Annotated in this window: 102 protein-coding genes, 4 tRNA genes and 3 rRNA genes; 60 read left to right on the plus strand and 49 right to left on the minus strand. The window is 57.3% G+C overall.

What is annotated here, in order from left to right; all coding sequences use genetic code 11:
* Nucleotides 1–176: 176 nt before the first annotated feature.
* Nucleotides 177–1,616, minus strand: coding sequence for an aldehyde dehydrogenase family protein (locus RSK20926_RS18800; protein ID WP_008209163.1), 1,440 nt, complete (start codon nt 1,614–1,616; stop codon nt 177–179).
* Nucleotides 1,617–1,916: 300 nt separating this feature from the next.
* On the opposite strand from RSK20926_RS18800, the gene RSK20926_RS18805 reads away from it, so the two are divergent.
* The 3 genes from RSK20926_RS18805 to RSK20926_RS18820 all read left to right on the plus strand — a co-directional run bounded on the left by RSK20926_RS18805 (nt 1,917) and on the right by RSK20926_RS18820 (nt 4,468).
* Nucleotides 1,917–2,567, plus strand: a complete 651-nt coding sequence (locus RSK20926_RS18805; RefSeq protein ID WP_008209165.1) for a peroxiredoxin — start codon at nt 1,917–1,919, stop codon at nt 2,565–2,567.
* A gap of 311 nt (nt 2,568–2,878) precedes the next feature.
* On the plus strand, nt 2,879–3,601 hold the full coding sequence (locus tag RSK20926_RS18815) for a LamG-like jellyroll fold domain-containing protein (RefSeq protein ID WP_037255802.1): 723 nt from the start codon (nt 2,879–2,881) through the stop codon (nt 3,599–3,601).
* 303 nt (nt 3,602–3,904) lie between these two features.
* Entirely contained in the window at nt 3,905–4,468 is a 564-nt protein-coding gene (locus tag RSK20926_RS18820; RefSeq protein WP_157133179.1) for a DUF2711 family protein, read from the plus strand.
* Here RSK20926_RS18820 and RSK20926_RS18825 read toward each other — a convergent pair.
* The 3 genes from RSK20926_RS18825 to pnp all read right to left on the minus strand — a co-directional run bounded on the left by RSK20926_RS18825 (nt 4,465) and on the right by pnp (nt 8,322).
* Entirely contained in the window at nt 4,465–5,178 is a 714-nt protein-coding gene (locus RSK20926_RS18825) for a glycosyltransferase family 25 protein (RefSeq protein WP_008209172.1), read from the minus strand. The two genes, RSK20926_RS18820 and RSK20926_RS18825, sit on opposite strands and share 4 nt — an antisense overlap.
* A gap of 74 nt (nt 5,179–5,252) precedes the next feature.
* Nucleotides 5,253–5,945, minus strand: coding sequence for an outer membrane protein (locus RSK20926_RS18830; protein ID WP_008209173.1), 693 nt, complete (start codon nt 5,943–5,945; stop codon nt 5,253–5,255).
* Between the two features lie 235 nt (nt 5,946–6,180).
* Nucleotides 6,181–8,322, minus strand: coding sequence for a polyribonucleotide nucleotidyltransferase (gene pnp / locus RSK20926_RS18835; RefSeq protein WP_037255804.1), 2,142 nt, complete (start codon nt 8,320–8,322; stop codon nt 6,181–6,183).
* A gap of 293 nt (nt 8,323–8,615) precedes the next feature.
* Between pnp and RSK20926_RS18840 the strand changes: the two genes are divergently transcribed.
* The 3 genes from RSK20926_RS18840 to RSK20926_RS18850 all read left to right on the plus strand — a co-directional run bounded on the left by RSK20926_RS18840 (nt 8,616) and on the right by RSK20926_RS18850 (nt 11,758).
* A complete protein-coding gene (locus RSK20926_RS18840) occupies nt 8,616–9,905 on the plus strand; it encodes an aminotransferase class V-fold PLP-dependent enzyme (protein ID WP_008209176.1) in 1,290 nt (429 codons plus the stop codon).
* Between the two features lie 287 nt (nt 9,906–10,192).
* Nucleotides 10,193–11,287, plus strand: a complete 1,095-nt coding sequence (locus tag RSK20926_RS18845; protein ID WP_008209178.1) for a diguanylate cyclase — start codon at nt 10,193–10,195, stop codon at nt 11,285–11,287.
* A gap of 42 nt (nt 11,288–11,329) precedes the next feature.
* Nucleotides 11,330–11,758 (plus strand): PACE efflux transporter, encoded by a 429-nt coding sequence (locus RSK20926_RS18850; RefSeq protein ID WP_008209180.1) that lies wholly within the window; start codon nt 11,330–11,332, stop codon nt 11,756–11,758.
* A gap of 4 nt (nt 11,759–11,762) precedes the next feature.
* Here the strand turns inward: RSK20926_RS18850 and RSK20926_RS18855 are convergent, their stop codons facing one another.
* Nucleotides 11,763–12,086 (minus strand): ArsR/SmtB family transcription factor, encoded by a 324-nt coding sequence (locus tag RSK20926_RS18855; RefSeq protein WP_008209181.1) that lies wholly within the window; start codon nt 12,084–12,086, stop codon nt 11,763–11,765.
* A 57-nt stretch (nt 12,087–12,143) separates the two neighbouring features.
* Between RSK20926_RS18855 and RSK20926_RS18860 the strand changes: the two genes are divergently transcribed.
* A complete protein-coding gene (locus tag RSK20926_RS18860; protein ID WP_008209184.1) occupies nt 12,144–13,493 on the plus strand; it encodes a pyridoxal phosphate-dependent decarboxylase family protein in 1,350 nt (449 codons plus the stop codon).
* Nucleotides 13,494–13,505: 12 nt separating this feature from the next.
* Here RSK20926_RS18860 and RSK20926_RS18865 read toward each other — a convergent pair whose 3' ends face one another.
* Both RSK20926_RS18865 and RSK20926_RS18870 read right to left on the minus strand, forming a co-directional pair.
* Nucleotides 13,506–14,819 (minus strand): FAD-dependent oxidoreductase, encoded by a 1,314-nt coding sequence (locus RSK20926_RS18865; RefSeq protein WP_008209186.1) that lies wholly within the window; start codon nt 14,817–14,819, stop codon nt 13,506–13,508.
* Nucleotides 14,820–14,912: 93 nt separating this feature from the next.
* Nucleotides 14,913–15,215, minus strand: coding sequence for a DUF6525 family protein (locus RSK20926_RS18870; RefSeq protein WP_008209188.1), 303 nt, complete (start codon nt 15,213–15,215; stop codon nt 14,913–14,915).
* Nucleotides 15,216–15,614: 399 nt separating this feature from the next.
* On the opposite strand from RSK20926_RS18870, the gene nhaC reads away from it, so the two are divergent.
* The 4 genes from nhaC (at nt 15,615) to RSK20926_RS18890 (ending at nt 22,272) form a co-directional block, all read left to right on the plus strand.
* Complete coding sequence (gene nhaC, locus RSK20926_RS18875) at nt 15,615–17,063, plus strand: Na+/H+ antiporter NhaC (RefSeq protein WP_008209189.1); 1,449 nt, start codon at nt 15,615–15,617, stop codon at nt 17,061–17,063.
* A 77-nt stretch (nt 17,064–17,140) separates the two neighbouring features.
* On the plus strand, nt 17,141–18,157 hold the full coding sequence (locus RSK20926_RS18880) for a GlxA family transcriptional regulator (protein ID WP_008209190.1): 1,017 nt from the start codon (nt 17,141–17,143) through the stop codon (nt 18,155–18,157).
* A 240-nt stretch (nt 18,158–18,397) separates the two neighbouring features.
* Nucleotides 18,398–21,769 carry a hypothetical protein gene (locus RSK20926_RS18885; RefSeq protein WP_008209191.1) on the plus strand — a complete coding sequence of 1,124 codons (3,372 nt, stop codon included), beginning with the start codon at nt 18,398–18,400 and terminating at the stop codon, nt 21,767–21,769.
* Nucleotides 21,770–21,786: 17 nt separating this feature from the next.
* Nucleotides 21,787–22,272, plus strand: a complete 486-nt coding sequence (locus RSK20926_RS18890) for a plastocyanin/azurin family copper-binding protein (RefSeq protein WP_157133180.1) — start codon at nt 21,787–21,789, stop codon at nt 22,270–22,272.
* Between the two features lie 204 nt (nt 22,273–22,476).
* On the opposite strand, the gene rpsO is transcribed toward RSK20926_RS18890, so the two are convergent.
* The 4 genes from rpsO to truB all read right to left on the minus strand — a co-directional run bounded on the left by rpsO (nt 22,477) and on the right by truB (nt 25,793).
* Nucleotides 22,477–22,746, minus strand: a complete 270-nt coding sequence (gene rpsO / locus RSK20926_RS18895) for a 30S ribosomal protein S15 (protein WP_008209193.1) — start codon at nt 22,744–22,746, stop codon at nt 22,477–22,479.
* Between the two features lie 210 nt (nt 22,747–22,956).
* Entirely contained in the window at nt 22,957–24,093 is a 1,137-nt protein-coding gene (locus RSK20926_RS18900) for a calcium-binding protein (RefSeq protein ID WP_008209194.1), read from the minus strand.
* 156 nt (nt 24,094–24,249) lie between these two features.
* Complete coding sequence (locus RSK20926_RS18905) at nt 24,250–24,771, minus strand: DUF1643 domain-containing protein (protein ID WP_008209195.1); 522 nt, start codon at nt 24,769–24,771, stop codon at nt 24,250–24,252.
* A gap of 104 nt (nt 24,772–24,875) precedes the next feature.
* A complete protein-coding gene (truB, locus tag RSK20926_RS18910; RefSeq protein WP_008209199.1) occupies nt 24,876–25,793 on the minus strand; it encodes a tRNA pseudouridine(55) synthase TruB in 918 nt (305 codons plus the stop codon).
* Between the two features lie 206 nt (nt 25,794–25,999).
* Between truB and RSK20926_RS18915 the strand changes: the two genes are divergently transcribed.
* The gene (locus RSK20926_RS18915; RefSeq protein WP_232281929.1) at nt 26,000–26,815 is read left to right on the plus strand and encodes a heparin lyase I family protein; all 816 of its coding nucleotides are present in this window, start codon (nt 26,000–26,002) and stop codon (nt 26,813–26,815) included.
* A 23-nt stretch (nt 26,816–26,838) separates the two neighbouring features.
* Here RSK20926_RS18915 and RSK20926_RS18920 read toward each other — a convergent pair whose 3' ends face one another.
* The gene (locus tag RSK20926_RS18920; protein WP_085979720.1) at nt 26,839–27,531 is read right to left on the minus strand and encodes a phosphodiester glycosidase family protein; all 693 of its coding nucleotides are present in this window, start codon (nt 27,529–27,531) and stop codon (nt 26,839–26,841) included.
* Nucleotides 27,532–27,566: 35 nt separating this feature from the next.
* On the minus strand, nt 27,567–27,962 hold the full coding sequence (rbfA, locus tag RSK20926_RS18925) for a 30S ribosome-binding factor RbfA (protein ID WP_008209205.1): 396 nt from the start codon (nt 27,960–27,962) through the stop codon (nt 27,567–27,569).
* A gap of 113 nt (nt 27,963–28,075) precedes the next feature.
* On the opposite strand from rbfA, the gene dapB reads away from it, so the two are divergent.
* Nucleotides 28,076–28,885 carry a 4-hydroxy-tetrahydrodipicolinate reductase gene (gene dapB, locus RSK20926_RS18930; RefSeq protein WP_008209208.1) on the plus strand — a complete coding sequence of 270 codons (810 nt, stop codon included), beginning with the start codon at nt 28,076–28,078 and terminating at the stop codon, nt 28,883–28,885.
* Between the two features lie 76 nt (nt 28,886–28,961).
* Here the strand turns inward: dapB and RSK20926_RS22925 are convergent, their stop codons facing one another.
* The gene (locus tag RSK20926_RS22925) at nt 28,962–29,417 is read right to left on the minus strand and encodes a hypothetical protein (RefSeq protein ID WP_157133181.1); all 456 of its coding nucleotides are present in this window, start codon (nt 29,415–29,417) and stop codon (nt 28,962–28,964) included.
* A gap of 171 nt (nt 29,418–29,588) precedes the next feature.
* On the opposite strand from RSK20926_RS22925, the gene RSK20926_RS22930 reads away from it, so the two are divergent.
* Nucleotides 29,589–29,846, plus strand: coding sequence for a hypothetical protein (locus tag RSK20926_RS22930; protein ID WP_157133182.1), 258 nt, complete (start codon nt 29,589–29,591; stop codon nt 29,844–29,846).
* A 66-nt stretch (nt 29,847–29,912) separates the two neighbouring features.
* Here RSK20926_RS22930 and RSK20926_RS18940 read toward each other — a convergent pair whose 3' ends face one another.
* Both RSK20926_RS18940 and zapE read right to left on the minus strand, forming a co-directional pair.
* Nucleotides 29,913–30,818, minus strand: a complete 906-nt coding sequence (locus RSK20926_RS18940) for a bestrophin family protein (protein ID WP_008209210.1) — start codon at nt 30,816–30,818, stop codon at nt 29,913–29,915.
* Nucleotides 30,815–31,900, minus strand: coding sequence for a cell division protein ZapE (zapE, locus tag RSK20926_RS18945; protein ID WP_008209211.1), 1,086 nt, complete (start codon nt 31,898–31,900; stop codon nt 30,815–30,817). The genes RSK20926_RS18940 and zapE overlap by 4 nt, the downstream gene beginning before the upstream one ends.
* 355 nt (nt 31,901–32,255) lie before the next feature.
* Here zapE and RSK20926_RS18950 point away from each other — a divergent pair, with 355 nt between their 5' ends.
* The 3 genes from RSK20926_RS18950 to RSK20926_RS18960 all read left to right on the plus strand — a co-directional run bounded on the left by RSK20926_RS18950 (nt 32,256) and on the right by RSK20926_RS18960 (nt 34,467).
* On the plus strand, nt 32,256–32,516 hold the full coding sequence (locus RSK20926_RS18950; protein ID WP_008209213.1) for a YjhX family toxin: 261 nt from the start codon (nt 32,256–32,258) through the stop codon (nt 32,514–32,516).
* A 12-nt stretch (nt 32,517–32,528) separates the two neighbouring features.
* Nucleotides 32,529–33,026: a GNAT family N-acetyltransferase gene (locus RSK20926_RS18955; RefSeq protein ID WP_008209214.1), complete on the plus strand. Its 498-nt coding sequence runs from the start codon at nt 32,529–32,531 to the stop codon at nt 33,024–33,026.
* Nucleotides 33,027–33,228: 202 nt separating this feature from the next.
* Nucleotides 33,229–34,467, plus strand: a complete 1,239-nt coding sequence (locus tag RSK20926_RS18960) for an MFS transporter (protein ID WP_008209215.1) — start codon at nt 33,229–33,231, stop codon at nt 34,465–34,467.
* 123 nt (nt 34,468–34,590) lie between these two features.
* Here RSK20926_RS18960 and RSK20926_RS18965 read toward each other — a convergent pair whose 3' ends face one another.
* The 5 genes from RSK20926_RS18965 to RSK20926_RS18985 form a co-directional block, all read right to left on the minus strand.
* A complete protein-coding gene (locus RSK20926_RS18965; RefSeq protein ID WP_008209217.1) occupies nt 34,591–35,541 on the minus strand; it encodes an alpha/beta fold hydrolase in 951 nt (316 codons plus the stop codon).
* Nucleotides 35,523–36,443, minus strand: a complete 921-nt coding sequence (locus RSK20926_RS18970; RefSeq protein WP_008209220.1) for an ornithine cyclodeaminase family protein — start codon at nt 36,441–36,443, stop codon at nt 35,523–35,525. The genes RSK20926_RS18965 and RSK20926_RS18970 overlap by 19 nt, the downstream gene beginning before the upstream one ends.
* The gene (locus tag RSK20926_RS18975) at nt 36,440–37,060 is read right to left on the minus strand and encodes an HAD family hydrolase (RefSeq protein WP_008209222.1); all 621 of its coding nucleotides are present in this window, start codon (nt 37,058–37,060) and stop codon (nt 36,440–36,442) included. Before RSK20926_RS18975 ends, RSK20926_RS18970 begins: the two co-directional genes overlap by 4 nt.
* 14 nt (nt 37,061–37,074) lie before the next feature.
* Nucleotides 37,075–38,037 (minus strand): DMT family transporter, encoded by a 963-nt coding sequence (locus RSK20926_RS18980; RefSeq protein ID WP_008209225.1) that lies wholly within the window; start codon nt 38,035–38,037, stop codon nt 37,075–37,077.
* Between the two features lie 110 nt (nt 38,038–38,147).
* Nucleotides 38,148–38,750, minus strand: a complete 603-nt coding sequence (locus RSK20926_RS18985) for a TetR/AcrR family transcriptional regulator (protein ID WP_008209227.1) — start codon at nt 38,748–38,750, stop codon at nt 38,148–38,150.
* Nucleotides 38,751–38,871: 121 nt separating this feature from the next.
* On the opposite strand from RSK20926_RS18985, the gene RSK20926_RS18990 reads away from it, so the two are divergent.
* From RSK20926_RS18990 to RSK20926_RS19005, 4 genes are all read left to right on the plus strand, one after another.
* Nucleotides 38,872–39,192 carry a YciI family protein gene (locus tag RSK20926_RS18990; RefSeq protein WP_008209229.1) on the plus strand — a complete coding sequence of 107 codons (321 nt, stop codon included), beginning with the start codon at nt 38,872–38,874 and terminating at the stop codon, nt 39,190–39,192.
* 10 nt (nt 39,193–39,202) lie between these two features.
* Nucleotides 39,203–39,640 carry an MAPEG family protein gene (locus tag RSK20926_RS18995; RefSeq protein ID WP_008209231.1) on the plus strand — a complete coding sequence of 146 codons (438 nt, stop codon included), beginning with the start codon at nt 39,203–39,205 and terminating at the stop codon, nt 39,638–39,640.
* A 118-nt stretch (nt 39,641–39,758) separates the two neighbouring features.
* Nucleotides 39,759–40,106 (plus strand): NIPSNAP family protein, encoded by a 348-nt coding sequence (locus tag RSK20926_RS19000; RefSeq protein ID WP_037255812.1) that lies wholly within the window; start codon nt 39,759–39,761, stop codon nt 40,104–40,106.
* Between the two features lie 94 nt (nt 40,107–40,200).
* Nucleotides 40,201–40,848 carry a hypothetical protein gene (locus tag RSK20926_RS19005; RefSeq protein ID WP_008209233.1) on the plus strand — a complete coding sequence of 216 codons (648 nt, stop codon included), beginning with the start codon at nt 40,201–40,203 and terminating at the stop codon, nt 40,846–40,848.
* On the opposite strand, the gene RSK20926_RS19010 is transcribed toward RSK20926_RS19005, so the two are convergent.
* The 13 genes from RSK20926_RS19010 to RSK20926_RS23065 all read right to left on the minus strand — a co-directional run bounded on the left by RSK20926_RS19010 (nt 40,849) and on the right by RSK20926_RS23065 (nt 50,414).
* Complete coding sequence (locus tag RSK20926_RS19010) at nt 40,849–41,304, minus strand: YaiI/YqxD family protein (protein ID WP_037255867.1); 456 nt, start codon at nt 41,302–41,304, stop codon at nt 40,849–40,851. It abuts the gene before it with no gap.
* 11 nt (nt 41,305–41,315) lie between these two features.
* Complete coding sequence (gene sthA / locus RSK20926_RS19015) at nt 41,316–42,848, minus strand: Si-specific NAD(P)(+) transhydrogenase (RefSeq protein WP_008209235.1); 1,533 nt, start codon at nt 42,846–42,848, stop codon at nt 41,316–41,318.
* Between the two features lie 3 nt (nt 42,849–42,851).
* Nucleotides 42,852–43,685 (minus strand): S-formylglutathione hydrolase, encoded by an 834-nt coding sequence (fghA, locus tag RSK20926_RS19020; protein WP_008209236.1) that lies wholly within the window; start codon nt 43,683–43,685, stop codon nt 42,852–42,854.
* A 298-nt stretch (nt 43,686–43,983) separates the two neighbouring features.
* The gene (locus RSK20926_RS19025; protein ID WP_008209238.1) at nt 43,984–44,571 is read right to left on the minus strand and encodes a GNAT family N-acetyltransferase; all 588 of its coding nucleotides are present in this window, start codon (nt 44,569–44,571) and stop codon (nt 43,984–43,986) included.
* Nucleotides 44,571–44,981 (minus strand): ketosteroid isomerase-related protein, encoded by a 411-nt coding sequence (locus tag RSK20926_RS19030; RefSeq protein WP_008209240.1) that lies wholly within the window; start codon nt 44,979–44,981, stop codon nt 44,571–44,573. The genes RSK20926_RS19025 and RSK20926_RS19030 overlap by 1 nt, the downstream gene beginning before the upstream one ends.
* 2 nt (nt 44,982–44,983) lie before the next feature.
* A complete protein-coding gene (locus tag RSK20926_RS19035) occupies nt 44,984–45,436 on the minus strand; it encodes an arsenate-mycothiol transferase ArsC (RefSeq protein WP_037255817.1) in 453 nt (150 codons plus the stop codon).
* A gap of 3 nt (nt 45,437–45,439) precedes the next feature.
* Nucleotides 45,440–45,919, minus strand: a complete 480-nt coding sequence (locus RSK20926_RS19040; protein ID WP_008209242.1) for a UPF0262 family protein — start codon at nt 45,917–45,919, stop codon at nt 45,440–45,442.
* Between the two features lie 161 nt (nt 45,920–46,080).
* Nucleotides 46,081–47,385 (minus strand): histidinol dehydrogenase, encoded by a 1,305-nt coding sequence (gene hisD / locus RSK20926_RS19045; protein WP_008209243.1) that lies wholly within the window; start codon nt 47,383–47,385, stop codon nt 46,081–46,083.
* 58 nt (nt 47,386–47,443) lie between these two features.
* Nucleotides 47,444–47,980 carry a GNAT family N-acetyltransferase gene (locus RSK20926_RS19050; RefSeq protein ID WP_008209244.1) on the minus strand — a complete coding sequence of 179 codons (537 nt, stop codon included), beginning with the start codon at nt 47,978–47,980 and terminating at the stop codon, nt 47,444–47,446.
* Nucleotides 47,981–47,984: 4 nt separating this feature from the next.
* A complete protein-coding gene (locus RSK20926_RS19055; protein ID WP_008209245.1) occupies nt 47,985–48,512 on the minus strand; it encodes a GNAT family N-acetyltransferase in 528 nt (175 codons plus the stop codon).
* A complete protein-coding gene (locus tag RSK20926_RS19060) occupies nt 48,505–48,981 on the minus strand; it encodes a DUF2948 family protein (RefSeq protein ID WP_008209246.1) in 477 nt (158 codons plus the stop codon). The genes RSK20926_RS19055 and RSK20926_RS19060 overlap by 8 nt, the downstream gene beginning before the upstream one ends.
* Nucleotides 48,982–48,983: 2 nt before the next feature.
* Nucleotides 48,984–50,252, minus strand: coding sequence for a UDP-N-acetylglucosamine 1-carboxyvinyltransferase (gene murA / locus RSK20926_RS19065; protein WP_008209247.1), 1,269 nt, complete (start codon nt 50,250–50,252; stop codon nt 48,984–48,986).
* A gap of 6 nt (nt 50,253–50,258) precedes the next feature.
* Nucleotides 50,259–50,414, minus strand: coding sequence for a hypothetical protein (locus RSK20926_RS23065; protein ID WP_008209249.1), 156 nt, complete (start codon nt 50,412–50,414; stop codon nt 50,259–50,261).
* Nucleotides 50,415–50,498: 84 nt separating this feature from the next.
* On the opposite strand from RSK20926_RS23065, the gene RSK20926_RS19070 reads away from it, so the two are divergent.
* Nucleotides 50,499–50,573, plus strand: a tRNA-Thr gene (locus RSK20926_RS19070).
* Between the two features lie 497 nt (nt 50,574–51,070).
* Here the strand turns inward: RSK20926_RS19070 and RSK20926_RS19075 are convergent.
* Complete coding sequence (locus RSK20926_RS19075; protein ID WP_037255820.1) at nt 51,071–51,646, minus strand: hypothetical protein; 576 nt, start codon at nt 51,644–51,646, stop codon at nt 51,071–51,073.
* Nucleotides 51,647–51,914: 268 nt separating this feature from the next.
* On the opposite strand from RSK20926_RS19075, the gene RSK20926_RS19080 reads away from it, so the two are divergent.
* The 14 genes from RSK20926_RS19080 (at nt 51,915) to RSK20926_RS19145 (ending at nt 66,265) form a co-directional block, all read left to right on the plus strand.
* The gene (locus RSK20926_RS19080) at nt 51,915–53,405 is read left to right on the plus strand and encodes an FMN-binding glutamate synthase family protein (protein ID WP_008209254.1); all 1,491 of its coding nucleotides are present in this window, start codon (nt 51,915–51,917) and stop codon (nt 53,403–53,405) included.
* 70 nt (nt 53,406–53,475) lie between these two features.
* Nucleotides 53,476–54,387 (plus strand): protein-methionine-sulfoxide reductase catalytic subunit MsrP, encoded by a 912-nt coding sequence (gene msrP, locus RSK20926_RS19085; RefSeq protein WP_008209255.1) that lies wholly within the window; start codon nt 53,476–53,478, stop codon nt 54,385–54,387.
* A gap of 352 nt (nt 54,388–54,739) precedes the next feature.
* Nucleotides 54,740–55,354, plus strand: coding sequence for a protein-methionine-sulfoxide reductase heme-binding subunit MsrQ (gene msrQ, locus RSK20926_RS19090; RefSeq protein WP_008209256.1), 615 nt, complete (start codon nt 54,740–54,742; stop codon nt 55,352–55,354).
* Nucleotides 55,355–55,416: 62 nt separating this feature from the next.
* Nucleotides 55,417–56,022 carry a hypothetical protein gene (locus tag RSK20926_RS19095; protein ID WP_008209257.1) on the plus strand — a complete coding sequence of 202 codons (606 nt, stop codon included), beginning with the start codon at nt 55,417–55,419 and terminating at the stop codon, nt 56,020–56,022.
* A gap of 962 nt (nt 56,023–56,984) precedes the next feature.
* Nucleotides 56,985–58,444, plus strand: a 16S ribosomal RNA gene (locus RSK20926_RS19100).
* A 180-nt stretch (nt 58,445–58,624) separates the two neighbouring features.
* Nucleotides 58,625–58,700 (plus strand) — tRNA-Ala (locus RSK20926_RS19105).
* A 24-nt stretch (nt 58,701–58,724) separates the two neighbouring features.
* Nucleotides 58,725–58,801, plus strand: a tRNA-Ile gene (locus RSK20926_RS19110).
* Between the two features lie 484 nt (nt 58,802–59,285).
* A 23S ribosomal RNA gene (locus RSK20926_RS19115) occupies nt 59,286–62,120 on the plus strand.
* A 200-nt stretch (nt 62,121–62,320) separates the two neighbouring features.
* Nucleotides 62,321–62,435, plus strand: a 5S ribosomal RNA gene (gene rrf, locus RSK20926_RS19120).
* Together the 16S, 23S and 5S rRNA genes with 3 tRNA genes alongside form the textbook arrangement of a ribosomal RNA operon.
* A gap of 161 nt (nt 62,436–62,596) precedes the next feature.
* Nucleotides 62,597–62,673: transfer RNA gene (locus RSK20926_RS19125), tRNA-Met, on the plus strand.
* Between the two features lie 258 nt (nt 62,674–62,931).
* Nucleotides 62,932–63,213 (plus strand): restriction endonuclease, encoded by a 282-nt coding sequence (locus RSK20926_RS23490; RefSeq protein WP_442852528.1) that lies wholly within the window; start codon nt 62,932–62,934, stop codon nt 63,211–63,213.
* Nucleotides 63,214–63,678: 465 nt separating this feature from the next.
* Nucleotides 63,679–64,149, plus strand: a complete 471-nt coding sequence (gene rplO / locus RSK20926_RS19135) for a 50S ribosomal protein L15 (protein ID WP_008209260.1) — start codon at nt 63,679–63,681, stop codon at nt 64,147–64,149.
* Nucleotides 64,150–64,259: 110 nt separating this feature from the next.
* Nucleotides 64,260–65,624: a preprotein translocase subunit SecY gene (secY, locus tag RSK20926_RS19140; protein WP_037255822.1), complete on the plus strand. Its 1,365-nt coding sequence runs from the start codon at nt 64,260–64,262 to the stop codon at nt 65,622–65,624.
* Nucleotides 65,621–66,265, plus strand: coding sequence for an adenylate kinase (locus tag RSK20926_RS19145; RefSeq protein ID WP_008209262.1), 645 nt, complete (start codon nt 65,621–65,623; stop codon nt 66,263–66,265). The genes secY and RSK20926_RS19145 overlap by 4 nt, the downstream gene beginning before the upstream one ends.
* Before the next feature lie 267 nt (nt 66,266–66,532).
* Here RSK20926_RS19145 and ilvD read toward each other — a convergent pair whose 3' ends face one another.
* The gene (ilvD, locus tag RSK20926_RS19150; RefSeq protein WP_037255825.1) at nt 66,533–68,374 is read right to left on the minus strand and encodes a dihydroxy-acid dehydratase; all 1,842 of its coding nucleotides are present in this window, start codon (nt 68,372–68,374) and stop codon (nt 66,533–66,535) included.
* Between the two features lie 147 nt (nt 68,375–68,521).
* The gene (locus tag RSK20926_RS19155; protein ID WP_008209264.1) at nt 68,522–69,700 is read right to left on the minus strand and encodes a benzoate/H(+) symporter BenE family transporter; all 1,179 of its coding nucleotides are present in this window, start codon (nt 69,698–69,700) and stop codon (nt 68,522–68,524) included.
* Nucleotides 69,701–69,815: 115 nt separating this feature from the next.
* Here RSK20926_RS19155 and RSK20926_RS19160 point away from each other — a divergent pair, with 115 nt between their 5' ends.
* From RSK20926_RS19160 to RSK20926_RS19175, 4 genes are all read left to right on the plus strand, one after another.
* The gene (locus tag RSK20926_RS19160; protein WP_008209265.1) at nt 69,816–70,376 is read left to right on the plus strand and encodes a helix-turn-helix domain-containing protein; all 561 of its coding nucleotides are present in this window, start codon (nt 69,816–69,818) and stop codon (nt 70,374–70,376) included.
* Between the two features lie 77 nt (nt 70,377–70,453).
* Nucleotides 70,454–71,308, plus strand: coding sequence for a DMT family transporter (locus RSK20926_RS19165; RefSeq protein WP_008209266.1), 855 nt, complete (start codon nt 70,454–70,456; stop codon nt 71,306–71,308).
* Nucleotides 71,309–71,352: 44 nt separating this feature from the next.
* Nucleotides 71,353–71,829 (plus strand): SsrA-binding protein SmpB, encoded by a 477-nt coding sequence (gene smpB, locus RSK20926_RS19170; protein ID WP_008209267.1) that lies wholly within the window; start codon nt 71,353–71,355, stop codon nt 71,827–71,829.
* Between the two features lie 227 nt (nt 71,830–72,056).
* On the plus strand, nt 72,057–72,575 hold the full coding sequence (locus RSK20926_RS19175; protein ID WP_008209268.1) for a hypothetical protein: 519 nt from the start codon (nt 72,057–72,059) through the stop codon (nt 72,573–72,575).
* Nucleotides 72,576–72,673: 98 nt separating this feature from the next.
* On the opposite strand, the gene RSK20926_RS19180 is transcribed toward RSK20926_RS19175, so the two are convergent.
* Nucleotides 72,674–74,344, minus strand: coding sequence for a caspase family protein (locus RSK20926_RS19180; RefSeq protein WP_198136599.1), 1,671 nt, complete (start codon nt 74,342–74,344; stop codon nt 72,674–72,676).
* A gap of 174 nt (nt 74,345–74,518) precedes the next feature.
* On the opposite strand from RSK20926_RS19180, the gene sseA reads away from it, so the two are divergent.
* On the plus strand, nt 74,519–75,373 hold the full coding sequence (sseA, locus tag RSK20926_RS19185; protein ID WP_008209270.1) for a 3-mercaptopyruvate sulfurtransferase: 855 nt from the start codon (nt 74,519–74,521) through the stop codon (nt 75,371–75,373).
* Nucleotides 75,373–76,557: an amino acid aminotransferase gene (locus tag RSK20926_RS19190; RefSeq protein ID WP_008209271.1), complete on the plus strand. Its 1,185-nt coding sequence runs from the start codon at nt 75,373–75,375 to the stop codon at nt 76,555–76,557. Before sseA ends, RSK20926_RS19190 begins: the two co-directional genes overlap by 1 nt.
* Before the next feature lie 93 nt (nt 76,558–76,650).
* Here RSK20926_RS19190 and RSK20926_RS19195 read toward each other — a convergent pair whose 3' ends face one another.
* Together RSK20926_RS19195 and RSK20926_RS19200 are read right to left on the minus strand one after the other, a co-directional pair.
* Nucleotides 76,651–77,988 (minus strand): ammonium transporter, encoded by a 1,338-nt coding sequence (locus RSK20926_RS19195; RefSeq protein ID WP_008209272.1) that lies wholly within the window; start codon nt 77,986–77,988, stop codon nt 76,651–76,653.
* A gap of 23 nt (nt 77,989–78,011) precedes the next feature.
* Nucleotides 78,012–78,350 carry a P-II family nitrogen regulator gene (locus tag RSK20926_RS19200; RefSeq protein ID WP_008209273.1) on the minus strand — a complete coding sequence of 113 codons (339 nt, stop codon included), beginning with the start codon at nt 78,348–78,350 and terminating at the stop codon, nt 78,012–78,014.
* Between the two features lie 280 nt (nt 78,351–78,630).
* On the opposite strand from RSK20926_RS19200, the gene RSK20926_RS19205 reads away from it, so the two are divergent.
* Nucleotides 78,631–80,856: a transglycosylase domain-containing protein gene (locus RSK20926_RS19205; protein WP_037255832.1), complete on the plus strand. Its 2,226-nt coding sequence runs from the start codon at nt 78,631–78,633 to the stop codon at nt 80,854–80,856.
* A 55-nt stretch (nt 80,857–80,911) separates the two neighbouring features.
* Entirely contained in the window at nt 80,912–81,412 is a 501-nt protein-coding gene (locus RSK20926_RS19210; protein WP_008209277.1) for a GNAT family N-acetyltransferase, read from the plus strand.
* A 16-nt stretch (nt 81,413–81,428) separates the two neighbouring features.
* Here the strand turns inward: RSK20926_RS19210 and RSK20926_RS19215 are convergent, their stop codons facing one another.
* Together RSK20926_RS19215 and RSK20926_RS19220 are read right to left on the minus strand one after the other, a co-directional pair.
* The gene (locus tag RSK20926_RS19215) at nt 81,429–82,016 is read right to left on the minus strand and encodes an MlaC/ttg2D family ABC transporter substrate-binding protein (RefSeq protein WP_008209278.1); all 588 of its coding nucleotides are present in this window, start codon (nt 82,014–82,016) and stop codon (nt 81,429–81,431) included.
* Nucleotides 82,017–82,019: 3 nt separating this feature from the next.
* Nucleotides 82,020–82,781, minus strand: a complete 762-nt coding sequence (locus RSK20926_RS19220; protein ID WP_008209279.1) for an MlaA family lipoprotein — start codon at nt 82,779–82,781, stop codon at nt 82,020–82,022.
* Nucleotides 82,782–82,973: 192 nt separating this feature from the next.
* Between RSK20926_RS19220 and RSK20926_RS19225 the strand changes: the two genes are divergently transcribed.
* The 6 genes from RSK20926_RS19225 to RSK20926_RS19250 all read left to right on the plus strand — a co-directional run bounded on the left by RSK20926_RS19225 (nt 82,974) and on the right by RSK20926_RS19250 (nt 88,868).
* Entirely contained in the window at nt 82,974–84,707 is a 1,734-nt protein-coding gene (locus RSK20926_RS19225) for a type I secretion system permease/ATPase (protein ID WP_008209280.1), read from the plus strand.
* Nucleotides 84,704–86,020, plus strand: coding sequence for an HlyD family type I secretion periplasmic adaptor subunit (locus tag RSK20926_RS19230; protein ID WP_008209281.1), 1,317 nt, complete (start codon nt 84,704–84,706; stop codon nt 86,018–86,020). Before RSK20926_RS19225 ends, RSK20926_RS19230 begins: the two co-directional genes overlap by 4 nt.
* 95 nt (nt 86,021–86,115) lie before the next feature.
* The gene (locus RSK20926_RS19235) at nt 86,116–86,574 is read left to right on the plus strand and encodes a RidA family protein (RefSeq protein WP_008209283.1); all 459 of its coding nucleotides are present in this window, start codon (nt 86,116–86,118) and stop codon (nt 86,572–86,574) included.
* On the plus strand, nt 86,571–87,344 hold the full coding sequence (locus tag RSK20926_RS19240) for a glycerophosphodiester phosphodiesterase family protein (protein ID WP_008209285.1): 774 nt from the start codon (nt 86,571–86,573) through the stop codon (nt 87,342–87,344). The genes RSK20926_RS19235 and RSK20926_RS19240 overlap by 4 nt, the downstream gene beginning before the upstream one ends.
* Nucleotides 87,345–87,390: 46 nt before the next feature.
* Entirely contained in the window at nt 87,391–88,578 is a 1,188-nt protein-coding gene (locus tag RSK20926_RS19245) for a GNAT family N-acetyltransferase (protein WP_008209287.1), read from the plus strand.
* Entirely contained in the window at nt 88,575–88,868 is a 294-nt protein-coding gene (locus RSK20926_RS19250; RefSeq protein WP_008209288.1) for a 4a-hydroxytetrahydrobiopterin dehydratase, read from the plus strand. The genes RSK20926_RS19245 and RSK20926_RS19250 overlap by 4 nt, the downstream gene beginning before the upstream one ends.
* 105 nt (nt 88,869–88,973) lie before the next feature.
* Here RSK20926_RS19250 and RSK20926_RS19255 read toward each other — a convergent pair whose 3' ends face one another.
* Nucleotides 88,974–89,462, minus strand: a complete 489-nt coding sequence (locus RSK20926_RS19255) for a peroxiredoxin (RefSeq protein ID WP_037255873.1) — start codon at nt 89,460–89,462, stop codon at nt 88,974–88,976.
* Nucleotides 89,463–89,561: 99 nt separating this feature from the next.
* Between RSK20926_RS19255 and RSK20926_RS19260 the strand changes: the two genes are divergently transcribed.
* The 3 genes from RSK20926_RS19260 to RSK20926_RS19270 all read left to right on the plus strand — a co-directional run bounded on the left by RSK20926_RS19260 (nt 89,562) and on the right by RSK20926_RS19270 (nt 92,113).
* On the plus strand, nt 89,562–90,773 hold the full coding sequence (locus RSK20926_RS19260; RefSeq protein ID WP_008209290.1) for an NAD(P)/FAD-dependent oxidoreductase: 1,212 nt from the start codon (nt 89,562–89,564) through the stop codon (nt 90,771–90,773).
* Entirely contained in the window at nt 90,770–91,330 is a 561-nt protein-coding gene (gene rsmD, locus RSK20926_RS19265) for a 16S rRNA (guanine(966)-N(2))-methyltransferase RsmD (RefSeq protein WP_008209291.1), read from the plus strand. The genes RSK20926_RS19260 and rsmD overlap by 4 nt, the downstream gene beginning before the upstream one ends.
* 120 nt (nt 91,331–91,450) lie before the next feature.
* Nucleotides 91,451–92,113: an HAD family hydrolase gene (locus RSK20926_RS19270; RefSeq protein WP_008209292.1), complete on the plus strand. Its 663-nt coding sequence runs from the start codon at nt 91,451–91,453 to the stop codon at nt 92,111–92,113.
* Nucleotides 92,114–92,209: 96 nt separating this feature from the next.
* Here the strand turns inward: RSK20926_RS19270 and RSK20926_RS19275 are convergent, their stop codons facing one another.
* From RSK20926_RS19275 to sfsA, 4 genes are all read right to left on the minus strand, one after another.
* Nucleotides 92,210–92,677, minus strand: a complete 468-nt coding sequence (locus RSK20926_RS19275) for a DUF2269 family protein (RefSeq protein WP_037255836.1) — start codon at nt 92,675–92,677, stop codon at nt 92,210–92,212.
* Entirely contained in the window at nt 92,674–93,990 is a 1,317-nt protein-coding gene (locus tag RSK20926_RS19280; RefSeq protein ID WP_037255838.1) for an SDR family oxidoreductase, read from the minus strand. Before RSK20926_RS19280 ends, RSK20926_RS19275 begins: the two co-directional genes overlap by 4 nt.
* Before the next feature lie 283 nt (nt 93,991–94,273).
* Nucleotides 94,274–95,083, minus strand: coding sequence for a type I methionyl aminopeptidase (gene map, locus RSK20926_RS19285; RefSeq protein ID WP_008209295.1), 810 nt, complete (start codon nt 95,081–95,083; stop codon nt 94,274–94,276).
* A gap of 110 nt (nt 95,084–95,193) precedes the next feature.
* Entirely contained in the window at nt 95,194–95,895 is a 702-nt protein-coding gene (gene sfsA / locus RSK20926_RS19290; protein ID WP_008209297.1) for a DNA/RNA nuclease SfsA, read from the minus strand.
* Between the two features lie 186 nt (nt 95,896–96,081).
* Here sfsA and RSK20926_RS19295 point away from each other — a divergent pair, with 186 nt between their 5' ends.
* Genes RSK20926_RS19295 through RSK20926_RS19310 form a run of 4 tightly spaced genes read left to right on the plus strand, consistent with a single transcriptional unit; the run spans nt 96,082 to nt 99,126 of the window.
* Nucleotides 96,082–96,804: a competence/damage-inducible protein A gene (locus RSK20926_RS19295; RefSeq protein ID WP_037255841.1), complete on the plus strand. Its 723-nt coding sequence runs from the start codon at nt 96,082–96,084 to the stop codon at nt 96,802–96,804.
* A complete protein-coding gene (locus tag RSK20926_RS19300; RefSeq protein WP_008209300.1) occupies nt 96,801–97,541 on the plus strand; it encodes a GNAT family N-acetyltransferase in 741 nt (246 codons plus the stop codon). Before RSK20926_RS19295 ends, RSK20926_RS19300 begins: the two co-directional genes overlap by 4 nt.
* A gap of 7 nt (nt 97,542–97,548) precedes the next feature.
* Nucleotides 97,549–98,121 (plus strand): peroxidase-related enzyme, encoded by a 573-nt coding sequence (locus RSK20926_RS19305; protein WP_008209302.1) that lies wholly within the window; start codon nt 97,549–97,551, stop codon nt 98,119–98,121.
* A gap of 6 nt (nt 98,122–98,127) precedes the next feature.
* Complete coding sequence (locus tag RSK20926_RS19310) at nt 98,128–99,126, plus strand: OmpA family protein (RefSeq protein ID WP_037255843.1); 999 nt, start codon at nt 98,128–98,130, stop codon at nt 99,124–99,126.
* A gap of 190 nt (nt 99,127–99,316) precedes the next feature.
* On the opposite strand, the gene RSK20926_RS19315 is transcribed toward RSK20926_RS19310, so the two are convergent.
* A complete protein-coding gene (locus RSK20926_RS19315) occupies nt 99,317–100,237 on the minus strand; it encodes a LysR family transcriptional regulator (protein WP_008209305.1) in 921 nt (306 codons plus the stop codon).
* Between the two features lie 174 nt (nt 100,238–100,411).
* On the minus strand, nt 100,412–101,359 hold the full coding sequence (locus RSK20926_RS19320) for an AEC family transporter (RefSeq protein WP_232281930.1): 948 nt from the start codon (nt 101,357–101,359) through the stop codon (nt 100,412–100,414).
* A 171-nt stretch (nt 101,360–101,530) separates the two neighbouring features.
* Between RSK20926_RS19320 and RSK20926_RS19325 the strand changes: the two genes are divergently transcribed.
* From RSK20926_RS19325 to RSK20926_RS19335, 3 genes are all read left to right on the plus strand, one after another.
* A complete protein-coding gene (locus RSK20926_RS19325) occupies nt 101,531–101,974 on the plus strand; it encodes a DUF4399 domain-containing protein (RefSeq protein ID WP_008209309.1) in 444 nt (147 codons plus the stop codon).
* 128 nt (nt 101,975–102,102) lie between these two features.
* Nucleotides 102,103–102,444 carry an NIPSNAP family protein gene (locus RSK20926_RS19330; protein WP_008209311.1) on the plus strand — a complete coding sequence of 114 codons (342 nt, stop codon included), beginning with the start codon at nt 102,103–102,105 and terminating at the stop codon, nt 102,442–102,444.
* Nucleotides 102,441–102,794, plus strand: a complete 354-nt coding sequence (locus tag RSK20926_RS19335; protein ID WP_008209313.1) for an antibiotic biosynthesis monooxygenase family protein — start codon at nt 102,441–102,443, stop codon at nt 102,792–102,794. Before RSK20926_RS19330 ends, RSK20926_RS19335 begins: the two co-directional genes overlap by 4 nt.
* The last annotated feature ends 69 nt before the right edge of the window (nt 102,795–102,863 follow it).

Below are 102,863 nucleotides of genomic sequence, written 5' to 3' on the forward strand. Positions count from 1 at the left end.
CCAGGCCCAAGGTTCAAACGTGTTTTGGCCCATGCCAAAGCGCGTTTGAGGCGCGGGAGCTCTCTGCTTTTTTCCTGAAAGCTGAGTTCGGGTGGTTGCCGTGAGTTCCTCAAACAAAAACGCCACCGCAAAAGCGGTGGCGTCATATAGGTCGGGTTTTGGAGGAAACGATAGGGTTACTCTGCCGCCCAGCCGCCGATGGCTTTGACTTCCAGGAAGTCCTCGATGCCCCAGCTACCGCCTTCGCGGCCATTGCCGGACTGTTTCATGCCGCCAAAGGGGGAGCCGGCGCTGCGGGATTTGCCGTTCATTTCCACCATGCCAGAGCGCAGCTGACGGGCCAGACGATTGGCGCGCGCAGGGTCCTGGGTCTGCACATAGTTGGTGAGCCCATAGGGCGTGTCATTGGCAATCTCTATGGCTTCTTCTTCGGTGTCGAAAGGCAGGATTGCCAGAACCGGGCCAAAGATCTCTTCGCGGGCAACCGTCATCTGGTTGTTCACATCCGCAAAGACCGTTGGCTTGACGTAAAAGCCTTTGTTCAGCCCCTCGGGGCGGCCGGTGCCGCCGGCCACCAGTTTGGCGCCTTCGTCGATGCCTTCCTGGATCAGCCCCTGGATTTTGTTCCACTGCAGCTCGTTCACAACCGGGCCGATATGGCGACCTTCGGCGGAGGCGGGGCCAACTTCGACCTTATCGGCCACGGCCGCGGCTTGAGCAACAACCTGATCATAGATGCCGCGCTGCACCAGCATACGCGAAGGCGCATTACAGCTTTGGCCGGTGTTCTGCATCATATGCAGCACGCCGCGCTTCACCGCCTTTTCATCGGCATCCTCAAACAGGATGTTGGCGCCCTTGCCGCCCAGCTCCAGATGGACCTTTTTCAGGGTATCGGCGGCAGCCTTGGAGATCGCGGTGCCCGCTCGGGTGGAGCCGGTAAAGGAGACCATGTCTACATCCGGATGGCTGGAAAGCTGCGAGCCAACCCCCTGACCATCGCCGTTCACCAGATTAAAGACACCAGCAGGGAAGCCCGCTTCATCCATCAGTTCGGCAAAGATCATCGCATTGATCGGGCTCTGCTCGGAGGGTTTCAGCACCATGGTACAACCGGCAACGGCTGCGGCCCCCACCTTGAGGGTGATCTGGTTCATCGGCCAGTTCCAGGGGGTGATCAGGGCTGCTACGCCCACTGCCTCATGGATGATGCGATCGTTTGGGGATTTGTCATTCAGGGGCTTTTCAAACTCAAACCCCTTGGCCGCCTTGATGAAGTTCTGCAGATGCCAGGAGCCTGCACCAACCTGAGAGCTGCGCGACAGATCAATGGGCGCGCCCATTTCCATCGACATCGCCTGGGCGATATCTTCGGAGCGTGCCGCATAAAGCTCCAGCAGTTTCTCAACCAGGGCGATGCGCTCAGCAGGTGGGGTTGCCATCCAGCCGGGCAGGGCAGCCTTGGCGGCGGCAACGGCTGCATTGGTATCGGCTTCGGAGCCCAGCGAGATGACCGCACAGGCCTCCTCGGTCGAGGGGTCGATCACCTCGCAATCCTGCGGCTGAGAAGGGGCCACCCATTGGCCATTGATGTAAAAGTCACGTTTCTCGATCATGTCCGTCTCTCCCAAATCAGACGAGGGCACCAGCAGGGGTGCCAGGGGTCGGAGGCTACTCTGTCACCCCGCTGACCGGGGGGCAAGAGCGCTGGTGGAATAATTTGATCAAATTTTCCACCCCAAGGCAAGAGACCATGGGTCGACGCCATGATTTGGCTGAGGTCCGCTTGAACAAACTGGTGAAAACCGCGTCTTTACAACTTTTGCGCTGGTCAATCTGGCGCTGCGCTGTAACGTTGCGGCAGGATTTGAACCGTTCCCCATCGAGGGGCGGATTTGACGAAAGAGGAGAGTGCCATGGGCCTGCGTATCAATGATGTTGTTCCGAATTTCACCGCCGAGACCGATCAGGGAGAGATCAGCTTCCACGACTGGATTGGCGACAGCTGGGCCATTCTCTTTTCTCACCCCAAGGATTTCACCCCGGTTTGCACCACCGAGTTTTCCGCTGTTGCACAGCTGAATGACGAATGGGCCAAGCGCGGCTGCAAGGTGATTGGCGTTTCCGTTGATGGTGTCGAAGACCACAAGAAATGGAAAAGCGATATCGAGACTTATGGCAATGCCGCCGCCGGTTTCCCGATCATCGCAGACGAAGGTCTGGCGGTCTCCAAGGCCTTTGACATGCTGCCCGCCGAAGCCTATCTGCCCGATGGCCGCACCCCAGCTGATAGCGCCACCGTGCGTTCTGTCTTTATCATCGGGCCGGACAAGCAGCTGAAACTCTCGATGACCTATCCGATGACCGTGGGCCGCAATTTTGCTGAGATCCTGCGCGCGCTGGATGGCTTGCAGATGTCCTCCAAAGGGGTTGCAACCCCGGCCAACTGGGTTCCTGGTGAAGATGTGATCATCCCGCCCGCAGTGTCGAATGAAGATGCAAAGGCCAAGTTTGGCGAGTTCGAGACCATCTTCCCCTATCTGCGCAAAACCAAAGCGCCAGAATAAGAATACAAGCTTCGCAGAAGTGCAATGGAAGGGGCCTGTCGGCCCCTTCTTTAGTTGCGCAGGCACCCTTGCCCCAGAGGAGAACCATCCGCCGGAGCGGTGCTTTCTGCTGCAGGGGGAGGCGATAGCACAGGGCTGGAAGAAGGTGCTGGATCGTTGTCTCTACCGCGGCATTGTGGAATTCGTTAACGAATTCGATTGACTCAGCCGGTTCCAAGCTTCCATCCTGCGTTCACCTCAATTGAAGTAAAACTTTAGTGTTCTACTCGCCTGGCGAGCCAGATCTGAAAGCATTCAAAGGAAATTAGCCGATGACACTTAGATCGCTTGTGACTGCTACTGCCCTGTCTTTTTTTGCAGCGACGACTAGCAATGCCGCGACACTGGTTAGTCAATTTACCTTTGACTCAGGCTATACGGACACTGCAGGCGGCGCCACTGCAACGGGCATCGGCTCGGTTTCTGGCGGTCGCTACAACTTTGGTATCGATGAAGGATTGAGCGTCACCATGGGTGCCCCGCTCTCCGCTTACTCGATCGCCTTCAGCCTCGAGTTTGACTATTTCAACACCTACAACAGGTTGCTCGATATTTCGGGGCAAACCAGCGACAATGGTCTCTATGTCAACAACACAGGGCTGCGGTACTATAATGCAGCAGGCGGTTCCGGCCCATCCGGTGCCTTTGCCCCCAATGTGGATGCTACGGTTGTTCTGACTTTTGATGGGACAACGACAACCGGTTACGTAGACGGTAGCCAAGCCTTTTCCTTTGCGCAGAGTGGCACGGGCTATCTGGGCACGCTCACATCCTTTGACCTGTTTGACGATGACCATCCACCTGGTGTTGAGGAAGCGCCAGGCTCGCTTGATTTCCTAGAAGTCTACAGTGGTGTTTTAACCTCAACCGAGGTTGCGGCCTATTCTGGTCCGGCCCCTATCAGTCCGGTGCCGCTGCCCGCCGGTGGTATGCTTTTGCTGACAGGCCTGTTTGGCGCAGTGGCTCTGAAACGGCGCAGGAGATCTGCAGCCTAGTCAGTGGAGCTATAAGTTTTTGCAGAGAGCCTCCCGTTGACGGGAGGTCTTTTCCTTTGAGAGAACAAGTGTTTGCCCTATTCCCGCGCCATCTCAGATCCGCCTGACGGGGTTCCGGTTCTGGAGTATTATGCCAAGAGTTACGTCCATGTGTTTTTTGCCCTGAACCCATTTTTCAGAGTGCCTGGTTTTTCTCCGGAAACCGCAGCTTTTGGACCAATGCACCTCGAGTATGGATCTGACTTTGATCTGGTTGAGAGGTCGCGAAGCGGGAAATTGCCAGAGCGCCCAAATCAGGCTCCAATGGATTTTGAAGACTTAGTTAAGGCAACGGGCGAAGCGGTGTCCTGGCAAACCGTGAGAGGTGAGATTGGATCTCCGGATTTTCGTGATTTTGCATTGGCGGTTTGGCTGACGACGGTACATGGCGACAGGGGCAAAATTGACCCCTCAATCGCCCAAAAGCTTGAAAACTACCTTCGCCAGAATGATCTCTACCGCCCTGAGGAAGACATGCTCCCCGCAATTCAGGAGCCTGTTGTCGGGCGTTTCCTTGAAGCTTTGGGGATTGAAGAAGTCGAAGGCCACAATGAGTTTCGAGACAAACGGGCGACAATACCTGCCTCAGCCTTCAAGGCGGCAGAAAAATCTGTACTTGTAGAAACCTGTGAAGTTCACGCAATTTCGGCGGAAGGTCTACTGCTCACCTGGCCCCATGATCTTGTTTACGCGTTGATATGTATGCGTGATGACATGTTGCAACGGGCAAATCCGCAAGAGTATTTTGAAGGTGTCTGGGCTGGGAGTAAGGCCTGGGACGCCTTTCTTGTATCAGGAAACTACTTTTCCGAGTTTCAGAGAGGCTAGGCTTTTTGAGGGCGGGATGACACTTGCGCGCGGTAAAGGCTGCGTTTGAACTCGCGTGAGATCTTGTTGCTGCTCTTGCGTTTCTGAATTGTCGAACCACCAAGTTCCTGCGTCAGTTCGGAAACCCCATTGGGCAGGATCGTCTGGATCCGCTGGCCGTGGATCCAGTGCATTTGCAGGAAGGTATCCACCGGGCGATCCAGCACTTCAGTGGCGGTGAGCAGGCGCTTGGCTGCCTTGCGCCCTACCACCTGTGCCACAGTCTGAAGCCCGATGACCTTGGGTAGGAAAAGCTTGCTCTGACCCTCTTCGGCAATAACTTCGCGCGGGGCTTCGCGACGCTTGGCGGGCAGGCGGATGAAGCTTTCAGCATCCGCATGCGCTGAGATCAAAGCCAGAGTATCTCGCCATTGTTCCGGCTCCAGCGACAGATCATCCTCAACAATCATCCCATAGTCCCAGCCTGCGTCGACAATCCGCTGCCAGCAGCGCCGATGGGACAGAAAACAGCCAACTTCTCCAGGGGAGAGGGGGAAAGGGTAATGCGGGCGGTGCATATCGCCCTGGCGCAGCTCCTGCGCGTTGGTGGCGACCACTTCGCGCCCATTGACCGCCTCTGCCACTTCGGCATTGGGCAGGCGTTCAAGCAACTGCGCCACATTGGCTGCGCGTTTGCCACTGCTGGGCATATGAATGATCAGGGACCGCATGGTCCCGGAATATCCTTGAATGGCGGAGCTGGGAAGGGGGAAGCCCCGCCTCCCCCCAATTTGCGCAGGTGACTTTAGAACCGAAACCGCAGGCCAGCGTTGATGCTGAAGCTATCCAGATCATCCTCCACCACACCGGTGAGGGCACCGCTGGGGGCCAACCGGGGGCTAGCTACATCAAAGGCTCGGGCATAACGCGCATCAAAGACCAGGCTGGTCTGCTCATTCACCGCGTAGGAAACCCCCACGATTGCCTGGGCGGCAAAATTGGTATCATCACCTCGAATGACAACGCCCGGCCCATAGACAACATCAAGATCACTGCGTGTCAGCCCCAGGCCAAAGCCTGCAAAGGGGGTGAATTTGCCGCTTTGCTTGAAGTCGAACAGAACATTGGCAAAGAGCGAAGCGGAGCTGACATCTCCACTGACGTTGCCCTCAGGTGCGGGGCCGTTGCCAGAGAAGTTCACCGCGTCTGCGTCATTGTTCTGATAGGCGAACTCCAGCTCGATCCGGGTGCCGATATTGCTGTTGCTCCAGGCGACGACCTCTTTGCCGAGGGCAAAACGCAGCCCATAGCCATCGTCAAAATCCGTTGCAACAGACTGGCTGCCGCCTCCGATCTGGCCGGAAAAATCCGCGCCTTGCAGCTGGCTCAGCCCGATCTGTCCCTGGAGATAGAACCCCTCGGGCAGGGATTGGGCCGCAAGGGCGCTGCCGCTGATCAACAGGGCTGCGGTTGAGATTGAGAGTTTGGAGAATGTCATGGAGGAGGTCCTTAAGCAGTGTCTTCGCTGTAGGGAGAGTTCTGCTGCGGGAGCTGCGAAAAAGACAGAGGAGCGCCGGACACGCCGGGTCACATTATTCTAAACAGGTATGAACGAATAAAATCGGATCTGCGTTACTTGTTGGTTTCAAAGAGCTTTCCACACTGCTTCCGATCAAACGAGAAGGCCCCGGTGTTTCCACCGGGGCCTTGCTGAAATTCAGGACGAAGGAGGCTTAGTCAGCCGCTTCGCCTTTTTTCTCAGGTGCGATTTCTTCGCCGGTTTCCTGATCAACGATCTTCATCGACAGGCGTACCTTGCCGCGATCGTCAAAGCCGAGGAGTTTGACTTTGACTTCCTGGCCTTCCTTCAGAACGTCGGAAGGATGGTTCAGGCGGCGGTTCTCGATCTGAGAGACGTGCACCAAGCCATCGCGCTTGCCGAAGAAGTTCACAAAGGCGCCGAAATCGACGATCTTCACAACTTTACCGGTGTAGATGGCGCCTTCTTCGGGCTCTGCCACGATCGCGTGGATCATGTCATAGGCCTTCTGAATGGCTTCGCCGTTGGCGGACGCGATCTTGATCACACCATCGTCGTTGATGTCGACCTTGGCGCCGGAGACTTCGACGATCTCGCGGATGACCTTACCGCCCGAGCCGATCACTTCACGGATCTTGTCGGTTGGGATGTTCATGGTCTCGATGCGCGGTGCATGGACGGAGAACTCAGAAGCTTCGGTCAGAGCCTTGGCCATTTCGCCCAGGATGTGCAGACGGCCGTCCTTGGCCTGGGCCAGGGCTTTCTCCATGATTTCAGGCGTGATGCCTGCAACCTTGATGTCCATCTGCAGCGAGGTGATGCCTTTTTCGGTACCTGCCACTTTGAAGTCCATGTCGCCCAGGTGGTCTTCGTCGCCCAGGATGTCCGACAGGATCGCATAGGAGCCGTCGTCTTCCAGGATCAGGCCCATGGCCACACCGGCAACCGGTGCTTTCAGGGGAACACCTGCATCCATCATCGACAGGGAGCCGCCGCAGACCGAAGCCATGGAGGAGGAGCCGTTCGATTCGGTGATCTCGGAGACCACGCGGATGGTGTAGGGGAAGTCGGTTGCGGCAGGCAGAACCGCCTGCAGCGCGCGCCAGGCCAGCTTGCCGTGGCCGATTTCGCGGCGGCCGGGGCCGCCAACGCGGCCAACTTCACCAACCGAATAGGGCGGGAAGTTGTAGTGCAGCAGGAAGTTGGATTTGAAGTTGCCGTGCAGCGCGTCGATGAACTGCTCGTCGTCGCCGGTGCCCAGAGTGGTCACAACCAGGCCCTGGGTCTCGCCGCGGGTGAACAGCGCGGAGCCATGGGTGCGCGGCAGCAGGCCGGTTTCGGAAACGATGTCGCGGATCTCGTCGGTCTTGCGGCCGTCGATACGCTTGCCGGTTTTTACCACATCGCCGCGCAGGATGCCTGCTTCGAGCTTTTTCAGCGCGGAACCGAGGTTGGCGTCTTCCAGCTGCTCTTCGCTCAGAGCGCCTTTGATGGTTTCACGGGCGGCGGCAACAGCGGCGGTGCGCTCCTGCTTGTCGCTGATCGCAAAGGCCGCGCGCATTTCGGTCTCGCCTGCTGCTTTGACGGCCTCATAGAGGTCGCTGTAGTCAGGTGCGGCAAATTCGAAGGGCTCGTTGGCGGCTTCTTCGGCCAGCGAGATGATCAGGTCGACCACCGGCTGGATCTGCTCGTGGGCGAATTTCACTGCGCCCAGCATTTCCGCTTCGGACAGCTCGTAGGCTTCCGATTCGACCATCATCACCGCGTCTTTGGTGCCAGCAACAACCAGGTCGAGGCGCTGCTCAGGGTTCAGGCGCAGGTCCTGCATATCGTCGACGGTTGGGTTCAGGACGTATTCGCCATCCTCGAAACCAACACGGGCGCCTGCGATCGGGCCCATGAAGGGTGCGCCCGACAGGGTCAGCGCCGCAGAGGCCGCGATCATGGCTACCATGTCCGGGTCGTTGACCAGGTCGTGCGACAGCACGGTGCACATCACCAGAACTTCGTTTTTGAAGCCAGGCACAAACAGCGGGCGGATCGGACGGTCGATCAGGCGCGCAGTCAGGGTTTCCTTCTCGGTGGGGCGGGCCTCACGCTTGAAGAAGCCGCCAGGTACTTTACCGGCGGCATAGTATTTCTCTTGGTAGTGGACTGTCAGAGGGAAGAAGTCCTGGCCAGGCTTTTGCTGGCGGGCGAAGGTCACGTTGGCCATGACGGAGGTTTCGCCCAGAGTGGCGATCACCGAACCGTCTGCCTGACGGGCAACCTTACCTGTTTCCAGTGTGAGCGTCTCTTCGCCCCACTGCATCGATTTCTTTGCTACGTTGAACATGTCAGCATCCTAATTGGGAGCACTCCCAGGCGGATCCCGGGTCTCCCGTTTTTCACTAGCGGCCCCATTGCCGCCGGCCCCTTGCTATCTTTACTTTCGCGCGCCGGGGCCAGGCACGTGTCTCAGATAGGCCGCGCATACAGCAGTTTGCGCAGGAAAGAAAGCAAAAGCACTGCAACCCATGCCGGTTGGCAGGGCTGTGCCGGGGCCAGAGCCCCCTAAATCCCAGGGGAATGCGGCTTTGCCTGCGGTATGGGTTGGTTTTTAGGGCGTGCTACAGGATTGTCCTGGCGGTGATTCTGCGTGAGATTGCAAAGATCTCCGCCATTGAAGGTCTTGGTGGGACCCACCTGGCCTTCCTCAACAAAGGCCTTGGACTGACCATGACACCTGCATCGCTGACGCAATCTCTTTTGGATATGGAACAGGTGCGGGCGGATACGCCTGCCTGCGAGGAGGTTCTGCATTTCAACAATGCCGGATCCTCTCTGATGCCGGATGAGGTCTATGAGGCAATGCAGCAGGTCTTGCACAATGAGCGAGTCTATGGCGGCTATGAAGCGGAGCGCCTGGCAGCCGGGGATCTGGCCGCCTTCTATACAGAGTTTGCGGGCCTTCTGAACGCAGAGGCGGATGAAATCGCCTATGTGGAAAATGCGACGCGGGCCTGGGATATGGCCTTTTACGGGCTGGACCTGAAACCTGGCGATCGGGTGATCACCCATGCCTCGGAATATGCGTCAAACTACCTGGCTTTCCTGCAGCAGGCCAAACGCAAAGGGTTTCACATCGATCTCGCACCTTCGGATGCAACGGGTCAGATAGATGTGGCCGCGCTAGAGGCCCTCATCACCCCACAGACCCGCCTGATTGCAATCACCCATGTTCCAACTCAGGGTGGCCTGGTCAACCCGGCCGAAGCCGTTGGTGCATTGGCGCGCCAACATGGGATCTTTTATCTGCTCGACGCCTGTCAGTCGGTTGGCCAGATTGACATCGATGTTCAAAAGATCGGTTGCGATGTGCTGACGGGGACTGGGCGCAAGTTCCTGCGCGGGCCACGCGGGACTGGGTTTCTTTATGTGCGTCGCGAGGCGCTGGAGCAAATCGACCCGCCCTTTGTTGACCTGCATTCCGCCCTCTGGACAGGGGCTGATCGCTATGAGCTGGCCAAGGGTGCGCGCCGTTTTGAAAACTGGGAGAGTTTTGTTGCGGGGCGCGTCGGCTTGATGGCGGCAGTGCGCTATGCGCAGCGTATGGGCCTGCCCGCCATCGAGGCCCGTGTTGCCCAAGTGGCCGATAAGCTACGGGAGGCTTTATCAGATATTCCGGGGGTCAGTCTGCACGATCTGGGCGAGAGGAAATGCGGGATCGTAACTTTCCGAAAAGCAGGTCAAGACCCAGTGCAGATGGCCGCAACCCTGCGCGAGCAACGCATGAATGTCTCAGTTTCCAAACTCACTAGCGCGCGCCTGGATCTGGAACCCCGTGATCTGCCCTCTCTTGTGCGGGCCTCGGTGCATTATTTTAACACCGAGGAGGAAGTGGCGCGCTTTGTCCGCGCTATTGATGTGATAGGCTAAGGACGCCTCATTGGTCTCGTTCGCGCAGTGACTTGTCGGGTTAGGCTATGGGCCCTTGCCCGTGTTTGCGCTGCGGGCGCGAAGGAATGGGAAAATTGACGGTGGATTTTTGCCTGTAAATTAATCTTAACGGGCATTTATTGCTGTTGTAGATTGTGTGGATCGACTCGTGCTCACCAATAGGTAAGATTTTGAATAGTCTTTGAAAATGGGCGGTGGTGTGGTCCACCAATCTAAGTCAGCAAAATGCGATGCAATCAAACTCATTGAAATTCACTGCGACTAGTATGACCAAACAGGTCTTCGATAATATCTCGCAATCTTTGGCGGAGCAGCTGGGGATTACCGATGCCGATATTCAAGAGCGCAAGGATCTTCTGGGGCTGACCAAAGAGGATGAGGAACAGCTGGGCGCCCTGCGCGAGGCCGCCTTTCGCTTTTCCCAAACCATTGTTGAAGAGTTTTATGTCCATCAAACCTCTGTGCCGCAGATCCGGACACTGATTGGCGACAGCGAGACGCTGCAACGGCTTCAGGATTCGATGCGCGATTATGTTTTGTCCCTGTTTCAGGGCGAATATGCGGCGGAATACGTAAATTCCAGGCTGCGTATCGGCAAGGTGCATGCGCGTATCGGGGTCCCGCCCAAACTCTATGTCTCGTCTCTTCAGGTGTTGGAAAGCATGATTTGTGAACACCTACGAGAGCTGGACCCAGAAAACGCGCCTGTGGAGCCTCTGCGACGCCTGATGATGTTTGATCTGCAGTTTGTTTTTGACACCTACATCCAGGGTCTGGTGTCAGAGGTTGCTTTGGCGCGAAACGAATTGCTGGAATACTCCCGATCCCTGGAGAAAAAGATCGCTGAACGGACCGAGCGTATAGAGAAGCTCGCCTGGCTGGACGATCTGACCGGTATCAAGAACCGGCGCGCTTTCTTTGCTGCGGCTGCGCAAGAGTTGAAATCAGCCAAGCGTAGGAAAGGGAGACTGTCGCTGATCTTTGCGGACCTGAATGGCTTTAAACATATCAATGATAGCAGAGGCCATGCTGCGGGGGACCGGGTGCTGCAGCGCTTTGCGGCATTGCTGCGCCGGGTCTGTGGCGGGGAAAACCATTGTTTTCGCTATGGTGGGGATGAGTTCTGCGTTCTGTTGCCCGGCGCGGGGACTGCCGATGTCCGGGAGTTTTCCGATCATCTGCGCAAAGAGCTGGAGAGGGAGTTTAAGGGCGATCTGACTGTGAGCATAGGCGTTGCCAGTGCTTCCCCAAAATCTTACCCGGTTGTCGATGCTTTTGTAGCTTTTGCGGATGCGGGCATGTATCAGGATAAGCAGGCCGCCCAGCAGGGTGGGACATCTAAGGCAAAGGCCGGGAAATGAAGCGGCGGTTTCGGAACTGCTACTTTCTGTGAGAGTGAAGAAATGCGCAAGACCGCAGACCGCATCCGCCACGCGGTAAGCTTTGAAATCATTGGTATTCTTCTTATTGTTCCGCTTGGATCCTGGGCCTTTGGCATGGAGATGCATGCAATCGGGGTTGTCGCCATAGTGGGGGCGACCATCGCGACCCTCTGGAACTATCTCTACAATCTGGGCTTTGACTGGCTGATGCAGCGGCGCCTGGGGCATACGCGGAAATGGCCCAGCTTGCGGGTCTTTCATGCGCTTCTGTTTGAAGCCGGTCTCTTGACCGTCCTATTGCCCTTTATTGCCTGGTATCTGCAGATCAGCCTCTGGACCGCTTTGGTGATGGACCTGGGATTCGCAGGTTTCTACCTTGTTTATGCCTTTGTCTATAACTGGGCCTATGACGTGGTCTTTCCCATTCCCGAGGCCCCAGCCGCGGACTGAAGCGTTACTTTTCTGAGGCTGCCTTGAAGCTCAGCGCGAGTGCCTCCAGTGCTTTGCGATCTGCCTTGTAGAAGACCCAGTTCTTGATTTTCTTGGAGGTGACCAGCCCGGCCTCTTCCAGCATCTTCATATGGTTTGTCACGGTCGGCTGGCTGAGTTCAGTGCGCTCGGTGATAAAGCCGACGCAGACGCCATCCTCCACCAGATCACCATCACGCTGAGGCGGGAAATAGGCTTCGGGGTCCAGAAGCCAATCCATGATCTGCACCCGATGCGCATTGGCAAGCGCGCGCAGGGCGGGGAGGTGATCCGGCAGGGGGTTGAGCATATTGATAAAAACCTATATAGATTCTTTTCGATGTAGGTTGGCTGAGGGGAAATTGCCATGAATGAGCTGGAGTTGCTAGAGGAAGCTGATCGCCGGGGGCGAAAGTACCTGGCCGGAAATGACACTCGCCGCGCCTTCCCCAATGCGCAGAGCATAGCGGCCCTGTCTGGTTTCAACGAAGCCTTGCCCTATCTGGGACGACCTGGGATGGAAACACTTGCTCTGATGGATGACCTTGGCTCACCGGCGACGGTTGCCAACAATGGCCCAAACTATTTTGGCTTTGTCATTGGGGCGAGCCTGCCAGCCGCCGCTGCGGCAGAGCGTCTGGCCATCGCCTGGGATCAATGCGCTTCCACCGAGGATGGCAGCCCGGCGGCCTTTGCGATCGAAAGCCAGGCGGCGCGTTGGTTGCTGGAAATCCTCGACCTGCCTCGGGAGAGTGCCGTGGCCTTTGGCACCTCTGCAACGGCCTGCGGGCTGAGCTGCCTGGCAGCGGCGCGGGCAGCGCTTTTGGCGCGCCTGGGCTGGGATGTGGTCAATGATGGCCTGTCTGGCGCGCCAGAGATCAAGGTGGTGGTGCCCGCAAGCACCCATGTCACCATTCGCAAAGCCCTGCAGGTTCTGGGCTTTGGCTGGAACCGGGTGATCAAGGCACCGGTGGACGAGCAGGGCCGGATCAAGCCCGAAGACTTGCCAGAACTGGACCAGCGCACGCTGTTGATCCTGCAGGCAGGGGAGGTCAACACAGGTGAATTCGATCCGTTCTCAGAGATCATCCCCCGCGCCAAAGCCGCAGGAGCCTGGGTGCATGTGGATGGTGCCTTTGGCCTCTGGGCCCGCGCGGCGCCAGAACTGCACCACCTGACAAAAGGCGTGGAGGGTGCTGATAGCTGGACGACGGATGGCCATAAATGGTTGAACACGCCCTATGATGGCGCCATGGCGATCTGTCGGGACCCGCAGGCGCTTGCCCGGGTCATGAACAGCGATGCGGCCTATTCCACCGCCTCGGCAGAGGCGCAAAAGAACCTGACACTGGAGTTTTCGCGTCGGGCACGCGGCATTCCGATCTGGGCCGCCCTACGCTCCCTGGGGCGTGACGGGGTGGCCCGGTTGGTTACCGGGCACCATGACCAGGCGCAGCGCATCGGGCAGGCTCTGCAGGCGGCGGGCTTTGAGGTTCTGAACCGGGTTGTGCTCAACCAGGTGCTGGTGCGTGGCCGCAGCGATGCAGCAACCGAGGCGATCCTGAAACAGGTTCAGGACAGCGGTGTCGCCTGGTTTGGCGCTTCCGTTTGGGAGGGGCGACCCGCTTTCAGGATCAGCCTCTCTTCATTCCGGACCGGAGACAGGCATGTGGAGCAATTGATTGGCCTGCTCTGCTCGATAGGTCCGGAAGGATAGGGCGCGCGTGGCTCAGACCTCTGACAGGGGGGTGTCGCCTAGCCCCCTTATGCCCTGTCTTTGCAGATCCGCGATCAAAGCGGGGGTATCAACCTGCTGAACTGATTGGCCGGTGCTGATGACCTGGGCTGCTGCGGAGCCACAGGCCTGCCCCATCGCCATGCATTGGGGCATGCCGCGCACAGAAGCAAAGGCCATCGGATCGGCAGAAAGGATGCGGCCCGCGAACATGAGATTCTCGATCTCTTTTGGGACCAATGCGCGGAAGGGCAGCGTGTAGTAGCTGCCCGGCGCCACAATTGCCTCGTGGGTCATCTCATCGGATGAGCGCATCACGTCATCGATCGGATTGTCGCAACAGACGATGCCGTCGGGGTATTTGGTGCCGCGTGCCAGATCCTCTCCGTTGATGGTGACCATGCCCTCCAGCTTGCGGGTTTCGCGCACGCCTACGGTTGGCCCCAGCATGCTCATCCGGGCCTGTTCGAAACCGGGCACATCAGCGCGCAGGAACTCTGCCATCTGCAGACAACGACGGCGGCCTTCCTGAGTGGCGCGTGCTACACCAGCGGGATCGGTCCCATCCACATCCCGGATCACCACAGAATTGCAAAAGACACTGTCCTGATGAAACCCTTTCATCAGATAGAGCTTGCCCAGATCCTCGTGCAGGCGCCCCTCGGCGATGCCCCTGGCGGCATAGTCTTGAAAATAGGGGTCTCCCTTGGCAAAGACCCGGTCCCAGGGCGCATTCTCCATGAAAAAGGTAAGCGTCACGCCCATCATGCGGCCCTGCTCATCGCCCAGACGGTAGGGCACCCCTGCCTTGGCGGAAATGTCACCATCACCGGAGCAATCGATGACCACCTGTGCTGCGGTGCGATGCAGCCCATGGCGATTGCAATACTCCACAGCAGCGATGCGCTTGCCCTCCATCAGCGGGGAGAGTGCGGTTGCGTTCAGCTCCACCTCGACACCGGCCTCCTCCAGCATCTCAAACATGGTCAGTGTCGTAATGTCATGATCATAGAGGATCTCTGGGCCGAAGTTTTCCAGCGTACAGGGACGTTTCTCCGCCGCAGGAGGCGACATCTGGGTCAGGCGATTGGCCAGTTCTTCTAACACGCCGCCAATGATGGTGTCGCGAGGGTAGCCACCACCCCAGGGCATGCCGGGACAAAAGGCCATGACACCGCCAATCTTGGGCCCGGCTTCCAAAAGGCGAACCGAAAGACCCTTGCGCCCCGCTGCCACCGCCGCCCCAAAGCCTGCGGTGCCACCGCCAATCACCAGCACATCTATCTTGCTGTTCTCTGCCTGTTGCATCGCGCTGCCCTTCCTCAGTGACCAGATACCCACGCGCCGTTTTGAAAACGGTCTGGAGATTTGGCCAAGCTTTAAGCGGGCACAGGTGAATGTCTAGCAGCGGAAAAGGGCTTTGGGTGTCGTTTTCCGACCGGGTCTGCCCCCCTCCCGCGCCAGTGTTGCGGCCTCTGCCCGCTCTAACCGTTCCAGACACTCGGCGACTGCGCCACCCCGCGCCTGGGTCTTCTTCCAGACCGCCTGACAAGAGGCCGCAGACCAGGGCATTTTTGCATTCTGCATCCAGAGGCGGAGTTCCCGTGGCAACTGGTCATAGGCCCTCATCGGGTTGCCCCGCCGGGCCCGACGTTTCAAAGAGGTTTGTCCAAGATTGTTTTTGGAGGTTTTGCGGGCGGTCATGGATGGTGCTTCATTATGTGATAACATCACATACATCGTGAAATTGAGAAACTCCATGGGTTTTTGGCCCAGTCATCGCGGATGAACACCAAGCCGGGCGGGGTTTGGCCAAATGAGCAGGGTGCCCTGTATTCAGAACCCTTTGAAAAATGCCGCCCAAGTGCAGTAAGTTGCCAGGTCTTGCACTGGGCTCCTTCCCCTTCTCGTCATGGGTATTCCCCTATTGGGAACATTCTCCCCCATGCGGTTCGGCCTGCGCAGATGTCGCAAATTCTGATCATTCCGGCGCGCTGGCATCGAGTCTGGCAGAGCAATCTCTGTTGTTTTGCGACATCCGCCGCATCCAGGCGACCTGATCCAAGGGAGGAGAAACCCGTGTCACACTCTGATTCACGCATTATGAAACCCGGGCTGGGAATGGCGCTGCTGCCGATCCTGCTGACGCTAGCAGTTTTGGCTGTGCAGCTGTTTTACTTTGGCGATTTCACGCCGCATATCCCCCTGGCGATCGGTATCGCCATCACGGCACTGGTCGGCCTGAAACTGGGTCACAAGTGGGACAATATCGAAGAAGGCGTGTTCCACGTCATCAATATTTCGCTGCCGTCGGTGTCGATCCTGATCACCGTTGGCATGATTGTTGGCATCTGGATTGCCAGCGGCACCGTGCCAACGCTGATCTACTATGGTCTGAAGATCCTGTCGCCGGAGCTGTTCCTGGCCGCAGGTATGGTGTTGTGTTCCATCGTGTCGGTCTCGCTCGGCACCTCCTGGGGTACTGTGGGCACCGTTGGTCTGGCGCTGATGGGTATTGGTGCGGGCTTTGGCATTCCGATGTATTGGACCGCTGGCGCAGTGGTTTCAGGGGCCTTCTTTGGCGATAAGATCTCGCCTTTGTCAGACACCACCAATCTGGCCCCGGCGGTGACTGGTACCAACCTGTTTGACCACATCCGCAACATGCTGCCGACCACGGTGCCGTCGATGCTGATTGCGCTGGCGATCTATCTGGTTGTGGGCTTTACCCTGATCGACACCTCGAAGGTCTCGTTTGAACGCATCGATGCGATCACCACCGCGCTGGACAACGCCTTCTGGATCTCTCCGCTGATGCTCTTGCCTGCTTTGCTGGTCATCGTGCTGGCGGTGAAGAAGCAGCCCCCCATTCCGTCACTCTTTGCCGGTGCTGTTGTTGGCGGCATCATGGCAATGGCCTGCCAAGGCGCGGGCCTGCATGAGACCTTTACCTTTGCCAATAGTGGCTATTCCATCGACACAGGTGTGGCAGAGATCGACCCACTGCTGAACCGCGGCGGCATTCAGTCGATGATGTGGACCATCTCGCTGGTGCTGCTGGCGCTGGGCTTTGGCGGCGCGCTGGAGCGCGTTGGCTGTCTGCAGGCCATTATCGAAGTGATCATTGCCCGGGTGAAAAGCTTTGGTGGTGTACAGACCTCGGCCATCCTGACCTCGGTGGCGACCAATGCTGTTGCAGGGGATCCTTATCTCTCTATAGCTCTGCCGGGGCGGATGTATGCACCGGTCTATCGCGGCATGAAATTTTCGCCGCTGAATCTCTCACGCGCCATCGAGGAAGGCGGCACGCTGGTCTCGCCGCTGATCCCCTGGAATGCGGGCGGCGCCTTTGTGATCTCGGCGCTGGCGCTGGGGATTGCCGACGGCAATTTCGAGAACCTCCTCTACATCCCGCTGGCCTTTGCCTGCTGGCTGTCGCCGCTCATCGGTATCTTCTACGCGATGACCGGTTTGTTCTCACCCAAGGCCAGCGCAGAGGAAATCGTCGCCTGGGAAGAAAGTGGTGAGCCGGTCGCAAAAGTGACTGCCTGATCACCCAAGCGCGCCGGGCAATTCCCTTCCCCCGGCGCGCATTTTGACGCGAACCCTCAATCTGTTAGGTTACCGATATGCTTTCCCGCAGCTATGTCCCCAAAGGTGCGGCCAGTTTCCGGGTTGACTATGACGGACCGCCAAAAGACGTCTACTTCCTGCTACTGCCGAAGCTGACCATGCTGGCCTTTAGCGCCGCTGTCGAACCTCTGCGCGTTGCCAACCAGGTGACCGGCAGAGAGCTGTATCGCTGGTTCCTGATGAGCGAAGATCGCGCACCGGTGCCCTGTTCCAATGGCATTGAAGTCAATACGGATCTGCCGCTGAAGGATCTGCCGCGCGGCAGCTTTGCCTTTGTCTGTTCGGGAATTGAACCCTCTGAGAGTGCCAGCCCAAAGGTGCTCTCCTGGATCCGGCGGCAGCATGCCCATGGCAGCGGCTTTGGTGGCATCTGCACTGGCGCCTTTGCACTGGCGCAGGCCGGTATCCTGCAGCAGCAACGCTTTACCCTGCACTGGGAGAACCAGCCATCCTTTTCAGAGTATTTTCCGGGGCTGGTGCCAACGGCGAACCTCTATGAGATCGACCGGGGGTTGATGACCTGCGGCGGAGGCAATGCCGCCACCGACATGATGCTGGAGATGATTGAGACCGACCATGGCAAGGACCTGGCGGTGATCGTTTCAGATATGTGCATCCACTTTCGTTCGAACAATCGCGAAGCGCTGCAAAAGTCAGCCTTTTCGGTGGCCTTGAGCAGCCGCAACCAGCATCTGATCAATGCGATGCAGTTTATGCATGAAACCATCGAAGAACCGGTTGAGATCGGCGTTGTGGCGGATCATGCCCAAATTTCGCGACGGCAGCTTGAACGGTTGTTCCAGCAGTACGTAGGGACCTCGCCGGTACAGTTCTACATCGAGCTGCGCGTCGGGCGGGCCCTGGCGCTGCTGAATGAAACGAATATGACCGTAGCAGAGATTTCCGCCGCGACCGGCTTTAGCAGCGCAACGCAGCTTTCGATCCGCTTCAAAAAACGATTTGGTCAATCTCCGGCCTCGTTCCGCAAAAGCTGGAGCAGCAAATTGGAATGAACAGGGTAATCGGCTCTCTGCTTTTACTCTTCTCCCCTAGTTCCGAAGCCGCGGGCTGAGTTTGTCCGGGGAGATACACTCTGCCTCGGGGGAGCTTTGGGCGCTGTTAGCAACTTGTTTTTGCACAGCAACTATTTTTGAGTATTTTTATCGGGTAAAGAGGTCATCCTTGATTGAGATCATGGAGGCAGCCTCTGGTCACTCCTATCTCAGTTTCAAATGGAATGACCGGTATCCACAATGATGCAAGCAATCGCCCCCTTTGTACCAGGCCTCAGAAAGACTGTTGTGAATTTCTGGCGCCGGGAAGGCTATCGGTCGAAACCCGCCGAACTGGTGCTGTATTTCTTGACCATCAGCGGTCTCATCTTATGGACAGGGTTCAATCTGCCCTGGCAATTTCAACGCACAACGCTGGTGCTGCACATTCTGGTTTCACTGCTGGCTTTCCCACTCTTTGTGTTGCCGTTCTGGCTGGCGCATAGGGGGATCCTGAAGAGGTCTGAAAAACCCTTTTTGCGCCTTACAGGCCATATCATTGAATATGCCCTGGTGCTGCTGACCCTCAGCGGGCTTTATCTGGTGTTCTATGGCAATCGCGGCAATCTGACCGGGCAAATCGCCTATTGGGCTCATCTATTGCCTGCGCTTCCCCTGGTTGTTGTTCTGATCTGTCACTCAAAACGCTGGTCGATGCTGAAAAGCCTGAAATGGCTGTTGGGCCTTACCCTTGCGCTTGTGGTGCTGGGCGGTGCTGCCTTTGCAGCGGAGGAAAGCGGGGCTCTGGTGCTGGGGAAGGATCGTCGGACCCTTTTTAGCGCGAATTTTGAGACGGGCAGCCTGTCCTGGATCGATCGTGAGACTGGCGAACAGCTGGGAGAGGTTACGCTAGGGCGCGACATCCGCCGTGTGGCTGAGGGGCATGCGGGGCTGATCGCGGCAACTGACTATGCTGATGGCCAGGTGGTGATCTTCGACTGGCAAAGCGGTGATATTCTGAACCGTTTTGAGGTAGGTAACCGCCCCTTTGGCATTGTCTATGACGCAGCCAATGCGCTCTTCTGGGTCAGTCTGTTTGAAGACCATGAGCTGGTCGCGATCCACCCGGAGCAAGGTGTGTTGCACCGCATCCCGACCGAAGACACCCCGCGTGGGTTGGCCCTGCTGTCAGATGGGCGGCTTTTGGTGACCCATGCGATGGTCGGAAAACTATCGATTTTCGACACCTCGGTTTTGCCCCTCGCGGCACCACGCGTGATCGAATTGGCTGCCACCGATGAGCCAGATGAATTTGCCTCTCAGGGGCATCCCCGTATGTTGGATGACATCGCCGTCAGCCCGGATGAGGGAGAGGCCTGGTTGCCGCATGTTCTGTGGAATTTCGACCACCTGTTTCAATTCCAGTCAACGGTCTTTCCGGCGGTCTCTGTTCTGGACCTGACCCCAGGTGCCGAGCGCGAGCTGCCCCATCGCCGCAAACAGTTGTTTCGCCAGATTGACCTGAAAGACCCGGTGCAAAAGCGCTTTGACGGTTCGCCGAAAACGATGATCGTGGCCAATCCCTTTGATGCGGAGTTCGCAGCGGATCAGAGCAAGGTTCTGGTGACCCTGGCCGGTAGCGAAGACCTGATGGTCTTTGACCTGACACAGCGGGAGCCGATCACAGCGGGGGAAATCGAAGCCAAGGACGCGGTTGTGACGCAGCTGCTGCGGCACCTGCCCGGTGCCAATCCGCGCGGGTTGGTTGTTGCGGGCCAGGATGTCTATGTCCAGAACGCGATGGATCTTGCTCTGTCGCGGTTGCGCTTGGGCTCTCAAGTCTCCTTGGTTGATGCCAGTTTTGCACCGTTGATGCAGCGGGACCCGATTGCGCCGCTGCTCCGGGCCGGCATGACCCTGTTCCATAGGGGCAATACCGACCGGAACGAGAGCTACCCGATGACCGGTGACGATTGGATGAGCTGCCAAAGCTGCCATGTGGATGGTTTCAATTTCACCAATGGTTACCTCTATGAGGCAACCGAACTGGACCAATACCGCTATGCCCGTATCGGCCATGGCAACTTGTCGAAAATGATCGCTGGGGATTTCATAGGAGATTACATCCGCATCATTCAGGGCACCCAGGGCGGCATGGGACATGATGGCGAAGCAGCGGCAGAGCTGATCGACCCGGAAGATCCCCCCGCAGACGTCGCCAGTATGATGCTGGATCTGCATGAATACGTTACCGCACCCGGCAACCTGCCTCTGGTTTCGACCTGGCTCAGGCTGGATGATGACCGGGGCACCGTGCATGAAGAGGAATGGACCAACTCGGCCGCCTGTGCCTCTTGTCATTCCGACATGTTTGACCAATGGGCTGATAGCCTGCACCGATTGATGGGCGACTCTAACCCCTATTACAAAGTGGTGGAGGACATCGCCGCCGCCACCGAAGGAGAAGAGTTCCGCACCTGGTGCATGGGCTGCCATCACCCGCAGGGGCTGCTCTCTGGCCTGACGGCAACTTCAAACGCGGGGCATATGTTTGAGCAGGGCGGGGCCTCGCTGTTTGAGGCCCTGGAACGCGGAGAGCCGGATCTGGACGAAGGCACTGGCTGCTTGTTCTGTCATCGCATCACCAAGCTGGAGGCGGCGCGCGATGCAGAGGCCGGGGGGAATGCCAGCTTTACGGTGAACCTGAAGGATCGCGAGACCTATGTCTTTGAGGAGAACGGCAATGACATCCTTGATTGGCTGGGAGATCAGGCGATCAATGCCAAGCCGCAGGTGCATGCCGATAGCTACCGTCAGGATTTCTACGCCGATTCCAAACTCTGCAGTGCCTGCCACAATGAGTTCGCGCCGGGCAGTGGGTCGGTGATTGTGGACACCTACGGTGAGTGGGAAAACTCCCCCTATAATGCGCCCGAAGATCCTGCGCAGAACCGCACCTGTATCGATTGCCATATGCACGCGGATATCCAGCGGATAGGCGAAGACATCCCTGGTATCTCTACCGATGGCGGGCGGGTGAAAGCCAATGTGGTCACGCATCAGTTCACGGGTGCGAATTACCATCTGGTGGGGCTGCGCAACCCCGATCTGAAACGGATGAGCATTGAGCTGCTGCAGACGGCTGCAGAGCTCCACACCAGCCTGACCGAGGAAGGCCGCCTGAACGTGCGTGTCAAAAACACGGGGGCAGGCCATGCGCTTCCCACCGGTGTGGCAGATTTCCGGCAAGTCTGGCTGGACGTAACGGTCCGGGACGCAGATGGAGAGGTGGTTCTGGAAAGCGGCAAGATGAATGCCAAAGGGGTGGTTGATCCCAATGCACGTTTCTTCCGAAAGGTCTTTGGCGATAAATACGGTGAGCCGGTGGGCTTTGTCTTTTGGCGCTATGAGAAGATGCTGCAGGACACAAAAATCCCAGCGGGTGGCCATCGCGATGAGGTATTTGACCTGCCGATAAACACCGCCTTTCCGGTCCGTGCTGAGGTTCGATTGATGTTCCGTACCTATCCGCAATTCGTCACGGATGCGGTCCGTGAACAATATCCGGACCTGACCGACCCGCAGGCGGTCCTGATGACAAGCCAGCAGATCGTGCTGCAGAAACACCATTGATGACATCGGAGAAAGACATGAGCCTGAAACGCACAATCCTGGGCCTGGCGCTGAGCCTTGCCCCCCTGTTACCAGCTGGGCAGCCGGTTTGGGCGGAGGTCCATGAGGTGGACCAGGTTATCGACCTTGCTGCCATGACCCCGGAAGAGGTCTACCGCTTTGAGCCCAATTATCTCTGGATCGAACCAGGCGATTCCATCAATTTCCTGAATTCAACCGGCAACCACACTGTGACAGCCATCGAAGGCATGTGGCCTGAGGGCGCTGATTTTGTGAACATCGAACATCAGCCCCTGGCTGAGGTCACCTTTGATGTGCCCGGTGTCTATGGGTTCCGCTGCAAGGTGCACGGGCGCCACGGCATGTATGCGCTGGTGGTGGTGGGCTCACCCGAAGCCAATATGGAACGCCTTGAACTCACCAAGGTCAGCGCGCTGGGCAAGAGGATATTCGCAGGACTCATTGAGACGATGAATGAAGATTGGGCCAAGAGAACGGAATAGGCCCCCTACGCTCTGTCAGACTAAATAATGTCACCAGGCAGGTTGCGTGTGAATGGGGAGGCCCTGCGTCAGGAGGTTCTCTAGACGCGTCTTGGTGCTGACGCGCTGCATTGGCACTTTGCCCGTCGTCACAAAACCCGTCGCCACAAAAAAACGCCCGCTCCAGAAGGAACGGGCGTAATAGATCCCAAAAGGATCGAAACCTTAGCGGCGGATGCCGAGGCGCTTGATGAGGTCCTGGTAACGGGCCACGTCTTTGCCTTTGGTGTAGTCCAGCAGCTTACGGCGCTGAGCAACCATCTTCAGGAGGCCACGGCGGCCGTGGTTGTCCTTCTTATGGGTTTTGAAGTGCTCAGTCAGGGTGTTGATGCGCGAGGTCAGGATTGCAACCTGGACTTCAGGCGAACCGGTGTCGCCTTCCTTGGTTGCGAATTCTTTCATCAGGCGTGTTTTTTCTTCAGCAGTGATCGACATCGGGATCTCCTATCTGGTTAAGGGTGGATGGCGCAGGCCGGGATGTCGTCCAGCACAGGCCCATGGAGAAATCCGCCATGATTCCATGGCAGATGCGCGCGTATAGGCGTTTTTGTGGAAAAAGGCAAAAGGAAGTTGGAGACAGGGCCTGCTCTCTCTTGCCTGTCCTTTACTTGCCCTTTGCTCACCTACCAGTAAAGAACGCAGGACCTAGGCGGCCAGCAAACCTGCAAGATCCGCAGTCTGCCGGTCGACAAGCGTGAAGTCATCAGAAGAAAGGTCTTCCGCCCCAGAGAGGCGCAGCACTTCTTCACCGTTCACCCGGACAATCTGCTCACCGTTGTTATCAGCGCTGTCTTCTACGGTGATTTCGGGTTCGGCCTCGCTTTCGGGAGACCAGAAAACCACAAGATGATCCTCAGCGCTGTTGAAATCCACCAGTTCGACGGCCTGGCCATTTTCGCCCTGGTCCTCAAACCAGATTTGGTCAGCGCCTTCACCCGCTGTCACGACATCGCCTTCACCCGCGAATAGGGTGTCATCGCCTTCGCCACCATTAAGGTAGTCCTGCTCGGCCTCTTCTTCGGCACCCCAGATAAAGTCATTCCCTGTGCCACCAAATAGGGTGTCTTCCCCGCTACCGCCGGTCAGCGTGTCATCATCGTCATTGCCATGCAGGGCATCAGCCCCGGATCCTCCCATAAGTAGGTCATCGTCCTGCCCGCCATGGGCGCTGTCATTGCCTTCCCCGCCCAGCAGGGTATCCGCGCCGAAATGGCCAAAGAGCGTATCCTCATCATCTCCACCAGAGAGGACATCCGATCCCTCTTCCCCATGCAAAAGGTCATCCCCTACTGTGCCCAGGAGCGTATCGTTTCCTTCGCCGCCGTGCAGCACATCCCGGCCCTCACCGCCATCGATGGAATCATCTCCCCCATAGCCATGGGCCTGGTCATTGCCGCTATCGGCGCTGATTTCCTCACCCTCACCCGTACCAACGAGCGTATCCGCTCCATCGCTGCCCTCTTGCGGGTCCCCTTCGAAGTCCAGATGAGAAGTCAGATCAAAATCCAACTGACCGGGCAGAAAATCAGTGATTTCCAGCTGTGCTTCTGCGGCCGCTGGGGTGGGGAGAGTAGGCGAACCTTCAGAGCCAGGGGACTCGTCGGAGCTGTCGTCGTCGCCGGTGGAAAGCAATTCATCCGCGGGAGTGACCATGCCGTCAGCCGCCTCGTCAGAAGCATCTGCCGCCTGGTTGTCTGCTTCATCTTGATCGTCTTGGCTGAGATCAAGGATCGCTACACTGCCAACTGTTACTAGACCCAAGAGGCCTGCTAGCCACAACATTTGTCTGTCCACTCCGCAAAATTCGAGGGATTCACCCGAGATAAGCTTGCCATATCTTGGCTGAGGGACCTAAACAAAACGAGAACAACGGTTAATCTGGGGTCACGAACTTGGATTGAATTCCACTCAATTATGCGTTGATTTTGAAGTGAATTTTCAAGGGGTTTCAGCGTACTGCCAATTTAGCGGTGCTTGCGAATAGGCGATATAGAGCGGGTGTTTGGGATGACCCGCTTTGCTGAGACCAAGGTGGTGCAAAGGCTGTCCGGTTTGGCGTAAAAGCTCCGCGATTCGGGCACCTTGCCCTCTGTGAACCCCATGGGTACCCCAGGCGCAGATCACCATATCAGCCCATTTGGCGCCTTCCAGGATGGCGGCGGTGTTTTCCGGGCCTTCCGGTTCGGCAGCGGCGCGCATCACTTTGGGGTCGGTGGCCCGCAGGGCAAAAATATTTGTCGCCCGGAAACCGCCAAAACCCAAGGCGCGGGCGCGGCGCTCGCATCGCTCGATAGTGGGGTCGTTCTGGACCTCGGTGGCCTTCGATGGGTTCAGCATTACGAACATAACCTTCCGTCCCGCAGGTTCCCAGACCCGTGTCAGGCTATAGCGGTAGGCCTCGCAATCCGAATAGACAGCGGTGGAGGGCGCATCCCCTTTGGTATGGCTGCGGCTAATCATGCGGGTCTTGTCCTCAATTGACCGGTTCTGCTGACAGAACTCAGGCCAAATGAGCCGGTGGTCAAGCCCGTCATGGATCGCGGCCGCCGGTCTGGCGGTAAAGATCAGCTGCCTGGCTGGACAAAAACCCGGCTGGGGTGCAGCTCTCCGGCCTTGTAGATGCCAACGGCTACGGCTTCCCCATTCAGAGAGGCCCAGGCCTCATCGCCGTATTCCACGTCAGAGGCCAGAACCATGCCCGGGTTGCCATTGCGCAGGCGCGTAGCACCCTCGGGGGTGCATTTCAACTCTGGCAGATCGGCCAGGCCCTCTTCGAGCGGGCGCAGGAATTCATCCAGGGCAGGGGTCTTGGCCAGCTCATCGATCTGTTCCAGCGAGATGCCATCGCCAGCATCAAAGGGGCCGGACCAGATGCGGCGCAACTCTTTCACATGGCCGTGGCAGCCCAGGGCCGCGCCCAGGTCGCGGGCGATGGAGCGCACATAGCCGCCCTTGCCGCAGGTCATCTCCAGCACCACGTGGTCCGCATCGGGACGATCCAGCATAATCAGTTCCTCGACCCATAGGGGACGCGCGGCCAGTTCGAAATCCTCATCGCCGTCGCGGGCCAGCTTATAGGCGCGCTGGCCGTCGATCTTCACCGCCGAGAATTTCGGCGGCACCTGCTGGATCTCACCAAGGAAGGGCAAAAGCGCCTCTTTGATCTGCTCATCCGTTGGACGGGCGTCACTCTCGGCAATCACTTCACCCTCAGCGTCATCCGTGTTGGTGGCCTGGCCCAGACGCACGGTGAAAGTATAGGCTTTCAGGGCATCGGTGATATAGGGAACGGTCTTGGTCGCCTCACCCAGGGCCACGGCCAGAACGCCGGTGGCTTCCGGGTCCAGGGTGCCCGCATGGCCGGCCTTCTTGGCCTCCAGGGCCCAGCGGACCTTATTCACAACCGCGGTGGAGGTCAGCCCGGCGGGTTTGTCCACTACCAGCCAGCCAGAAATATCGCGTCCCTTGCGTTTGCGTCCCATGTCATTCCCCAAATTCACGTGAGGCGCGCGGCGTAGCGGATCAAAGAGGAGCTGTCAAATGCATTGACGGAGAGAGGGAGATTTGCTGTCATCCCCGTATTTAAGGGGAGAATATTATGCGATTGATTGTTCTAGGGATTTTGTCTTTTTGCCTGTGGCTTGAGCCCCGTATTGCAGATGCAAAAGAACGCCCTATCCGCAATTCTGTGCAGCGAAATGTCAAGCTGGAGGATCTGTCCCACCGGCAACGCTATCGCTATGCAAAGGTGTCAGGGCCCACACGGCGCGGGGAGCGTGCTGAGCGCTTTGAAATTCGGCACGGTGATTGCGGGCGGTCTTCTGGCTGGAATGATTGCGAGACTGATCGCGGCCGGGTGGAAGTGAAGGAGCGGCCCAAGAACGCCTTTTCCAAACCTGGGAAAGGAGTCTGGTATGGCTACTCTATCCTGATCCCGAATGATTTTGTCAGCCTGGGCCGTGCAAATACGCTTCTGGGGCAGGTCAAGGCCGAAGGATGGTCGATGCCTATGTGGCATCTTACCTATAACGATTCTCCCTATCTTCACTATGCGGATGGCAAGACCTGCAAGATTGGTTCACTGGCCTCTTGGAAGGGGCGCTGGATCGATGTCACCATCTATGCCCACTATGGGCATGCGGGCGAGGATGTTTATTTCCAGCTCTACAAGGACGGGAAGCTGCTCTGTCAGCGGAAATCACCCTTTATGCCTGCTGAGTTTCGCAAAAGGAAACCCAAACTGGGTCTGAAATACGGGCTCTACAACAGTTTTGTCAGCCGTTACCTGGCCCGTCATGGCCGCACTCCGGCGGAAGTCACTGCCTATGCACAAAGCCACGAAGGTGGCCGCAGCAAAAGCCCCTCACCAACGCCCTTCAAGTATAACTGGGGCGTCGAGCTGCCCACCCATGTTGTCTATTATGATGAGTTCCGCGCAGGTGCGAGGCGCGAAGACGTGGATGTCAGGATGCTGGAAGCGCGGGGGGTGCCTGCGGTGGACTAGAATAGGAAGCCCCGCCAAGGCCTCTATTCGACTATGCCGACCACTGGGCCCATCATAAAGCCTGCGTCAGAGCGGCCTAGCTGTGGTGCGTGCAGACGCGAGATATTGCCATCAAAGTAGAGCGCATTGGGCAGCTTGAGGTGGTCTTTGAACAGGCTGCCGAATTGGTGGAAACTCACCGCGTTACGAGAGATGGCAAAGATCACGCGGCGCCCGTCTGCTGAGGTGCCAACACCGTTGCGGATGTAATAGGAGGTCGAATCGGGTAGAAAGCGCGGGTGCAGCGCGCCATCGATGACCAGCATCGGTCCCGATTGGGTGGCTGAAGCGCAGGTGGTGCCACTGTCACGATAGGCCAGCGTCTCGATGACATCGGCGCGACCCTCGCGCAGGCAGAAGACACCATTGGGCAGCAGGCCGAAATTGCCCGGCCCTGGATTGGCGACCAGGCGCATTTCCTCTTTGCCATCTTCGATGTAGAGGCCCACTGGCGCCCGATTGGCGTGATACATGCCGGCATTGGTGGCAAAGCTGAGTGTTTTGCCTTCCTCAGCCAGGCTTTCTTCGATGGAAGAGAAATGCCCAAAGACCTGCTCTTTGCCATCCCGCAGGAACAGGCGCAGCTGCTCCTTGGCGGCATCGGCTTCACAGATGGTATAGCGGTTGCCCGCGTAGGAAATATCAGAGCAGTCCACCGCCCTTGCCGCTGGAGCCATGCAGAGCAAGGCCAGCAGCGTGAGGGCGCGCAGGATCACTTCTCGATATCGCGGCGCACCGCGTCCTGTTCCAGCATGGCGCGGGTTGCGTCCATCTGGTCATAGGTCAGGTCCAGCTGGAACCGCAGGTCGGGGGCGAATTTCATCCCCAGTTTCTTGCCAGCGATGCGGCGCAGCTCACCCTTGTTGCGGGCCAGCAGTTTTAGCAGGTCCTCCTGCCCCTTGCCGCCAAGTGGCAGAACATAGGCGGTGGCGATGCGCAGATCCGGGGTGACGCGCACCTCGCCGACGGTGATCGACATGCGGTTCAGCTCGGGGTCGTGCAGATCACCGCGCATCAGAACCTCGGACAGGGTGCGCCGGATCAGTTCGCCGACGCGCAGCTGCCGTTGGGAGGGGCCGCGCCCCTCGGGAGATGAATTCTTAGCCATATCTTCGATCTATGCCGAAAGTCGGCCTTTGCCAAGAGATCCGCAAGAAGGTAGGAGAAAACCTGCAGAAGTTTTGAAGAATGCCGCATAGGGCCAGAACAAGGATCACAGTGATGAGCGAGACAGCAGGGATCGTGATAACCGGCGCATCGGGCCGCATGGGGCAGATGCTGATCAAGACGGTTCTGGAGAGTGACAAGGCGCATCTGGCTGGAGTTGTCGAACGCGAAGGCCACGATTGGGTCGGCCGTGACGTGGGTGAGGCCATGGGCGGTGCAGCTATCGGTGTCACGGTCACGGATGATCCGCTGGAAGCCTTTGCCAAGGCCCAGGCGGTGATTGATTTCACCGCGCCTGAGGCGACGCTGGCCTTCTCCAAGCTCGCCGCCCAGGCGCGTGCTGTACATGTGATCGGCACCACCGGCATGAATGAAGAACAGATTGCGCAGCTGGAGCCCGCCTCCCGTCACGCCACCATCATCCGGGCCGGAAACATGAGCCTTGGTGTGAATCTTCTGGTGCAGCTCACCAAAAAGGTGGCCGCAGCCCTGGACGAGGATTTCGACATTGAAGTGATCGAGGCGCATCACCACCACAAGGTGGACGCGCCCTCGGGCACGGCTTTGATGCTGGGCGAAGCCGCTGCTGAGGGGCGCGGCGTGAAGCTAACCGATGTTTCCGATTCGGGGCGTGACGGTATCACCGGTGCGCGCAAACGCGGCGATATCGGTTTCAGCGCCATCCGAGGCGGTGATATTGTCGGCGAGCATGACGTGCTTTTTGCCGCTGCTGGTGAACGCATCGTGCTCCGCCATATGGCCACAGACCGCGCCATCTTTGCCCGCGGCGCTTTGAAAGCGGCCCTTTGGGGGCAGGATAAAGCGCCCGGCGAATATGACATGCTGGATGTGCTTGGCCTGTAACTGGTTCCAAGCGGCCCTATTGGGGGCCGCTGCCTCCGGCGGAGGTATTTGGAGAAAGTGAAAGCTATAGCTGCTTTCATCTCGCCTTTGGTTTTCTGCAACTTGCCTGGATGTAGTGCAAAAGAGCCTGCGCAAAATTCTTTGCAGCGTCCTCTGTCGCCAGCACAAATTGCGGATGAGCAGGGAACTCTAGACCGCCAACAAGCAGTTTTTCCGGGGTTTCGGAAGTTTCCGCGTAGATCAGATTGAAAGCATATCCGGTGATTGCAGCATCTGCTTCCACCGCTTTTACAAAGGCATGCAGGGCTGGAGCATCTTTGTGCGGTTTTGGTTCTGCGGGAGGTTCGCCTGGCTTTGCTTCCGGGACCATTATGCCGAGCCTGAAAGTGAGTTTGCCATTTGGTTGCTGAAGTAGATTTCGCAGTTGAACCCGACTCATCTGCCCCTCTTCATCCGTAGGAAGTGAGCTGTTTTGCGTGACCCTTCCGTCCGTACTGCGCATCGTCAGTGTATGGGGTTTACGGTTTCGCATCTCTTCGGGCACTTTGGAGAGAAAGCTTTGCGCAATCGTGAGCGTCTGGTTCGAGACTGGCTTTGGCAAGAGGGACAGGGCGATTTGCCCATTCCCAAGGGCACGCAAGTTGACTGATTTACTGTCATAGTTCCTCAGATCAGCTGTCATGCGAGAGTTTAGCAGATTTCCATGGGTGGGCTGTTGATGCCTGATTGCGATGTCAAGCACGCAGTCCTCCAGCTGGATGTTCAAGTCAGCTGTTTCGGGAGCCATTTGAAGGTTTTGAAGCTCTGCGAGTGCTTTTTCGCGCGGAGATTTCTGGGTGAGAAGCAGATAGATGCCACCCGCCGTTATCAAGAGGCAAACAACGCCGAAGATATTGCCGATTTTCAAATTGAGTTTTCCTTATGTGGTGCAGGTGGGGGCTCCCGCCCGTTTTCGATCTGAAGATCTCCTCCGGTTGGGCCTGGCGCCGCTGGTGCGGCGCGGCAATAAGGCAAGAAGGGGAGCGTGCTAGTCCAAAATATAGTTCACCGGTTCTAGTCTGGGCGGGACGGGATGTTCGAGCGCATTGCAGACTGAGATTTCCATCACCCGGCACATGGCGCTGAGAGGGACGGAATTGGCCTGTTTCTTGAAGGGGTGCTCCAACTCATGAGTGACCTCAGCCAGCCCGAAGAAGACATAGGCGGCCACCGCAGCCACCAAGGGTTCGAACCAACCGGCAGTGTCCAGGAGGGCGAAGGGTAGAATCAGGCAATAGACATAGGTCGTGCGCCAGACCAGCAGGGAATAGACAAAGGGCAGGGGCGTGGTCAGCAGGCGCTCATTGCCGGCCTGTGCGGCGGGAAAGGCCGCCAGTCGTTCCGCCAGCGCCCTTTGGCCGAAGCCATCAATCTTGCCCTCTTCGGCCATTTCGCGCAGTCGGGTGGCAATATCGCGCAGTGCCGCATTGGGGGCATTGGCGTTTTTCAAAAACTCTTCTGCTGCCGCATCGCCAACCCAGTGCTGGACAACCTCGGCCACCTCATCACCCCGCAGCTGCGCACGGTGCAGATGGTGAAACGCCAGTATGCGCCGCAAAATGTATTCCTCATCCGGGCCGCGACCGGCAAAGATCCTGAGCTCCTGGGCAAAACTGCGCACATCGGAAACCATGCGTCCCCAGATCTTGCGCGCCTCCCACCAGCGTTCATAAGCGGCGTTGTTGCGAAAGCTGAGGAAGAGCGACAGGGCGAGGCCGAAAATCCCCATGGCCCCGATCGAAATCCGGGGCATGGACAGCACATAGCGGTCAAGGATCAACAGCAGTAGGGCCCAGAGGGCAGCGCCGATGATATTGGGCATGATCCGGGGCACGACCGAGCCATTTAGGATCAGGAACAGCTCCCAGCGGCGTGGCGTTTCGCGGAGGATCATTGGCCCCGATCACCCCAGTCGTCGCCCCAATCCTTATCCTGCATTTCGCGCAGGCGCGAGGCGGTGCGTTCGAACTCAAAGGTGCCTTCACCTTCGACGTAGAGCATCTCTGGCTGGGCCGCTGCCGAACAGATCAGCCGGACCTTGGCCTCATAAAGCGCATCAATCAGGGTAACGAAGCGCTTGGCCTCATTGAAGTTGTTGCGGGACAGGCGCGGGATATCCTCCAAGACCAGGACCTTCACCTCCTCGGCGATGGCCAGATAGTCGCCCGGCCCCAGCATCTTGCCGCATAGGTCAAAGAAGGTCGCGCGTGCCACGCCATTGCGGAACTCTGGCAGGGTGACCTCACGGCCCTTGACCTCCAGCGTCAGAGGCAGCGCATCCCCGCCAGAGAGGTCCTGCCAGATCGCACGTATCTGGCTGCGGGCCTCGGAATTTACAGGGGCAAAATAGACCTCACTGCCCTTCAACCGGTCCTGACGGTAATCAACCGGAGAGACCATCTCCCAGATTTCCATCTTATCCTTGATAAGATCGATAAAGGGCAGGAAGAGCTGGCGGTTCAATCCGTTTTTATAAAGGTCATCGGGCACCCGGTTGGAGGTGGTGACAACGGTGACCTTGGCGGCAAAGAGTGCTTCGAACAGGCGACCTACGATCATCGCATCGGTGATGTCGGTGATCTGCATCTCGTCAAAGGCGAGGAGACGCACCGAGTCTGCCACTTCTTGGGCGACCGGTGCCAGCGCATCCTGCACCCCCTCTTCGCGGGCCCTGTGCATCTTGGCGTGGATTTCCTGCATGAAGGCATGGAAATGCACCCGGCGCGCAGGGATATCGCCCAGACTGTCGACAAAGAGATCCATCAACATGGATTTGCCGCGCCCGACCCCGCCCCATAGGTAGAGGCCCTTGACCTCCTGGAACTCTGCTTTGCGGAAAAAGCCTTTTTTCACCGGCTCCGCCCGTAGCCCATCGGTGATGCGATCAAACAGCGGCAGAACCGCTTCCTGCGCAGGATCCGGTTTAAGCTCCCCGGCGGCGATTTTTTCGGCGTAAAGCGTGCTGAGATGGGTCATGGGCAAGACTTATCCGGTTGAGGTGATGAAGAAAAGTCGTAGTGCAAAACCGTGGCAGAGCGACGCGACGAAAGGCTCGGAAGGTGGCTTTGGTTGGTCATGTACGCAAATCTTTTTTGTGGGAGGGACAAAATATGTGGCGCAAACAAGAGTTTGAAAACCAATTGACCCAGGTCGCAGAAAATCCTAGCAGAAGATTATTGACCAATCCTCTTACGCGGGAATTGTAGATGTTGGAGCTTGTTACGAAACACTGATCATCGCCGGTGCGCCGGGGTGATCATTTGAAACCGGGCCAGGGCAGGATGCTGCCAGGCACCGGGTTTCTTTTGTGTTTCACAAAACAGGTCAAACAATGAATATCTCAAAACAGGAACAGCGCGTGTTGCATGTGCTGGCTCAGGGTGGGCAGATCCGCTTTGAGCGCGGCTCCAATGGCAAATTGCTGGAGGTCGGGTGTTTTACCCATGACGGCATGTTGCTGTCGGATTGCACGATCACCGTGGTGTCGAAACTGCGGCGCAAACGGCTGATTGAATCGCGTCATTCGGCGCCCTACCGTATTTCGGCCCTGGGGCGGCGTTCTGTTCGGTCCCAAGTAAACAATCGCACCTGAGGAGGGCGGCACATGGACATACGTCAAGAAACTGAAGGTGACATCGCCGCGATTCGTAAGGTGACCGAAGCGGCCTTTGCCCTGGCGGAGCACAGCTCTGGCACCGAGGCGCAGATTGTCGACAGTCTGCGTCAGAGTGGTGGTCTTTATCTATCACTGGTAGCGGTGCAGGAGGGGGAGGTCCTGGGCCACCTGGCCTTCTCACCCATTCGGATTGCGGGGCAGGAGTGCGGCTGGCTTGGTTTAGGGCCGGTCTCGACCCGGCCAGATCAGCAGCGCAAAGGCATCGGCAAGGCCCTGATCGAGGCTGGGCTTGCAAAGCTTCGGGAAAAGGGTGTTGCGGGCTGCACCGTATTGGGAGATCCGGGCTATTATGGGCGCTTTGGTTTTGTTGCCGATGGGCAATTGCACTTTGCCGGGGTGCCGCCAGAGTACTTTATGAGCCTGAGTTTCGTGGGCTCCACTCCCAAAGGTGAAGTCACCTATGCACCTGCTTTTTATGAAGAATAAGACGTAGTTGTTTTGCGCCTTAGATATAAATTTGGCTGTCCCGCCGGTCGCGGGGCGGCCCTTGACCCTCGGCTGAGTAATCTGCCGCAGGGTTCACCTGGAAGATTTCACATCAATTTTGTTTAACTCGGCCAGCAAAATCTTTGATTTGACCGAGGCCACGTTTTCCATAGCCTTGGCAGGCTGATTTGGAGGAAGGCTTATGCCGCGCGCGACACCCCTGTTTACACCAGTCCTGATTGTGGGCTGCATCATCATCATGGCGAGTTTTGCCGTTCGAGCCTCCTTTGGGGTCTTTCAGATCCCCATCGCGGAGGAGTTCGGCTGGCTCAGGGCGGAATTCTCGCTGGCGATTGCGATCCAGAACCTTGCCTGGGGTGTCGGACAGCCGATTTTTGGCGCCATCGCGGAAAAGATAGGTGATCGCAAGGCGATTATCCTGGGTGCGATCATCTATGCAGCTGGCCTGGTGTTGAGTGCGGGCGCAACCACGCCGTTTGAGATGCAAGCCTATGAATGGCTGGTGGGCTTTGGTATTGCCGGAACCGGCTTTGGCGTGGTGCTGGCGGTTGTCGGCCGGGCCAGCTCGGATGAGAACCGCTCCATGTCGCTGGCGATCGTCACCGCTGCGGGCTCTGCCGGACAAATCATCGGCGCGCCAACGGCCGAATTCCTTTTGGGGATGATGTCCTGGCAGATGGTGTTCATGGTCTTTGCCGGTACGGTTCTGGCACTGATCCTGACCTTGCCGCTGATGCGGGCACCGGCTGCGGCCAGCAAGGCGGAGCTGGAGGAGAGCATGGGGCAAATCCTGACCCGCGCCTTCAAAGATCCCTCTTATACGCTGATCTTTCTGGGCTTTTTCTCCTGCGGTTATCAGCTGGCCTTTATTACTGCGCATTTCCCTGCCTTTGTGACCGAGATGTGTGGCCCGATCCTGCCCGGAGGTGTCCTGCATAGCATGGGGGTTACAACCACCTCGGCGCTGGGGGCGGTTTCGATTGCCCTCATTGGTGCCTCCAATGTTGGGGGCACATTGATGGCGGGCTGGCTGGGCAATCGCTACAGCAAGAAATACCTCTTGGCGGGGATCTATACTGCGCGCACCGTTGTTGCTGCGGTCTTTATCCTGATGCCGATCACGCCGATGTCGGTGATCGTCTTTTCGGTGGTTATGGGGTCGCTCTGGCTGGCAACCGTGCCACTGACCTCGGGGCTGATCGCGCATCTCTATGGGCTGCGCTACATGGGCACTCTCTATGGGATCGTTTTCTTCAGCCATCAGTTGGGCGGCTTTCTGGGGGTTTGGCTCGGCGGACGGATGTATGACGTCTATGGAGACTACACCTTTGTTTGGTGGATCGGCGTCGCGGTTGGGGCCTTCAGCGCCATCGTGCATCTACCGGTACGCGAAACAAGCCCAAAGGCAGTGGCCGCCTAAACAGGCGCCCTGGAGCTGAGGCGGAGCAGCACAAGCTATGTTGTGTGAAAAGACTTGCGGCGCATGGAGGAGATCGAAATCTCTCCGATGCGCCGCATTCATTTTGCCAGAAGCCAGAAGGGGCTATATGAGCCCCTTGCGGTGGTGGGCGGCGATGATCTCCAGCACCTCATCGGTGTGGGTATAGGGCAGCCCATGGCCGGCCTCTGCGACCTCGACCTGTTTGGCAGAGCGGGCAACTTCGGTCAGTTTGCCAACCGAGCTGACCGGCACCACATCATCGATGCCGCCCCAGATGGCCAGAATCGGCACGCCCTGACGGTGGATATGGCGCAGATCCTCTGCCCGATCTTCACTGAGGATGCCGCGGAGCGAGGAAAGAACTGCAGGCACAAAGCCCTTGTAGTTCAGCTCACGCTGCTGCAGGTCGATGATGCCCGGGACCGAACTGGGCAACTGGCGTTCCGCTTCGGTGCCCCGGATGTGCAGCCGGGGGTATGCCGCATGCATCAACCAATCACCCAGACCGGGGCGGTTGCGGATGAACTCACCAATCTTGCCGGGATTGGTCTTTAGCCCCGCAGAGGCCAGCAGGACCAGCTCCCGCACCTTATCGGGATGCGCGGCAGTATAGGCGGTAGCGATGGCGCCGCCCATGGAATAGCCAAGCAGGGTGAAGTCGTCGCTAATCCCTTCGTGCTCCAGCAGCTCTTCGAGCTGGGAGAGGAAAAAGGTCCGATCCTGTACTCCCTGCGGTCGGTCGGAATATCCACGGCCATAAAGATCATAGACCAGCACGCGATAGCCTTTTTCCGCCAGCCCTTCCGCCAAGCCATGCCAGACGAAAGAGGGCGTGGTGAGCCCATGCACACAGACCGCAATGGGGCCACGCCGGGGGCCAATCCACTGGTAATGCGTTAGCCCTGCGGAGAGAGAGGCAAACTCCCCCGGGGCCTCATTGCGCGCCGAAGGTCCCATGGTTTTGCGCAGGCCTTCGCGCAGCAGCGGGAAAACCGCCAGGGCGAGCAGAGCCAGCAGGATCAGCAGCAGCCAGCTCATCTGGAGGCTTTCCATTTTTGCAGGATGTGATGGCTGGTCATCAGGTCCAGATGCGCTCCGCCACCGTTCTTGAACAGGGTGATCTCATCAGGGTTAAAGGCGGGGAACGCACTTAGCCCGTAGAAATCTGCCAAAACATCGCTGCGCTGGATCACACCTTCGGCCAGAGGCGTTTTGAACTCACCAATATGGTCCAGCGTGGTGTCAAAGCTATCGCAATAGATCCGGGAGACCTGCAGGGCTTTGTCATCTGCCTCACGCATGTCCGGGCGATAGGCCCCAATCATGTTGAGATGTTGACCGGGACGCAGCCAGTCGCCCAGAATCACCGGTGAGGAGGACATGGTGCAGGTGACAATGATGTCAGCTGCACGAACGCCAGCTTCCAGATCCGGGACCACTTCGGTCCCTGGGTAGGCCTTTGTCAGTTCCTCTGCCTTGGACTGGGTCCGGTTCCAGATCCGGATCTGCGCCTGCGGATAGGTGGCGTTGAAACATTCGATCAGAGAGGCGGCAACCGTACCGGCTCCGACGATCAGCACCTCACGGCTATCGGGATTGGCCAGGCGCAGCGCTCCCAAGAGCGTATCCCCTGCGGTTTTCCACTTGGTCACCAGATGGAAGTCCACCAGCGCCTCCAGGGTGCCGTCCTGATCGGAATAAAGGCAGACCGAGCCGTTGATCATCGGTTTGCCCGCATCATGGTTCCCGGGGAAGATATTCGCGGTCTTTACCGCCAGGCCCATGCCATCGATCCAGGCCGATCGGCTGAGCAGGGTGTCCTGGTCCCGGTAAAGAAAGGTATCGCCAATCTCGGCCTTGGGCAGATTGTGCCCCGCCGCCAGGCCTTCCGCAAAGCTAAGCCAATCCAAAAGGCTCTCGCCTTCGTCGAATCCGATAATAGGAATGCTGCTCATTGGGCCTCCTTTGCCGTCAGTAACCCGGCCTCAACCAGACGCGCGGCCCAGCCCTCCGGTGTTGTGAATAGATGTGTTTGCCAACCGCGCGCTTGGGCCGCGGCGGTATTTTCTGGCCGGTCATCTGCAAAAATCAGTGCTCCCGGAGCGATGCCGGTCTGCTGCTCGAGGATCTGGTAGATTTCAGGGTCCGGTTTGATGCAGCCCAGATGGCCCGAGATGCAGGCGTGGTCGAATTCTTCCAGAACCGGAAAGGCTTCGCGGGCCAGATCAAAGGTGCCGATGCCAAAATTGCTGAGAGCAAAGACCGGCACGCCGTTCTGGCGCAACTGTCGCAGCAGCCGGATGGACTGGGGAATGTCGCTATGGGCGAACTCCAGCCAGCTGTCGTGCCAGTGGCGGATCTCTTCGGCCCAGTCGGGATGGGCCTCTGCCAGAGAATAAACTGATTCCCGGAAGGGATCGCCACGATCCAGCCCCAGGTTCATCTCGTGCAGCGGCACCTCGCGAAACAATCTCTGCCGTGCCTCTTTGCCAAGGCGGGCATCATAGAAACGCTCCGGGTCCCACTTTACCAGTACATTCCCAATATCGAAAACAACTGCCTCTGCACGCATATCATTTATCACTCTTAGCCTGTTGATCGGGGTCTTGGCCGATTCACCGGTCGATTGTTGCGGGTTTCCCGCCAGAGAGAAACAAGACCGGAGCCAATGATCAAGGCGCTGCCGCACCAAACTTGCAAATTGGGCCATTCCTGAAAGACCAGAATACCCCAGAGCACCGCCATGGGCATGGCGATGTACTCAAAGGGGGCAACCAGCCCCGCTTCGCAGAGACGATAGGCCAGGCTGACCATATAGCCGCCGCCAGCTGCGGTGACACCCAGAGCAATGAAGAGCCACCAATCGTCTGCTGCAGGCCAGTGCCAGGCGCGCAGGATGAAATCCGCGGCAGCATTGTCGCCGGTGGCAAAACGCCCATCACCGGTGATGAGGCCAACCGCAGCGCTTACCAGGAGAAACCCCATCGACGGATAAAAGGAGAGAGCTGCCGCGCTATCCGCGCCACCTGCGCGCCGGGTCAACACATGCAAGGTGGCATAGCCGCAGGCGCCCAGAAAGGGCAGGATGGCGGCGGCCTGAAAGGTGCCTGTTCCGGGCCGCATGATGATCACTACCCCCAGAAACCCCACTGCAACGGCGCTCCACCGCCAGGGACCGGGGCGCTCCCCAAGGAGGACTACGGAGAGAGCCGTCACCACCAGAGGTGTGGCAAAGCCAATGGCAACCGCATCGGCAATCGGCATCACCGCAAGGCCCGTGTAGAAACAGATATTGGCAAAGAGCACTGCCAAGCAGCGGGTCAGATGCAGCCTGGGCTGCCGGGTGCGCAGCACATGATAGCCGCCCTCCAGCGGTACAATGATCAACAGAAGGATCGACATGGCCACGGCTGAACGGATCAGCACCATCTGATAAAGCGGGTAATCGCCAGAGAGAAATTTGACGATGACATCAATGATCGAGAAACTGATTGCCGCGCCGGCAGCTGCGAATAACCCAACTAGGCTGACTTTGACTGCCTCGCTCATGATGGGGACCCTTAAATTGGCAAGTAACTCCTGATGTCTGGCGCAAAGCCTGCGGCCTTGCAATGGGGCGTTGGGTGCTGACCGAGTGCTGACCCAAAAGGGCTGACTGGCTACACCGCAGAAATCTGCGCCATGGCGCAGGCATGGGCAGCGGCGCGGATCTCTGAGGCGAGGTCCGAATCCGGCAGCGTGCGGGCAATGACCATGCCGCCCACGCAAAGCGCCGACAATGCAAGAGCGCGCTGGCGCAGATCCGGGTCATCCTCCCTCTCCGCTGCAGTGAGGCTGGCCTGAAACAATCCGGTCATGGCTTGCAATAGATCCTGGTAGGCGGCGCGCACCTCTGGGCTGGCGCGGGCCACATCCGAAGGCAGGGCGATCATCGGACATTGATCCTGCAACGCACCAAGATGCCTTGCAGAGAGGTAGCTATCCACCATTTGCGCCGCCATCTGTGGTGACAGCGCAGAGGGGTCGATCCCGGCGTCGTCACGCCATTCTGCACCCTTCCCCATCAGGAAACTGGCCACTGCCGCGGCAAAGAGCTGCTCTTTGGTTTGGAAGTGGTTGTAAAATCCCCCACGAGTGAGTCCCGCCCCGGCCATGACCATATCGATGGTGACCCCGTGATAACCATGCACGTTGAACAGGATCCGGGCCGCCTCTGTGATGCGGGACCGGGTGCGGTCCTTATGTTCTTTGCTATAGGGCATCGCTTTGCTCCCTTTATGGTCAATGCACAGTTCCAGTTTGGCAGAATTTTAAATATGTTCTTTAACATATTTTGTGGCAATCTAGTTTTGGCATCAGACAGTTCGAATCTAGGAGCAGAAGATGCAGAAATATGTCTTAGTCTATCGCGGCCACCCCGATTTTGAGAACCGCGAAGAGGGTGCCAACCATATGGAAGCCTGGCGCGCTTGGAGCGCTGGTTTGGGCGATCATATGGTTGATCCCGGCATGCCGGTCTCAGCGGTGCACCGGATCAACCCTAACCGCAGTGTGACGGCTGGTGATCCCAGCGACCCGCTGGCCGGCGTGACCATCATCCAGGCCGAGAGCATGGAACAAGCGGTAGAGCTGGCCTCCAAGTGCCCGCATCTGGATGCGGGTGGCAGCATGGAAGTGGCCGAAGCCATGGATATGGAAATGTAGGTGGCGCGTGATGACAGTCTTTGAGGCCCTACCCGCCCTCATCCCCTACCAGCCCGCCTTTCTGGTCATGGCGCTCTTATCCATGGTGGCAATTCTCTTGTCCTTCCTAGGGGCACCGCTGGCTTTCCTGTCCGGGGAACAGGTGCCGGGCATGCCCCTGCGGCAGGATCATGCAGCGCTGAGTTTCCGCGCTCTCAGGGCCTATTCCAACACGGTTGAGAATCTCCCGGCCTTTGCCTTGGCGCTGCTGGCTGCGATCATTGCCGGTGTCAGCCCCTTCTGGGTCAACACCCTCGCTTGGCTCTTCCTGGGGTTCCGGCTGGCCTATTGGGCGGTCTACTATGCTGGGCTGGGAAACCCGGCAGGGGGCCCACGCACAATGTGCTATGTTGGCGGGTTGACCAGCAATGCCGTTCTGGCGGGGCTTGCCATCTACGCCCTGTTGTAGGGCTCGTCCTTAGTCCATCGCCGATCCATTCTGATCGGCGATGGACCTGGTGACAGAAAGTCATTGGACCGTTGGGATCTGCTTCTCTAGCCCTTTTAGCGCAAAGAGGAGCTCTGAAATGATCACCTGTTATCTTACTTATGAAGTTGACCCGGATCAGCTAGAAGCGTTTGAAATCTATGCCAAAGCCTGGATCCCCTTGGTCGAACGCTTTGGTGGTGCGCACCATGGCTATTTCCTGCCCTACGAAAGCGCCAATGATCTGGCGGTGGCGCTGTTTTCCTTCCCTTCGCTGGCGACCTATGAGGAGTATCGCGCCAAGAGCTTTGAAGATGCCGATTGCCTCGCCGCCTTCAAGTTTGCCCAAGAAAACAAGATCATTCGCCGCTATGACCGAACCTTCCTGCGTCCGGTATTGGAAGGGGATTTGCAGCCCCTGCAGCAATTGACCGGCTGCGGCTCCTGAGGTCGGGGTGGGTTCAGAGATTTGGGGTTGGGCTCGCCTGTGCTAGAATGACTGGTATTATTTCTGTGTAGTCCATTCAGGCGAGGTGGGAATTATGCCCAAAAACGTTTCATCTGAAATCAAGGATTCGAAGGAAGACGGACCTCCGGAGCCATACAAAACCTACCTCCCGATAGGGTTTACGGCGGTTGTGGCGGTGCTGCTGGCGATGCATCTCTACAATGGCAAGGCAATCGACGATACCACCATCACCTTGCTGGGGGTGGCGGTCATTGTCTGGTTCATGCCCTTGGTGACACGTATCAAGATTGGCGGTAGCGAAATCGAATTGGGTCGGCGGGTGAACGATCTCGAAGCGCGCGAGACCAAGCTGAAAGAGATGATGGAGGCACTGGAAGCGACCAGTAAAAGGAGCGAAGAGCTTCTGGAGATGGTGACCGATGCCTCGATGGATGGCGGAGATAGCGGTGCGATCGCGGAGGAGGAATTGCCGCCGGAACAGCGGGCAGTGCTGCGGGCGCTTGCGGATACGCGCTATACGCTGCGAACCCTGACCGGGGTCTTCAAGGCGGTCCATAGCGAGGGCCTGGTGAAGTTCAGCCATCGCGGAGAGGTGGAAGCCGTGCTGAAGGACTTGCGGAACTCCGGCTTTGCCCGCTCAGCCATTGGCAAAAGCAAAACGACAGTCTGGGGGTTAACCCCCCAAGGGCGGGCACAGGTCGACCAGAATTGGAAGACGTAGTCAGCCTTTGACTGCTGCGCGGATTTCGCGTTCAAGCGCGTCAAGAAAACGGGAGCGGTCTGCCTTGGTGAAGCCCTTGCCAGAGCCGCCAGCACCCAGCGGGTTGGCGGCGCGCAGGTCCGCCATCAAGTCGCGCATCGCCAGCTGCTGACCGATATTGGCCTCGGTGAAACGCTCACCATTGTGGCGCAGGACCCGCGCACCGGCCTCGATGCATTTTGCGGCCAGGGGGATATCCCCGGTGACCACCACATCGCCCGGCCCGCATCGCTCGGCGATCCACATATCGGCCACGTCAGCGCCCTGATCGACGATGATATTCTCAACCAGCGGGTTGCGCGAGGGGCGCAGCCCGCCGTTGGAGACCACAAACATCTTGATCTTGTGGCGGGTGGCCACCCGCTCGGCCTCTTCCTTGACCGGGCAGGCATCCGCATCGATGTAAAGCGCGCTCACTTGATCGTCTTTCACTCGGCCGCTTTCTTGTCATCCGTTTTTTCCGCCTCGGCCTTTGCTTTCGGCTTTGACTTGGCGGCGGTTTTGGCGGGTTTCTTCACCTTGAACTCATCCGGGATCGGCATCCGGTTGAAGGCGTCGAGCCCGGCGATCTTATAGGCCTCGGCCAGGGTCGGATAGTTGAAGGTGTTCTGGACAAAGTAATCCACAGTGCCCTTGAGGTTCATTACCGCCTGGCCGATGTGGATCAGCTCCGTCGCGCCTTCGCCGACGATCTGCACGCCCAGCACCCGGCGGGTTTTCAGCGACAGGAGCATCTTCAGCATGCCATGCTCGATGCCCATGATATGCCCGCGCGAGGTCTCACGGAAGCGGGCGATGCCGACCTCATAGGGGATGCCGCGCTCTTGCAGCTCTTCCTCGGACATGCCGCAGGTGGACATCTCCGGCACCGAATAGATGCCATAGGGATACCAGGGGCTTTCCGGCAGGGTTGGGGTCTCCAGTGCGTGGCAGGCGGCAACCCGGCCCTGCTGCAGCGAGGTTGAGGCCAGCGAGGGATGGCCGATCACATCGCCGGTGGCATAGATATGCGGCACCGAGGTCTGGTAGGTCTTGCCATCCACCGAAAGACGCCCGCGATGATCGGTCTCAAGGCCCGCTGCCTCCAGCCCCAGAGACTGCGTTGCCCCCATGCGGCCGGCCGCAAAGAGCAGCATCTCGGCGCGCACATGGCGGCCATTTTCCAGCGTTACTTCGATATGGCTACCAGTGTCCTCGATCGATTCAATTGCGCTGCCAAGGCGCATATCAACTCCGTTTTCGCGGATCTGATGGGTGAATTCCTGGATCAATGTGCGGTCGATGAAATCGAGGAAGCTGTCGCGCGGTTCGATCAGGGTAACGCGGACGTCCAGCGCGGAGAACATGGTGGCATATTCAACACCGATAACCCCGGCGCCAACCACCACGAGCGAACGCGGGATCTGCCGCATCTCCAGGAACTCATCCCCATCGACCACGGTCTTGCCATTGAAGGGGACACTGTCTGGACGATAGGTGCGGGTGCCAGTGGCGATCAGGAACTTCTCAGCGGTGATGCGAGTGGTCTCACCTGCCTCTGTCGCCACTTCGATCTCATTGGGGCTGATGAACTTGGCCAGCCCATTGAGGGTATCCACGTGGTTGCGGTTGAACTGATGTTCCAGCACGTCGACCTCATGGTCGAGGGTCATATGCAGACGGGCTTTCAGGTCCTCGGCGTGGATCTCATCCTTGACCCGGTAGGAGCGCCCATAAAAGGAACGCTCGCGCCAGCCAGAGAGGTTGAGCACCGTTTCGCGCAGGGTCTTGGAGGGGATGGTGCCGGTATGCACCGAGACCCCGCCAAAACGATCCTTGCGATCGATGACCAGCACCCGGCGCTTCAACTTGCCCGCCTGGATCGCCGCAGAACGGCCCGATGGGCCGGAGCCGATGATCACCAGATCATAGTCATAGTCGAAATCGGTCATGGTTGGAGTGGCGGATGTGGATGCGGTCATGGCTCAGTCCCGATAGAGGGCTTCGGCGTGGAAGGTCACATGATCTTCCATGAAGCTGGAGACAAAGAAATAGCTGTGGTCATAGCCGGGCTGCAGGCGCAGGATGGCCTCCTGACGCTTTTCGGCAACCGCTGCGGCCAGGGCTTCGGGCTTCAGCAGGTCAATGAACTGGTCGGTGGTGCCAGTATCCACCAGAACCGGACCGTCAAAACCTTTCTCACGCATCATCAGCGAGGCATCGTGCTTGGCCCAGGCGGCCTCATCGTCGCCCAGATAGGCAGAGAGCTGCTTGCGGCCCCAATCCGATCCGGTTGGGTTGGAAATCGGCGCAAAGGCGGAGACCGATTTGAAGCGGCCGGGTAGGTTCATCGCTAGCGTGAGGGCACCATGGCCGCCCATGGAATGACCGGTGATGGCCTGGCGTTCCAGATCGACAGCAAAGCTCTCCCCCAGGAGGGCGGGCAGCTCTTCGGCGATGTAATCCCACATCTGGAAATGCGGCGCCCAAGGCTCTTGGGTGGCATTCACGTAGAAACCAGCACCCTGGCCCAGATCATAGGCCTCATCATTAGCGACACCTTCGCCGCGCGGGCTAGTGTCGGGGAAGACGATGGCGATGCCCTGTTCGGCGCACCAGGCCTGGGCACCCGCCTTGGTCATGGCGTTTTCATGGGTGCAGGTCAGGCCAGAGAGATACCACAGAAGCGGAACCGGCCCGTCCTGAGCCTCTTCGGGGAGGAACAGACCAAAGGTCATATCGCAATTGGTGGTGCTGCTCTTGTGGCGGTAGACCCCTTGCAGGCCGCCAAAGGCCTTGTTCTCTGAGATGGTTTCCATCGAAAGGCTCCTTATTCTGTTAGCCATATCGCTACCTGTCGGCAGGCGCTACGTCCAGTCTAAGGCGCGGCAGCATTGGTGGTTTTTGCGGCAATGCTGTCGCAAAGATCTCAATTGCTTGCGCCAGGACAAACTTTGTTCAGGGTCGTTCGTAGGCAACAGGGCTTAGCAAAGCGCTAAGCCGGACGCGGACAGGTCGCAGGAAGCGCATGCGAACCGCGCTTTGATTGGGCGATCTGCCGCTGTTTATTGCCTCTCGCCCTTTGCTGCGCGGAATAGGTGGAGGCGCAATCAACGCCTAGAGCGCACGCATCCAGAACTGCAATGGCTTGGCCGTTTCTTCCGCCTGGTCGATGTCTTTCCAGGTGAACTGCGCCATGGCCCCTTCCAAGGGTGCATAGCCGCGCTTGCGCCAGAATGGGTCCAGCGGTGCGTAATCAGTGGGGCGCAGCGGATGGTCCGCCGGGCGCTGCACGCCGCAAAAGGCGCATTTGGCATAGCCGTGCTTGCGTGCATGGGCTTCGCGGGCGTCAAAGAAGCCATGGCCCGCCCCCTGGCCACGATACTGCGGCAAAAGCACGGATTCGGCGCAGTAGAAGACCTCATCCAGATCGATGCCAGAGCCCGCAAAAGCGGCGGCGAAATCCTCTGCATGGTCTGCCAAAGGGGCGCCGGTGGAAGCTCCCACCAGGGTCTCTCCGTCAAAGGCGCCGACAACCACGGCGCCGGCACTGTCGCGGTAGCTTTGCAGATAGTCCCGCTCATAGGCGAGATCACCGTCATAGAGATAGGGCCAGGCGCGAAAGACTTGGATGCGCAGGCGCGCCACATCTTCCAGCGCGGCTTCCAGTGCCGCGCCGGTCATTGCCTCAATCCGGAGGGGCATCAGGCCGCAGCCGTATCGCCAGAAACCTGCGCCATCCAATCAGCGAGATTGTAGTAGGTGGTGACGCGGATGATCTTGCCGTCCTTGAGTTCAAAGAATGAGCCACCAGGCAGGCGGTAGGTCTGGCCATTGGCCTCGGGCAGGCCCTCATCCGTTGCCAGATAGGTGCCATTGACGATGAACTCTGCTGCTGCGCGGGTGCCATCCTCTGTCGAGAAGATCACCATATCGGTCAGCTCTTCTTTGTAGCAGCGGCTCATATGGGCGCAGAAATCGGCGAATTTCGCTTTGCCTCGGCGAATCTGCCCCTCGTTAACGTGATGCGCGATATCCTCTCCCAGGCAATCCAGCATGGTGTCGGTATCGCCCGCATTGAAGGCTGCGAAATAGCGCGTAATGGTCTCGGTCATTCTTACTCTCCCGGCTCTCCCCAGCGTTCTACGAGATGCTGGATGATTTGGTCACGTGTCTGCCGGTAACTGTCTAGCTTTGCATCACGACTTTCACCCAGTCCAGTTGGGTCCATTATTGGCCAATATTCGACATCGAGGTGAAAAAAACGGGTGAGTTCCAGCGCCCGGCGCTGGCTGGCAGGCGAGAGTGCCACCACCAGGTCAAAAGAGGAGAGGTCATCGCCCCATTGCTCCATCTCGTCGAACGAACGGGAGCGATGGCGCGAGAGTTCAACCCCGGCCTCCTGGCAGACGGCGATGGAGAAGCCGTCGATCTCCATGTCGTTTTTGACGCCGGCCGATTGCACATAGGTGCCGGTGCCATAGAATTTTTTCATCAGGCCTTCGGCCATGGGAGAGCGGACCGCATTGTGGTCACAGCAGAACAGGATGGACTGCGGTAACTCCTTCACGCATCAGCCTCCAAAATGCAGCACGCAGATCAGCGTGAAGAGACGTCGTGCGGTATCGGTATCGACCTCGGCCTTGCCTTCCAGACGTTCCTGCAGCACCCGGCTGCCCTCATTGTGGATGCCACGCCGGGCCATATCGATGGTTTCGATCTGACTGGGGGGCAGGGTTTTGACGGCAGAGAAATAGCTCTCGCAGATCTGGTAGTAATCCTTGACTACCTGACGGAACGGCGAAAGCGAGAGGTGGAACTCGGCCGCCTTTTCGCCCTCTTCACTTGCGACATCAAAGACCAGGCGCTTATCACGGATGGCCAGATCCAGATGATAGGGGCCGTCTACCGTGGGGCGATCCGTACGCGCGGGCAGGGTAAAGGAGTTCTCTTCGATCAGGTCATAGATCGCGACCCGTCGCTCCTGCTCGATTTCCGCCGTAGGGGGCGGCAGGTTGCGGTCATCCAATTGGATTTGGCTGATGCGGCTCATGGGTCCTGATCTCTTTAATCTGCGGTTCCACAATCCCTAGCGGAAGACGCGCGGCGGGGCAATCAGGAGGAGCAATGCGTGTAAGATCCATCCCGAGCGGCATCAGACCCACAAGCTTGTTGTGGGCTTCCTCTTAGGATCAGGGGGGCTGAGGCTGCTACTTATGTTCCGTTCAGGGATTGCAGCCGGACGGTGACCGAGAGCCCATGAGCTTCCAGGCTTTCGCTTTGGGCCAGAACTTCCGCCGCCGGACCAATGGCCTGCAGCGCTGCCGGGGACATCTGGCTGAGAGTGGTGCGTTTGAGGAAATCCATCACCGATAGCCCAGAGGAGAATCGAGCCGAGCGGGCGGTTGGCAGCACGTGGTTTGGCCCGCCGACATAGTCGCCAATGGCCTCCGGGGTGTATTGTCCCAGGAAAATAGCACCCGCATGAACGGTCTTTTCACTCAGGGCGACAGGATCGGCAACGCAGAGTTCCAGGTGCTCGGGTGCGATGCGATTGGAAAGCTCCGCGGCCTCATCCAGGTCACGCACGGAGATCACCGCGCCAAAGTCGCGCCAGCTGGCGCCTGCAATAGCCCGGCGCTCCAGGGTTTCGAGACGCTTATCCACCGCTTCGGCAACTGCACGACCAAAGGCGGCGTCATCCGTGATCAGGATCGATTGTGCGCTTTCGTCATGTTCGGCCTGGCTCATCAGGTCGAGGGCAATCCAATCAGGATTGTTGTCCTTGTCGGCAATCACCAGAATTTCGGAAGGGCCCGCAATCATGTCGATGCCGACCTTGCCAAAGACACGGCGCTTGGCGGCGGCAACAAAGGCATTGCCGGGGCCAGTGATCTTGTCCACCGGGGCAATGCTCTGGGTGCCATAGGCCAGGGCAGCAATGGCCTGGGCGCCGCCGATGCGGTAAATCTCATCCACACCAGAGAGACGCGCCGCCAGCAGCACCAGCGGGTTGATCACCCCATCCGGCGTGGGAACGGTAATCGCCAACCGCTCAACCCCTGCAACCTTGGCCGGGATCGCGTTCATCAGAACCGAAGAGGGATAAGAGGCCAGGCCCCCTGGCACATAGAGGCCAGCCGCCGAAACCGCAGACCAGCGCCAGCCCAGGGTAGCGCCGCTTTCATCGGTCCATTGGGCGTCTTCGGGCATCTGGCGATTGTGATAGGCGCGGATGCGCTCGGCTGCCAACTCCAGTGCTTCGCGCTCTTCGGCCGATACGGAGGCAATAGCGGCATCAACCTCTGCCGGGGAAATCGCCAGTTGCTCTGTGGTCAGTGGAAGCCGGTCGAATTTCTCGGTCAGCTCCAGAAGGGCTGCATCGCCCCGGTCGCGCACATCCGCGATGATACCTGCCACGATGGCATCTACATCCGGGCTGTCTTCACGCTTGGCACTCAGCAGATCGGCAAAAGCGGATTCGAATTGAGCATCGGCAGTATCAAGGAAAACGGGCATTCTGGGTCTCTCCGGCTGACAGAGGGGACATATCGCCCAAGCCGGCGAACGACAAGCGTTAGAGGCCTGCCTGCAGCAATTTGCGCATGGGGTAGCCCGTGACATCGTGGCAAGGGCCTGCTGCCCCATCCTGCCGCCAGCCTTGGGACAGATAGAACCCCAGGCCTGTTTTGGTTGCGGTCAGATAGGCCTCCTTGAGGCCCATGAGATGCAATTCCCTTTCCAGATGACGCAACAAGGACCGGCCCTGACCGGAACCGGCAGAAGGAGGGGTCATGTAAAGCAGAGAAATCTCTCCCTGAGGTGTGATCAAGCCGACCCCAGAAGGTACGGCGTGATCTTCGATCACCCAAAGCAAAGCCTCATTGGCGATCCATCTGCGAATGTTTTCAGGGGTTTTGTTCTGAAGCCAGAGGCGCATTTTTTCCGGATCGTTTTGGTGGTCAGCGCTGCAAAGACCCCGGATCGAAGCATTCAGGATTTCGCTGATTGCGAAGACATCAAAGACACTGGCGCGGCGGATCGCAGGCCCAGCACCTTGTGCTGACCTGGCCATAGGCGACAAGGCCTGAGATATGCCGCGCTTGTTCTTCATGGGATCAATCCTGATCCAGGCAGCGCTGCAGGATCAAATCATTTCTTGTGATCCCATCGATCAGCAAGGATCTGGGGCGACGGCCAATCTGTTGAAACCCAAGGCTGCGATAGAGAGACAGTGCAGGCACGTTCTCCTCATCAACGCAGAGTTCGATCTGCAAGATCCCTTCCGCGCGGGCCTGAGCAAGCAAATGCTCCAGCAATTGACGCCCAAAGCCGCGTCCTTGGGCGCTGGGCCTTGTCACCAAAGGGCCCAAGTCGGCCACATGATTCAGCCTTTTGGGCCCGCAGCGCCGCAGAACGGCCATGGAGACGAGTTCGTGATTTTCGAAAAGGCCCCAGCCACGTCCTGCGGCCAAGGTTTGGACATGGTCGCGATCTGCAATTGCGGCGATCTCCTCCGGTGAGAGGAGAAAACCCTTGGGAAATCTTGTCGCGCCTTCCAGCCAGATCTGGCGATAGGACCTCAGATCAGCGGGGGTAAGACGCCTGATTTCAGGCCCCGTTTTTCTGACCCTGACGTCATTCACCGTGATCCGGGGCCTTTTTTGAGGGGGCCACATAGGGGCGCGTGACATCGCGCAAAGAGACTTCCAGCGCCTCGACCCGCAGGCGAATCGCCCCGTCTCCGGCCAGGGTCAGCAGCACATGGCCTGCACCCTCTTCTGCGGGCTCGAAATCCACCGACAGGAGTGAGAGGATCATCTCCTTGTCTTGCCGCTCGATCCCTTGCGAGGCGACGCCCAGAACATTGTTGATCACCAAGAGTGACTGCACCCGTTCATAGGAACGTCCACGCCGTTCAGCCGCCTGTTGATCCTCCCAGCGAAAGCGGTTGATCAGCAGGGCAAAGCGGCGCTCGGCCGAGCGCCAGCTCATCTCACTTGCCGGAAAGACCGCATCCTGGACCAGGCTGGATATCACCTGCAGATCTTCGGCTTCCAGTGCGCCCAGGTTCAAAGGTGCTTCGCGACCCTCTTCGAATGTTGCATCTACCATGGTCAGGATCCCTTGATGCGCTCGATCTTGGCGCCGACGCCAGAGAATTTGCGCACCACATGCTCATAGCCGCGATCCAGGTGGTAGACCCGGTTGACCAGTGTCTCTCCCTCGGCGGCGAGGCCGGCGAGAATCAGTGAAACAGAAGCACGCAGATCGGTTGCCATGACCGGAGCGCCCTTCAGGCGTTCGACACCTGTCACGGTGGCGGTGCCGCCATGTACCTCGATATTGGCGCCCATGCGGGTCAGCTCGGGCGCATGCATGAAGCGGTTTTCAAAGATCTTCTCTTCCAACACGCTGGTGCCTTCGGCGGTGCACATCAGCGCCATCATCTGCGCCTGCAGGTCGGTTGGGAAACCGGGGAAGGGCTCGGTGGTGACGTCGACGGCTTTGACACGGCCATTGTTGCGCGAGACCAAAAGCCCCTTGTCCGTTTCGCTGACATTGATGCCCGCCTGGTCCAGTTTCTCGGCAAAGGCGCCGACCAGATCCATACGCCCGCCGAGGAGTTCCACCTCACCGCCGCAGATTGCGGGGGCCAGCATATAGGTGCCCAGTTCGATGCGGTCGGTGACCACGGGGTGGGTCGCGCCATGCAGACGATCCACACCTTCGATGATGATCGAAGAGGAGCCTGCACCATCAATATGCGCGCCCATCTTCTTGAGACAATCCGCCAGATCGACGATTTCCGGCTCCCGGGCGGCATTGCGGATCACGGTGGTGCCCTTGGCCAGGGTTGCCGCCATCATGATATTCTCGGTGGCGCCAACAGAAGCAAAGCTGAGTTCAATCTCAGCACCCTTCAACCCGCGTGGGGCTTTGGCGTGCAGGTAGCCTTCCTTGAGTTCAATCTCGGCGCCCAGGGCCTCCAGTCCGTGGATATGCAGATCCATCGGGCGCGCACCAATGGCACAGCCCCCGGGCAAGGAGACAACCGCCTGACCAAGGCGCGCCAGCATCGGGCCAAGCACCAGGTTGGAGGCGCGCATTTTGCGCACGATGTCATATTCGGCGACATGATTGTCGATGTTGTGGCTGGACATGGCCTGCACCTGCCCGTCCTGCAGGCTGGAGACTTCGGCCCCCAGGGATTGCAACAGCTGGGTCATGGTCTTGATGTCGCTGAGGCGCGGCGCATTGGTCAGCGTTAGCGGTTCTTCAGACAAGAGTGTCGCGGGCATCAGTGTCAGACAGGCGTTTTTTGCCCCTGCGATTGGGATTTGACCATTGAGAGGGCCATTACCAGTTACCAGAATTGAATCCATCTGCCTCTACCTTTCGGACTTGTCCGTTGTTGTTTCCTGCTGACCCGCGCGGGCCTTGGCCTGGGCCTTGCGGCGGGCCATATTGGCCTTCAGCGAGGCCTTCAAGCGGTCTTCTCTTGAGGAAGAACCCGCCCCTGCTTTTTTGGTTTTTTTCTCTGCCATAGGTCTTCTGTAACTTAGTGCGAAAAAACCGTCCAGAAGCTCTTGCGCCCTTCAGAGTTTATCCCTAAAAGCCCCCTCACCGGCGCTGCTGTAGCTCAGAGGTAGAGCACTCCCTTGGTAAGGGAGAGGTCGAGAGTTCGATTCTCTCCAGCAGCACCATTAGAAACTCCCCGCCTTAGATTATTCGACAAGCATCTGAAGCAGATGGGTTTTCATGCCATTGCTTTGTCTGAGTGCCATTGGCAGGCAGTAAAGCCTTTGCGACAGAGCTCCCCTATGAAGCGCTGCGAAAAATGCATGTTTTTTAAGAGTTTGCCGGAAGGAGGCTGGCTGAGCAGCCATCGCTGATGGGGCAAACACTATATAGGCAGAGGGTAGTCTCGGTCCTCTCACGCCAGCCCCAAGGCGGGGTTTCAGGGCGGCGGATGACGAATATGTCAGCGCCTGTTTCGCAGCATGGGATCTCCGAAACTGATGCGGGTGAATCAGATCAGCGGAGAATCGCTGCCCCTGTGGTTTCCAGAAAGGGCGGCGCGCTTTTGGACCGGATTCCGCGCCACAGAAGGCCTGGTGATCGACAGGGGTGGTTTGTGATTCTCTGTAACTGAATTTGCAGCATTCGGCCGGGCGTTTGGCATCGCGCGGAGGGGCGCAGATCAGCTCACCTTGTTTCGCTGACTTCTTTCGCGTTTGCGCTGCAACACCTTCTGTCGTGGCTCCCAATCATAGCGTTTGTCCGTCAGAGTTGGGGACCAGAACAGCTTCCCGCCATGGCGCCAGGGATCCAGCACGATGCCCTGATAGATGTCATCCCCTTTTGCAGCGATCACCGCTGTGCTGTGATCGATAAAGAGAGGGTTCCTGGGTTCAGCTATGGCACGCAGCATGGTCAGGGTTTGGAACCCCTCCTGATTGAGGCGCGCCTGCATGTCTTCGGCATAATGATAACACAGGCCGCGTTCCTTGAGGCCCGCGTTCACCTTTGAATTATGCACTAGGGGTGCAGTGGTCACGCCATACCCCTGCGCCAGCCGGGTGCTGTAGCTATAAGAGATTTCCGCAGCGCGCCGGGCCTCACCAGGATCCACTTCGGGGTCCAAAGCGTGGATAGCCTGAGCCAGCTCTGCCACGGGATCTTCGCCGATTTCGGCTCCAGGGGTTTCGAGTGGCTGGGCGCAGCCTCCAAGGATGAGAATGCTCAGCAGCATCCATGCTGCAATCAGATGTTTCATGCGCTGCTGCTCGCTGCCTTTCGCTTCTTTGGGGGAGACTAAGACATCGAGCGACAAGTTGCAGTGCAAATTTCTGGCATCGGCGGATTTCGCGGGCTCCGCGCCTTGGGCCGCGACTGGGTTTGCCTGGGTTTGCCTGGGGCAAATGTTTCACCTTGCTTTTGCCAATGTGAACAGCTGTGGCTTGTCTGGCGCGCGGTGGGCACGCAGATTACAGAGAAGAGCCAGCCCAGATCGGCGGCCAGCTATAAATGACGGGAGTTTCAGCATGGGATTTGCAGCACAGGCTATCGAATTTCTCGCGATTGGATTTGTCTTCTTGATAGGAGCCTCGGCGTTGATTGCGCTGGTTCTCTTTGTCGTGGACCGGTTGCAGACCCATGATGCGATCCGGCGAAACTATCCGGTGCTTGGCCGCTTTCGTCATTTGTTCAGCACCCTGGGCGAGTTTTTCCGCCAGTATTTCTTTGCCATGGACCGCGAGGAACTGCCCTTTAACCGCGCGCAGCGGGAATGGGTCGGGCGCGCGGCTGAGGGCAAGGGCAATACTGTTGCTTTTGGCTCCACCCGCAACACCACGGTGCCCGGCACCCCGATCTTTGTGAATGCGCCTTTTCCGCCGCTGGATGATCAACACGCCAAATCTGAACCTCTGGTGATCGGGGCAGGCGCGCGGGTGCCCTATCAGGCTCCGTCCTTCTTTAATATCTCGGGGATGAGCTACGGCGCGCTTTCGCAGCCTGCAGTGCGGGCGCTCAGCCGAGGTGCGCGCGAGGCCGGTGTCTGGCTCAACACCGGGGAAGGGGGGCTTAGCCCCTTTCACCTGGAGGGCGGTTGCGACGTCGTCTTTCAGATCGGCACCGCCAAATACGGGGTGCGCTGTGAAGAAGGTGGGCTTAGCGATGACAAGCTGCGCGATGTTGCGGCCAATCCTTCTGTAAAGATGTTTGAGCTGAAGCTGGCCCAGGGGGCAAAGCCCGGCAAGGGTGGAATTCTGCCCGCGGAAAAGGTGAATGCGGAGATCGCCAAGATTCGGGGCATCCCGGAAGGTCAGGCCAGTATCTCCCCAAATCGTCACCCGGAGATCGAAGATTTTGACGGGCTTTTGGATATGGTGGCCCATATCCGCGAGGTCAGCGGTAAGCCCGTGGGCATCAAGACCGTCATCGGATCCGAGGCAGCAGCGCGGGAGCTGTTCTTTAACATTGCTGCACGACCCGAAGATGCGCCGGATTTTGTCACCATTGATGGCGGCGAGGGCGGCACCGGCGCGGCTCCCATGCCGCTGATCGATCTGGTGGGCATGTCGGTGCGCGAAGCCCTGCCGCTGGTCTGCAACCTGCGTGACGAATATGGTCTGCATGACCGCATCCGGGTGATCGCCAGCGGCAAGCTGGTCAATCCTGGCGATATAGCCTGGGCTCTGGCAGCGGGGGCGGATTTTGTTACCTCCGCGCGCGGTTTCATGTTCTCGCTGGGCTGTATCCAGGCGCTGAAATGCAACAAGAACACCTGCCCGACCGGCATCACCACCCATGATCCACGTTTTCAGAAGGGCTTGGTGGTCGAGGATAAATACAAGCGTGTGGCCCGCTATGCGCAGGAGATCATCCATGAGGTGGAGACCATTGCCCATTCCGTTGGTGTGACAGAGCCGCGCAAGCTGCGCCGCCGCCATGTGCGGATCATGCAGGAAGGCGGACGCTCGCGGCTGATGAGTGAGATCATGCCAGGTTACAGTGCCGTCGCGGAGACGTGACAGGATATGTTTTGGCCTGACGTCCGCCCTGCGTTAGGCCAGTTGGCAACAGAGTTTACAGGAGATCCGTATGGCCCGCCGTTGGACCAATACCCTTACCCAGGCTGATGTCACCCCCAAAGCCGCTTTTATGAACCGCCGTCAGATCATGGCAGGCATGGGCGGTATGGCAGGGCTGGCCACACTCGGCGCATTGCCAAATGCTGCAAAGGCAGAGACGCTGGAGCCGAATTCCTGGGAAGATGTCACCACCTATTGCAACTATTATGAGTTTGGCAGCGGCAAAGGCGATCCCGCCAAATATGCGGGCAGCCTGACTACCTCCCCCTGGAGCGTGAAGATCGATGGCCTGGTGGACAAACCCGGCGATTATGATTTCCAGCAGATCCTCGGCGAGATGACGCTGGAAGAACGCATCTACCGCTTCCGCTGTGTCGAGGCCTGGTCGATGGTGGTGCCCTGGACCGGATTTGAGCTGGCCGATCTTCTGAACCTCGCCGGCGTGCAGGAAGGTGCCAAATATGTCGCCTTTGAAACGCTCTACCGGCCTTCGGAAATGCCGGGCACAGCCTATAAGGTGCTGGACTGGCCCTACCGCGAAGGGCTGCGTCTGGATGAGGCCATGCACCCGCTCACCCTGATGGCGACTGGGATCTTCGGGAAAGACCTGCCCAACCAGAACGGCGCACCGCTGCGTCTTGTGGTGCCATGGAAATACGGCTTCAAGTCGATCAAATCGGTGGTGCGGATCACCCTCACCGATAAAGAGCCCCCCACTAGCTGGAACATGGCCAATGCGCGCGAATATGGTTTCTACAGCAATGTGAATCCGCATGTCTCCCACCCGCGCTGGAGCCAGGCCAGCGAGCGGCGCTTGGGCGGTGGCCTCTTTGCGCGGCGTGAACCCACCTTGATGTTTAACGGCTATGAAGAGGATGTGGCCTCTCTTTATGACGGGATGGATCTGGCCGAATTCTTCTGATCCTTACAAAAGGATCATTGTTCTCTATCGGCGCGCCGCTCAGAATGTGGCGCGCCTTTTGCTTTTTGGTGCCAATGCTGGCGGGGGTGTCATTTCGAGCGCTCTTTGGGGTTGGCGGCAAGTTTTGGGTAGGGTGCTTTAGGTGCAACCCGTGATGCGGGTCAAAAGGAGCGGCTGCAAAGGGGCCATTGGCAAGAACAGCTTGCGTTTCTCACCAGCTTAGCCGGAGGGATTGTAACAGTGCTGAACTCTCGGTGAGATTCTTCAATGCGATTTGGGCTGCGCCGGGGTTTTGACTATCTTCTTTAGTACGGCCCCAAGCTGCGGGCACAGGAAACGTAAAGGAGCCCCAATGCAGAGGATCAATCAACAGCTGCGCCGTATCCCGACCTGGCTGCTCTACCTGTTGGGAAGTGGCTATCCGGCCTGGCTGCTCTATCAGGGGCTTACCGGAGGGTTGGGGGCCGATCCGGTCAAAGCGATGGAGCATGCGTTGGGTGAGGCTGCATTGCAATTGCTGGTACTGGGTTTGGCAGTTACTCCGCTGCGCCGTTTCCTGGGGTTGAACCTCTCGAAGTTTCGCCGCGCCTTTGGCCTCCTGGCGTTCTTCTATGTCCTGCTGCATCTGCTTGTCTGGCTTGTGCTGGATGTTCAGATCGTCAGTCAGATCCTCGCGGATATTGCCAAGCGTCCCTATATTACCATTGGCATGGTCAGCTTCACCCTGCTTTTGCCGCTTGCCTTTACATCGAACAATGCCTCACTGCGTCGCCTTGGGCGGCGCTGGCATCGGCTGCATCTTCTGACCTATCCTGCGGTTCTGCTCGGCGGGCTACACTATGTAATGCTGGTCAAGGGTTTCCAGTTAGAGCCTCTGCTCTATTTCGGCGGCATCCTTGTCCTGCTTGCTTTGCGCCTGGAAGGGGTCGGCCGTACGGCGCGGGCCTATTTCTTGCAAAGAGTCTGAACCCTACCTAATCTGCGCTCATTCTAAATTCTTTTACTGTTACCTTTTGTGAGTGCTCAGATATGAAACTGCTTCCGATTTTCGCTGCCATCTCCTTGTCTTTGACAAGCTTTGCCTCCGCTTCCACCCTTGATTTTAGGGATTCGGCTTTTGCCTCTTCTTTTGGTGGGGCTGATGCAGCCGTGACCGTCGATGGTGTAACATTTACCGTCACACCTGTTGCCGGAGGGGCGGATGGTTTTCGCCAGAATGCAACAGGCCTTCGGTTTGGAGTGCCAGGCAACGGGATGGAATACATTTCGATTGTTGCCAGTCAGGATGTCACTTTCGAATCCGTCCTAGGCATCGATACTTCGCTTGCGACCCATACAACACCAATGCTGTTTGATGGGGATGACGGAACCTCGCGCTTTACTGGTCTCTCCTTTGGAACCTCGCTCGGGTCTGTGGATTTCACCGATTTCACCCTTGCGGCAGGAGACGCCTTTGTCTTTAGCGCTGATTTTTCCGCAAGACCGGGCTTTAGCAGCATCTTTGCCTCTGCTGGTCTCCAGAGCTTCGAGTTCTCGAGTGTCGCGGCCGTTCCTCTCCCTGCAAGCGCGGCATTCCTGTTTACTGCGCTGGGCCTCCTTGGCCTCAGACGCAGACCCTCTGCAAAACTAGGCTAGTCACATTCGCAGATCCCGATGCACGACACGGACGTATCCTGTCCGGCATCGATCGCATCCTTGAAATGGGTCCAGTTAAACTGGGCCCATTTTCTGTCCGGGTGCTCGCGTTTCCCGCCGCCATTTCCTTTCCGTACTTCGATCAGCAGCTGCCCGGATAACCCGTAGGTTCTAGGGTGCCGACAAATTTGGATCAAAGCCCACCGTTCAGTGACGACCTAAATGTGGGAAAGGCGGGCGCGAGAGGGCGCGGGCGACGGGGATCAACCGCTCCCGAAGCGGCAGCAACCTGAGTCTTCGCTGCATTGCAGTATATCCATTCTTCACCCGCTACCTGATCTAGTGGTTTTGAGCTGGAGTAGGGGTAAATGTAGAAGTTAAGCCCCTGTAAAATTTTAGAAAAATGGGTTTCCGCAAAAAAACTCATCTTTTTTGAAATTAGGTCTTGCGGGTTTTGTGAACTAGGACTAGAACCCCCTTCACCGGCGCTGCTGAGGCGCTGGGGACACGCTGGAGAGACAGCGGAGACAGACTGGAGAGACGGTTCTGACGGGTCGGAAAGACGGCTGAGACGCTCAGGATAGACTGGGGCATCTGAAGGATTGAGTGAGGCGGTTGCGCTAAGGTATTGGCGTTACGGTTTTATTTTTGGCCTTTTGGTGTTGCTCTTTGACATTGATGATAACTGAAGAGATATGTGGGCGGTTTGGTTCGTTTCGATGGATCAACGTCTGTATATCAACGCTAGTAGGGATTTCGGTTCCGATGATCTAGTGTCAGCTTCACTGTTTGAACGGACTTTTGTTTACTTTTGTAAACTGAAGCACCATCAGACAGATGACTTCCGATACGTGTCCAATTCCTTAGCCGGGTGGACATAGAGGCACTGCCCCCAAAGCGTGTCTTGAGTATTGGAGATGTGCAGAGGTTCGAACGTCAAGGATAGCATTGTAAGATGCTTTCAACTTGAGAGTTTGATCCTGGCTCAGAACGAACGCTGGCGGCAGGCTTAACACATGCAAGTCGAGCGCACTCTTCGGAGTGAGCGGCGGACGGGTTAGTAACGCGTGGGAACGTGCCCTTCTCTAAGGAATAGCCACTGGAAACGGTGAGTAATACCTTATACGCCCTTCGGGGGAAAGATTTATCGGAGAAGGATCGGCCCGCGTTAGATTAGATAGTTGGTGGGGTAACGGCCTACCAAGTCTACGATCTATAGCTGGTTTTAGAGGATGATCAGCAACACTGGGACTGAGACACGGCCCAGACTCCTACGGGAGGCAGCAGTGGGGAATCTTGGACAATGGGCGCAAGCCTGATCCAGCCATGCCGCGTGAGTGATGAAGGCCTTAGGGTCGTAAAGCTCTTTCGCCAGAGATGATAATGACAGTATCTGGTAAAGAAACCCCGGCTAACTCCGTGCCAGCAGCCGCGGTAATACGGAGGGGGTTAGCGTTGTTCGGAATTACTGGGCGTAAAGCGTACGTAGGCGGATCAGAAAGTATGGGGTGAAATCCCAGGGCTCAACCCTGGAACTGCCTCATAAACTCCTGGTCTTGAGTTCGAGAGAGGTGAGTGGAATTCCGAGTGTAGAGGTGAAATTCGTAGATATTCGGAGGAACACCAGTGGCGAAGGCGGCTCACTGGCTCGATACTGACGCTGAGGTACGAAAGTGTGGGGAGCAAACAGGATTAGATACCCTGGTAGTCCACACCGTAAACGATGAATGCCAGTCGTCGGGTAGCATGCTGCTCGGTGACACACCTAACGGATTAAGCATTCCGCCTGGGGAGTACGGTCGCAAGATTAAAACTCAAAGGAATTGACGGGGGCCCGCACAAGCGGTGGAGCATGTGGTTTAATTCGAAGCAACGCGCAGAACCTTACCAACCCTTGACATCCTCGGACCGTCCCAGAGATGGGTCTTTCACTTCGGTGACCGAGTGACAGGTGCTGCATGGCTGTCGTCAGCTCGTGTCGTGAGATGTTCGGTTAAGTCCGGCAACGAGCGCAACCCACGTCCTTAGTTGCCAGCAGTTCGGCTGGGCACTCTAGGGAAACTGCCCGTGATAAGCGGGAGGAAGGTGTGGATGACGTCAAGTCCTCATGGCCCTTACGGGTTGGGCTACACACGTGCTACAATGGCATCAACAATGGGTTAATCCCTAAAAGATGTCTCAGTTCGGATTGGGGTCTGCAACTCGACCCCATGAAGTCGGAATCGCTAGTAATCGCGTAACAGCATGACGCGGTGAATACGTTCCCGGGCCTTGTACACACCGCCCGTCACACCATGGGAGTTGGGTTTACCCGAAGGCCGTGCGCTAACTTTTGAGGCAGCGGACCACGGTGAGCTCAGCGACTGGGGTGAAGTCGTAACAAGGTAGCCGTAGGGGAACCTGCGGCTGGATCACCTCCTTTCTAAGGATGATCTTAGCAAGACTGGCATAATCTCAGGATTATCCATCTTCGTAGATCACTTAGCACGATCAGCAATCAAAGCTGATCAACATCAGGGCATCATTTGATGACCCTTATGAGCCAGGCCGTCCTCATATCTCTTCAGATTTAGAGCTCCTACTTAAGGTGGGGGTTCAGCAAGGGGCCTTAGCTCAGCTGGGAGAGCGCCTGATTTGCATTCAGGAGGTCAGGAGTTCGATCCTCCTAGGCTCCACCACTCATGCAAAGGCCCGACTAGAATGGGTCGGTAGCTCAGGTGGTTAGAGCGCACGCCTGATAAGCGTGAGGTCGGAGGTTCAAGTCCTCCTCGACCCACCACTCCTCGCAGGAGTGGCCATATTGGTTTGATCTTCAAGCGGTTCTGCGGAACAGTTTGAACGTCCAACCGGACGAATTGATATCGTAAAGAGAGAAACAATCAACAACACCGTTGATCGCCCCGGGTAAGGGGATGATCTCAGTTTGGTGCTGATCGCAGCTTCGGCTGTGTAAAGCGAGCTTTGGAATACGTCATGTTTCCTCAGACGTCCCAGAGTATGCCAGGTTGAAACGACGGAGTTGTCCAAGTCAAGTACACTAACCCGCATGATCTATGATCATGCATTGTTCTTCTTTGCGCTCATGACCGACATCATGGGCACTCCCAAAGAAGAGCGGGAAAGTATGCTTTCTGAAACAGAAATAGCGATACGGTTGTGAACCAGCTTCCGTATTATGATTGTCATGAGGTTATACCCCACTTCGCGCTCAAGTAGCCGAATAGGCGGTAGCGCCACTATCATGGCTGTCTCTTTCTGGATCAGATCAAGCGCGAGAAGGGCGTTTGGTGAATGCCTTGGCAGTAAGAGGCGATGAAGGACGTGATACTCTGCGATAAGTCATGGGGAGCCGAGAATAGGCTTTGATCCATGAATTTCCGAATGGGGGAACCCACCTGACTGTTCATTATTGTTAGCCGCAAGGTTATCAATAATGTTCATAACCAGGTACTTAAGACCTGAATACATAGGGTTTTAAGAGCAAACCCGGGGAACTGAAACATCTAAGTACCCGGAGGAAAGGAAATCAATTGATACTCCCCTAGTAGCGGCGAGCGAACGGGGACCAGCCGAGCCTGATGAGTGACTAGAATGCGTTGGGAAGCGCAGCCATAGCGGGTGATAGCCCCGTATAGGAAGCTCTGAGGGACGTATTAAGTAGGGCGGGACACGTGAAATCCTGTCTGAAGATCGGAGGACCACCTTCGAAGGCTAAGTACTCCTTACTGACCGATAGTGAACCAGTACCGTGAGGGAAAGGTGAAAAGCACCCCGACGAGGGGAGTGAAACAGTACCTGAAACCGAACGCCTACAATCAGTTGGAGGCCCCTTGAGGGCTGACAGCGTACCTTTTGTATAATGGGTCATCGACTTGGTCTCACGAGCAAGCTTAAGCCGTTAGGTGTAGGCGCAGCGAAAGCGAGTCTTAATAGGGCGCATGAGTTCGTGGGATCAGACCCGAAACCGAGTGATCTAGGCATGGCCAGGTTGAAGGTGCGGTAACACGCACTGGAGGACCGAACCCACATCTGTTGAAAAAGATCGGGATGAGCTGTGCCTAGGGGTGAAAGGCCAATCAAACTCGGAGATAGCTGGTTCTCTGCGAAATCTATTTAGGTAGAGCGTCATCCGAATACCCCGGGGGGTAGAGCACTGGATGGGTAATGGGGCCCCACAGGCTTACTGATCCTAACCAAACTCCGAATACCCGGGAGTACTAGATGGCAGACACACTGCGGATGCTAACGTCCGTAGTGGAGAGGGAAACAACCCTGACCTCCGGCTAAGGCCCCTAATTCATGGCTAAGTGGGAAAGCAGGTGAGACGTCCAAAACAACCAGGAGGTTGGCTTAGAAGCAGCCATCCTTTAAAGATAGCGTAACAGCTCACTGGTCTAATTAAGATGTCTTGCGGCGAAGATGTAACGGGGCTCAAGCCATGAGCCGAAGCCGAGGATGCACATAGTGCATGGTAGCAGAGCGTAGTGTGACATAGTTCCATGCGTCTTTAACCTTCCTCTGGAAGGTCTTGGACGCAAGGAGCTTTCGATGAAGCGGGCGCGTGAGCGATCCCGTGGAGAGATCACTAGCGAGAATGATGACATGAGTAGCGACAAAGAGTGTGAGAGACACTCTCGCCGAAAGTCCAAGGGTTCCTGCTTAAAGCTAATCTGAGCAGGGTAAGCCGACCCCTAAGGCGAGGCCGAAAGGCGTAGTCGATGGGAACCAGGTTAATATTCCTGGGCCAGGAGGAATGTGACGGATCTCGAAGGTAGTTCATCCTTATTGGATTGAATGGGCTGCTGAGAGGTTCCTGGAAATAGCACCTCCATAAGATCGTACCCTAAACCGACACAGGTGGACTGGTAGAGAATACCAAGGCGCTTGAGAGAACGATGTTGAAGGAACTCGGCAAAATACCTCCGTAAGTTCGCGAGAAGGAGGCCCGGGTCCTACGCAAGTGGAATCCGGGGGCACAAACCAGGGGGTGGCGACTGTTTATTAAAAACACAGGGCTCTGCGAAGTCGCAAGACGACGTATAGGGTCTGACGCCTGCCCGGTGCCTGAAGGTTAAAAGGAGGGGTGAGAGCTCCGAATTGAAGCCCAGGTAAACGGCGGCCGTAACTATAACGGTCCTAAGGTAGCGAAATTCCTTGTCGGGTAAGTTCCGACCTGCACGAATGGCGTAACGACTTCCCCGCTGTCTCCAACATCGACTCAGCGAAATTGAATTGCCTGTCAAGATGCAGGCTTCCCGCGGTTAGACGGAAAGACCCCGTGCACCTTTACTACAGCTTCGCACTGGCATCAGGATTGTGATGTGCAGGATAGGTGGTAGGCATCGAAGCAGGGACGCAAGTCCCTGTGGAGCCTCCCTTGAGATACCACCCTTCGCACTCTTGATGTCTAACCGCGGTCCGTTATCCGGATCCGGGACCCTGCGTGGCGGGTAGTTTGACTGGGGCGGTCGCCTCCTAAAGCGTAACGGAGGCGCGCGAAGGTTGGCTCAGAGCGGTCGGAAATCGCTCGTTGAGTGCAATGGCAGAAGCCAGCCTGACTGCGAGACTGACAAGTCGAGCAGAGACGAAAGTCGGCCATAGTGATCCGGTGGTCCCGAGTGGAAGGGCCATCGCTCAACGGATAAAAGGTACGCCGGGGATAACAGGCTGATACTGCCCAAGAGTCCATATCGACGGCAGTGTTTGGCACCTCGATGTCGGCTCATCTCATCCTGGGGCTGGAGCAGGTCCCAAGGGTACGGCTGTTCGCCGTTTAAAGAGGTACGTGAGCTGGGTTTAGAACGTCGTGAGACAGTTCGGTCCCTATCTGCCGTGGGTGTAGGATACTTGAGAGGAGTTGCCCCTAGTACGAGAGGACCGGGGTGAACGATCCACTGGTGGACCAGTTGTCGTGCCAACGGCAGTGCTGGGTAGCTATGATCGGACAGGATAACCGCTGAAGGCATCTAAGCGGGAAGCCCCCCTCAAAACAAGGTATCCCTGAGGGCCGTGGAAGACCACCACGTCAATAGGCCGGAGATGTAAGCATGGTAACATGCTCAGTTGACCGGTACTAATCGCCCGATTGGCTTGATCTGATCCAGTAAAAGACAGCCAAACAGAAAGCACCAAGCAAGACTTGGACAACACTTGATTGTATTCCTGCGCTCTTGGAAGTGTCACGAAACACCATCGTGACATAACTCGGGTGCGGCTTCTCGCGCAGTTGCCACGCAACTACGCTGCCAGCCGCCAACCGAGAAAATCCAAGAACCGCAGGTTCTTGGATTTTACTCGGTTTGGTGGTCATAGCGAGAGCAAAACACCCGGTCCCATCCCGAACCCGGAAGTTAAGTGCCTTTGCGCCGATGGTACTTGGGCTTAAGCCCTGGGAGAGTAGGTCACCGCCAAACCTAGTAAAATCCAACAATCCTCTCTAAACGATCAATCAAAAATACCTCGCCTGACAAATCTATACGTTAAGTGAGGAAAAACGGGCCCAAAAAGCGATACGCTCAGAAGCCCGTAACCCTGTCCTCAAGCAGCCGAATAGGCGGTAGGACTAACACAGCGTCGCGGGATGGAGCAGCCAGGTAGCTCGTCAGGCTCATAACCTGAAGGTCGTAGGTTCAAATCCTACTCCCGCAACCAAAAACACAACAGAAATAGCAGAATGATAGCGCACAAAGGCGCTTAAGGGGCCAGGGTCCGACGCCTCCTGTCGAGATGGGGGATGATAAAGTATGAACTTTCTTCGACAAATTGAGACACCGGTGTGCGAATTTGAAAATTTTCGACCAAGACACTGAAGACTGGCGTTCTTTAGAACCCATGGTTGAGCAAACCTTCTGAGAAATTGGCGATGTTGCTGGTCGCGGCGAAATCAAAACTGCACGTGGTGCGGTCGAGATCGACGTCGATGCAGTGCAAAATGGGCCGTTCCCACTCCTGGTGCTTTGTGAATGTAAGTACTGGCAACAACCTGTGCCGCAGAGCGTTGTTCATGCTTTGAAGGTGGTTTGCTCTGATGCCGGGGCAAACCAAGGGCTTATAATCTCAAAGAAGGGTTTTCAGTCAGGGGCAGAAGAGAAACCGCTCTTCACCAACGTCCGACTAAAAACATTTGGGCAGTTCCAGGAGACGTATTTTCTGGATTGGCGGAGAAGTTGTTTTGAGAAGATCTGCAGATGACATGATCAAATTCTGCCAATCAAGTGTGCGGTGCTTGGTTTTCATGAGAATGGTTTGGAAGTGGTTGCTCCTGATTTTCTTAAAGAATTGAAAGTCGGCGAAAAATTCGCACTGTTATTCGATTCGAACAACGGATTGGTGTTTAGGCAGAAGGGGACTTAACCTCTTGGTGTCATCGAACCGATGGGCAATCCGTCCGAGAGAATTTCGGCTATCTTAGATCTCAAAGGCAGCATTTTGATATATTCAAACAAGGAGTACTGGATGCCACTGCTCACTTTGACTTTCCAAACATTTGGATTTGATCGCCCTACAAGCAGGTAGAGGTATGAGCGGGCTCTTGATCCAGCGGCCTATCCCGTCTATAGGCACCCGGTGGCCTCGTAGGTCATAGAATCACAAATCAAAAAACGCCGCGTTTGACCCATCACGCTTCGGGGGTCACATCCGGCAAGGAGAAGCGAAATGAAACTTAATGAACTGCGCGACAACCCAGGTGCATCCCCCAAGCGGACCCGCGTTGGTCGCGGTCCTGGCTCCGGCAAGGGTAAAATGGGTGGCCGTGGTATCAAAGGTCAGAAATCCCGTTCCGGTGTTTCGATCAATGGCTACGAAGGTGGCCAGATGCCCCTCTACCAGCGTCTGCCAAAGCGTGGCTTCAACAAGCCCAACCGCAAGGCATACGCAGTTGTGAACCTGGGCCTGATCCAGAAATTCATCGACCTTGGCAAGCTGGACGCAGCTTCGATTACTGAAGACAGCCTGGTCGCTTCTGGTCTGATCCGTCGCAAGAAAGACGGTATCCGCGTGTTGGCAAAGGGTGAATTCACCGCCAAGGCGACCATCTCTGTTACCGGTGCTTCCGCTGCTGCTGTTGAAGCTGTTGCAAAAGCGGGCGGCGCCCTGACTGTGGCAACTGCAGCCGCTGCTGAGTAACGACTTGTGAGCGGCCCCTAAGCCGCTTACATAGGTCATCAGTTTTCCTTTACGCCGTCCGAGCCGGAAAACGGTTACGGGCGGCGTTTTCGTAAGAAGAGATCCAATTCATGGTATCAGCAGCAGAACAAATGGCGGCGAACACCAGTTGGTCCGCACTTGGCAAAGCAACGGATCTGCGTAACCGCATCCTCTTTACCCTTGGCCTTCTGATCGTCTATCGCCTGGGCACCTTTATTCCGGTTCCTGGCATCGACGCAGCGGCGCTTCAGGAGTTCATGGAGCAAGCGGGGCAGGGCATTGGCGGCATGGTGTCGATGTTCACCGGTGGCGCACTTGGCCGGATGGGCATTTTTGCCCTGGGCATCATGCCCTATATCTCCGCCTCGATCATCATCCAGCTGCTGACCTCCATGGTGCCCGCGCTCGAACAGCTCAAGAAAGAGGGCGAGCAGGGCCGCAAGAAGATCAACCAGTACACCCGCTATGGCACCGTTCTACTGGCAACCGCCCAGAGCTACGGCCTGGCGGTTTCGCTGGAATCCGGCGATTTGGCGACCGATCCGGGCCTCTATTTCCGTCTGGCCTGCATGATCACCCTGGTGGGTGGTACCATGTTCCTGATGTGGCTGGGTGAGCAGATCACTCAGCGCGGCATCGGCAATGGTATTTCGCTGATCATCTTCGTTGGCATCATTGCCGAGGTTCCCGCCTCGATCGCGCAGTTCTTTGCCTCTGGCCGTTCTGGCGCGATCAGCCCAGCCGTGATCATCGGTGTGATCTTTATGGTCATCGCGGTAATCATGTTTGTGGTCTTCATGGAGCGCGCCCTGCGCAAGATCCATATCCAATATCCCCGTCGTCAGGTCGGCATGAAAGTCTATGACGGTGGCTCCAGCCACTTGCCAGTTAAGGTAAACCCAGCAGGTGTTATCCCGGCGATCTTTGCCTCGTCGCTGCTGCTGCTGCCAACCACCATCTCGACCTTCTCGAGCGGTGCAACCAGCGGGCCGATCATGTCATGGCTGCTGGCCAACTTTGGCCCCGGTCAGCCTCTGTACCTGCTGTTCTTTGTCGGGATGATCGTATTCTTCGCTTATTTCTACACCTTCAACGTGGCCTTCAAGCCAGAGGATGTGGCCAATAACCTGAAGAACCAGAACGGTTTTGTTCCTGGCATTCGCCCCGGCAAGAAAACCGCTGAATACATCGAGTATGTCGTCAACCGTGTGTTGGTTCTGGGTTCCGGCTATCTGGCGCTGGTTTGCCTCTTGCCCGAAGTTCTGCGTGGCCAATTTGCATTCCCGGTTTACTTTGGCGGGACGTCAGTCTTGATTGTTGTCTCTGTGACCATGGATACTATCCAGCAGGCACAAAGCCATCTGCTTGCGCATCAATATGAAGGCCTCATCGAGAAGAGCCAGCTGCGTGGGCGCAACAAGAAACGTGGAAAACGGGGACCATCTCGCCGATGACAAACATTATTCTCTTGGGGCCACCCGGCGCCGGCAAAGGTACGCAGGCACGTCAGCTCGTGGATGAACGTGGCATGGTGCAGCTCTCCACCGGAGACATGCTGCGCGATGCACAGGCCTCTGGCTCTGAAATGGGCAAGAAGGTTGCAGACGTCATCGCACGGGGTGAACTGGTCACCGATGAGATTGTTATTGGCCTGATCCGTGAGAAGATCTCTGAAGGCGCCAAGGGCGGCTTCATCTTCGACGGTTTCCCTCGCACTCTTGCCCAGGCCGACGCCTTGGGTGAGTTGCTGGCGGAAACCGGGCTTCAACTGGATGCAGTGATCGAAATGGCGGTGGATGATGCCGCTCTGGTCGCGCGCATCACCGGCCGGTCCACCTGCGGCGGCTGTGGCGAAGTCTACCACGATGAGACCAAACCCTGGGCTGCCGACGGCAAATGCACCAACTGTGGCAGCACAGATGTAAAGCGCCGCGCAGACGACAATGAGGATAGCCTCAAGACCCGTCTGATGGAGTATTATAAAAAGACTTCGCCTTTGCTTGGCTACTACTACGCCAAGGGGGATCTGAAGTCGGTGGATGGCCTCCAGGGCATGGATGAGGTTGCTCAGGATATTGCCAAATCGCTCTCCTGAGTTGGTTTATCTACAGAGTTGAGTCCAGAGCATGGATTTGATGGAAAGGGAGCTTCGGCTCCCTTTTTCATTTTGGACCATTGGTGGAGCGCACAATGCCTTTGTACTCTGTCGCCTTGTGTATTTCCTTGTGTATTTAGAGATTATCAGCACGCCTGCGCTTTGGCTGTCAGGCGAGCCCCTGCAGGCCCAGCCAACTCCCTACAGGCAAAAGAAAACCCCGCCTCCTTAGGGGGCGGGGTAGACTGCTCTTAGATTTAAAGCGCGTTATTCTTCGCCGGGCAGGGCGCGGACAGCGCCTTTGGCGGCTGAGGTCGCCAGCAGGCCATAGGCCTTCAGTGCCTTGGAGACTTTGCGCTTGCGTGGCTCGGCGGGTTTCCAGCCAGCGGCATCCTGTGCTTCGCGGCGCGCGGCCAGCTCTTCTTCAGAGACCGCCAGATGGATTGAACGGTTGGGGATGTCGATCTCGATCTTGTCGCCCTGCTGCACCAAGCCGATGGTTCCACCCTCGGCCGCTTCGGGCGAGACATGGCCGATCGACAGGCCCGAGGTGCCGCCGGAGAAACGCCCGTCGGTCAGCAGCGCGCATTTTTTTCCCAGGCCTTTCGACTTCAGATAGGAGGTCGGGTAGAGCATTTCCTGCATGCCGGGTCCGCCGCGCGGACCCTCATAGCGGATCACCACCACATCACCCTCTGTCACCTTGCCGGTCAGGATGTCACTGACCGCCTGATCCTGGCTCTCGCAGACATAGGCGCTGCCGGTGAAGGTGAGGTTGCTGGCATCAACGCCCGCTGTTTTCACGATGCAGCCATCCAGAGCGATATTGCCGAACAGCACCGCCAACCCGCCGTCCTGGCTGAAGGCATGCTCTTTTGAGCGGATCACACCGCCTTCGCGGTCGGTATCCAGCTCTTTGTAGCGGTTGGACTGGCTGAAGGCCTCTGTGGTGCGCACGCCGCCCGGGGCCGCTTTGAACAGGCTTTCCGCATCGGGGTTATTGGCAACCTTGATGTCCCATTTGGCAATGGCCTCCCCCATGGTGGAGGAATGCACGGTGCTGCAGTCATCATGCAAGAGACCCGCGCGGCTGAGTTCACCAAGGATCGAGAAGATGCCGCCGGCGCGGTGCACGTCTTCCATGTGCACATTAGCGGTATTGGGCGCCACCTTGCAAAGGCAGGGCACTTTACGGCTGAGGCGATCCATATCGCTCATATCGAAATCGACCTCGCCCTCGTTGGCGATGGCCAGGAGGTGCAGAACCGTATTGGTGGAGCCGCCCATGGCGATATCCAGGCTCATGGCGTTTTCAAAGGCATCAAAGGTTGCGATTTCGCGCGGCAAGAGGCCTTTTTCTTCACCCACATAGTGGCGCTTGGTGATGTCGACAATCTTGCGGCCGGCCTCCAGGAACAGGTGCTTGCGGTCCGCATGGGTCGCCAGCGTGGAGCCATTGCCGGGCAGGGCCAGGCCTAGGGCCTCGGCTAGGCAGTTCATCGAATTGGCGGTGAACATGCCAGAACAAGACCCGCAGGTGGGGCAGGCGTTCTCTTCGATGTGCTGTACTTGCTCATCGGTGTATTTGTCATCCGCTGCGGCGACCATGGCATCCACCAGATCAACCGCGTGCTCCAGATCGTCAATGGTGACCTTGCCTGCTTCCATCGGGCCGCCGGAGACAAAGATCGCCGGGATATTGAGGCGCATCGCGGCCATAAGCATGCCGGGGGTAATCTTGTCGCAGTTGGAGATGCAGACCATGGCGTCGGCGCAATGGGCATTGACCATATATTCGACGCTGTCAGCGATCACTTCGCGCGAGGGCAGGGAGTAGAGCATCCCGTCGTGGCCCATGGCGATGCCGTCATCCACCGCGATGGTGTTGAACTCTTTTGCCACACCGCCAGCGGCCTCGACCTCACGCGCGACCATCTGGCCCAGGTCCTTGAGGTGCACGTGGCCGGGCACGAACTGGGTGAAGGAGTTGACGATAGCGATGATCGGCTTGCCGAAGTCATCGTCCTTCATGCCGGTGGCGCGCCACAATCCGCGCGCGCCCGCCATGTTGCGGCCATGGGTGGAGGTTCTGGATCGGTACATTGGCATCTTGGCTCATTCCCTTAATCTTTGCCCTCAGAGACAGGATTTGCGCAACAAAGGCAATATCTCGGGGGCGGGTTCGGTAATTTTGGCACGGATTGCGCCGAATTTCTGTAGGTTAACTGTCTCTTTGATGTGGTTTCGCGGTGGGGGTCAGGCGCGGGCTGTGGCGGGTACTTGTGGCTTCAGCCAGTGATTCACCGCCAGCCCCAGAACCAGGGCCCAGAAGGGCGCGCCAATTCCAAAGAAGCTGAGGCCCGAAACCGTGACCATAAAGGTGATCAGTGCTGCTTCACGACCGCTGGTTTCTGTCAGCGCGGCGGCGAGGCTGTTGCCGATGGTGCCAAGCAGGGCAAGGCCCGCAACGGTGGCAACCAGCGCCTTTGGTGCGATCAGAAAGAGGCTGATCACTGTGGCGCCGCCCAGGCCCACCAGGATGTAGACGAACCCGGTCATGACGCCCGCCAGATAGCGAGTTTCGGGATCCTCATCCGCTTCGGGCCCGGCGCAGATGGCTGCAGTGATGGCGGCGAGGTTGAAGGCAAAACCACCAAACGGCGCCAGGAGCAGCGAGGCGATCCCGGTGACGGTCAGGCTGGCTGAGACCGGCACCGCATAGCCGCAGGCCTTTAGCGCCACGACACCTGGCATGTTCTGCGAGGACATGGTGACCACATAGAGCGGCAGCCCGATGCCGATGAGGACCGGCAGTGAAAACGCGGGCATGACGAATTCCGGGTGCGCAATGGAGAGGTCGAGGGCCGTAAAGCTGCCAAACCCGCCAGTCCCAGCGCACCAAGCTATGCCAATCGCCAGTACCGCTGGGATGCAGTAGCGAGGGAACAGCCTGCGCCCCAAAAGGAAGGTGAGACCCATCAGTGCCACCAGTGCGGTATCACTTTGCAGTGAGGTGAAGGCCGATAGGCCAAATTGGAACAGGATGCCTGCAAGCATGGCGCTGGCCAGGCTGTCGGGGATCAACCGCGAGAGGGCCGCAAACCATCCTGTGACGCCCGTGAGGGTTAGGAGTGCCGCACAAAACAAGAAGGCGCCCACCGCTTCCTCCAGTGGCACGCCGTTGAGGCTGACGGCCAGCAGGGCAGCCCCCGGTGTCGACCAGGCGGTCAGGATCGGCATCCGATAGACCAGTGACAGGACCAGACAGGTCACCCCCATGCCAAGCCCCAGCACCAGCATCCAACTGTTGGCCTGGGATTGGCTGGCGCCCACGGCCTCGATGGCCTGAAAAATGATCGCGACTGATCCGGTATAGCCCACCAGAACGGCGACCGCGCCGGATACCAGATGTGAGAGTTTCAGATCCTTGAGCATGCGGGTTTTCCTTGGGCGTTGGATCGGGTAGGGAGGACGTGCGTTATAGCGCACACTACGCCTTGTGCGTTATAACGCACAAGCTCTTTTTGAAGCTCTGGCGGGAACGGATGGTATGCGTGAAGAGAATATACCGATTAACCTGAAGGAAATCAGGGCCTCTGCCGCTGTCAGCCTATCGCGCGCAGCGGAGCTGACAGGCGTGAGCAAGGCCATGCTCGGCCAGATTGAACGCGGCGAATCAAGCCCGACGATTGCTACGCTGTGGAAAATCGCCAAAGGCTTCCGCATCCCACTCTCGGCACTGATCGAGACGCCGCGGCCCTCAGGCACTGAGGAGGGCCGGGTTTTCAGGACCGTTCAGTTTCCTGGCAGTATCGCGGTGAAGATTGTCTTCCCTTTTGACCCGGAAATGGGTGCGGAGACGTTTCACATCCGTCTGACACCTGGTCAGCAGCATGAATCACAGGCACATGAGGAAGGCATGACCGAAGAGGTCTTTGTGCTCGAGGGCACCATGGAGGTTCTGAGCCAAGGCGAATGGCGTGCCCTGGAAGCTGGTGAGGGAATGCGCTTTCGGGCGGATCAGCCTCATGGCTACCGGGCTGGGCCGGAAGGGGCAATGTTTCTGAATATGCATCACTACCGTCGCGCATCTTCCAGAACAATTGATTGAGATTTTGACCGCCGAATTTGGAAAATTGAGTTCTGTTTTGATGGATGATTTCAGGAGCTGAGAATTTGAATAGGCCAATGGACACATTCCGTGGCAGCCTTTTGATGGTCCTGGCCATGGCAACCTTTGCCTTGGAAGATATGTTCATCAAATCCGCTGCCAGTAATATGCCTGTGGGGCAGATCCTGATCCTCTTTGGGCTTGGAGGCATGGGGATCTTTGCGGGCCTGGCGCGCGCGCAGGGGCATCGGCCTTGGCACCCGGGGTTTTGCGCGCGCCCGATGCTGTGGCGCTGTTTGGCAGAGGTTACAGGGCGGCTCTGCTATACACTGGCCATTGCCTTGACACCTCTGTCCTCCGCCTCCGCCATTCTGCAGGCCACGCCTTTGGTGGTTGCGGCCGGGGCAGTTGTCTTCTTTGCAGAGCCTGTCGGTTGGCGGCGCTGGTTGGCCATTGCTGTAGGCTTTGTCGGGGTCTTGTTGATCCTGCGGCCCGGACTTGGCGGGTTCGAGCCAGCCTCTTTGTTTGCGGTCATCGGCACAATCGGCTTTGCTGGTCGGGACCTTGCTACCCGAGCGGCCCCAAAGGATATGAGTAACAACCAGCTGGGCTTTTTGGGGTTTGCGATGCTTGTCATCGCCGGAGTGCTGGTGCTGGGTTGGACCGGTGGAGCAATCTGGCCAAGTTCGACAAATTGGCTGCAGATCGCGGCAGCGGTGGTGATTGGCGTGATCGCCTACAATGCCCTCTCCGCTGCCATGCGGGCCGGGGAGATCTCTGTCATAGCGCCCTTTCGCTACACCCGCCTGGTCTTTGCAATGATCCTGGGGATTCTGATCTTTGACGAACAACCTGATACACTTACACTGATTGGGAGCGCCCTGATTGTAGGGAGCGGGGTCTTTACACTTCTGCGAGCTAGGAAAGCCTAACCCGATCTTGCACCCACCTGCAGGGAGGCGTACATCTGCGAGCCATGGCTAAACAGAAATCTGACCCGAACTACAAAGTAATTGCCGAAAACCGCCGCGCGCGGTTTGACTACGCCATCGAGGATGACGTGGAATGTGGCGTTGTGCTCGAAGGGTCCGAGGTCAAAGCTTTGCGCAATGGCGGCGGCAATATCGCGGAATCCTATGCTGCCGTTGAAGATGGCGAACTCTGGCTGGTCAATTCTTATGTTCCACCCTACGAGCAGGCGAAGATGTTCAAACATATTGAACGCCGCCGTCGCAAGCTTTTGGCCTCGCGCCGCGAGATTGCCAATATGTGGAACGCGACCCAGCGCAAGGGCATGACTCTGGTGCCGATCGTGATGTACTTCAATCACAAGGGCCGGATCAAACTGAAGATCGGTATCGCCAAGGGTAAGAAGAACCACGACAAGCGCGCCACTGAAGCCAAGCGCGATTGGTCGCGCCAGAAGCAACGCCTCCTCAAAGATCACAGCTAAGCCTGGCGCTAACCGGATCTTTAGACCAAGCTTTCCCAAGCCTCCGAGTTATCGGGGGCTTTTGTGGATTTGAGGCCTAGCCAAGGGTGAATTTTTGCCATTGCAATTGTTGATTAAATTTGTCAGGTATCATATGCCCAGTCAGATTGACCTATCTTGCAGGTCCCGCCCGGCCTTACATCGCTGCAATCACGGCGTGTCTATGCGCAACAGAAAGGCTGAACGAAATGTCACCGACGGCTCAGGAACAAAGATTGGCAGACACTGGGAGCAGGGCTGATCTCCTGCCGCTTTCCTATTGTCATCTGGATGAGTTCGAAGAGGGGCTGCTGCCAGTTCTGCGCCACTTTTTCTACAGCCATCAAAGGCCAGAACGGCAAGCCTGGCAATTCGCCTATAAAATCGCAGCGGAGCGCTGGGGGGAGGCGCCAGGTCTCTCAATTGCACATGCACTGTCCAAAGTCGTGACATATACTCTTGCGGCGCGGCGCATCGGGTTTCACAGCGTTGATCCGTTTTCACTGGAAGAGCGAGTGCAGATCACGCGCGATGAGGCCTCGCTCTTGCTGATGCTTCACTACATGCGCCGTGATGACACCCCAAAAGCACGTGAGGCGGTGGCTGATGTCACGCAATGCAGCATGGACCCGGACGTCATCCGAGCAGGACTGTCTTTTGCGCATCGGTTCTCCTGTGGGCAAAGTGGTGCCGCAAGAACCCGCCCGCAGCTCCGCTTGATAAAGTAGGATAATACCTTGATCAGGCAGACCAGGCCCGCAAAATGCGAGATCCTGGGCGTTTTGCGCTGTGCTGGGCCCTTGCATGCGAGAGACCGGCTGCAAATTTAGCCCCCACGAGTCAGATCGAGCCGGACATGCACAATCTCTCCGGTTTTGTTCCAATACCAGAGTTTCGGGCCTTTGATACGTATAGACCTGCCAACCGGTACAATTTCGGGCATGGCCCCATTGACCGTAAAGGAATACTCGCGAAGTTTTCCGAAAAGAGCACCTAGACGGGTTTTTACCCGGACTTTGCCAGCAGGAGAGATACGTCCTGAAAACTGCTGAAAGGAATTTCTATCCTGGGTAAAGACTTGGTGTTTGATGACGAACATCTCTCCATCGCGGACATCAACATTTGCGCGTGCCAAGAGGGTACGCACGTTGATGTTTCCTGGATCGCGTTTTGCGTAATTGTACCGGTGAAACTCTACGATCCATGGCCCATCATAGCCAACAGGGGCCTTTTCCAGTTCGTCCAACAGATGTTTGACGATGGAGGCATCAAGGTAACCTGTTTCCGGTAAGCGACTTGCGATCTGGAACTGCCGCAAGCCCTTCCTGGTGCGCGGCCCAAAGTCGCCATCCGCAGTTCCAACATCGAACCCAATTGCCAATAATGCCTGCTGGATCTTTTGACGGTCCGTATTGGACAACCTCAGGGCCTGCTCGACTGTCTCTGGTGAGGAGCGCGGGATGGGGTCGGGCTCATCCTGTTGTGACAAGCGGTTGTCGAGCCGGGCAATGATCTCGCCGTTCAGTGCGCTTGTTTCGTTAACAGCACTGTCTTGTCGTTCGATCCGATCCTGTGCTTCCTCTACAAACAAGCCGTTGGGGAACTTTTGCAGATAGCGTTGATAGGCAAATTTGCTGCCCGAGTTTTTCACGATACGCCAAAGTTCGATGTCCTCCTCGTAGTGGCGGGAGGCTGAGGGGGAAGCTTGCGGAGCGGTTATGAGAGCCGGTAATTCGTCGTTTGCTTCGCTACCAGGTGCTGCTGGGTTGGAATTCAAAATAACATGGCCTGTCAAAGAGGAGCTGTCCCAGGGCACCTGCTGTTCACCAGTTGCTGCCAGCACCTCCCGCCGCACTTTGACGAGGCTTTGCAAGATGCCCTCACCGGGGGTGCCCAGGTGCTTGAGCAGGGCAGCCGTATAGGGGCTGTTTTTTCCAGCGCCATCCAAAGCGACGTTGCCTGGCTGGGTAGAAAAGGAGATGAGCGTCCCGAGGCCGGCGTTCTGCTGTGCCAGACCAGGGCCAACAGCGGTAGATCGGCTGCCCATGGTGCGGCTCATACTCTTGGCCAAGGGGTTGTCCCGGCAGGCATCCAGAAACACCAAGTTGGTTCGGGTCTTACGCTCCATGGCACTCAGCACTGAGGCAATTGTAATGGCTTCGAACTCGAGATCATCCTCCGAGCTCAGGCGGGCATCAACAGGCAGAACGTAGTTCTCACCGCCCACTTGCATGCCATGGCCTGCATAGAAAAACAAAGCAATCTCGGCGCCATCCAGATCCTTGATAAAGCGACGGACAATGGAGCGCATTTCAACGTAGGAGAGGTCTTCGCCATGATGCACTTTGACACCGAGGCTCTCTAGCTTCGTTTTTATCGCCTGCGCATCGTTGGTGGGGTTCGCAAGTGGGGCCGCGTGTAGATAGGCAGAGTTCCCAAGGACCAGAGCGATACGTTTTTCGGCGAAGGACGGTGAAGGCAGGAGCAAAAAAAACACGCTCAAAATTCGAAGCACAATAGCCATTTTCAATCCACTTTTCTGTAGCGTTAAAAATTCTAGCACAATCCAAAGGAAAATCACTGTGAAGAAATTTTGCGACGTCCAGCCTTCCCTTGCGACTCTGCCCTTGCGGTTGTAGGCATGGCCTAGTGGCATTAGGGAGAGGCTTCGATGCTCGACGATCCAAAAACCCTTGTTTCAACGGACTGGTTGGCGTCCCATCTGAAGGACCCTGATCTTCGATTGCTGGATGCTTCTTGGTATCTGCCGCAACAAGGGCGGGATGCCCGCGCGGAATATGATGCGGCGCACATCCCTGGGACCCGTTTCTTCGATATTGATGAAATTTCCGACCATCGGTCCGAGCTGCCCCATATGGTGCCACCGGTTGAGAAATTCATGTCCCGTCTGCGCGCCATGGGGGTCGGTGACGGTCATCAGATTGTGGTCTATGACGGTGCGGGACTGATGTCAGCAGCCCGTGTTTGGTGGCTGTTTCGCCTGATGGGACAAGAAAACATAGCTGTTCTGGACGGAGGTTTGCCCAAATGGCAGGCTGAGGGGCGCCCGGTTGAAGATCTGCCACCGGTGATCCGGGACCGTCATATGACTGTGCGTGTCCAGAACCATATGGTGCGGGATGTCACCCAGGTGTCGTCGGCTGCCAAGCTTGCAGATCATGAAATCCTTGATGCGCGTTCTGCAGAGCGGTTCCGCGGCGAGGTGGCAGAGCCCCGTGAAGGACTGCGATCAGGCCATATCCCTGGCTCAAAGAATACCCCATTCACCACTCTGCTCAACGAAGATGGCACCATGAAAGAGCCGAATGCGCTGCGCGCGACATTCGAGGCCGCAGGTGTTGATCTGAGCAAACCCGCCATTACCACTTGCGGATCGGGTGTCACCGCCGCTGTCCTCAGCCTCGCCCTGGAGCGGATCGGCAAGACCGATCATTCGCTCTATGACGGGTCCTGGGCAGAGTGGGGTGCCTTCCCGACGCTTCCCGTCGCTACTGGAGAGAACTGATGTTCGAGACCTTGAAACCCCAGCCAGCCGATAAAATTCTGGCTCTGATGCAGATGTATCGCGATGACCCTCGCGCGGATAAGATCGACCTCGGCGTCGGTGTTTATAAAAACGCAGAGGGCGTTACCCCGGTGATGCGCGCGATCAAGGCGGCGGAACATAAGCTCTGGGAAGAGCAGACTTCCAAGGCCTATGTGGGTCTGGTGGGGGATCCGGCCTATTCGGACGCCATGATCAAGCTGATCCTAGGCGATGCGGTCGAACGCGGCAACGTGGCCGCAGCGGCGACCCCAGGCGGTACCGGTGCTGTGCGTCAGGCATTTGAGCTGATCAAGATGGCCAATCCTTCGGCCAAGGTCTATGTCTCTGATCCGACGTGGCCCAACCATGTTTCGATCCTGAAATACATTGGCATCGAAACCGTCACTTACCGCTATTTCGACCCGGAAACCCGCGGTGTGAACTTTGACGGCATGATGGAGGACCTGAAGGGCGCCAGCAAAGGCGATGTGATCCTGCTGCACGGCTGCTGTCACAACCCGACCGGCGCCAACCTGAATATGGCCCAATGGCAGGAGGTCGTGGACCTCTTGAACGCCAATGGCCTCATCCCGATGATCGATATTGCCTATCAGGGCTTTGGCGATGGTCTGGAAGAAGACGCTCAGGGTGTGCGCCTGGTGGCTTCCAGCTGCCCCGAGGTGCTGATCGCGGCTAGCTGCTCCAAGAATTTCGGCATCTACCGTGAGCGTACCGGCCTGTTGATGGCCGTCAGCAATGATGCCTCTGCGCAGGCGCTGAACCAGGGCACTCTGGCTTTCCTCAACCGCCAGAACTATTCCTTCCCGCCAGATCACGGCGCCCGCCTGGTGACCATGATCCTGAATGATGATGCCCTGCGCGCTGATTGGGCCAAAGAGCTGGAAGACACCCGTCTTGGTATGTTGGGCCTGCGTCAGCAACTGGCGGATGAGCTGCAGAATCTGAGCGGCTCCAACCGCTTTGGCTTTATCGCCCAGCACCGGGGCATGTTCTCTCTCTTGGGCACCACGCCCGATCTGGTGGAGAAAATGCGCGTCGACAATGGTATCTACATGGTCGGCGACAGCCGTCTCAACATTGCGGGACTCAACCAGAAAACTGTGCCGATCCTGGCCAAGGCGATCATCGACGCCGGCGTCTGATACCTGGTTGAAAAGATATTGCTAATTGAAAAAAAACGCGCCGGGGAACCGGCGCGTTTTTTTGTTTTAGTCTTGAGAGTTTTGCCCTCAAGATTAGCTCAGAGAAAACTCCGGGTAGGCCTCCATGCCCAGTTCGGACGTGTCGAGTCCGTTGACCTCATCTTCTTCATCCACGCGGATACCCAGGGTCATGCGCAGTACCAGCCAGACCGCAGCAGAGACAGAGCAGACAAATGCACCGATCACCGCGATCCCGGTCAACTGGGTGGTAAGGCTGGCATCGGCGTTGCTGAGAACCACAGCCAGAGTGCCCCAGATACCTGCCACCAGGTGAACCGGAATGGCGCCAACCACGTCGTCGATTTTCAACCGGTCCAGCATTGGCACCACAACGACCACGATCACACCGCCAGCGGCACCAATCAGGGTGGAGAGGCCCAGTGACGGCGCCAGTGGCTCAGCAGTGATCGAGACCAGGCCGGCAAGCGCTCCGTTCAGCACCATGGTGAGATCCGGTTTCTTGAACAGGAATTGTGTCAGCAGCAGTGCTGCCACAGCACCACCAGCAGCAGCGGCATTGGTATTGGCAAAGATGCGGCTGATGTCAGCAACGTCACCCACGGTGCCCATCGCCAGCTGCGAGCCACCATTGAAGCCAAACCAACCAAGCCACAGGATAAACGTGCCAAGCGTGGCCAGGGCCAGATTGGAACCGGGCATCGGGATGGTCTTGCCGTCTTTGTATTTGCCAATGCGCGGCCCCAGGATCAGCGCTCCCATCAGGGCAGCCCAGCCGCCAACCGAATGCACCACGGTGGAGCCGGCAAAGTCCTGGAAGCCCATGGTGTCAAGGAAGCCACCACCCCATTTCCAGCTGGCTTGCAGCGGGTAAATCACGGCGGTAAGGATCACGGTGAAAATCAGGAACGGCCAGAGCTTCACTCGCTCCGCCAGGGTGCCGGAGACGATGGAGGCGGTGGTGGCGCAGAACATCAGCTGAAAGAAGAAATCTGAACCGGTGGAGGCATAGGAGTAATCATCCGCCTGATCGGCGGTGATGCCCACGGCCTCCAGCACACCAGGTCCCCAAACCGAGGAGAGCACGCCTTCAAGGGCCCAATTGCCCAGGGGATACATCAGGTTGTAGCCCACCAGATAATAGAAGATGGCGGCAAAGGAGAAGAGTGCCACGTTCTTGGTCAGCTGCATAGTTACGTTCTTTGACCGAACCAACCCTGCTTCAAGCATGGCAAAGCCAGCCGCCATCCAGAACACCAGAAAGCCTCCGACCAGAAACAAGAGGGAGTTGAGAATAAAAACCGTATCCGTGGCTGCGGCACCCGCTGCAGGCGTCGCGGCCTCGTCGGCCAGGACCAGGCTGGGTGCGAGGGTCAACACCAAGGCTGGTAGAGAGTTTGTGAGTTTTCGCATATCTTTTCCTTCGCGTTGGGCGCTCAAAGCGCCTCGTGATCCATTTCGCCGGTCCGAACCCGAAGGGCTTGCTCGACATCCAGTACAAAGATCTTGCCGTCACCGATCTTGCCGGTACGGGCAGTCGTGGCGATGCAGTCGACAACGCGATCAGCCAGACTTGCTGGTACGGCGATCTCCAGTTTGACCTTGGGAACAAAGTTCACCTCATACTCCGCGCCGCGATAGATTTCCGTGTGGCCGGACTGGGCGCCAAAGCCTTTGACTTCTGTGACCATCAACCCGGAGACGCCAAGGCCGGTCAGCGCTTGGCGAACCTCCTCCAGCTTGAAGGGTTTGATGGCGGCTATGATCAGTTTCATCTGAGCATCCTTTCCTGGGACAGGCTGCCGATGGATCAGAGGAGCCAGGCAGCGTTATTTCGCACCTGCAGCAAAACGAAGCCAGCGAGTCGCGAAAACAGTCAGAGCTTTTTGCAGCTGCGGCATTCGGTGGTCTGGCTCAAAAAAAATGCGCCAAAGGATGCAACAGCCCGCAATTTGAGCAACCTGTGAAAGGAAATTCCCCTTACAGCGCCCCTCTACAAAGCGTCTCAGACGCGTTATTGTCGCCAAAACGGGCAAACCGGGCAGGAATGACGAGATGGCACAAGGATCAGGGCGTAGGCCGCTGATGGCAGATAAGCGTTACGGCAGGCCCGGCGCAAGAAAGCGGACGACCAAAGCAAAGAGGCGCGGTTTCCTGGGCCTCTTTGGGGGTAAACCAAAGGCCAAACCTGCCGCCAAACCCAAAGCTGCGCCAAAGCCCAGAAAAGCTGCAAAACGCAAACCTGCGTCAAAACCCAAGGGGCTACTTGGGTTGTTGCTGGCGCCTTTCCGCTGGCTTTTTCGACTGATCTGGGGCTTCACCTGGCGGGTGGGCATGATTTGCAGCCTGCTTTTGGCCATGGCGATCGGCTTTCAATACCTCAATCTGCCAGAGGTTTCGGCACTGCTGGATGGCCGCGCTCGGGGCTCGGTCACAATGCTGGATACTGAGGGGCAGGTCTTTGCCTGGCGTGGCGATCAGTTTGGTGGTGTGGTCACATCAGAAACCGTCTCTCCGCACCTCAAGAATGCGATTGTCGCTACTGAAGACAAGCGTTTCTATCGGCATTTCGGTCTGTCTCCGCGCGGTATCGCAAGCGCCGTGCGCATCAATCTGAGAGAGGGACGTGGTCCTTTGTCAGGTCATGGCGGTTCAACCATCTCTCAACAGACGGCCAAGCTGCTGTGTCTGGGACGGGTCTATGATCCGGAGGAATGGGAGAGCGAAGCCGCCTATGAACGCGATTGTCGTCGGGGGTCTCTCTGGCGCAAGGGCAAAGAGGCGGTTTTTGCCCTGGCGATGGAGCTGAAATACACCAAGGATGAGATCCTCTCAATCTATATGAACCGTGCCTATATGGGCGGTGGTGCCTATGGTGCCGAAGCTGCCGCACAGCGCTACTTTGGTAAATCTGCCAACCGGCTGAGCGCCCCGGAAGGGGCGATGCTGGCGGGTCTTTTGACTGCGCCTTCGACCATGTCGCCGACAAACAACCTGAAACGGTCGCAGGACCGGGCCGCCACCGTGCTTCGCCTGATGCAAGAGCAGGGCTACCTCAGTGCGGCTGAGGCCAAACAGGCCCAGGCCAATCCGGCACAGCTGAGCCAAGCGGCCTCTGCACGTGCTGGGGGCTATTTTGCCGATTGGGTCATGGACACCATTCCCAACTATTTTGGGGATCAAACAAGCGAAGATGTGGTGATCCGGACCACTCTTGACCAGCGTCTGCAGCGGGCGGCGGAAGAGGCGATGACCTTTGTTTTTGAAAACAAGGTTCGAAAGGGCTCCAAAGCGCAAGCCGCCATTGTGGTGATGAGTGCGGATGGTGCGGTACGTGCCATGGTGGGCGGGCGTCAGACACGGGTTTCCGGCGTGTTCAACCGTGCGACACAGGCAAAGCGTCAGACCGGATCGGCCTTTAAACCCTTTGTCTACGCAACTGCGCTGGAGCTGGGATATTCCCCGCTGGATGTGGTTCTGGATGCACCCTACTGCCTGAATGTTCCCGGCTCCGGGGAGTGGTGCCCCAAGAACTACACTCGCAAGTACTATGGTGAAATTCCGCTTAGCCAGGCCCTGCGAGATTCTTTGAACATTCCGGCGGTAAAGATATCTGAGGCGGTGGGGCGCGACCTGGTTCGTCGCGTGGCCAGCGATTTTGGTATCGACAATGAGATGGCCGAGGGGCCGGCCCTGGCGCTGGGCGCTTCGGAAAGCACCCTGCTGGAGATGTCAGGCGCCTATGCGGGTATTCTGAATGGTGGCTCCTCTGTGACGCCCTATGGTGTGACAGAGCTGCGCCTGGTGACGGATGAGGCGCCGCTGATGGGACGCAGCGGCGGCATGGGAGAGCGGGTGATCCGGCCAGAGGCTGCCCAGCAACTGGTCTGGATGATGGAAAAGGTGATCGCAGGCGGGACGGGGCAGCGTGCTCAGATCCCAGGCTGGCAAGCTGCGGGCAAGTCGGGAACTACGTCTGCTGCCAAAGATGCCTGGTTCATCGGCTTTACAGCCGACTATGTGGCTGGCGTTTGGATGGGATACGATGACAACACCCCGCTGAGCGGTGTTACCGGCGGTGGTCTACCAGCAGAGATTTGGCGCGAGACCATGGTACGTGTGCATGAAGGGCTGCCTGCAAAGCCCCTGCCCATGATGACGCCGAGGCCTGTTCAGCAACCGGTGCCACCGCAGCCCCAACGCCGACAGCGGCAAAACCCTGGCCAAGGCATTGGCGGGGTTCTGGATGGGGTGTTGCGAGATATTTTTGGTCATAACTGAGGCCCTTATGTGAGGCCCGCTGGGGGTTGAGCAATTCTGATCATGGGAGATCTGGATGACGCATGTTTTTGATGGAGTAATCCGCGCTGCGCAAAGTGGTGATGAGCAGGGGATGAGCCCCCTATTGGAAGAGATTTTTCTAAGCTGGAACAGCACGCGCCGCTCTGATCCCGCGCATCTCCTGGAGCTATATATCCAGAACCCTGCTCGTGTTGAATGCACAGTGGCAGAGGATGGGTCAGGGCAGATCCTTGGTTTTCAATCCCTTCAGTTGGCGCAACCTGGGAACGATTATGATGTCCAGCCGGGCTGGGGCATCATAGGCACCTATGTCAAAATGGGACTGTCGCGTTCGGGGATCGGTCGGAGGCTGTTTGCAGCAAGCCAGCGCGCTGCCCAAGAGGCGGGGATCGCCTGGATCGATGCGACCATGGGCAAAGACAGCACGGATGCGCAGGGGTATTATGCGGCAATGGGATTTGAAATCTACAAGGTTGCCGACACAGGCGCGGTTCATCGGCGGTGTGCTGTTCCACCGATGAACCAGAGGGGCTGAGTGTTTAGTTCAATGATCAGCTTTGCCGTTTGAGGTCGGCAATCATCGCATCGATATTGCCCTTGTGACGGTCCAGCAGGGCGCCGATCTCTGTACGTTCTGTGAGCAGCAGGTTCACGCCCTCAATGAACATGTTGAAGAAGAGGTCCTTGCCGGATCGATCGGAGACCAGGAAGGTCACTTCAAAGGGAGCTTCGCCGCGCAAATGGGCGGTGGTGCTCACCTCATACCATTTCTTGACGCGCTTCACGCCGTTCACTTCCAGGCTACCGCCAATAAATTCGCGAAAGCGCTTGCCATATTTGCGTGAAATATAACCTTGAAAGGCTTTGGAGAAGGCTTTCTTCTGGGCGCCAGTGGCGCGGCGGGCATCCGCCCCCAGCGCATAGGCCGCAATATAGGACGTGTCGCTATAGTTTTTGAAAATCCGTTCAAACTCGCGAAACATCGCGGTCTCGGATTTTCCAGAGGCGATGACCTTGTTGATGTCCGTGACCAGCCTGTTGATCAGCTTGCTGGCGGAATTCTCGTTTAGGGCAAGAAGCGTGTTTGGCAGAACAGCCGCAGCAGCGGTCAGACCTGTCAGAAAAGTACGGCGGAACATGGCTTAAAATCCTTGCGTATCCAATTCGAAGGGGTCGATCTCTGCGATCTCGCCGGTTTCACCCAGTTCAAAACGGCGGTTCTGCAGATAAAGCAGACGCGCCTGGGCGTAGCTGTCAGCGCTTTCGTAGAGAATCGAATCGACGGTATCTGAATATCTGCCACGATCTCCCATGCGGCGCACGATTTCAGCATAGGCACTGATGTTATCGGCGGGATTATTCCGAGCATAGCCAATCGGGTTGGTGAAGAAATCGACCAAGATTCCCGTTGCATCACGCGCGGTGGAGGGCCCGTAGAACGGTAGCTCGACGTAGGCCCCTTCCTTGACGCCCCAAACATGCAGGGTTTCGCCAAAATCAGTATCCACCCGCGGAACTTGGAACTCAGTGGCCGGATCAGCCAGCCCAAGGAAGCCCACGGTAGAGTTTACCCCAAAGCGAAGCAGCGCTGTGCCTGCGGTTTTGAAATCTCCTTGCAAGACCGCGTTGACGGCCTGCCCCGGCATGGAGAGGTTCTCTGCAAATGAGGAGAAGCTGGTGACAATCGGGTCCGGCACGATGGCGACATAGCCTTTTGACGCGGGACGGAAGGCATAGCGATCTACCGCCAAATTGAAGCGATGCACCGAACGGTTGGTATTCTCGTGAGGATCAAAAACCTCACCATTGGCTTTGGCTTCCGGAGACTGGGTTGCACAGCCAGCGGTTGACAAAAGGCTTGCTGCAAGAGCAATGACTGAAAGAGTTTTAACTAGGATTTTCATGTGATGAGAGATCCAATTGAGACACAAGCCGTGAAATACGCGCTTTCTACTTAAGGAGAAACCTGTTTTTTCTTAGTTCAACAGCGAATTGATTGCACGTTTGTGGCAGATTCAGAGTAGCCCCGCGGCCATAGGTATTTCATAGGGGTGTAATACGCTGTGGCCAAATTGAACAGGTATTGCATAGAGACTATGAGCAAAAATTCACTCAAACCCGGCTATGATGAGCTGTCGGCAGTGCGCCGGGAGAGCCGGGCCCTCTATTGGGCCGTGGCGCTTTTCAGTTTTTTCGTAAATTTGCTGATGCTGACAGGCCCGCTCTATATGATGCAGGTTTATGACCGTGTTCTGGGCAGCAGATCAGAAGCAACGCTGGTTGCTCTGACCGTTCTTGTCGTTTTCCTCTATGGGATGATGGGTTTTCTGGATTATGCACGCGGGCGCATTCTGGCGAGGATCGGCGCACGCTTTCAGGCACGTTTGGATCATCGAGTCTTTGACGCCATGATGCGGCGCTCAGCCGTCGCACGCGACCCAGTTGCGCAGACCGGGACCGGAGATCTTGAATCTGTTCAAAGGCTGATGTCCTCACCAGTGCTGGGGGCGGCCTTTGATCTACCCTGGACACCTGTCTTTCTCGCCGGGATTGCTCTTTTCCACCCGTGGCTGGGGCTTCTAGCTCTGGCTGGAGGAGCGGTATTGATCGTGATTGCGATCCTTAACCAACTGTTCAGCAGGGGCCCCTTGCAACGGGCAAGTCAAAGCCAGCATCTTTCGCATCTATCCTCAGAGGAGATCCGCAACGAAGCTGAAATGATCCAGTCCATGGGAATGCTAGAAGCAGCCTTTCGTCGCTGGCGCGAAATACGTGGTGCGGCACTGAAAGACAGTGTCACAGCAAATGATGTAGGCGGCAGCTTTACAGCCATGACCAAAACGCTGAGGCTGTTTTTGCAATCCGCCATGCTGGGGCTGGGAGCCTATCTGGTGTTGCAGGAAGAGATGACACCGGGTGCGATGATTGCAGGTTCCATCCTGATGGGGCGTGCTCTTGCGCCGATCGAACTTGGGCTTGGCCAATGGGCCTTGGTGCAGCGGGCCATCAAGGGATGGCATAGCTTGGCAGAACTGCTGACCAAGGTGCCGCCAGAGGCAGAACGTATGGATCTGCCCAAACCCAATGCGATCCTGAACGTGCAGGGGCTGGCAGTGATGCCGCCGGGTGACAAAACGGCGCTGCTGCGCAATGTGAGTTTTCAGGTGCAGCCTGGCCAGGCACTGGGAGTTATTGGCCCTTCAGGTTCCGGCAAATCCACATTGGCCAAGGCACTGACGGGGGCCTGGCGTCCTGCGGTTGGCTCTGTCCGTCTGGATGGAGCTTCCTTGGATCAATATGCGCCAGAGGTTTTGGGACAGCACATTGGTTATCTCCCACAGCGCGTGCAGCTATTTGATGGCACTATTGCCCAGAACATTGCGCGCCTTTCATTGGAGCCAAATCCGCAAAAGGTTGTCGAAGCGGCGAAAAAGGCTGCGGCTCATGACATGATTGTAAACCTGCCAGAAGGCTATGACACCAGGGTTGCTGCTGGTGGAGGCCATCTGTCCGGGGGGCAGATGCAGCGGATTGCTCTGGCACGAGCGCTCTATGACGATCCGGTGATCGTGATTCTGGATGAGCCGAATTCCAACTTGGACAACGACGGGTCCGTAGCCCTGAACCAAGCGATCAAAGCGCTGAAGCAGGCCGGGAAATCCGTCTTGATCATGGCGCACCGTCCTGCCGCCATTCAGGAATGTGATCTGCTTTTGGTGGTGGACAAAGGCAACCAAAAGGCTTTTGGCCCCAAGGATAGAGTGCTGAAGGAGATGGTGGTGAATCACCAGACGATCCAAAAGGCTGAAGGCCAGGGAGGCGTTCGATGAAACCGGATGCAAAAATCGCGCGCGAATGGTCTGCTCGGCGCCCTCTGCTTTTGGGTGGTATTTGCCTTTTTATCCTAATTATTGGCTTTGGGGCCTGGGCCGGGTTCTCCTCTATTTCCGGGGCGGTCATTGCTTCCGGTCGTATCGAGGTCGACAGGAACAGACAGGTTGTTCAGCATCTGGATGGCGGCATTGTCGCCGGGATCCGGGTTGATGAGGGCGACACGGTCAGTGAGGGCGATGTCCTGCTGCGACTGGATGCAAAGGAGCTGCAATCTCAGCTGGCTATTACCGAAGGGCAGCTGTTTGAGATTATGGCGCGGCGCGGACGTCTGGAGGCCGAGCGCGATGGCGCCTCGGAGATTTCTTTTGACGCCGGTCTGCAAGAGCATCTGAACGATCGTGCCGAAATACGAGAATTGGCGGAAGGACAGGTTCGCCTGTTCAAAGCACGGGCAGAAAGCACCAGTCGCGAAATCGAACAATTGGAAAAGCGGCGGGTGCAGATCTCTGATCAGATTACAGGTGTCCTCGCCCAACAGGACTCATCCAGGCTTCAGTTGGCGCTTATTGCAGAAGAGCTGAAGAACCAGGAAACACTGCTGGAACGCGGGCTTGCGCAGGCCGGAACGGTTTTGAACCTGCGTCGCACAGAGGCCGATCTGAGCGGTCAACTGGGCGAGTTGGTTGCGGCGGAGGCCCAGGCGCAGGGGCGGATCACCGAGATCGACATCGAAATTCTGAAACTAGGCACCAGCCAGCGCGAAGAAGCCATCACGCAGCTGCGTGACCTGCGCTACCAAGAGCTGGAGCTTTCGGAGACCCGACGCACCTATCTGGAACGGCTGGCGCGCCTGGAGATTACTGCGCCGGTCTCGGGTATTGTTTATGGGCTTGCAGTCCATACCCCGCGTTCTGTCATTCGTCCCGCTGAGCCGGTTCTCTATCTCATTCCGCAGGACCGGCCCTTGGTCATTGCAGCCCAGGTTGCGCCGACGGATATCGACCAGATTTTTGTTGGCCAGGAGGTCACATTGCGTTTCTCAGCCTTGGATCAGCGCAATACGCCGGACCTTTTTGGGACCGTGATGCAGGTTTCAGCAGATGCTTTTGAGGATGAGGGGACGGGGTTCTCTTTTTACCGGGCTGAGATCCTCTTGAATGAGGGGGAAATGGCGCGGCTGCCTGAGGGGGCGGTCCTAATCCCCGGCATGCCAGTTGAGAGTTTTATCCGCACGGCGGAGCGCTCACCTTTGGCCTATCTGGTGAAACCGCTTTCGGACTACTTTGTCAGAGCCTTCCGTGAAAATTAGGGGCGCAGAGCCCCTCTTTCCCATCGCATTTGCTCTTTTCCCTCGCTTTCAACAAGGATAGCGTCTCGGCGAATTAGGCTTGAAGGAGCACGGCTATGAGCATCGAAGCAAAACTGGAAGAACTGGGGGTAACCCTGCCTGAGGCCCCCGCGCCTGCAGCGAATTATGTGCCCTATGTCGTCGCGGGCGACATGGTCTATATCTCTGGCCAGATCTCGGCGGATGAAAGCGGTTTGATCACCGGCACTCTGGGTGATGATATGGATGTGGATGCCGGTCAAGCTGCGGCAAAGCGCTGCGCGATCGCTCTGCTCTCGCAGCTTAAAGCGGCCTGTGGTGGCGATCTGGAGCGCCTGGTGCGGGTTGTGAAACTCGGTGCCTTTGTCAACTCGACCGCGGATTTCACCCAGCAGCCACAAGTGGTGAACGGCGCATCTGATTTTCTGGTGGAAGCGCTGGGCGACATCGGCCGACATGCGCGCTCTGCCGTTTCTTCGCCTTCCCTGCCTCTGGGTGTCGCGGTTGAAATCGACGGCGTTTTCCAGATCAAATGAGACCAGAGCTGCCCAAAGAGTTCCTGTCTGTCCCGCTGGCCCATCGGGCCCTGCATGACGTGACAAATGGGCGGCCCGAAAACAGCCGCGCGGCGATCCGCGCGGCCATCAATGCGGGCTACGGTATCGAAATCGATTTACAGCTTTCCTCTGATGGCTGTGCGATGGTGTTCCACGACGATGACCTGGATCGTCTGGCCGAGGCCACTGGCCCGGTGCGGGCGCGCAGCCAATCGGAACTGGAGCAAATTGTGCTACGGGGAGGCGACGGAGAGTGTATTCCGGCGCTTGTTGAGGTTCTGAACCTGGTGGCGGGGCAGGTGCCCCTGCTTATCGAGATCAAGGACCAGGATGGTGCCTTGGGTCCAAATGTCGGCAAATTGGAGCGCGCGACCGCCAAGGCCCTGGAGGGATATGTCGGCCCTGTCGCTCTGATGTCTTTCAATCCCTATGCAGCGACCGCCTTGGCGCAGCATGCGCCCGCTATTGCGCGGGGGTTGGTGACCAGCGCCTATGACCCGCAGGAATGGGCGCCGCTGCCGGAAGAAATCTGTAGCCATCTGCGGCAGATCCCGGACTATGAGAGCTCGCAATCCAGCTTTATCAGCCATGAGGTTGGCGATCTGGACCGCGATTGCGTTCAAGAGCTGCGCCGAGTGGGCGTGCCTATCCTATGCTGGACAGTGACTTCTGCCGAGATAGAGACAGAGTCGCGCCGCTGGGCCGATAATGTGACATTCGAACAGTATCTTTCGCCTCTGGCGGGTTGATCCTAGCTCCCTCCCGGCCCAAATATGACCGTGATGGGGAGGAGAAATGGATCAAACCGCTATTGAAATCCGTATTCTAGGATCCCTATCGCAGATCTCAGCGCGGGATTGGGACGCCTGCGCCTGTCCGGAATGTGAAGACGGCCTGCCGCCTGTTGATCCCTTTACTACCCATCGTTTCCTACTGGCATTGGAAGAGAGTGGATCGGTCGGGTCTGGCACTGGCTGGCAGCCGCAGTATCTGACGGCCTATCAGGGGAGCAACCTCATCGCCTGCGCCCCGCTTTATGCAAAGTCGCATAGCCAGGGGGAGTATATTTTTGACCACAACTGGGCCCATGCCTATGAGCGGGCAGGGGGGCGGTATTACCCAAAACTGCAGTTGGCGGTGCCCTTTACCCCTGCCACGGGGCGCCGGTTTCTGGTGCGACCGGGCTTTGAGGCGATAGGTCGCTCCGCTTTGATTCAGGGCTTGGTGCAGTTTGCCTCTGAGAACCAGTTGTCCTCTGCACATGTGACTTTCTGCACCGAGGGCGAGGCGCAGATCGGCGCCGAAATGGGCCTCCTGCACCGGGTAAGCCAACAGTTTCACTGGCAGAACCAGAACTATACGTGTTTTGACGATTTTCTTGCGGCCTTATCCTCGCGAAAGCGCAAAAACATCCGGAAGGAACGTGCCCAGGCGCAGGCGTTTGGCGGCAAAATCCGTAGTTATACAGGCGCTGACATCCGGCCAGAGCATTGGGATGCCTTCTGGGCCTTTTATCAGGATACCGGCAGCCGCAAATGGGGCAGCCCCTATCTCACCCGTACGTTCTTTGCCATCGCGCATGAGGTCTTGGCCGAGGATATGCATCTCACTCTTGCTGAAAATGACGGCTACCCGATTGCAGGTGCTCTGAATTTCATCGGGCGGGACACCTTGTTTGGTCGATATTGGGGCTGCCTCGAACACCACCCCTGCCTGCATTTTGAAATGTGCTACTATCAGGCTATCGACCTTGCCATTGCCCGTGGGCTCAGCCGGGTAGAGGCTGGGGCGCAGGGGGAGCATAAGCTGGCACGGGGGTATTTGCCTGCTGAAACCCATAGTCTGCATTGGCTGGCCGACCCAGGTTTCGCCGAGGCGGTTGGCCGCTATCTGGAAGCCGAGCGCGAGGCCATCAGTGAGGAGGCCGAAATCTTGACGAGCTATGGACCGTTCAAACGCATTGCAGTGGAGGAACAGGAATGACGGAAAAACTTTCGGAAGCTACTCGCGGCCCTCTTTTGGGGCCCCTGTTCGACAACGGCTGGGTCATGGTCGAAGGGCGAGATGCGCTGAGCAAGACCTTTGAGTTTGAAAACTTTGTTGAGGCTTTTGGCTGGATGACCCGTGTTGCGATCTGGGCAGAGAAATGGAACCACCACCCGGAATGGAGCAATACATACAACAAAGTCACTGTGGTTCTGACCACGCATGATGTGGATGGCATATCTTCACTGGATGCTAAACTGGCCCGCAAGATGGACGGGCTGGCCTAGCGCTGGGCACAGGGCAGGGGCAGCAGCGCTTAAACCAATGGTGAGGGGCGAAGGAGCCCCCCTCCTTTTTGCTTCTTATCTAGATGCTCAGCTATTTGGACACTCTCATCCGATGGAGGCTAAGAGACCCTCGCCCGCGCTCAGCTCACAGACGCCTGGCCCCTCTTCGAGGTTCAGGACTGACACCACCCCATCATCTATCAGCATCGCATAGCGCAGCGAACGGCCGATCAACCCGGCGGGCGGCGCGTCAAAGCGCATGCCGATGGCATCGGTAAAGGCGCTTTCCGCATCTGCGAGCATGGTGATTCCAGCCGCATTGGCACCGGTGGCTTCGCCCCAGGCCTGCATGACAAAGGGATCATTGGTAGAGACGCAGATAATCTCATCCACCCCCTTCGAAATAAACTCATCCTTGGTTCGGATAAAACTAGGGACATGGGCAGAGTGACAGGTCGGCGTGAAAGCACCCGGAACGGCAAAAATCACGACTTTTCGGTCCTTTAGCTTCTCGGCAAGTTGAACCTGTTCGGGTCCATTTTCACCAATTCGGGTCAATTGGACATCTGGCAATTTCTCTCCTGCTGAAATCAAGGCGCGTTTCCTTTTTGTGGTGATTGCGTTTTTGCGCTGGCCCCATATAGGGTCGCTGGCAACAGAAGACTTGAAAACGCGCGGGAGGCAAAGGCCGAAATGAGTCATATCGTTGTGATCGGTGCCGGACAGGCAGGATCTTCGCTGGTTGCGAAGCTGCGAAAGGACGGTTTTGAAGGGGAGATCACCCTGATCGGCGCAGAAGAGGCGCTGCCCTATCAGCGCCCTCCTCTGTCCAAGGCCTATCTCTTGGGAGAGATGGAGCTGGAACGTCTCTTCCTGCGCCCCGAAAGCTTTTATGCCGAAAACAATATCACCCTGCGGCTCGGCACACGCGTGACCGGCATTGATCCGGCGGCCAAGACTGTGAGCATTGGTGATGAGGTGATTACCTATGATCAGCTGGCCCTGACCACCGGTTCAGACCCACGCTACCTGCCTGCCGCCATTGGTGGCGATCTGGGCGGGGTCTTTGTGGTACGGGGCCTTGGCGATGTTGATGCCATGGCTCCCCATGTCACCGAAGGCAAGCGGGCCTTGATTGTGGGCGGTGGTTACATCGGTCTGGAGGCCGCAGCGGTCTGCGCCAAACGGGGGGTAAAGGTCACTCTGGTTGAGATGGCGGACCGGATTCTGCAACGTGTTGCCGCTCCAGAAACCTCTGACTATTTCCGCAATCTGCATCAAAGCCACGGCGTGGAAATCCGCGAAGGGACCGGGTTGGAGTGTCTTGAAGGCGAAAATGGCCAGGTGACACGCGCGGTGTTGAGCGGTGGTGAAGCGCTGGATGTTGATTTTGTTGTGGTCGGGGTTGGAATTACACCAGGCAGTCAATTGGCTGAAGGCGCTGGCCTGGAGCTGGAGAACGGGATCAAGACCGATGCCGCAGGGCGTACCTCAGATCCTTCGATCTGGGCTGCGGGGGACTGCGCCTCGTTCCCTTATAAGGGTGGGCGGATCCGGTTGGAGAGCGTACCCAATGCCATCGATCAGGCCGAAGTGGTGGCACAGAATATGCTGGGGGCGGGCAAGGACTATGTTGCAACACCCTGGTTCTGGTCCGATCAGTATGATGTGAAACTGCAGATTGCGGGCTTGAACACCGGGTTCGACAACGTCGTGACCCGCGCCGGTGAGGGGCTGACCACCTCCTTTTGGTACTACAAAGGCGACCAGCTGGTTGCGGTTGATGCGATGAATGATCCCCGTGCCTATATGGTGGGCAAGCGGCTTATCGATATGGGTAAAACCGCCGATAAAACCGTTGTGGGCGACCCATCTGCGGACCTGAAACCGCTATTGAAAGCGTGAGGATCATCGCAGGCGATTTCCGCGGCCGTGCGCTGGCTGCGGTTGGGAAGGGGGATGCAGGTGCCCATCTGCGTCCCACCACGGATCGGGTGCGCGAAAGCCTGTTCAATGTCCTGTCACATCAGGTTGAGTTTGACGGCATGCGGGTGCTCGACCTTTTTGCAGGCACCGGCGCACTCGGCCTGGAGGCGCTGTCACGTGGGGCTGAGAGCGTGACCTTTGTGGATGACGGACGCGTATCACAGGGCTTGATCAGTAAGAACATTGCAATCTGCAAAGCACAGGAGCAATGCACTCTGATCCGACGCAATGCGCTGAAGCTTGGTGCCAATCCGGCTGCGCCTTTTGACGTGATCTTTCTTGATCCGCCTTATGGCAAAGGGCTGGGAGAGAAAGCCTTGCTTGCCGCCACCACGGGAGGGTGGATTGCGGATGATGCATTGATCATCTGGGAAGAAAGCGCTCCGATGCAGGCACCTGATGGGTTCAGCCTGCAGAATAGCCGTAAATATGGGGATACCCATATCTCTTTGATGTGGAGAGATGTTTCAGCCTGAAACAGCGAAGGCATACGTTTGCCGATGCCAGATTTGCGGTTGCGCAATTGCTGCCTTAGCACCGGTGTTACATCCGTGCAGATCTATCGCGGCGGAAGGAGCAGCTGAAGAGGTTCATCCATGCCCAAAACCCACCCCACCCCAAAGCTGGTGATCTTTGATTGCGACGGCGTCCTGGTGGATAGTGAAGTGATCTCGAACCAGGCGATGGTGGATAATCTGGCGCGTTATGGGCTGCTATTGACCCTAGGTGAGGCCATGGAGCATTTCGTTGGCGGGACCATGGCCGGGGTGGTGGAGAAGGCGCGCAGGATGGGCGCCAATCTGCCGGAAAACTGGTGTGATGAGATCTACGAAGAAACCTATGAGCGACTGCGCAAGGGTGTACCCCTGGTCTCGGGCGTGCGTGAACTTCTGAAAAGGCTTGATGTGGCGGGTATTCCGGTTTGCGTCGCTTCCAATGGGAGCGAAGATAAAATGCGGATCACCTTGGGGCAAAACGACCTTTGGGAGCGGTTCCACCCCAATGCAATGTTTTCCGCGCAGGCGCTGGGCGTGGCAAAACCTGATCCTTATCTCTTTCTGGCTGCGGCCAGCCATTTCAAGGTCCAAGCGCGTGATTGCCTGGTCATAGAAGACAGTGCGACAGGAGCTTTGGCCGCAGCACGTGCTGGCATGTGTTGCCTGGGTTTTGCACCCTTTGATGAGGGCAGGCGTCTGCAAGCGGAAGGAGCCGAGGTGTTTTCCGAAATGGCAGAGGTCGCGGCCCTGATTGGACTTTGATCTCTTCAGAAAAGAAAAGGCCCCAGCTGGATGCTGGCGCATTCCGGGCTTTGGGACATAGAAAGGACCTCGTCGAAAAAGTGTCGAGGCCTTTTATTAAAATGTCGGTTTAGTCAGCATCAACCAAACAATGGCCATCACAGCCCCAAAGGCAGGAAACCCAAAGACGAACCACCAGTGGTAAAGTCTGTGATATCTCGCAGGGAGGGGGGTTCCAGCCTTCTGAGCTGTGAGGGCCAGGTTGCGCATCTGAATTTGCATCCAGACAACGGGCAACCAAAACACGCCAACAAAGACATAGAGCGCGAGAGACAGAGCGACCCAGCCTTCAAATAGCGGCCAACCAACTTCGCGGGCCAAAAGGTAGCCCGTTATTGGTTGGATTATCGCAGCGGAGGCTGTGAAAACCGTATCCGCGATCACGACAATACCGGCGACATGGGCGATGAGTTTGGGGTCGTTGCTAAGGTTGGAAATAACCATGAAAAAGGCAATGCCCGCCCCGGTTCCCAATAAAACTGTCGCGCCAATCACATGCAAAAAGAGCAAGATTTCGTAGGTCATCTTTCTTCCATCAACAGCCATACCAAGGCGGCAAGTGTCATTCCCGGCAAAACTTTGACCATCGGTCCAAGTGGATCAGCCCAAAGGTCTGGTGCGGCAATGAGGCTGCCAATCAGATAGATACTCGACAGGGCGAGCATTCCAAGCGCGGCGTGCCTGGTCCACGGTCTCCATAAAATTCCTATGCCCAAAAGGATGTCTGCCACAGCGCCGCCAAGCACGGTCGGGGCGATCACCCATGAGGAAACCGAGCGTTCAGTCAGGACCGACATGGCACGCGCTGGATCAATAAGGGTTATCAGGCCGGATAGGAGCCAGAAATTGGCCAGCATCCCGATTGCAAGGGGAAGAGCGATATATGCGCGGGAAAAGAGCCGCTCTTGGCGCGTCGCGGGCAAGAGAGCCAGTGTATCATCGAGCGATCGGCAAGAGCTGCCTCCGGCGCTCTCCCAGGTGTTTGGATCGCCGCGAATGCCATCTGCAAGCGCTGCAAGGGCCGTGGTTCTTAACGGCGAACGCCACCCAAGATACCCAAACAGATCGGCGATTTTCCCCGCGGCGGATACAAACACCGCTGGAATGGTCGGGCAAGCAACTGGAGCCGCCCAGCCCTGCCATTTGCGAACCTTCGCAAGCAGGTCCGGAAAGCTGTGGGCGTTTTGTTCGGTGATATCTGCAATGGTTCCGGAGCTAATTTGCCCTTGGGCAGATTCTACGACCGCAGCGGCAACATCCTCAACATAAACTGTCTGGATCTGCGCATTTGGCAAAACATGCGGCTGGATCAATGGTAGCGCTGAGGCCGCACGAAGAAGTGCCGTCCCTCCATAGGCCTCTTGAGACAATACAAGCGTCGGGCGCAGGATGATCCAATTCTTAGCACGCGAAGAGAGGATCATGTCCCCTTGTGCTTTCGTTCGAAAGAAGGCGGTTGAGGCCGATTCAGAAACACCGGCCGCGGAAATCTGAACGATCCGAACCGGCAACGCGGCCGCAGCCTCGACGAGATGCTCCATGGCGGTCACATGGATCGCTTCAAGGTCGTCTCTCGCTCCATCCTGAAGGGCGCCTGATGCATTCACAATCACATCGACACCGTCAAGTATTGCCAACCATTCTTTGATTGTAATGGTTGGTATATCGCGGATTATCCATTCGACAGATAGGCCCACCGCATTTGCGGAACGTATTGATCGCCCGACCCCCGAGACTTCAAAGCCTGCCCTGGAAAGTGCGCGCATACAGGCAAGCCCAATTAAACCATACCCCCCAAGAACAATCGCTTTAGGCACTCTTATTCCTTTTCCATACATCAACTGCACATGATATACGTTCCTGAAGAAATTCTGGAACCGCTCGGTTCAAATTGGCCAGAAACGGGAAAACCAAAGAGCATCCCCTCAATTTTTCTTATTTTGTGACTTCGGGACTTTTCTCCCGGCGTTAGCGACTTTCTGCATCAAGAAATACTGATAAAAATCAAATGCCTGCCGGGCAAAAACTCGGCAGGCGCTGCCCTTGTGTCCCAAACCCCGGAATGCGCCAGCTGGATGCTGAGGCCCTTTGTATCTAGTTGCATTGATGGCGCTTAGCGCACTAACCGTAGGTCGGATGAAACTTCCCGGCAGGAGAGAGGGTAAATATCTCAAACCCGTCCGAGGTCACGCCAATGGAATGTTCAAACTGTGCTGACAGCGATTTGTCGCGGGTTACAGCTGTCCATTCATCCGCCAGGATCTTGGTCTCTGGACGACCCAGGTTGATCATCGGCTCAATGGTAAAGAACATCCCTTCTTCGAGGCGCGGGCCGGTGCCGGGACGACCATAGTGCAGAACATTTGGGGGAGCGTGAAACACCGTGCCCAGCCCATGGCCGCAGAAGTCGCGCACAACACTCATGCGCTGACTTTCCGCAAAGGACTGGATTGCATGACCAATGTCGCCAAAGGTATTGCCGGGTTTCACCGCCTCGATACCTTTCATCAGGCTGTCATGGGTCACCTGGATTAGCCGCTCGGCCTTGCGTGGCAGTTTGCCTGCCACAAACATACGAGAAGTATCGCCAAACCAGCCATCCACGATGACGGTAACGTCGATATTGAGGATGTCGCCATCCTTCAGTTTCTTGTCTCCGGGAATGCCGTGGCAGACCACATGGTTCACCGAGATGCAGCTGGCGTGCTGATAGCCTTTGTAGCCGATTGTGGCTGATTTGGCGCCAGCCTCATCTACCATCTTGGTAATTACCCGATCAATCTCGCCGGTGGTTTGGCCGGGAAAGACATATTGGGCAATATCATCCAGGATCTGCGCCGCCAGCTTGCCAGCAGCATGCATGCCCGCGAAATCGGACTCTTGGTGTATGCGGATGCCGTCCTTGGTGGTGCGGCCGTCTTTCGATCTCATCAAGCTGGGCTCCGTGCGCTTGTCTCTTGAGTAGGTGTTTAAGGGGAATTGGTTAAAAGAACCAGAGGGGGAGCCGTAAAAGGCACCGGCTCAAGCGGGTCCTGGCTGGTCTAGGCTTCAGCTATTGCGGGGCCGATGGTAATTTCCTGAGGCGAGATTTTGGTTGTGTAGATCAGTTTTTCGACCCCTGCTGCCTTGGCCACCTCAAAGGCCTGTGCATAGGCAGGGTCAATATCCTCTGCCAAGGCAAAGCGGCTGCAATCGGTGCGCTGCACCAGGTAGAGCATAACCGCGCGATGCCCGGCCTCTGCAACGCGCGACAACTCACCCAGGTGTTTGGTACCACGCGCGGTGACGCTATCCGGAAACTCCGCCAAACCCTCCCGGCGTGAGAGGGTCACGCTTTTGACTTCCACATAGCAATCAGGCAGACCGCGACTGGTCAAAAGGAAGTCAATCCGGCTGTTCTCACCGTATTTCACCTCGGGCCTGACCGTGTCATAGGCTGCCAGTTCCGGGATTTCGCGGTTGATCAGGGCCTCTTTCAAGGCACGGTTTGGAACAGAAGTATCCACCCCGGTGAAATGTTCATCTTGATGCTCAACCAGGCGCCAGCCGTATTTCAGCTTTTTCTTTGGGTCATCGTTGGGCTCCAGCCAAATCCGTATCCCTGGCTCTTTCAGCCCCAGCATTGAGCCCGGATTGGCGCAATGGGCGGTAATCTCAGATCCGTCTTCGAGGCGGCAATCGGCAAGGAAACGCTTGTAGCGTTTGATCAATGTGGCGGGGATGAGGGGCGTTGCGAATTTCATGGCACATGGGTATCTGAGCCCTAAGAGAAGTCAATCTTCACCGTTCAAACTGCCCTGGCGCTTGCAGGATTTGGGACCTGTTCACGCTGCGGCATTCACGGCAGGTCGGTCTTGCGTGCTTGCCCCCAGTTGTGGGTCGTCTATCTTGGGGCAGACAGGAAGAGGCAGCCGCAGGAGGAACAGAAAATGCCCAACCCGAGTGCGGCGATGCTGGTCATTGGTGATGAGATCCTGTCGGGGCGCACCCGCGACAGCAACATGCATTTTCTGGCCGGAGAGCTGACCAAGCATGGGATTGACCTCAAAGAGGCCCGGATGGTCAGCGATGACAAGGTGGCTATTATTGCAGCGGTGCAAGAGCTTGCCGAAGGGTATGATCATCTCTTTACCAGCGGCGGCATTGGCCCCACACATGATGATATCACGGCTGATTGTATCGCAGAGGCCTTTGGTGCAGCAATTGATGTCCGCGAGGATGCCCGCCAAATCCTGCAGGCGCATTACGCGCAGTCGGGCCAGGAGTTGAACGCCGCCCGTTTGCGCATGGCGCGTATTCCAGACGGGGCGATCCTAATCGATAACCCAGTCTCCTCGGCACCTGGGTTTACCCTGCAGAACTGCCATGTCATGGCGGGGGTCCCCTTGGTCTTTCAGGCCATGGTCGCCGGTCTCTTGCCGGAACTCTCTGGTGGTGAACCGCTATTGTCGCAAAGCCTGCGCGTATTGCGCGGGGAAGGGGATATTGCAGCCTTTCTGTCTGATCTCGCAGCGCGCTATGAAGATCTCTCCATTGGGTGCTACCCGTTCCAGCAGAACGGTGCCTATGGGGCGAACATTGTCGTCAGAGGCGCAGAAGGCAGCCGCGTGGATGCCGCCATGCGCGAACTGGCAAAGGAGATGGGGCTGTGAGCGGGGACACCTCTGTGACTGATCCAAAATACTACGCCCTTGTCGAAGCCACCTGGCCTACTGCCGCCAAGCGCTCGCTTGGTCCCGTAACTCTGCGCGAGGGGCAGGGCGGTGGCAGCCGTGTCTCCGCTGCGAGCGTTGAGGGCGCGGCCAAAGAGCAAGAGATAACCGAAGCAGAGAAGGCCATGCGGGCAATGGGTCAATCCTGCTTGTTCATGATCTATGACGGTCAGGATCAGTTGGATGGGCAACTGAGTGAGCGCGGCTATGAAGTCAAAGATCCGGTCAACCTGTGGACCTGCCCGGTCGAAACCCTGATGGATGTAGCGATCCCCCGGGTGACCACCTTTGCGCTTTGGTCCCCTTTGGAAATCCAGCGAGAGATCTGGGAACAGGGGGGCATTGATGCGGCGCGCCAAAATGTCATGGAGCGTGTCTCTGGGCCAAAGGTGGCTTTGCTTGCGCGGCACCGCGATAAGCCGGCCGGGGCGGGTTTTGTTGCCATTCACGAAGGGATTGCCATGGTGCATGCGCTGGAGATCCTACCGCACCAGCGCCGTTGTGGCATGGGAGCCTGGATGATGCGCCAAGCGGCCTATTGGGCCGCAGAAAACGGTGCGGGAGAGCTTGCCGTGCTTTGTACCAAACGTAATGAGGGCGCAAATGGGCTTTATGCTTCCCTCGGTATGCATTGCGTCGGAAAGTACCACTATCGCCATTTGCCCGAAGAAGAGTGATTTTGAAATGACTGACCAGAAAGCCCCTACGGCCCTAAACCTGCCCCCGCTGGATCCGCTGCCTGCGGGCATGGAGAAGTATTTTGCGATCTGCCAGGAGAAACTTGGCATGGTCCCCAATGTTCTGCGTGCCCATGCCTTTAGCGAAGAAAAGCTGAATAGTTTCAGTGCGCTCTACAATGAGCTGATGCTGGCGGAGAGCGGGTTGAGCAAGTTGGAGCGAGAAATGATTGCTGTGGTTGTCTCGTCGATCAACCGGTGTTTTTATTGTCTGGTCTCCCACGGTGCAGCAGTGCGCCAGCTTTCAGGGGACCCGCAGCTTGGTGAAATGTTGGTGATGAACTACCGTGTTGCGCCGATTGAGGCAAAGCAACGGGCGATGCTTGATTTCGCTGCGAAAATGACCAAATCCAGCTCTGAAATCGAAGAGGCGGATCGTCAGGCCCTGCGGGATGCTGGATTCAGTGATCGTGACATTTGGGACATTGCCAATGTCACAGGCTTCTTCAACATGACCAATCGTGTGGCGAGTGCGACCGCCATGGCCCCTAACGAGGAATACCATGCCCAATTCCGGTAGGGATTTATGATCAGACGAACTGGCGCGTTTCTCGCATCGTTTTTGCTCCCGCTCTCCCTTCAGGCCCAGGACCTTCCTTTGGAGCTGCCAGGCGGAGCGGAGTCACTTAGCTATCGGGAAACCGCTGTCGGCAGCTATGCTCTGCCGCTGAGTGGCCACAGTGAGAACGGCATTGAACAACGTGTCTTGGAGGGCCGGGTTCTGCGTCGAACCTGGCGGCTACCTGAAAGCGCGACGGCTTTGCAGATCCTGGCACCGCTGAGAGAACAGTTGCAAAACCTGGGCTACGAAACCCTGTTCCAATGTCAGGCGCGGCAATGCGGTGGCTTTGATTTTCGCTTCGGAATCGAAGTTGTCCCTGCGCCCGACATGCTTGTCAGTCTTTCGGACTATGAGTTTTTATCGGCGGCCAAACCCCTGCTGCCTGGCCAAGCTGAGCAAGCACAGGAAGTGGTCTCGCTCTTGGTGTCCCACAGCGGCTATGCCACCTTCTTGCAGATAATCGAAACCGGCCCGGTGATGGAGGATCAGCCACCAGAGACGGAGCCGGCAGCCTCTTCGCCAAACCTGTCAGAAGTGTCGGACGAAGAAGCCAAGCCTGATAGCGGCGACCATCAATCCGAAGCGTTGAGCCTGTCATCACAGCTATTGGCAGAAGGTCATGTGATCCTGGAAGGTCTCGTTTTTAAATCTGGCTCGGTGCGCTTGGGACAGCGGGCGGTGCAATCTCTGGAAGAATTGGCGCAATTTCTGAAAGATCATCCTGAGGCGCGCGTTCTCATTGTTGGCCATACGGATAGTGTTGGATCTCTTGCCAGCAATAGATCGCTCTCCGAAAGACGGGCTGAGGCTGTTCGCGGGGCACTTATTGAAAATAGTGGCATCGATAACGCCAGAGTGCAGGCCACAGGAGTGGGATATGCTGCCCCAATCGCTAGCAATCTGTCCCCTGCGGGCAGAGAAAAGAACCGCCGCGTCGAAGCCGTTCTGCTGAGCAGCAAATAGCCGCAATAGGCATTGACCAACTGTTATGCGAGGCAAAAACCGATTAGGGCGGCTTTGCTGCCTCTCTTTCTCGTTTGAAATCTGACTGGGTGATGACCCTCAACAAAAAAACTCCCCCGCATTTTGCAGGGGAGAGGGGGGGAGGAAATCCAAATTTTGGGGGTTTCGGCCGCGACTTTTCGACCAAAACTCAGGCGGCGGGTGTGCGCCAATCCACCGGGTTCTTGTCTGCAAAGGCATGGGCCAGGAAATCAATAAAGGCACGCACTTTGGGCTGCGTGAACTTGCCGGGCGGATAGACCGCATAGATCCCTTGGGTTTCCATCGGCAGGCTGGGCATCACATCCTCAACCAGACCTTCTGACAGTGCTTCTGCGTAGAGGTAGCTGGGCAGATAGGCGATACCCAAACCAGAGATGGCGGCATTCAACAGGGATTGCCCGTCATTCACCGAAAGCCAGCCGGTTGTTCTGACCTGACGTTTCTCACCCGACGGGGCTGTGATACGCCAGACATTGCCACTGGACTGATTTGAGTAGTGCAGCAGCTTATGTGTGTTCAGATCGTCGATTTTCTGGGGCCTGCCAAATTGCTCCAGATAGGCGGGAGAGGCGATCATGCGCTTGGTCGTTTCGGTCAGTTTGCGTGCCCGCAAAGAGCTGTCTTCCAGCTCCCCGATCCGGATCGCCATATCAAAGCCTTCAGAGATCAGCTCAACATAGCGGTTGTTTAGCACCATGTTCACCGTGATGTCGGGGAAATCGCGCAGGAAGTCCGACAGGACAGGCGACAGGTGGTTTACTCCAAAGTCCGTTGCCACGGAGATCCGCAACAGCCCGGAGGGGGCGGATTGCATGGAGGTGACCAGAGCGTCGGCCTCGCCTGCGTCATTTAGTACGCGTCTTGCACGATCATAGTAGGCCAGGCCAATTTCTGTGGGCGAAACGCGGCGCGTTGTGCGATTGAGCAATCGTGCCCCGAGGCGTGTTTCAAGGCTTGAGACATGTTTGGAGACCGCAGATTTCGAGATCCCCATCTTCTTTGCAGCATCGGTAAAACCGCCTTGGTCCACGACGTTGGCAAAGGCCTCCATTTCGGTCAGTCGATCCATCAACAGTTTCCTCAGATAACAAATTCTGTTCTCTGTCTGGCGATGAAATGGGGCGTCAAAGGGGCATTGATAAGATAATTGCGGGGTTTTCCGGGCATCGTGCCCGTATAGGAAACGGTTAACCAACTCGACTTACGGCAAGGGAGCCCTATCCCCCTGATCCATCTCGTTTGTCTAGAAAACCAGTTTAAGAGCCAGAATCCAAAGAGGCAGGGTAAGCGCGGCGAGCAAGGTAGATTGCGCAATCAATGTCGCCACTAAAATTCTATCCGCACCAAACCCAGAGGCAAGAACATGGGCGGCAGAGGCGGTTGGTAACGCGGCAAAGAGGATCAAAACCGCAGCCAAATCGGCGGGAATGGACAGGATCCAGCAGGTCAGAAACACAAGTGCCGGTGTCAAAACCAGGCGCACCAGGCAGAGGTAGCCATTGAAGCGATCCAGGCGGGCCAGGGCTTGCCAGTTCATTGTTGCGCCAATTGACAGAAGCGCAATGGGAATTGCCGCCTGCGCAAGCATCTGGGCTGGTGCCAGGATCGGTGCTGGTATCCGGTAACCTGACAAGCCAACGGCAACTCCTGCCAATGAGGCAATCAAAAAGGGATTGGAGGCTACTTTGAGCAAGGTGGCAGAAAGGGAGAGGTTTCCGCCACGCGAAAGCGCAGAGACTGCCAAGATATTGGCAACGGGGACGGCCATACCGACGGCCACAGCCATGGAACCGACGAGACCTGGGTTCAGAACCGGGACTGCTACAAATGCAAGGGCGGTGTTAAAGCGCCAGGTGGTTTGCCAGGCCCCGGCGAAATCCAAAAAACGCTTTGGTCCTAAGCGACGCGTGGTCAGCCCCAAGAGCAAAGCGAGCAGCAGGATCGCCCATACAGCTGGGCCGATGCGGATAAGATCACTCCAGGCAATTGGTCTGTTGCAGGCCGCAAAAAACAGCAAGGCCGGAAAAAGAACTTCGAAATTCAGGCGATCTAGGCCTAGCCAAGCCTCAGGCTTTAGTCGGTTGCGGAGCAACCCACCCAGTCCGACCATCAGAAAACTGGGCAGGAGCCCCATCAAGATCACTGCAAAGATCATCTTGCCCTCCATTGCCAGGCCGTTGCCACAGACCATGTCTGAAGCGCTCCGTGCGCGCAGGCAAGCCATGTCGTTGATTTACCCGTCAGTCTTTTCGCGAGCGATTAAAAAATGAGCAGGGTTCGAGAGAGGCACTCAAATTGGTCCTTGGCTTGAGAGGAGTGCAGGCTACTCTAGTGGTGTGCACTTTTTTAATGAGGTTTGGTTATGAAGAAAATTGCAATCGCACTTGCCGCGCTGTGTCTTGCGGCACCCCTTTGGGCAGGCGGAGAGACCGCAGCGAATCCGGATGCCAAGGTGTATTTCGTCAACCTCCAGGATGGAGATATTGTTTCCTCGCCGGTGAAAGTTGTTTTTGGTCTTGCGGGAATGGGCGTGGCGCCCGCTGGCACAGAAAAGGAGAATACGGGTCATCACCACCTCCTGATCGACAGGCCTCCTCTGGGGGAAGGGGAAGATGGGGTGGATGAACTCAGCTATGGGCTGCCTGCTGATGATCATCATGTTCATTTTGGTGGCGGTCAGACTGAAACCGACCTGGACCTGGCGCCAGGCAAACATACCCTGCAACTGGTCATGGGAGATATGAGCCATGTACCACATGCTGACCCGGTGATTTCCAAGGTTATTACCATCACTGTGAGCGAATGACTGGCCTGTGGGCCTCTGGTCCATGCTGGGTCGCGCTGTGAAATTGGCGTGATGTTTCGCTGCAGAGCGAAGCATCACGCAGATGGCATGGGTTAGTTCTGAGGTTCCAAAAGAAAGGGACCTCTCACGTGTTGACCTGTATAATCCGCTACCAGATCGATCCTGCCAAGCGGGCAGATTTTGAAATCTACGCTCGAAACTGGGGGCAAGCGATCCCTCGCAATGGCGCCGAATTGATTGGCTATTTTGCGCCACATGAAGGATCAGTGAGTGAAGCCTACGGGATCTATAATATCCCTAGCCTTGCTGCCTATGAGGCCTATCGCACCAGGCTTGCGGAGGATCCATTGGGGCGGGAGAATTACGAATTTGCCATGCGGGAGCGGTTTATTCTGCGCGAGGATCGGACTTTCCTCAAATGCGTCTCCTTTCCTCATGATGATTCGGCAAAGGGAGAGCCAGGACAGTGATCGCAGTCATTTTTGAAGTGGAAATTGCGGAGGGGCGGAAGCCGGACTATCTGGAAATCGCAGCGGAGTTGCGCGAACAGTTGACAGAAGTAGACGGGTTCTTTTCCGTTGAGCGGTTCCAAAGCCTCAGCAATCCGGACAAGCTGCTCTCGCTGTCTTTCTTCCGCGATGAAGGTGCCGTTCAGGAGTGGCGAAATCTCAATGTGCATCGCGATGCACAGGCAAAGGGGCGTGGAGGGGTCTTTTCTGACTATCGGCTTCGGGTTGCTGAAGTCATGCGCAGCTATGGCATGGATGATCGTTCAGAAGCCCCTCAGGACAGCAAACAGCATCATGAGGCGCGCGGGTGAAGAGGCAAAGGGGGCTACTCCCGCCCGGTGATCACTTTATGAAAAAGCTCTCACCCCTTGGGCCTGGCG

Origin of the sequence: Roseobacter sp. SK209-2-6 (assembly GCF_000169455.1) — a bacterium.
In the GTDB taxonomy this organism is placed as follows: Bacteria; Pseudomonadota; Alphaproteobacteria; order Rhodobacterales; family Rhodobacteraceae; genus Pseudophaeobacter.

Bases quoted from the DNA above. Each gene is read 5' to 3' on its own strand.
- RSK20926_RS18800 (WP_008209163.1), bottom strand. From the start codon at position 1,616: ATGATCGAGAAACGTGACTTTTACATCAATGGCCAATGGGTGGCCCCT.
- RSK20926_RS18805 (WP_008209165.1), top strand. From the start codon at position 1,917: ATGGGCCTGCGTATCAATGATGTTGTTCCGAATTTCACCGCCGAGACC.
- RSK20926_RS18815 (WP_037255802.1), top strand. From the start codon at position 2,879: ATGACACTTAGATCGCTTGTGACTGCTACTGCCCTGTCTTTTTTTGCA.
- RSK20926_RS18820 (WP_157133179.1), top strand. From the start codon at position 3,905: ATGGATTTTGAAGACTTAGTTAAGGCAACGGGCGAAGCGGTGTCCTGG.
- RSK20926_RS18825 (WP_008209172.1), bottom strand. From the start codon at position 5,178: ATGCGGTCCCTGATCATTCATATGCCCAGCAGTGGCAAACGCGCAGCC.
- RSK20926_RS18830 (WP_008209173.1), bottom strand. From the start codon at position 5,945: ATGACATTCTCCAAACTCTCAATCTCAACCGCAGCCCTGTTGATCAGC.
- pnp (WP_037255804.1), bottom strand. From the start codon at position 8,322: ATGTTCAACGTAGCAAAGAAATCGATGCAGTGGGGCGAAGAGACGCTC.
- RSK20926_RS18845 (WP_008209178.1), top strand. From the start codon at position 10,193: ATGACCAAACAGGTCTTCGATAATATCTCGCAATCTTTGGCGGAGCAG.
- RSK20926_RS18850 (WP_008209180.1), top strand. From the start codon at position 11,330: ATGCGCAAGACCGCAGACCGCATCCGCCACGCGGTAAGCTTTGAAATC.
- RSK20926_RS18855 (WP_008209181.1), bottom strand. From the start codon at position 12,086: ATGCTCAACCCCCTGCCGGATCACCTCCCCGCCCTGCGCGCGCTTGCC.
- RSK20926_RS18860 (WP_008209184.1), top strand. From the start codon at position 12,144: ATGAATGAGCTGGAGTTGCTAGAGGAAGCTGATCGCCGGGGGCGAAAG.
- RSK20926_RS18865 (WP_008209186.1), bottom strand. From the start codon at position 14,819: ATGCAACAGGCAGAGAACAGCAAGATAGATGTGCTGGTGATTGGCGGT.
- RSK20926_RS18870 (WP_008209188.1), bottom strand. From the start codon at position 15,215: ATGACCGCCCGCAAAACCTCCAAAAACAATCTTGGACAAACCTCTTTG.
- nhaC (WP_008209189.1), top strand. From the start codon at position 15,615: ATGAAACCCGGGCTGGGAATGGCGCTGCTGCCGATCCTGCTGACGCTA.
- RSK20926_RS18880 (WP_008209190.1), top strand. From the start codon at position 17,141: ATGCTTTCCCGCAGCTATGTCCCCAAAGGTGCGGCCAGTTTCCGGGTT.
- RSK20926_RS18885 (WP_008209191.1), top strand. From the start codon at position 18,398: ATGATGCAAGCAATCGCCCCCTTTGTACCAGGCCTCAGAAAGACTGTT.
- RSK20926_RS18890 (WP_157133180.1), top strand. From the start codon at position 21,787: ATGAGCCTGAAACGCACAATCCTGGGCCTGGCGCTGAGCCTTGCCCCC.
- rpsO (WP_008209193.1), bottom strand. From the start codon at position 22,746: ATGTCGATCACTGCTGAAGAAAAAACACGCCTGATGAAAGAATTCGCA.
- RSK20926_RS18900 (WP_008209194.1), bottom strand. From the start codon at position 24,093: ATGTTGTGGCTAGCAGGCCTCTTGGGTCTAGTAACAGTTGGCAGTGTA.
- RSK20926_RS18905 (WP_008209195.1), bottom strand. From the start codon at position 24,771: ATGATTAGCCGCAGCCATACCAAAGGGGATGCGCCCTCCACCGCTGTC.
- truB (WP_008209199.1), bottom strand. From the start codon at position 25,793: ATGGGACGCAAACGCAAGGGACGCGATATTTCTGGCTGGCTGGTAGTG.
- RSK20926_RS18920 (WP_085979720.1), bottom strand. From the start codon at position 27,531: ATGGCTCCAGCGGCAAGGGCGGTGGACTGCTCTGATATTTCCTACGCG.
- rbfA (WP_008209205.1), bottom strand. From the start codon at position 27,962: ATGGCTAAGAATTCATCTCCCGAGGGGCGCGGCCCCTCCCAACGGCAG.
- dapB (WP_008209208.1), top strand. From the start codon at position 28,076: ATGAGCGAGACAGCAGGGATCGTGATAACCGGCGCATCGGGCCGCATG.
- RSK20926_RS22925 (WP_157133181.1), bottom strand. From the start codon at position 29,417: ATGCGAAACCGTAAACCCCATACACTGACGATGCGCAGTACGGACGGA.
- RSK20926_RS22930 (WP_157133182.1), top strand. From the start codon at position 29,589: ATGGGTGGGCTGTTGATGCCTGATTGCGATGTCAAGCACGCAGTCCTC.
- RSK20926_RS18940 (WP_008209210.1), bottom strand. From the start codon at position 30,818: ATGATCCTCCGCGAAACGCCACGCCGCTGGGAGCTGTTCCTGATCCTA.
- zapE (WP_008209211.1), bottom strand. From the start codon at position 31,900: ATGACCCATCTCAGCACGCTTTACGCCGAAAAAATCGCCGCCGGGGAG.
- RSK20926_RS18950 (WP_008209213.1), top strand. From the start codon at position 32,256: ATGAATATCTCAAAACAGGAACAGCGCGTGTTGCATGTGCTGGCTCAG.
- RSK20926_RS18955 (WP_008209214.1), top strand. From the start codon at position 32,529: ATGGACATACGTCAAGAAACTGAAGGTGACATCGCCGCGATTCGTAAG.
- RSK20926_RS18960 (WP_008209215.1), top strand. From the start codon at position 33,229: ATGCCGCGCGCGACACCCCTGTTTACACCAGTCCTGATTGTGGGCTGC.
- RSK20926_RS18965 (WP_008209217.1), bottom strand. From the start codon at position 35,541: ATGGAAAGCCTCCAGATGAGCTGGCTGCTGCTGATCCTGCTGGCTCTG.
- RSK20926_RS18970 (WP_008209220.1), bottom strand. From the start codon at position 36,443: ATGAGCAGCATTCCTATTATCGGATTCGACGAAGGCGAGAGCCTTTTG.
- RSK20926_RS18975 (WP_008209222.1), bottom strand. From the start codon at position 37,060: ATGCGTGCAGAGGCAGTTGTTTTCGATATTGGGAATGTACTGGTAAAG.
- RSK20926_RS18980 (WP_008209225.1), bottom strand. From the start codon at position 38,037: ATGAGCGAGGCAGTCAAAGTCAGCCTAGTTGGGTTATTCGCAGCTGCC.
- RSK20926_RS18985 (WP_008209227.1), bottom strand. From the start codon at position 38,750: ATGCCCTATAGCAAAGAACATAAGGACCGCACCCGGTCCCGCATCACA.
- RSK20926_RS18990 (WP_008209229.1), top strand. From the start codon at position 38,872: ATGCAGAAATATGTCTTAGTCTATCGCGGCCACCCCGATTTTGAGAAC.
- RSK20926_RS18995 (WP_008209231.1), top strand. From the start codon at position 39,203: ATGACAGTCTTTGAGGCCCTACCCGCCCTCATCCCCTACCAGCCCGCC.
- RSK20926_RS19000 (WP_037255812.1), top strand. From the start codon at position 39,759: ATGATCACCTGTTATCTTACTTATGAAGTTGACCCGGATCAGCTAGAA.
- RSK20926_RS19005 (WP_008209233.1), top strand. From the start codon at position 40,201: ATGCCCAAAAACGTTTCATCTGAAATCAAGGATTCGAAGGAAGACGGA.
- sthA (WP_008209235.1), bottom strand. From the start codon at position 42,848: ATGACCGCATCCACATCCGCCACTCCAACCATGACCGATTTCGACTAT.
- fghA (WP_008209236.1), bottom strand. From the start codon at position 43,685: ATGGAAACCATCTCAGAGAACAAGGCCTTTGGCGGCCTGCAAGGGGTC.
- RSK20926_RS19025 (WP_008209238.1), bottom strand. From the start codon at position 44,571: ATGCCCCTCCGGATTGAGGCAATGACCGGCGCGGCACTGGAAGCCGCG.
- RSK20926_RS19030 (WP_008209240.1), bottom strand. From the start codon at position 44,981: ATGACCGAGACCATTACGCGCTATTTCGCAGCCTTCAATGCGGGCGAT.
- RSK20926_RS19040 (WP_008209242.1), bottom strand. From the start codon at position 45,919: ATGAGCCGCATCAGCCAAATCCAATTGGATGACCGCAACCTGCCGCCC.
- hisD (WP_008209243.1), bottom strand. From the start codon at position 47,385: ATGCCCGTTTTCCTTGATACTGCCGATGCTCAATTCGAATCCGCTTTT.
- RSK20926_RS19050 (WP_008209244.1), bottom strand. From the start codon at position 47,980: ATGAAGAACAAGCGCGGCATATCTCAGGCCTTGTCGCCTATGGCCAGG.
- RSK20926_RS19060 (WP_008209246.1), bottom strand. From the start codon at position 48,981: ATGGTAGATGCAACATTCGAAGAGGGTCGCGAAGCACCTTTGAACCTG.
- murA (WP_008209247.1), bottom strand. From the start codon at position 50,252: ATGGATTCAATTCTGGTAACTGGTAATGGCCCTCTCAATGGTCAAATC.
- RSK20926_RS23065 (WP_008209249.1), bottom strand. From the start codon at position 50,414: ATGGCAGAGAAAAAAACCAAAAAAGCAGGGGCGGGTTCTTCCTCAAGA.
- RSK20926_RS19075 (WP_037255820.1), bottom strand. From the start codon at position 51,646: ATGAAACATCTGATTGCAGCATGGATGCTGCTGAGCATTCTCATCCTT.
- RSK20926_RS19080 (WP_008209254.1), top strand. From the start codon at position 51,915: ATGGGATTTGCAGCACAGGCTATCGAATTTCTCGCGATTGGATTTGTC.
- msrP (WP_008209255.1), top strand. From the start codon at position 53,476: ATGGCCCGCCGTTGGACCAATACCCTTACCCAGGCTGATGTCACCCCC.
- msrQ (WP_008209256.1), top strand. From the start codon at position 54,740: ATGCAGAGGATCAATCAACAGCTGCGCCGTATCCCGACCTGGCTGCTC.
- RSK20926_RS19095 (WP_008209257.1), top strand. From the start codon at position 55,417: ATGAAACTGCTTCCGATTTTCGCTGCCATCTCCTTGTCTTTGACAAGC.
- rplO (WP_008209260.1), top strand. From the start codon at position 63,679: ATGAAACTTAATGAACTGCGCGACAACCCAGGTGCATCCCCCAAGCGG.
- secY (WP_037255822.1), top strand. From the start codon at position 64,260: ATGGTATCAGCAGCAGAACAAATGGCGGCGAACACCAGTTGGTCCGCA.
- RSK20926_RS19145 (WP_008209262.1), top strand. From the start codon at position 65,621: ATGACAAACATTATTCTCTTGGGGCCACCCGGCGCCGGCAAAGGTACG.
- ilvD (WP_037255825.1), bottom strand. From the start codon at position 68,374: ATGCCAATGTACCGATCCAGAACCTCCACCCATGGCCGCAACATGGCG.
- RSK20926_RS19155 (WP_008209264.1), bottom strand. From the start codon at position 69,700: ATGCTCAAGGATCTGAAACTCTCACATCTGGTATCCGGCGCGGTCGCC.
- RSK20926_RS19160 (WP_008209265.1), top strand. From the start codon at position 69,816: ATGCGTGAAGAGAATATACCGATTAACCTGAAGGAAATCAGGGCCTCT.
- RSK20926_RS19165 (WP_008209266.1), top strand. From the start codon at position 70,454: ATGGACACATTCCGTGGCAGCCTTTTGATGGTCCTGGCCATGGCAACC.
- smpB (WP_008209267.1), top strand. From the start codon at position 71,353: ATGGCTAAACAGAAATCTGACCCGAACTACAAAGTAATTGCCGAAAAC.
- RSK20926_RS19175 (WP_008209268.1), top strand. From the start codon at position 72,057: ATGTCACCGACGGCTCAGGAACAAAGATTGGCAGACACTGGGAGCAGG.
- sseA (WP_008209270.1), top strand. From the start codon at position 74,519: ATGCTCGACGATCCAAAAACCCTTGTTTCAACGGACTGGTTGGCGTCC.
- RSK20926_RS19190 (WP_008209271.1), top strand. From the start codon at position 75,373: ATGTTCGAGACCTTGAAACCCCAGCCAGCCGATAAAATTCTGGCTCTG.
- RSK20926_RS19195 (WP_008209272.1), bottom strand. From the start codon at position 77,988: ATGCGAAAACTCACAAACTCTCTACCAGCCTTGGTGTTGACCCTCGCA.
- RSK20926_RS19200 (WP_008209273.1), bottom strand. From the start codon at position 78,350: ATGAAACTGATCATAGCCGCCATCAAACCCTTCAAGCTGGAGGAGGTT.
- RSK20926_RS19205 (WP_037255832.1), top strand. From the start codon at position 78,631: ATGGCACAAGGATCAGGGCGTAGGCCGCTGATGGCAGATAAGCGTTAC.
- RSK20926_RS19210 (WP_008209277.1), top strand. From the start codon at position 80,912: ATGACGCATGTTTTTGATGGAGTAATCCGCGCTGCGCAAAGTGGTGAT.
- RSK20926_RS19215 (WP_008209278.1), bottom strand. From the start codon at position 82,016: ATGTTCCGCCGTACTTTTCTGACAGGTCTGACCGCTGCTGCGGCTGTT.
- RSK20926_RS19220 (WP_008209279.1), bottom strand. From the start codon at position 82,781: ATGAAAATCCTAGTTAAAACTCTTTCAGTCATTGCTCTTGCAGCAAGC.
- RSK20926_RS19225 (WP_008209280.1), top strand. From the start codon at position 82,974: ATGAGCAAAAATTCACTCAAACCCGGCTATGATGAGCTGTCGGCAGTG.
- RSK20926_RS19230 (WP_008209281.1), top strand. From the start codon at position 84,704: ATGAAACCGGATGCAAAAATCGCGCGCGAATGGTCTGCTCGGCGCCCT.
- RSK20926_RS19235 (WP_008209283.1), top strand. From the start codon at position 86,116: ATGAGCATCGAAGCAAAACTGGAAGAACTGGGGGTAACCCTGCCTGAG.
- RSK20926_RS19240 (WP_008209285.1), top strand. From the start codon at position 86,571: ATGAGACCAGAGCTGCCCAAAGAGTTCCTGTCTGTCCCGCTGGCCCAT.
- RSK20926_RS19245 (WP_008209287.1), top strand. From the start codon at position 87,391: ATGGATCAAACCGCTATTGAAATCCGTATTCTAGGATCCCTATCGCAG.
- RSK20926_RS19250 (WP_008209288.1), top strand. From the start codon at position 88,575: ATGACGGAAAAACTTTCGGAAGCTACTCGCGGCCCTCTTTTGGGGCCC.
- RSK20926_RS19260 (WP_008209290.1), top strand. From the start codon at position 89,562: ATGAGTCATATCGTTGTGATCGGTGCCGGACAGGCAGGATCTTCGCTG.
- RSK20926_RS19270 (WP_008209292.1), top strand. From the start codon at position 91,451: ATGCCCAAAACCCACCCCACCCCAAAGCTGGTGATCTTTGATTGCGAC.
- RSK20926_RS19275 (WP_037255836.1), bottom strand. From the start codon at position 92,677: ATGACCTACGAAATCTTGCTCTTTTTGCATGTGATTGGCGCGACAGTT.
- RSK20926_RS19280 (WP_037255838.1), bottom strand. From the start codon at position 93,990: ATGTATGGAAAAGGAATAAGAGTGCCTAAAGCGATTGTTCTTGGGGGG.
- map (WP_008209295.1), bottom strand. From the start codon at position 95,083: ATGAGATCGAAAGACGGCCGCACCACCAAGGACGGCATCCGCATACAC.
- sfsA (WP_008209297.1), bottom strand. From the start codon at position 95,895: ATGAAATTCGCAACGCCCCTCATCCCCGCCACATTGATCAAACGCTAC.
- RSK20926_RS19295 (WP_037255841.1), top strand. From the start codon at position 96,082: ATGCCCAACCCGAGTGCGGCGATGCTGGTCATTGGTGATGAGATCCTG.
- RSK20926_RS19305 (WP_008209302.1), top strand. From the start codon at position 97,549: ATGACTGACCAGAAAGCCCCTACGGCCCTAAACCTGCCCCCGCTGGAT.
- RSK20926_RS19310 (WP_037255843.1), top strand. From the start codon at position 98,128: ATGATCAGACGAACTGGCGCGTTTCTCGCATCGTTTTTGCTCCCGCTC.
- RSK20926_RS19315 (WP_008209305.1), bottom strand. From the start codon at position 100,237: ATGGATCGACTGACCGAAATGGAGGCCTTTGCCAACGTCGTGGACCAA.
- RSK20926_RS19320 (WP_232281930.1), bottom strand. From the start codon at position 101,359: ATGGTCTGTGGCAACGGCCTGGCAATGGAGGGCAAGATGATCTTTGCA.
- RSK20926_RS19325 (WP_008209309.1), top strand. From the start codon at position 101,531: ATGAAGAAAATTGCAATCGCACTTGCCGCGCTGTGTCTTGCGGCACCC.